The 113,754-nt window shown below is 73.6% G+C and carries 106 protein-coding genes and 2 tRNA genes (1 of these 108 only partly in view); 47 read left to right on the top strand and 61 right to left on the bottom strand.

What is annotated here, in order from left to right; translation table 11 throughout:
- From ABEA81_RS10625 to ABEA81_RS10645, 5 genes are all read right to left on the bottom strand, one after another.
- On the bottom strand, positions 1–604 hold a 604-nt coding region (locus ABEA81_RS10625; RefSeq protein ID WP_345604772.1), incomplete at its 3' end, for a 2-dehydropantoate 2-reductase N-terminal domain-containing protein.
- A 526-nt stretch (positions 605–1,130) separates the two neighbouring features.
- Positions 1,131–2,438 carry a right-handed parallel beta-helix repeat-containing protein gene (locus ABEA81_RS10630; protein WP_345604773.1) on the bottom strand — a complete coding sequence of 436 codons (1,308 nt, stop codon included), beginning with the start codon at positions 2,436–2,438 and terminating at the stop codon, positions 1,131–1,133.
- Positions 2,439–2,550: 112 nt separating this feature from the next.
- Positions 2,551–4,779: a right-handed parallel beta-helix repeat-containing protein gene (locus ABEA81_RS10635; protein WP_345604774.1), complete on the bottom strand. Its 2,229-nt coding sequence runs from the start codon at positions 4,777–4,779 to the stop codon at positions 2,551–2,553.
- On the bottom strand, positions 4,776–6,026 hold the full coding sequence (locus ABEA81_RS10640) for a glycosyltransferase (protein WP_345604775.1): 1,251 nt from the start codon (positions 6,024–6,026) through the stop codon (positions 4,776–4,778). Before ABEA81_RS10640 ends, ABEA81_RS10635 begins: the two co-directional genes overlap by 4 nt.
- Entirely contained in the window at positions 6,023–7,009 is a 987-nt protein-coding gene (locus ABEA81_RS10645) for a 2-dehydropantoate 2-reductase N-terminal domain-containing protein (RefSeq protein ID WP_345604776.1), read from the bottom strand. The genes ABEA81_RS10640 and ABEA81_RS10645 overlap by 4 nt, the downstream gene beginning before the upstream one ends.
- A gap of 696 nt (positions 7,010–7,705) precedes the next feature.
- On the opposite strand from ABEA81_RS10645, the gene ABEA81_RS10650 reads away from it, so the two are divergent.
- From ABEA81_RS10650 to ABEA81_RS10660, 3 genes are all read left to right on the top strand, one after another.
- The gene (locus ABEA81_RS10650; RefSeq protein ID WP_345605049.1) at positions 7,706–8,668 is read left to right on the top strand and encodes a patatin-like phospholipase family protein; all 963 of its coding nucleotides are present in this window, start codon (positions 7,706–7,708) and stop codon (positions 8,666–8,668) included.
- Complete coding sequence (locus ABEA81_RS10655; protein ID WP_345604777.1) at positions 8,668–9,951, top strand: competence/damage-inducible protein A; 1,284 nt, start codon at positions 8,668–8,670, stop codon at positions 9,949–9,951. The genes ABEA81_RS10650 and ABEA81_RS10655 overlap by 1 nt, the downstream gene beginning before the upstream one ends.
- Positions 9,952–10,031: 80 nt before the next feature.
- Complete coding sequence (locus tag ABEA81_RS10660; RefSeq protein ID WP_345604778.1) at positions 10,032–10,511, top strand: DUF3040 domain-containing protein; 480 nt, start codon at positions 10,032–10,034, stop codon at positions 10,509–10,511.
- Here the strand turns inward: ABEA81_RS10660 and ABEA81_RS10665 are convergent.
- From ABEA81_RS10665 to ABEA81_RS10685, 5 genes are all read right to left on the bottom strand, one after another.
- Complete coding sequence (locus ABEA81_RS10665; protein WP_345604779.1) at positions 10,508–11,809, bottom strand: hemolysin family protein; 1,302 nt, start codon at positions 11,807–11,809, stop codon at positions 10,508–10,510. The two genes, ABEA81_RS10660 and ABEA81_RS10665, sit on opposite strands and share 4 nt — an antisense overlap.
- Before the next feature lie 57 nt (positions 11,810–11,866).
- Positions 11,867–13,000 carry an epoxide hydrolase family protein gene (locus ABEA81_RS10670; protein WP_345604780.1) on the bottom strand — a complete coding sequence of 378 codons (1,134 nt, stop codon included), beginning with the start codon at positions 12,998–13,000 and terminating at the stop codon, positions 11,867–11,869.
- The gene (locus ABEA81_RS10675; RefSeq protein WP_345604781.1) at positions 13,000–13,761 is read right to left on the bottom strand and encodes an SDR family NAD(P)-dependent oxidoreductase; all 762 of its coding nucleotides are present in this window, start codon (positions 13,759–13,761) and stop codon (positions 13,000–13,002) included. Before ABEA81_RS10675 ends, ABEA81_RS10670 begins: the two co-directional genes overlap by 1 nt.
- Before the next feature lie 8 nt (positions 13,762–13,769).
- Positions 13,770–14,768, bottom strand: coding sequence for an acetamidase/formamidase family protein (locus tag ABEA81_RS10680; protein WP_345604782.1), 999 nt, complete (start codon positions 14,766–14,768; stop codon positions 13,770–13,772).
- Positions 14,769–14,872: 104 nt separating this feature from the next.
- Complete coding sequence (locus tag ABEA81_RS10685; protein WP_345604783.1) at positions 14,873–15,625, bottom strand: IclR family transcriptional regulator; 753 nt, start codon at positions 15,623–15,625, stop codon at positions 14,873–14,875.
- 78 nt (positions 15,626–15,703) lie between these two features.
- On the opposite strand from ABEA81_RS10685, the gene ABEA81_RS10690 reads away from it, so the two are divergent.
- The 3 genes from ABEA81_RS10690 to pcaG are packed head-to-tail and all read left to right on the top strand — an operon-like array spanning position 15,704 to position 18,142.
- Complete coding sequence (locus tag ABEA81_RS10690; protein WP_345604784.1) at positions 15,704–16,876, top strand: 4-hydroxybenzoate 3-monooxygenase; 1,173 nt, start codon at positions 15,704–15,706, stop codon at positions 16,874–16,876.
- Positions 16,873–17,601: a protocatechuate 3,4-dioxygenase subunit beta gene (pcaH, locus tag ABEA81_RS10695; RefSeq protein ID WP_345604785.1), complete on the top strand. Its 729-nt coding sequence runs from the start codon at positions 16,873–16,875 to the stop codon at positions 17,599–17,601. The genes ABEA81_RS10690 and pcaH overlap by 4 nt, the downstream gene beginning before the upstream one ends.
- Positions 17,594–18,142 (top strand): protocatechuate 3,4-dioxygenase subunit alpha, encoded by a 549-nt coding sequence (pcaG, locus tag ABEA81_RS10700; protein WP_345604786.1) that lies wholly within the window; start codon positions 17,594–17,596, stop codon positions 18,140–18,142. The genes pcaH and pcaG overlap by 8 nt, the downstream gene beginning before the upstream one ends.
- A 27-nt stretch (positions 18,143–18,169) precedes the next feature.
- Here the strand turns inward: pcaG and ABEA81_RS10705 are convergent, their stop codons facing one another.
- Genes ABEA81_RS10705 through ABEA81_RS10715 form a run of 3 tightly spaced genes read right to left on the bottom strand, consistent with a single transcriptional unit; the run spans position 18,170 to position 20,563 of the window.
- Positions 18,170–18,775 (bottom strand): response regulator transcription factor, encoded by a 606-nt coding sequence (locus tag ABEA81_RS10705; RefSeq protein ID WP_345604787.1) that lies wholly within the window; start codon positions 18,773–18,775, stop codon positions 18,170–18,172.
- Positions 18,775–19,905: a sensor histidine kinase gene (locus ABEA81_RS10710; protein WP_345604788.1), complete on the bottom strand. Its 1,131-nt coding sequence runs from the start codon at positions 19,903–19,905 to the stop codon at positions 18,775–18,777. The genes ABEA81_RS10705 and ABEA81_RS10710 overlap by 1 nt, the downstream gene beginning before the upstream one ends.
- Before the next feature lie 10 nt (positions 19,906–19,915).
- Positions 19,916–20,563: a VC0807 family protein gene (locus tag ABEA81_RS10715; RefSeq protein WP_345604790.1), complete on the bottom strand. Its 648-nt coding sequence runs from the start codon at positions 20,561–20,563 to the stop codon at positions 19,916–19,918.
- Positions 20,564–20,748: 185 nt separating this feature from the next.
- Here ABEA81_RS10715 and ABEA81_RS10720 point away from each other — a divergent pair, with 185 nt between their 5' ends.
- Positions 20,749–21,183: a GtrA family protein gene (locus ABEA81_RS10720; protein ID WP_345604791.1), complete on the top strand. Its 435-nt coding sequence runs from the start codon at positions 20,749–20,751 to the stop codon at positions 21,181–21,183.
- Positions 21,180–22,178, top strand: coding sequence for a glutathione S-transferase family protein (locus ABEA81_RS10725; RefSeq protein WP_345604792.1), 999 nt, complete (start codon positions 21,180–21,182; stop codon positions 22,176–22,178). The genes ABEA81_RS10720 and ABEA81_RS10725 overlap by 4 nt, the downstream gene beginning before the upstream one ends.
- A 7-nt stretch (positions 22,179–22,185) precedes the next feature.
- Here ABEA81_RS10725 and ABEA81_RS10730 read toward each other — a convergent pair whose 3' ends face one another.
- A complete protein-coding gene (locus ABEA81_RS10730) occupies positions 22,186–22,593 on the bottom strand; it encodes a PIN domain-containing protein (protein WP_345604793.1) in 408 nt (135 codons plus the stop codon).
- Positions 22,590–22,838: an AbrB/MazE/SpoVT family DNA-binding domain-containing protein gene (locus ABEA81_RS10735; RefSeq protein WP_345604794.1), complete on the bottom strand. Its 249-nt coding sequence runs from the start codon at positions 22,836–22,838 to the stop codon at positions 22,590–22,592. The genes ABEA81_RS10730 and ABEA81_RS10735 overlap by 4 nt, the downstream gene beginning before the upstream one ends.
- Positions 22,839–22,910: 72 nt before the next feature.
- Between ABEA81_RS10735 and ABEA81_RS10740 the strand changes: the two genes are divergently transcribed.
- Positions 22,911–24,041 carry a glycoside hydrolase family 3 N-terminal domain-containing protein gene (locus tag ABEA81_RS10740; RefSeq protein ID WP_345604795.1) on the top strand — a complete coding sequence of 377 codons (1,131 nt, stop codon included), beginning with the start codon at positions 22,911–22,913 and terminating at the stop codon, positions 24,039–24,041.
- Between the two features lie 91 nt (positions 24,042–24,132).
- Here ABEA81_RS10740 and ABEA81_RS10745 read toward each other — a convergent pair whose 3' ends face one another.
- Entirely contained in the window at positions 24,133–29,715 is a 5,583-nt protein-coding gene (locus ABEA81_RS10745) for an ATP-binding protein (RefSeq protein WP_425570519.1), read from the bottom strand.
- 163 nt (positions 29,716–29,878) lie between these two features.
- Between ABEA81_RS10745 and ABEA81_RS10750 the strand changes: the two genes are divergently transcribed.
- Together ABEA81_RS10750 and ABEA81_RS10755 are read left to right on the top strand one after the other, a co-directional pair.
- Positions 29,879–30,748: an alpha/beta fold hydrolase gene (locus tag ABEA81_RS10750; protein WP_345604797.1), complete on the top strand. Its 870-nt coding sequence runs from the start codon at positions 29,879–29,881 to the stop codon at positions 30,746–30,748.
- A 1-nt stretch (position 30,749) separates the two neighbouring features.
- A complete protein-coding gene (locus ABEA81_RS10755) occupies positions 30,750–31,115 on the top strand; it encodes a VOC family protein (protein WP_345604798.1) in 366 nt (121 codons plus the stop codon).
- 126 nt (positions 31,116–31,241) lie between these two features.
- On the opposite strand, the gene ABEA81_RS10760 is transcribed toward ABEA81_RS10755, so the two are convergent.
- Positions 31,242–32,669, bottom strand: a complete 1,428-nt coding sequence (locus ABEA81_RS10760) for an MFS transporter (protein ID WP_345604799.1) — start codon at positions 32,667–32,669, stop codon at positions 31,242–31,244.
- 231 nt (positions 32,670–32,900) lie between these two features.
- Between ABEA81_RS10760 and ABEA81_RS10765 the strand changes: the two genes are divergently transcribed.
- The 8 genes from ABEA81_RS10765 to ABEA81_RS10800 all read left to right on the top strand — a co-directional run bounded on the left by ABEA81_RS10765 (position 32,901) and on the right by ABEA81_RS10800 (position 41,798).
- Complete coding sequence (locus tag ABEA81_RS10765) at positions 32,901–34,235, top strand: ATP-dependent 6-phosphofructokinase (RefSeq protein WP_425570520.1); 1,335 nt, start codon at positions 32,901–32,903, stop codon at positions 34,233–34,235.
- Positions 34,236–34,307: 72 nt separating this feature from the next.
- On the top strand, positions 34,308–35,117 hold the full coding sequence (locus ABEA81_RS10770; RefSeq protein WP_345605051.1) for an MBL fold metallo-hydrolase: 810 nt from the start codon (positions 34,308–34,310) through the stop codon (positions 35,115–35,117).
- Entirely contained in the window at positions 35,114–35,725 is a 612-nt protein-coding gene (locus ABEA81_RS10775) for a DedA family protein (RefSeq protein ID WP_345604800.1), read from the top strand. Before ABEA81_RS10770 ends, ABEA81_RS10775 begins: the two co-directional genes overlap by 4 nt.
- Entirely contained in the window at positions 35,725–37,848 is a 2,124-nt protein-coding gene (locus tag ABEA81_RS10780; RefSeq protein WP_345604801.1) for a phage holin family protein, read from the top strand. Before ABEA81_RS10775 ends, ABEA81_RS10780 begins: the two co-directional genes overlap by 1 nt.
- Before the next feature lie 13 nt (positions 37,849–37,861).
- Positions 37,862–38,563, top strand: a complete 702-nt coding sequence (locus tag ABEA81_RS10785) for an alpha/beta fold hydrolase (RefSeq protein WP_345604802.1) — start codon at positions 37,862–37,864, stop codon at positions 38,561–38,563.
- Positions 38,564–38,612: 49 nt separating this feature from the next.
- On the top strand, positions 38,613–39,101 hold the full coding sequence (locus ABEA81_RS10790; protein ID WP_345604803.1) for a MarR family winged helix-turn-helix transcriptional regulator: 489 nt from the start codon (positions 38,613–38,615) through the stop codon (positions 39,099–39,101).
- Positions 39,102–39,152: 51 nt separating this feature from the next.
- The gene (locus ABEA81_RS10795) at positions 39,153–40,559 is read left to right on the top strand and encodes an MFS transporter (protein WP_345604804.1); all 1,407 of its coding nucleotides are present in this window, start codon (positions 39,153–39,155) and stop codon (positions 40,557–40,559) included.
- Between the two features lie 69 nt (positions 40,560–40,628).
- Positions 40,629–41,798 (top strand): CaiB/BaiF CoA transferase family protein, encoded by a 1,170-nt coding sequence (locus ABEA81_RS10800; RefSeq protein WP_345604806.1) that lies wholly within the window; start codon positions 40,629–40,631, stop codon positions 41,796–41,798.
- Between the two features lie 72 nt (positions 41,799–41,870).
- Here the strand turns inward: ABEA81_RS10800 and ABEA81_RS10805 are convergent, their stop codons facing one another.
- From ABEA81_RS10805 to ABEA81_RS10830, 6 genes are all read right to left on the bottom strand, one after another.
- A complete protein-coding gene (locus ABEA81_RS10805) occupies positions 41,871–43,283 on the bottom strand; it encodes a S1C family serine protease (RefSeq protein WP_345604807.1) in 1,413 nt (470 codons plus the stop codon).
- Positions 43,284–43,359: 76 nt separating this feature from the next.
- A complete protein-coding gene (locus ABEA81_RS10810; protein WP_345604808.1) occupies positions 43,360–44,748 on the bottom strand; it encodes a glycoside hydrolase family 3 N-terminal domain-containing protein in 1,389 nt (462 codons plus the stop codon).
- Positions 44,745–45,554: a carbohydrate ABC transporter permease gene (locus ABEA81_RS10815; RefSeq protein WP_345604809.1), complete on the bottom strand. Its 810-nt coding sequence runs from the start codon at positions 45,552–45,554 to the stop codon at positions 44,745–44,747. Before ABEA81_RS10815 ends, ABEA81_RS10810 begins: the two co-directional genes overlap by 4 nt.
- Entirely contained in the window at positions 45,551–46,510 is a 960-nt protein-coding gene (locus tag ABEA81_RS10820; RefSeq protein ID WP_345604810.1) for a carbohydrate ABC transporter permease, read from the bottom strand. Before ABEA81_RS10820 ends, ABEA81_RS10815 begins: the two co-directional genes overlap by 4 nt.
- Complete coding sequence (locus ABEA81_RS10825; RefSeq protein WP_345604811.1) at positions 46,507–47,751, bottom strand: sugar ABC transporter substrate-binding protein; 1,245 nt, start codon at positions 47,749–47,751, stop codon at positions 46,507–46,509. The genes ABEA81_RS10820 and ABEA81_RS10825 overlap by 4 nt, the downstream gene beginning before the upstream one ends.
- Before the next feature lie 156 nt (positions 47,752–47,907).
- On the bottom strand, positions 47,908–48,627 hold the full coding sequence (locus ABEA81_RS10830; RefSeq protein WP_345604812.1) for a GntR family transcriptional regulator: 720 nt from the start codon (positions 48,625–48,627) through the stop codon (positions 47,908–47,910).
- A 145-nt stretch (positions 48,628–48,772) separates the two neighbouring features.
- On the opposite strand from ABEA81_RS10830, the gene ABEA81_RS10835 reads away from it, so the two are divergent.
- Positions 48,773–49,996, top strand: coding sequence for a TMEM165/GDT1 family protein (locus tag ABEA81_RS10835; protein ID WP_345604813.1), 1,224 nt, complete (start codon positions 48,773–48,775; stop codon positions 49,994–49,996).
- A gap of 48 nt (positions 49,997–50,044) precedes the next feature.
- Here the strand turns inward: ABEA81_RS10835 and ABEA81_RS10840 are convergent, their stop codons facing one another.
- From ABEA81_RS10840 to ABEA81_RS10865, 6 genes are all read right to left on the bottom strand, one after another.
- Positions 50,045–50,506, bottom strand: a complete 462-nt coding sequence (locus ABEA81_RS10840; protein WP_345604814.1) for a hypothetical protein — start codon at positions 50,504–50,506, stop codon at positions 50,045–50,047.
- Positions 50,503–51,390, bottom strand: coding sequence for a ParA family protein (locus tag ABEA81_RS10845; protein WP_345604815.1), 888 nt, complete (start codon positions 51,388–51,390; stop codon positions 50,503–50,505). The genes ABEA81_RS10840 and ABEA81_RS10845 overlap by 4 nt, the downstream gene beginning before the upstream one ends.
- A 366-nt stretch (positions 51,391–51,756) precedes the next feature.
- The gene (locus ABEA81_RS10850) at positions 51,757–51,921 is read right to left on the bottom strand and encodes a hypothetical protein (RefSeq protein ID WP_345604816.1); all 165 of its coding nucleotides are present in this window, start codon (positions 51,919–51,921) and stop codon (positions 51,757–51,759) included.
- 174 nt (positions 51,922–52,095) lie between these two features.
- Positions 52,096–52,971, bottom strand: coding sequence for an alpha/beta fold hydrolase (locus tag ABEA81_RS10855; RefSeq protein ID WP_345604817.1), 876 nt, complete (start codon positions 52,969–52,971; stop codon positions 52,096–52,098).
- A 123-nt stretch (positions 52,972–53,094) separates the two neighbouring features.
- Positions 53,095–53,406 (bottom strand): integration host factor, actinobacterial type, encoded by a 312-nt coding sequence (gene mihF, locus ABEA81_RS10860; protein ID WP_345604818.1) that lies wholly within the window; start codon positions 53,404–53,406, stop codon positions 53,095–53,097.
- 142 nt (positions 53,407–53,548) lie between these two features.
- Complete coding sequence (locus ABEA81_RS10865; protein ID WP_345604819.1) at positions 53,549–54,424, bottom strand: SMP-30/gluconolactonase/LRE family protein; 876 nt, start codon at positions 54,422–54,424, stop codon at positions 53,549–53,551.
- 158 nt (positions 54,425–54,582) lie between these two features.
- On the opposite strand from ABEA81_RS10865, the gene ABEA81_RS10870 reads away from it, so the two are divergent.
- Positions 54,583–54,978, top strand: a complete 396-nt coding sequence (locus ABEA81_RS10870; RefSeq protein WP_345604820.1) for a VOC family protein — start codon at positions 54,583–54,585, stop codon at positions 54,976–54,978.
- 62 nt (positions 54,979–55,040) lie between these two features.
- Here ABEA81_RS10870 and ABEA81_RS10875 read toward each other — a convergent pair whose 3' ends face one another.
- Positions 55,041–56,381, bottom strand: coding sequence for a cation:dicarboxylate symporter family transporter (locus ABEA81_RS10875; protein WP_345604821.1), 1,341 nt, complete (start codon positions 56,379–56,381; stop codon positions 55,041–55,043).
- A gap of 135 nt (positions 56,382–56,516) precedes the next feature.
- Between ABEA81_RS10875 and ABEA81_RS10880 the strand changes: the two genes are divergently transcribed.
- Both ABEA81_RS10880 and ABEA81_RS10885 read left to right on the top strand, forming a co-directional pair.
- The gene (locus ABEA81_RS10880) at positions 56,517–58,091 is read left to right on the top strand and encodes a sensor histidine kinase (protein WP_345604822.1); all 1,575 of its coding nucleotides are present in this window, start codon (positions 56,517–56,519) and stop codon (positions 58,089–58,091) included.
- A complete protein-coding gene (locus tag ABEA81_RS10885) occupies positions 58,088–58,774 on the top strand; it encodes a response regulator (protein ID WP_345604824.1) in 687 nt (228 codons plus the stop codon). Before ABEA81_RS10880 ends, ABEA81_RS10885 begins: the two co-directional genes overlap by 4 nt.
- Before the next feature lie 16 nt (positions 58,775–58,790).
- Here ABEA81_RS10885 and ABEA81_RS10890 read toward each other — a convergent pair whose 3' ends face one another.
- Complete coding sequence (locus tag ABEA81_RS10890) at positions 58,791–60,821, bottom strand: LCP family protein (protein WP_345604826.1); 2,031 nt, start codon at positions 60,819–60,821, stop codon at positions 58,791–58,793.
- A 226-nt stretch (positions 60,822–61,047) separates the two neighbouring features.
- Between ABEA81_RS10890 and ABEA81_RS10895 the strand changes: the two genes are divergently transcribed.
- Both ABEA81_RS10895 and ABEA81_RS10900 read left to right on the top strand, forming a co-directional pair.
- Positions 61,048–61,770, top strand: coding sequence for an IspD/TarI family cytidylyltransferase (locus tag ABEA81_RS10895; protein WP_345604827.1), 723 nt, complete (start codon positions 61,048–61,050; stop codon positions 61,768–61,770).
- Positions 61,771–61,842: 72 nt separating this feature from the next.
- A complete protein-coding gene (locus ABEA81_RS10900) occupies positions 61,843–62,325 on the top strand; it encodes an STAS domain-containing protein (RefSeq protein WP_345604828.1) in 483 nt (160 codons plus the stop codon).
- Between the two features lie 106 nt (positions 62,326–62,431).
- On the opposite strand, the gene ABEA81_RS10905 is transcribed toward ABEA81_RS10900, so the two are convergent.
- Both ABEA81_RS10905 and ABEA81_RS10910 read right to left on the bottom strand, forming a co-directional pair.
- A complete protein-coding gene (locus tag ABEA81_RS10905) occupies positions 62,432–62,809 on the bottom strand; it encodes a hypothetical protein (protein ID WP_345604830.1) in 378 nt (125 codons plus the stop codon).
- A gap of 220 nt (positions 62,810–63,029) precedes the next feature.
- Positions 63,030–63,848: a PP2C family protein-serine/threonine phosphatase gene (locus ABEA81_RS10910; RefSeq protein WP_345604831.1), complete on the bottom strand. Its 819-nt coding sequence runs from the start codon at positions 63,846–63,848 to the stop codon at positions 63,030–63,032.
- 138 nt (positions 63,849–63,986) lie between these two features.
- On the opposite strand from ABEA81_RS10910, the gene ABEA81_RS10915 reads away from it, so the two are divergent.
- Complete coding sequence (locus tag ABEA81_RS10915; protein ID WP_345604832.1) at positions 63,987–65,582, top strand: non-homologous end-joining DNA ligase LigD; 1,596 nt, start codon at positions 63,987–63,989, stop codon at positions 65,580–65,582.
- A gap of 1 nt (position 65,583) precedes the next feature.
- Here the strand turns inward: ABEA81_RS10915 and ABEA81_RS10920 are convergent, their stop codons facing one another.
- Positions 65,584–66,840, bottom strand: coding sequence for a hypothetical protein (locus tag ABEA81_RS10920; protein ID WP_345604833.1), 1,257 nt, complete (start codon positions 66,838–66,840; stop codon positions 65,584–65,586).
- A gap of 30 nt (positions 66,841–66,870) precedes the next feature.
- Complete coding sequence (locus tag ABEA81_RS10925) at positions 66,871–71,058, bottom strand: serine protease (RefSeq protein ID WP_345604834.1); 4,188 nt, start codon at positions 71,056–71,058, stop codon at positions 66,871–66,873.
- Positions 71,059–71,162: 104 nt separating this feature from the next.
- Between ABEA81_RS10925 and ABEA81_RS10930 the strand changes: the two genes are divergently transcribed.
- Positions 71,163–71,342: a hypothetical protein gene (locus ABEA81_RS10930; RefSeq protein WP_345604835.1), complete on the top strand. Its 180-nt coding sequence runs from the start codon at positions 71,163–71,165 to the stop codon at positions 71,340–71,342.
- 6 nt (positions 71,343–71,348) lie between these two features.
- Here the strand turns inward: ABEA81_RS10930 and ABEA81_RS10935 are convergent, their stop codons facing one another.
- The gene (locus ABEA81_RS10935) at positions 71,349–72,338 is read right to left on the bottom strand and encodes an ABC transporter substrate-binding protein (protein WP_345604836.1); all 990 of its coding nucleotides are present in this window, start codon (positions 72,336–72,338) and stop codon (positions 71,349–71,351) included.
- A gap of 132 nt (positions 72,339–72,470) precedes the next feature.
- On the opposite strand from ABEA81_RS10935, the gene ABEA81_RS10940 reads away from it, so the two are divergent.
- The 3 genes from ABEA81_RS10940 to ABEA81_RS10950 all read left to right on the top strand — a co-directional run bounded on the left by ABEA81_RS10940 (position 72,471) and on the right by ABEA81_RS10950 (position 75,244).
- The gene (locus tag ABEA81_RS10940) at positions 72,471–72,701 is read left to right on the top strand and encodes a hypothetical protein (protein ID WP_345604837.1); all 231 of its coding nucleotides are present in this window, start codon (positions 72,471–72,473) and stop codon (positions 72,699–72,701) included.
- A 155-nt stretch (positions 72,702–72,856) separates the two neighbouring features.
- Positions 72,857–74,431, top strand: a complete 1,575-nt coding sequence (locus ABEA81_RS10945) for a PucR family transcriptional regulator (RefSeq protein ID WP_345604838.1) — start codon at positions 72,857–72,859, stop codon at positions 74,429–74,431.
- 279 nt (positions 74,432–74,710) lie between these two features.
- Entirely contained in the window at positions 74,711–75,244 is a 534-nt protein-coding gene (locus ABEA81_RS10950; protein WP_345604839.1) for a pyridoxamine 5'-phosphate oxidase family protein, read from the top strand.
- 8 nt (positions 75,245–75,252) lie between these two features.
- On the opposite strand, the gene ABEA81_RS10955 is transcribed toward ABEA81_RS10950, so the two are convergent.
- The 14 genes from ABEA81_RS10955 to ABEA81_RS11020 form a co-directional block, all read right to left on the bottom strand.
- Positions 75,253–76,380, bottom strand: a complete 1,128-nt coding sequence (locus ABEA81_RS10955; RefSeq protein ID WP_345604840.1) for an NADH:flavin oxidoreductase — start codon at positions 76,378–76,380, stop codon at positions 75,253–75,255.
- A 59-nt stretch (positions 76,381–76,439) separates the two neighbouring features.
- Positions 76,440–77,099: a SanA/YdcF family protein gene (locus ABEA81_RS10960; protein ID WP_345604841.1), complete on the bottom strand. Its 660-nt coding sequence runs from the start codon at positions 77,097–77,099 to the stop codon at positions 76,440–76,442.
- A complete protein-coding gene (locus ABEA81_RS10965; RefSeq protein ID WP_345604842.1) occupies positions 77,096–79,147 on the bottom strand; it encodes an NAD(+) synthase in 2,052 nt (683 codons plus the stop codon). The genes ABEA81_RS10960 and ABEA81_RS10965 overlap by 4 nt, the downstream gene beginning before the upstream one ends.
- Before the next feature lie 191 nt (positions 79,148–79,338).
- On the bottom strand, positions 79,339–81,228 hold the full coding sequence (locus ABEA81_RS10970) for an ABC transporter ATP-binding protein (RefSeq protein WP_425570522.1): 1,890 nt from the start codon (positions 81,226–81,228) through the stop codon (positions 79,339–79,341).
- A gap of 216 nt (positions 81,229–81,444) precedes the next feature.
- The gene (locus ABEA81_RS10975; RefSeq protein WP_345604843.1) at positions 81,445–82,431 is read right to left on the bottom strand and encodes a CopD family protein; all 987 of its coding nucleotides are present in this window, start codon (positions 82,429–82,431) and stop codon (positions 81,445–81,447) included.
- Positions 82,432–82,475: 44 nt separating this feature from the next.
- Positions 82,476–84,728, bottom strand: a complete 2,253-nt coding sequence (locus tag ABEA81_RS10980) for a DUF1996 domain-containing protein (RefSeq protein ID WP_345604844.1) — start codon at positions 84,726–84,728, stop codon at positions 82,476–82,478.
- 27 nt (positions 84,729–84,755) lie between these two features.
- Positions 84,756–86,099 carry a ferric reductase-like transmembrane domain-containing protein gene (locus ABEA81_RS10985; protein ID WP_345604845.1) on the bottom strand — a complete coding sequence of 448 codons (1,344 nt, stop codon included), beginning with the start codon at positions 86,097–86,099 and terminating at the stop codon, positions 84,756–84,758.
- A gap of 183 nt (positions 86,100–86,282) precedes the next feature.
- Positions 86,283–87,029: a cupredoxin domain-containing protein gene (locus tag ABEA81_RS10990; protein WP_345604846.1), complete on the bottom strand. Its 747-nt coding sequence runs from the start codon at positions 87,027–87,029 to the stop codon at positions 86,283–86,285.
- Positions 87,030–87,092: 63 nt separating this feature from the next.
- On the bottom strand, positions 87,093–88,304 hold the full coding sequence (locus tag ABEA81_RS10995) for a MinD/ParA family ATP-binding protein (RefSeq protein ID WP_345604847.1): 1,212 nt from the start codon (positions 88,302–88,304) through the stop codon (positions 87,093–87,095).
- Positions 88,301–88,984 carry a hypothetical protein gene (locus ABEA81_RS11000; RefSeq protein ID WP_345604848.1) on the bottom strand — a complete coding sequence of 228 codons (684 nt, stop codon included), beginning with the start codon at positions 88,982–88,984 and terminating at the stop codon, positions 88,301–88,303. Before ABEA81_RS11000 ends, ABEA81_RS10995 begins: the two co-directional genes overlap by 4 nt.
- Complete coding sequence (locus ABEA81_RS11005; RefSeq protein WP_345604849.1) at positions 88,981–89,685, bottom strand: hypothetical protein; 705 nt, start codon at positions 89,683–89,685, stop codon at positions 88,981–88,983. Before ABEA81_RS11005 ends, ABEA81_RS11000 begins: the two co-directional genes overlap by 4 nt.
- A gap of 116 nt (positions 89,686–89,801) precedes the next feature.
- Entirely contained in the window at positions 89,802–91,598 is a 1,797-nt protein-coding gene (locus ABEA81_RS11010; protein WP_345604850.1) for an aldehyde ferredoxin oxidoreductase family protein, read from the bottom strand.
- A 54-nt stretch (positions 91,599–91,652) separates the two neighbouring features.
- Positions 91,653–92,105: an endonuclease domain-containing protein gene (locus ABEA81_RS11015; RefSeq protein ID WP_345604851.1), complete on the bottom strand. Its 453-nt coding sequence runs from the start codon at positions 92,103–92,105 to the stop codon at positions 91,653–91,655.
- Positions 92,106–92,635: 530 nt separating this feature from the next.
- On the bottom strand, positions 92,636–93,478 hold the full coding sequence (locus tag ABEA81_RS11020; RefSeq protein ID WP_345604852.1) for an NTP transferase domain-containing protein: 843 nt from the start codon (positions 93,476–93,478) through the stop codon (positions 92,636–92,638).
- A 94-nt stretch (positions 93,479–93,572) separates the two neighbouring features.
- On the opposite strand from ABEA81_RS11020, the gene ABEA81_RS11025 reads away from it, so the two are divergent.
- From ABEA81_RS11025 to ABEA81_RS11035, 3 genes are read left to right on the top strand one after another with little or no spacing between them, the layout of a single operon-like run.
- A complete protein-coding gene (locus ABEA81_RS11025) occupies positions 93,573–94,850 on the top strand; it encodes an AI-2E family transporter (protein ID WP_345604854.1) in 1,278 nt (425 codons plus the stop codon).
- A gap of 23 nt (positions 94,851–94,873) precedes the next feature.
- Positions 94,874–95,374: a ribose-5-phosphate isomerase gene (locus ABEA81_RS11030; protein WP_345604855.1), complete on the top strand. Its 501-nt coding sequence runs from the start codon at positions 94,874–94,876 to the stop codon at positions 95,372–95,374.
- A gap of 8 nt (positions 95,375–95,382) precedes the next feature.
- Complete coding sequence (locus tag ABEA81_RS11035) at positions 95,383–96,246, top strand: Fpg/Nei family DNA glycosylase (RefSeq protein ID WP_345604856.1); 864 nt, start codon at positions 95,383–95,385, stop codon at positions 96,244–96,246.
- Here ABEA81_RS11035 and ABEA81_RS11040 read toward each other — a convergent pair.
- Both ABEA81_RS11040 and ABEA81_RS11045 read right to left on the bottom strand, forming a co-directional pair.
- On the bottom strand, positions 96,209–97,414 hold the full coding sequence (locus tag ABEA81_RS11040) for a cytochrome P450 family protein (protein ID WP_345604857.1): 1,206 nt from the start codon (positions 97,412–97,414) through the stop codon (positions 96,209–96,211). The two genes, ABEA81_RS11035 and ABEA81_RS11040, sit on opposite strands and share 38 nt — an antisense overlap.
- Before the next feature lie 71 nt (positions 97,415–97,485).
- Positions 97,486–98,376, bottom strand: a complete 891-nt coding sequence (locus ABEA81_RS11045; protein WP_345604858.1) for a sigma-70 family RNA polymerase sigma factor — start codon at positions 98,374–98,376, stop codon at positions 97,486–97,488.
- A 74-nt stretch (positions 98,377–98,450) separates the two neighbouring features.
- On the opposite strand from ABEA81_RS11045, the gene ABEA81_RS11050 reads away from it, so the two are divergent.
- On the top strand, positions 98,451–98,630 hold the full coding sequence (locus ABEA81_RS11050; RefSeq protein ID WP_345604859.1) for a carboxymuconolactone decarboxylase family protein: 180 nt from the start codon (positions 98,451–98,453) through the stop codon (positions 98,628–98,630).
- 53 nt (positions 98,631–98,683) lie between these two features.
- Here the strand turns inward: ABEA81_RS11050 and ABEA81_RS11055 are convergent, their stop codons facing one another.
- Positions 98,684–99,445: a hypothetical protein gene (locus tag ABEA81_RS11055; protein WP_345604860.1), complete on the bottom strand. Its 762-nt coding sequence runs from the start codon at positions 99,443–99,445 to the stop codon at positions 98,684–98,686.
- Positions 99,446–99,552: 107 nt separating this feature from the next.
- Between ABEA81_RS11055 and ABEA81_RS11060 the strand changes: the two genes are divergently transcribed.
- Together ABEA81_RS11060 and ABEA81_RS11065 are read left to right on the top strand one after the other, a co-directional pair.
- Positions 99,553–100,302: an HAD-IIA family hydrolase gene (locus ABEA81_RS11060; protein ID WP_345605053.1), complete on the top strand. Its 750-nt coding sequence runs from the start codon at positions 99,553–99,555 to the stop codon at positions 100,300–100,302.
- A gap of 243 nt (positions 100,303–100,545) precedes the next feature.
- The gene (locus ABEA81_RS11065) at positions 100,546–100,701 is read left to right on the top strand and encodes a hypothetical protein (RefSeq protein WP_345604861.1); all 156 of its coding nucleotides are present in this window, start codon (positions 100,546–100,548) and stop codon (positions 100,699–100,701) included.
- 1 nt (position 100,702) lies between these two features.
- Here the strand turns inward: ABEA81_RS11065 and ABEA81_RS11070 are convergent, their stop codons facing one another.
- Positions 100,703–101,191: a GNAT family N-acetyltransferase gene (locus ABEA81_RS11070; protein WP_345604862.1), complete on the bottom strand. Its 489-nt coding sequence runs from the start codon at positions 101,189–101,191 to the stop codon at positions 100,703–100,705.
- Positions 101,192–101,240: 49 nt separating this feature from the next.
- On the opposite strand from ABEA81_RS11070, the gene ABEA81_RS11075 reads away from it, so the two are divergent.
- From ABEA81_RS11075 to ABEA81_RS11085, 3 genes are all read left to right on the top strand, one after another.
- On the top strand, positions 101,241–101,807 hold the full coding sequence (locus ABEA81_RS11075) for a TetR/AcrR family transcriptional regulator (RefSeq protein WP_345604863.1): 567 nt from the start codon (positions 101,241–101,243) through the stop codon (positions 101,805–101,807).
- A gap of 67 nt (positions 101,808–101,874) precedes the next feature.
- Entirely contained in the window at positions 101,875–102,585 is a 711-nt protein-coding gene (locus ABEA81_RS11080; protein WP_345604864.1) for a Mut7-C RNAse domain-containing protein, read from the top strand.
- A 5-nt stretch (positions 102,586–102,590) separates the two neighbouring features.
- A complete protein-coding gene (locus ABEA81_RS11085) occupies positions 102,591–102,935 on the top strand; it encodes a VOC family protein (RefSeq protein ID WP_345604865.1) in 345 nt (114 codons plus the stop codon).
- Between the two features lie 118 nt (positions 102,936–103,053).
- Here ABEA81_RS11085 and ABEA81_RS11090 read toward each other — a convergent pair whose 3' ends face one another.
- Together ABEA81_RS11090 and ABEA81_RS11095 are read right to left on the bottom strand one after the other, a co-directional pair.
- The gene (locus tag ABEA81_RS11090) at positions 103,054–103,710 is read right to left on the bottom strand and encodes an RraA family protein (RefSeq protein ID WP_345604866.1); all 657 of its coding nucleotides are present in this window, start codon (positions 103,708–103,710) and stop codon (positions 103,054–103,056) included.
- Positions 103,707–104,585 carry an alpha/beta fold hydrolase gene (locus ABEA81_RS11095; RefSeq protein ID WP_345604868.1) on the bottom strand — a complete coding sequence of 293 codons (879 nt, stop codon included), beginning with the start codon at positions 104,583–104,585 and terminating at the stop codon, positions 103,707–103,709. The genes ABEA81_RS11090 and ABEA81_RS11095 overlap by 4 nt, the downstream gene beginning before the upstream one ends.
- 165 nt (positions 104,586–104,750) lie before the next feature.
- Here ABEA81_RS11095 and ABEA81_RS11100 point away from each other — a divergent pair, with 165 nt between their 5' ends.
- Positions 104,751–105,398, top strand: coding sequence for a class I SAM-dependent DNA methyltransferase (locus tag ABEA81_RS11100; RefSeq protein WP_345604869.1), 648 nt, complete (start codon positions 104,751–104,753; stop codon positions 105,396–105,398).
- A gap of 196 nt (positions 105,399–105,594) precedes the next feature.
- A complete protein-coding gene (locus tag ABEA81_RS11105; protein WP_345604870.1) occupies positions 105,595–105,735 on the top strand; it encodes a hypothetical protein in 141 nt (46 codons plus the stop codon).
- Between the two features lie 265 nt (positions 105,736–106,000).
- Here ABEA81_RS11105 and ABEA81_RS11110 read toward each other — a convergent pair whose 3' ends face one another.
- The gene (locus ABEA81_RS11110; protein WP_345604871.1) at positions 106,001–106,192 is read right to left on the bottom strand and encodes a helix-turn-helix domain-containing protein; all 192 of its coding nucleotides are present in this window, start codon (positions 106,190–106,192) and stop codon (positions 106,001–106,003) included.
- A 136-nt stretch (positions 106,193–106,328) separates the two neighbouring features.
- On the opposite strand from ABEA81_RS11110, the gene ABEA81_RS11115 reads away from it, so the two are divergent.
- On the top strand, positions 106,329–106,580 hold the full coding sequence (locus ABEA81_RS11115; RefSeq protein ID WP_345604872.1) for a hypothetical protein: 252 nt from the start codon (positions 106,329–106,331) through the stop codon (positions 106,578–106,580).
- 258 nt (positions 106,581–106,838) lie between these two features.
- Here ABEA81_RS11115 and ABEA81_RS11120 read toward each other — a convergent pair.
- Positions 106,839–106,915, bottom strand: a tRNA-Pro gene (locus ABEA81_RS11120).
- A 94-nt stretch (positions 106,916–107,009) separates the two neighbouring features.
- On the opposite strand from ABEA81_RS11120, the gene ABEA81_RS11125 reads away from it, so the two are divergent.
- A tRNA-Gly gene (locus ABEA81_RS11125) sits at positions 107,010–107,083 on the top strand.
- Positions 107,084–108,272: 1,189 nt separating this feature from the next.
- Entirely contained in the window at positions 108,273–109,601 is a 1,329-nt protein-coding gene (locus ABEA81_RS11130; protein ID WP_345604873.1) for an MFS transporter, read from the top strand.
- Between the two features lie 184 nt (positions 109,602–109,785).
- Here the strand turns inward: ABEA81_RS11130 and ABEA81_RS11135 are convergent, their stop codons facing one another.
- Positions 109,786–110,589, bottom strand: a complete 804-nt coding sequence (locus ABEA81_RS11135) for an SDR family NAD(P)-dependent oxidoreductase (RefSeq protein ID WP_345604875.1) — start codon at positions 110,587–110,589, stop codon at positions 109,786–109,788.
- Between the two features lie 86 nt (positions 110,590–110,675).
- Here ABEA81_RS11135 and ABEA81_RS11140 point away from each other — a divergent pair, with 86 nt between their 5' ends.
- Positions 110,676–111,527: a helix-turn-helix transcriptional regulator gene (locus ABEA81_RS11140; RefSeq protein ID WP_345604876.1), complete on the top strand. Its 852-nt coding sequence runs from the start codon at positions 110,676–110,678 to the stop codon at positions 111,525–111,527.
- A 147-nt stretch (positions 111,528–111,674) separates the two neighbouring features.
- Positions 111,675–112,868, top strand: a complete 1,194-nt coding sequence (locus ABEA81_RS11145) for a glycosyltransferase (protein ID WP_345604878.1) — start codon at positions 111,675–111,677, stop codon at positions 112,866–112,868.
- Positions 112,869–112,884: 16 nt separating this feature from the next.
- Here the strand turns inward: ABEA81_RS11145 and ABEA81_RS11150 are convergent, their stop codons facing one another.
- Positions 112,885–113,070, bottom strand: a complete 186-nt coding sequence (locus tag ABEA81_RS11150) for a hypothetical protein (RefSeq protein ID WP_425570504.1) — start codon at positions 113,068–113,070, stop codon at positions 112,885–112,887.
- Between the two features lie 86 nt (positions 113,071–113,156).
- Between ABEA81_RS11150 and ABEA81_RS11155 the strand changes: the two genes are divergently transcribed.
- Complete coding sequence (locus ABEA81_RS11155; RefSeq protein ID WP_345604879.1) at positions 113,157–113,468, top strand: hypothetical protein; 312 nt, start codon at positions 113,157–113,159, stop codon at positions 113,466–113,468.
- An 8-nt stretch (positions 113,469–113,476) separates the two neighbouring features.
- On the opposite strand, the gene ABEA81_RS11160 is transcribed toward ABEA81_RS11155, so the two are convergent.
- On the bottom strand, positions 113,477–113,754 hold the end of the coding sequence (locus ABEA81_RS11160; RefSeq protein WP_345604880.1) for a PEP/pyruvate-binding domain-containing protein. 2,209 nt of this gene lie beyond the right edge of the window; only the last 278 of its 2,487 coding nucleotides appear in the window; the start codon falls outside the window, past its right edge; its stop codon occupies positions 113,477–113,479.

Below are 113,754 nucleotides of genomic sequence, written 5' to 3' on the forward strand. Positions count from 1 at the left end.
TGGCGTTGAAGATGTTGTGCGCGCACTTGATGAACTCGGCCTCGGCCGGGTTGGTGAAGGTGCGCAGCTCGCCGCCGAAGGGGGAGAGCAGCTCGCGCAGCCGCTCCACGGTCTGGGGGTCGCGGCTCGCGATCACCGTCATCCACGGGTTGGCGAAGTCCTCGGTGGCCGACGCCGCCCGCAGGAACTCCGGGTTCGAGGCCAGCCCGAAGCCCTCGCCCGCGGTGCGACCGGACCGCTCCTCCAGCACCGTGCGGACCAGGCCCTCGGTGGTGCCGGGCGGCACCGTGGAACGCACGACCACGGTGTGGTGCGCGGGTGCCGTCGCCAGGGCCGTGCCCACCGAGGCGGTGCCTGCCGTGAACGCGGCCAGGTCGTAGCGGTGCCCGTCGTTGGGGGTCGGCAGGGTGAGGAAGATCAACGATTCCGGCTCGCCCGACAGGTCGATCTCGGTGCGCACGTCCAGGCCGCGCTCGCGCAGCTCGCGCACCCGGTCCGGGGCGATGTCGACGAACGTGACCTCGTGACCCGCCGCCAGGAAGCCCTCACCCGTCGCAGTTCCCACGACCCCCGAGCCCACGATGAAGATCCTCGACGACTGCATGGAATTGCACCTTCCCCTATTTCTGACCGGCCGAACCTGTCGCGTCAGGGAGATGGTTCCGCAATCGAGCGGCTCCACGATCGTGTAGCCAGCGATTACCGTGCGTATGCGCACACGGTGGGCTATTGGGGCGCCGATAGCCTGTCCGGGCAGCTCAGGGAGGCGTAATGGGCCCTATGAGGGCCCCGTGGGCGACGGCCTCGATCGTCGCCGTTCAACCACCAGTAACCAGGACTGTGACGTGGGTCACGAGCGAATACACCTGGTCCAGTGAATCCGGAGCAATTGTCCGGGCGCCCGTATCCATCCCGGAAACAGCCGTTCGGGTGGCCGTGGCCCACCGCCCGGCGCACGAGTGACCCTGCGTGCGACCGTTCGGCGCTCGGTCGCCCGGTCGGGCGCACCCGGACGGCGGGGACGGCGTTTGCCGCCCGGCCTCGCGGTGCGCACCCGCTCACGCGGAGTGTTCGACCCCGCCGAGGAGCAGCGGGCGGCGCAGTCCGCGGTGAGCCGCGGTGACGGCCGCTCAGTCGTTGAGGATCGCGGCCTGCTGGTTGTCGAAGATCTCGTTGTCGCCGTCGGGCACGGCGGCCGAGCCCTTCAGCATGATCCCCGAGCGGTTGGCGAAGATGACGTTGTCCGCGATGTCCACGTCGCCGTCGATGTCCACGTACACGCCGTAGCGGCCGTTCTCGCCGACGGTGTTGGCGCGGACCGTGTTCCGCGCGGACTCGCTCACGACGCGCACGCCGTCCTGCTTGTTGCCGCGAGCCTGGTTGTTCTCGAGGAGGTTGTTCTCGGAGGTCTGGGTGACCCCGATGCCGGACTCGTTGTTGTCGTAGACCCGGTTGCCACGGATGATGCTGTCGTTGGACTCGTTGATGTTGATGCCCTGGGCTGCGTTGGCGAACGAGTCGTTGCCTTCGATCGTGTTCCGGTCCGACCGCAGGTAGAGCACGATGCCGTGGTGGTTGTTGCGGTACACCGTGTTGTCGCGGATGACGCTGTCGGTGCAGTCCTCGGCGAGGATGATGCCGTGCTTGCCGTTGTCGTGCACGACGTTGCGCTCGATGGTCAGGTTGTGCGACCCCGTGTGCGGGTCGACGCCGTACAGCTTGTTGTCGTGGAACTCGTTGTCGGAGATGACGAGTCCGCCGACGTCGTAGCTGTAGAGGCCGAAGTAGTTGTTGGACACGACGCTGTTGGTGATCTTCCCGGTCGTGCCCTCGGTGCGCCATGACAGCCCGTAGGACTCGACGGTGCTGTTGCCGAGGAACCGGATCTCGGCGTGGTCGATGTTCATCTGCGCGCCGTCGCGGGCCAGGAGGTAGCCCCGGCCGTCGTCGAGGTTGGTGTCGGCCGCGTTGGCCCCCGGCTCCCACGACGTGATGCAGGTTCCGACGACCTCGAGGCCCCCACCGGAGGGCTTCAGCGACGCGAACTTGCCGTTCTCGCTGATCAGCTTGAGCCACTTCACCTCGGGCGCGGCGATCCGCAGCGAGGCCCCGTTCGTCACGGCGATGTCGGCGCGCAGCTCCCACACGCCGTCGCCCGCGTTCCGCAGGGCGTTGCCGCTCACCTTCTGGGCCAGCGACGCCAGGGTGACCCCGTCGCCGCCGGTGAGGTTGATCGTGTTCGACCCGGCGTCGAAGGCCGCCTTCGGCGCGCCGCCCGGCTGCCCGCCGCCGCTGTCCCCCGAGGCCTCCCGGGTGCACGGCTTCGCCGGGTCGACCTTCTCGTCGGGCGCGGCCTCCTTGCGCGTGAGCGGGTCCGGCGTCGGGTTCGCGCACGCGCCCGCCAGCAGTGCGGTGACGGCGAGGAGCACCCCGAGCACGATGGCTCGGCCACGGGAGCGGGCAGCGCGGGAGTCGGTCGGTCGAGACATCGTCTGGGTCATCCTCGGGTCTGCATCGACGTCGCCGCCGGTGGTCATGATGCGCGGGCGTTCAGCCGCCGACTCCCACCGGGACCGCCGGGGGCAGGCGCTTCTTGTTGCCACCCACCCGGCGCTGCCGGAAGGAGTGCACCTGCTCGAGCACGATGGCCAGCAGGATCAGCGGCACGCCCATGGCGGCCAGCAGGTTGAGCGGCGGCAGGCTGATGTTGTTCACACCCTCGGCGGCGAACACCCCGCGCACCGCCTCCAGCGCGTGCACGCTCGAGTTGGCCAGCACCATCTGGCTGCCGGGCGCGACGTTGAGCCCCAGGTCGGTGGCGTCGATCGCCACGTTCTCGGCGCGCACCGGCTCGGGGGAGCGCACCCGCAGGCCCTCGCCGGCGCCGTTGATCGCGGTCTCCGTGATGGTGGCGGACCCGGTGACGTCGATGCCCGTGGAACCGCCGTTGATCGTGCCGCCGCTGATGACGGCGGCCGGGGTGGCGGTGCGGATCGCGCCGTCCTCGACGTGGTTGGCCGTGAGGTCGGCGATCGTGACGTCCGTGGCACCGGCCGACGAGACGATCCCGTCGCGGCCGCCGTCGATCGTCAGGCCCGCGAGCTTGATGTGCCCCGCGCCGCGCTCGATGCGGACGCCCGCCTTCGCGTCCCCGACGTGCACGCCGTTGACCTGGATCTCCTTGCCGCCGATGTTGACGCCCGCGACGCGGGTGCCCTCGATCGTGGAGTTCCTCAGCTCCAGCTTGGAGGTGCTCTTCTCGACGACCACGCCGCGGCGCCCGCCGGTCGCGTGGACGTCGTCGAGCACGATCCCGGTGCTGCCGACGTGGGTGAAGATGCCGATGGGCTGGTCGGTGGCGGTGAAGTCCGTGACCGTGACGTCCGTGGCCTGGTTCAGCCGCAGGCCGCCCGCCTCGTCCGCCTCGGTGCTGATGCCGCTGACCTGCGTGCCCGTCTGCTGGGTGACGACCAGGCCGTAGAGCTTGTTGTTGAGTGTGGTGAGCCCGCTGATCGGCCGGTCGGAGTTCTCCCCGCCGACGAACATCCCGTTGCCGCCGTTCCTCTCGGCGCGGAGGTTGGCCATCCGGGTGCCCTGGTCACCGTTGAGGACGATGCCGTCGGACTCCGACTCGGTGACCGTGAGCCCGTCGAGCTGCACGCCCTGGGCCTTCGAGACCTCCACACCGATGTTGTTGCGCTGCAGCGTGGTGCGCACGAGCGAGCCGCTGCTGCCCGGGTTGAAGCCCACGGCGGGTTCCGCGGTGGCCTGGCCGTGCTCGGGCACGCCCATGTCCGTGATGGTGACGTCGGTGGCGTTGATCTCGCCGCCGCCGGAGGCCTCGAGGAAGGGCCTGCCGACCGAGTCGAACGGCAGCTGCTGCCCGTTGCGGTCGACCCCGTTCAGAGTGGTGTTCTTCAGCGTCAGCCGGCCGCTGCCGGTGTAGATCGGGCAGGCGTCCGCCACATCGGGGCCACCGGTCAGCTTGACGGTGGGGATGTCGGAGATCTCGAACGTGACGCCGGGCGTCAGGACGATGGCGGTGTTCACCGTGGCGGTGTCGCCGTCGATGGCGATCCAGTCGCCCGGGAGCATGCGGTCGAGGTCCTTGATGTCCAGCGCGCCGGGGCGCCGGGGCACGAGCGTGGTGAGCCGTCCGTTGTCGACGACCTCGACGCGGTCGGTGCGGATGGTGACCATCTGGCGGGGGCGACCGCGCTCGTCCCACGACGCGCGTGCCTTCGCCGCCTGCTCGGCCCGCTCGGCGGCCTCCCGCTGCTGCCGGAGGATCTCCTTCTGCCGCTTCTCCTCGGCCTTGCGAGCCGCTTCGGCAGCCTCCTTGGCGGCCTTCTCCTCCGCCTTGCGCTGCTCCTCGGCCTGGCGCTTCGCCTCGAGCTCCTGCGGGGACGGCCCGGTGGGCCTCGGCCTCGTGACGCCTCCACCGGGGGTGGGATCGGGGTCGGGGTTGCCGGTGTTGCCACCGTTGCTGCCGCCGCCGTTGCTCCCGCCGCCGTTGCTGCCGCCGTCGTCGCCGGGGTCGCTGCTGCCGCCGCTGTTGCTGCCGCCGCTGTTGCTCCCGCCGTCGTCGCCGCCGGGGTCGGTACTGCCGGCGGTGTCGCCGCCGGTGCTGCCACCGTCCGGCGGGGTGGCCTGGGCCGCCACCGCGTCGACGGCCGCCGCGGCGGAGCCCGCCGTGACGGGAAGGGTGAGCGCGCCGATGGCGAGGCTCGCCAGGACGATCCTGGCGAAGCCCCGCCTGCGGGTGCGGGAGCTGGTCATGCTGCCCTCCCAACCCCGACCGCACGCATCGGGATCGTCGCGTCGTCCTGGATGCCGCCGCCTGCGCCCGCGGTGCGGACGACCTGCCCGTTCTCCACGGCGACCTGGCGGGTGCCCCACTTCTGGTACCGGATGGTCATCAGGGCGCGGATCTTGATGAGCGCCATGAGCCACGAGACGACCACGTAGCCCAGCACGAAGAAGAAGCTCGACGGCCGGCGCACGATGTGGGGCAGGAACTTCGCCGCACGGCTGATCTGCCACCACGCCACGAGGATGAGCGCCACCATCCACTCCTGCGCGATCAACGCCGTGACGAGGAAGATCGGACCGAGCAGCACCGTGAACCCCGACACGGCCTTGTCGATCATCGTGTAGGCGAGGAACGGGTGCTTCCAGACCCACGGCTTCGACAGCGCGCGCATGTCCGAGCGCCAGGTGTTGCGCGCCCACCGCACGCGCTGCTTGAAGAAGATGCGCCACTTGTCGGGGAACGTCGACCACACCACCGCCGTGCGCTGCATGTAGGTGAGGTAGCCGTGCTCGAGCGTGAGCGTGGTGAGGCGCTTGTCGTCCCCCGACAGGCAGGGGATGCCCCAGAACTTCTCCTCCATGAACTCCGCCTCGATCTCCAGCAGCAGGCTGCGGCGGTAGATCGCGGTGCGGCCGGACAGGCATGCGACGGCCTGACCCAGCAGGGTCTGGCTGGCGTTCTCGTCGAAGTACCTGTTGTCCAGGAACATGTCGGTGATCCGCGCCAGGAACCCCTTGGTGCCGTAGACGCTCTGCCGGGTGCCGACCCCGCCGATGCGGGGGTCGGCGAACGGCTTGAACACCTCGGTGGCCACGTCGGGGGCCCAGATCGTGTCGGAGTCGACGAGCGCGACGAGCTCCGTGCGTGCGGCGCGCCATCCGCGGCGCAGCGCGTCGCGTTTGCCCGGGACGTCGGTGATCACGATCCGCACCGGGTAACGGCGAGCGATCTCCTGGCAGACCGTGTCCGAGGCGTCGATGACGAGGATGACCTCCTCGACGTCGTTGGCCAGCCAGGACTCGATCGCCATGGCGAAGATCTGCGGGTCCTCCTGGTAGGTGGGGACCACGATGCTCATCGGGAGCCGGTAGTTGTTGACCACCGGCTTGTACAGCACCGCGGGGATGCGGCGCACGAGCCACGTGGCCCACCGGATGAGGCCGAGGACCCCGAGCGGGGTGCCCAGCACGTAGTAGTACGCAGGTAGGTTCATGCCGGCTCGTGCTGCTGCTGCCCGCTCGTCGCGGCGACAGCAGCCGTCTCCTTTCCACTGGCCGCCTGGCGCAGCTGGGCGTGCGAAGCAGCGTGCGTGGCGGTGTCGACCTCTTCTGAAACGATCGCCGCGAGGCGGTCGTTCGTTTCAACCACGGCCGACAGCAGGGGCATGTCGACGTCCACCGTCTTGGCGAAGCCGAGGAAGCCGCAGGTGTCCTTGGGCAGGCAGACGCCGCCGTAGGGGGCGCCGCCGCGGATGCCGTACTCGGGGTTGATCGAGCCTTCGGCGGAGCGGGCGACGGTGGCGGCGATCGGGTCCAGGTCCAGGCCGAGCTTCTGGGCGACCAGCCACATCTCGTTCCAGAAGCTGATCTTGGTGGCGTTGTAGATGTTGTGCGCGCACTTGATGAACTCGGCCTCGGCCGGGTTGGTGAAGGTGCGCAGCTCGCCACCGAAGGGGGAGAGCAGCTCGCGCAGCCGCTCCACGTTCTGCGGGTCGCGGCTGGCGATGATGGTCATCCACGGGTTGGCGAAGTCCTCGGCCGCGGAGACCGCGCGCAGGAACTCCGGGTTCGACGCGAGCCCGAAGCCCTCGTTGGCGACCATGCCGGAGTTCTCCTCCAGGGTGGTCTTGACCAGGCCCTCGGTGGTGCCCGGGGGCACGGTCGAGCGCACCACGACGGTGTGCCGGGCGGCGGAGCCGGCCAGCGCCTTGCCCACCGAGGCGGTGCCCGCGCTGAACGCCGACAGGTCGTAGCGGTGACCCTCGTGCGGGGTCGGCAGCGTCAGGAAGATGATCGACTCGGGCTCGTCGGACAGGTCGATCTCGGTACGGACGTCCCAGCCGCGGTCGCGCAGCTCGCGCACCCGGGCCTCGTTGATGTCGATGAACGTCACGTCATGGCCGGCATCCCGGAAGCCGCCACCCGTGGCTGCTCCCACGACGCCCGATCCGACGATGAAGATCCTCGACGACTGCATGGAATGCCCCTCCAAATTCATGACGACCGTTCGGGTCGCCTCTCTGACGGACGATGGTTTCGCATTCGCCCGATCCCCGATCGCCCAGGTCCTTCGTCACGCACCGCAACCGCAACGCCGGGTGCGGCCACCCGAATGCCCGGGTTTCCCCAGGTCGCCCACAGGGTGCCTGCCGCCGACGTCATCCAGTGGTGTGAGCAACCTGAGAGGATCACAGCGCTTTGTAACCATTGCCTGTGACCTCCGTCACTTCCGGAATCACTCGCTCGGAGGAATTCGGCGGTGCTTCGCCGAATAACGGTAACGTTTCCCCCGGTACCGTTCGACGGTTCTCCATAACCGCTCGGCGCCACTGCTCGACAATGGGCGCGTGGTGGTCGCCGTTCGGCGCGCGCGGACATCCGGAGCGCAACCCCGACGCGGGCTGCTCGTTCGGCACGGACAGCGATGATCGCGGGCGGTCACTCACCGTGCTCCTCGCCGCTGCCCCACGCGGGCGAACCGCCACTCCTACGGGCCACTGGCGCGCCGACCTGCGGGATCGTCCGCTCGGGCGGGGAACCGGAGACGCTCGCCGACCGCCGCGGCGACCGTCAGCCTAGCCGCGGTGAACGCTGCCCGCCGTCATCGCCCGCGCACCCGGCGTGGCTTCCCGGTCGTCCGCCCGGCCCGGCCGGTTACCCTGCGCGGGTGTCGATGGAGTCTCCCGTCCCCTTCCTGCACGGTGACCGGGAGGTCATCGACGTCCTGCACGCGCGGAGGGCTGCGCGCACCACGCCCGGATCCCGCGACGACGAGCACCGGGTCGCCCTGGTCATCGGCGGCGGCGGGATGCGCGGCGCGTACGTGGCCGGGATGCTGCGCGCGCTCGACCGGGCCGGCCTCGTTCCCGCGTTCGACGAGGTGTACGGGGCGTCCTCGGGCGGCTTCAGCGGGGCGGCCTTCCTCACCGGCGACGCCGCCGCCTGCGCCGCGAGCTACCCCGAGGACCTCTGCACCGACGTCTTCATCAACATGCGAAGGCTCGGCAGCAGGCGGCCCGTCGTCGCCCTCGACCACCTCGTGCACGACGTGCTCGGCGATCGCAAGCCCCTCGCATGGCACGAACTGGGGCGCACCCCCGCGCCGCTGCGCGTGGTGGCCACCGACGCCGCGGACCTGACCGCCCACACCCTGGAGGGCATGCAGACGGTCTCCGACTGGCAGCAGGCGCTGCGCGCGAGCGCGGCGATCCCGCTGCTGGCCGGGCCGCCGATCCCGTGGGGCGGACGGCGATGGGTGGACGGCTCGGTGGCCGAACCGCTCGCCATGGCGCGGGCACTTCGCGGCGGTGCCACCCACGTGCTCGTGCTGCTGTGCCGGGGGAGCGAGGACCTGCACGGGGACCCCGATGCCGGGCTCTCGCTGTGGGCCCGCGCGCTCGACCGGCTCGTCCCCGGGCTCGGCTCGCTCGCCCAGGGCTCCCGCCGCTACGGCGCCGACCTGCGCCTGGTCACCGACGCGGCGCACCCCGACCGCGGGCCGGGCCACCTGGCCGCCATCGGACCCGCGCGCTCCGCGGGCATGGGCTCCCTGTGCGTCGACCCGCTGCGGGTGGGCGAGGCAGTGCAGATCGGCGACGAGTCGGCGGTGGCGGCGCTGGACGCGGTGGCCGCCTGATGAGCGCTGCTGCCAGGCCACGGGCAGCCGTCGTCGTCACCGGGAGCGAGCTGCTGACGGGCGCGATCTCCGACCGCAACGGCCCGTGGCTCTCCCGCGAGCTCACCGGGCTCGGCCTCGAGGTGGCGTACGTGCAGCTCGTCGGCGACCGGCCCGCCGACCTCGCCCGCGCACTCGACCTCGCCGCCGAGGAGGGCTGCGAGCTGGTCGTCACCAGCGGCGGGCTCGGCCCCACGGCCGACGATCTGACCGCCGAGGTCGTGGCCGCGTTCGCGGGGGCGCCGCTCGAGCTGGACGAGGCGATGTACGAGCGGATCGCGACGATACTGGCCGGGTTCGCCGCCCGCACCGGATTCGGCGGCCCCGCGCTGGACGAGGCGAACCGCAAGGAGGCGATGGTGCCGCGGGGCGCGACGGCGCTGGACCCGGTCGGGACGGCGCCCGGGCTCGTGGTGCCCCGGCCCGGCGGGCCGCTGGTCGTGGTGCTGCCCGGCCCGCCCCGCGAGCTGCAGGGCATGTGGCCGACCGCGCTGGTCACCGAGCCGGTGCGGGACCTGCTGGCCAGGGTGCCCGCGCTCGATGCCCGGTCCCTGCGCTTCTTCGGCCTGCCGGAGTCCGAGATCGCCGCGACCCTGCGCGAGATCGAAGCGGAGCGCGACCTGTCCGGCGTCGAGATCACCACCTGCCTGCGCCGCTCGGAGCTGGAGGTGGACCTGCGCCCCCGGCCCGGCGCGGACGACGTCGCCGCGGCGCTGCACGCCGAGCTGGCCCGCCGGCACGCCCGGCACCTGGTGAGCACCGACGGCACCAGCACCGACGAGCTGCTGGCCGGCGCCCTGCGCGAGCGCGGGTGGACGGTCGCCACCGGGGAGTCGTGCACCGGGGGCATGCTCGCCTCGCGGCTGGTGGACGTCGCGGGATCGTCCGACTACGTGGCCGGCGGGGTCGTCGCCTACTCGAACGCCGCCAAGACCGGCCTGCTCGGCGTGCCGGCCGACATGATCGCCACGCACGGCGCCGTGTCGCCGGAGGTGGCGCGGGCACTGGCCGACGGGGCCAGGGAGCGGTTCGGCGCCGACGTCGGCATCGGGATCACCGGCGTCGCCGGTCCCGGCGGCGGCACGGAGGCCAAGCCCGTCGGCTACGTCTGCTTCTGCGTGACCACGGCGGACGGCCAGGTGCTGGCCAGGGATCCCCGCCTCCCGGGTGGCCGCACCGACATCAGGGAACGCTCCACGGACGTGGGCATGCACCTGCTGCTGCGCGCCGCCCGCCGCTCCTGAACCCGGGTGTGTAACTCCCGAACGCCCGGGAGCGTTTATCCCGACGGGGGTCGCGCGCGCAGCGTGGCGGGGGGAAGCACATGGGGAGACGGTTCGGGTGGCCCGGTCGGGCGCGCTCCGACGAGGGTGGTCGCGCGCTCAGCCGCGACGAGCGACGCCGGTTCGACGAGATCGCTCGCCGGCTCGACCACGACGAGGCGGCGCCCGACCTGCAGGAGCCTCCGGTCCCACCGGCCACCGCGGTCGTCCCCGCGCGGCTGACCGCGCTCGGGTTGTCGGTGGTCGGGGCGACCGGCACGCTGACCGGCATCGCCAGGGGCGACGTCGTCGTACTGGCGGTGGTCGGCATCGCCCCGATCGCGGTGGCGCTGCTGCTGATGGCGATCGCGCGGGGCCGTCGCAGCGCCCGGCTGCCCTCGGACGACCCGCCGATCGCGCGGTTCTGGCTGTGGCTCACCACCTGCGCGGAGACCGGCTGCCGCAACCACCCCGTGCACCTGGGTTGGTGCAGCGAGCACGCCCCGGGCCACGACCAGGGACCCGACGAGTTCGGGGGTTAGCTCCCGTCCCGCTCGAGGCGCGCGGTCGCGACGCGACGGCCGTCCATCTCCGTCACGACCAGCGTCCCGTCGCCCAGTGGCACGCGGTCGCCGACCACCGGGATCCGGCCGAGGGCGTCCTGGACGTAGCCGCCGAGGGTGTCGAACTCCCCGTCCGGCAGCTCGACTCCGGTCCGGTCGCGCACCTCGTCCCGGTGGAGGAGCCCGTCGAGGAGCACCTCCTGGTCGGCACCCGCCGCCGTGGCCCGGTCCGGCGCCGCGCGCCGGGGCGCATCGAACTCGTCGTCGATGTCGCCGACGATCTCCTCGATGAGGTCCTCCAGCGTGACGATGCCGGCGGTGCCGCCGTACTCGTCGATGACGACGGCGAGGTGCACCCGGTTGGCCCGCATCTCCGACATCGCGACGAACATCGGTTTGTTCTCCGGCACGGCGTGGACCGGGCGCATGACGTCGGCGACGGTGCGCCCGTCGGGCCCCTCCAGCAGGGCGGTGGTGAGCAGGTCGCGCACGTGGACCACGCCGACGACGTCGTCGACGCCCTCCCCGACCACGGGGTAGCGGGAGTGCGGCTTGCCCACGATCGTGCGGGTCGCCGTCTCCAGGTCGGTGGTCGCCGGCAGGAAGTCGACCTCGGTTCGCGGCAGCATCACCTCCCGCAGGTGCCGGTCCGCGGCGTCGAACACATCCGCGAGCAGGCGGCGCTCCTCGCGGTCGAGCTGCTCGTGGCCGGCGACCATGTCGCGCAGCTCCTCCTCGGTGACCTGGTCGCCACCGGCGCGGGGGTCGAGCCCGAGCAGCCGGACGACGGCGTTGGTCGTCCGCGACAGGAGCCAGATGACCGGCCGCGCCAGCGTCGCGATGCGGTCGAGCACGGGCGCGACGAACAGCGACACCCCCTCGGCGCGCTGCAGGGCCAGCCGCTTGGGTACCAGCTCGCCGAGGACGAGGGAGACGAACGAGATCAGCGCCGTGACGACGATCAGCGCGAGCGTGCCCGCGAGGCCGGCCGGCAGGCCCCACGTGGTGAGCAGGACGCCGAGCGGTTCGGCGAGGGTGGACCCGCCGTAGGCGGCGGAGAAGAACCCGGCCAGCGTCACACCGATCTGCACCGCGGCGAGGAACCGGTTCGGGTCCTCCCGCAGCCGGGCCACGGTGACCCCGCGCCGGCTGCCCGTCGAGAGCCGGGAGACCTGGCCCGCCCGGAGCGACACCAGCGCCAGCTCCGAGGCGGAGAAGTAGCCGCCGATCAGGACGAACAGCAGTACCAGGCCGATGTTGAGGGCGATCCCGTCCACGCACGGGACAGTAGAGGCCGAGCTCCCCGCGGGCGCGTGACGCACCCGGGTGGATGATCAGCGCAGCTTGCGGAAGAAGGTGCGCAGCTCGTCCACCAGCACGTCCGGTTGCTCGAGTGCCGCGAAGTGGCCGCCCACGGCGGGCTCGTGCCAGTGCCGCAGGTCGGTGTAGCGACGCTCGAGCCAGTGACGGGGCAGGCGGATCAGCTCCTGCGGGAACAGCGTGACGCCCGTCGGCACCGGGACCTCGTCCGCGCGGCGGCGGTCGTAACTCTCCCAGTACAGCCGCGCCGACGACGCGCCGGTGCCGGGCAGCCAGTAGAACATCACGTTGTCCAGCAGCCGGTCGCGGGAGATGACGTTCTCCGGGTGGCCCGCGCAGTCGGTCCAGTCCCAGAACTTCTCGACGATCCACATGCACTGCCCGGACGGCGAGTCGGCGAGGCCGTACCCGAGCGTCTGCGGGCGCGTGGCCTGCTCGCGCGAGTACCCGGTGCCGACCTTCAGGAAGTTCTCCCGCGCCGTGAGCGCCTGCGCCTCCTCCGGGCTGAGCGGCTGCCGCTCGTCCTGGGGCGGCGGGGCCGCGATCGGCATGGTCAGGTGGATGCCGACGACGTTCTCGGGAGCTCCGGTGCCCAGCGCCGTCGAGATCATCGAACCCCAGTCGCCGCCGTGGGCCCCGTAGCGGTCGTAGCCGAGCCGGTCCATCAGCTGTGCCCACGCGGTGGCGATCCGCTCCACGCCCCATCCGGGGACCGTCGGTTTGCCGCTGAACCCGTAACCGGGGAGCGAGGGGATCACGAGGTGGAACGCGTCGGCCGGGTCCGGCGGGTCGGTGAGCGCCGGGATGATGCCGAGGAACTCGACGATCGAGCCCGGCCAGCCGTGGGTGAGCAGCAGCGGCAGCGCGCCCCGGTGCGGCGACCGCACGTGCAGCAGCTGCACCTCGACCGTGTCGTCGCCCCCGCCGTCCAGCCCGGTGCGGAACTGGGGGTAGGCGTTGATCTCGGCCTCGCAGCGGCGCCAGTCGTACCGGCGGGCCCAGTGGTCGCACAGCTCACGCGCGTAGTCCAGCGGCACGCCCTGCGTCCAGCCCGGCGCGGTGCCCGGGTCGGGCCAGCGGGTGCGCGCGAGCCGCTCGCGCAGGTCGTCCAGCTCCGGCTCGGGGATCTCGATGCGGAACTCCCGCACTACAACTGCACTCCTCTGGTCAGGGCGCCGTCCACGACGAGGTTGGTGCCGGTGATGCGGGACGCGCGCGGGCTGGCGAGCATGACCACCGCGTACGCCGTCTCCTCCGGCGTGCCCATCCGGCCGGTCGGGTTGAGCCCGAGCGCCAGGTCGTAGAGCTCGCGGTTGTTCTGCTCGATGTTCTGCCAGACGCCGCCGTCGAAGTAGACGTTGCCGGGCGAGACGGCGTTGGCCCGGATGCCCTTCGCGGCCAGGTCGTACGCCAGGCCGGACACGTAGTGCACGAGCGCGGCCTTCATCACACCGTACGACCCGGCCGCGAAGTCGATCTCCCGGCCGGACACGCTCGACACCGTGATGATCGACGGTGCGTCGCTGCGCTCGAGGTGGGGCAGCGCGGCCTCGACCATGTGGACGGTGTGCATGAGGTCGACCTCGAAGCTCGCCCGCCAGTTCGCCTCGCCCGGGCCGATCGCGAGCGCCGACACGTTGGCGACGACGATGTCGATGCCACCGAACCGCTCGGCCGACGCCTCGACCCACGCCCGGACCGCGGCCCCGTCGGCGACGTCGAGCGCGGTGCCGGCGACGTCGTGGCCCGCGGCGCGGAGCTCGTCCTCGGCCTTCGCGACGTCGACGCCGGTGCGGGCGCAGAAGGCGACCTTCGTGCCCTCCGCCGCGAGCCCGTCGACGATGGCGCGCCCGATCCCCCGCGAGCCGCCGGTGACGAGCGCCGTGCGGCCGGTGAGCTGCAGATCCACGGTGTCTCCTACCGGGTTGCGGCCTGCTCGCGCAGGTGACGGTGCATGCCGCCGAAGGCGTCGGCGGCAGGCAGGAAGGACTTCTCGATCTTGGTGACCGCGCTGTAGTTCGTGTCGCAGACGTTGGCGAGCGGCGAGCGGCTGACTTGGGTGAGCAACTGGTAGGCGTCGAGCCGGTCGAGCCCGTACAGCTCGCCGAGCCAGGCGATCATGGCGATCTGGCTGGCCCGCCACGCGTCCTCGAGGGGGCGCGCCGACCCCACCACGACGTAGTCGTCGTCGTGCTCGAGGCGCGGCCACGCGGGCGCCCCGCCCTTGACCAGCTCCACGATCAGCGTGACGTCCATCGCGCCTTCGACGGCGGTGCCACAGCTCTCGCCCTCGCCCTGGCGGTAATGCCCGTCGCCGACGGAGAACAGCGCGCCCTCGACGTTCACGCCGAGGAAGCAGGTGGTGCCCGCGCGCATCTCGGGGGTGTCCATGTTGCCGCCGAACGTGTCCGGCACGAGGCTCGAACGCACCTCACGGCCCGGTGGCGCCACGCCGACCGTGCCCAGCATCGGCGCGACCGGCAGCTCCAGGCTGAACGAGCTGCGCTGCGCCTCGAACCGCACGATGCCGCGGGCGCGGTCCAGCTCGTAGATCCACGTCTGTTCCGGCAGCGGATCGTTCAGCAGCGCGGTGCGATCGGTGCCGGTGAGCGCACCGAAGAACGGGATCGTGGTCGACGCGGCCCAGTCGCGGGCCGGGGTGAGGTCGACGATGTGCAGGGCGAGCGTGTCGCCCGGCTCCGCGCCCTCGACGAAGAACGGCCCCGTCTGCGGGTTCACCTCGGCCATGTTCAGCACCTGCGACGGCTTGTCGGTGGTGCGCTGCAGCCGCCCCGAGAAGGCGTCCTCGGTCCACAGCTTCAGCACGGTGCCGGGGGTGATCCGGTGCGTCGGCGCGACGCCCCCGAACGTCCACGCGTACTGGTCGGGCTCGGGCCGGAACTCCAGGACGTCCACGCGGCAGATCGTCGGGCTCGCAGGGCACATGCGCAAGGGCTGCCCTGGATTGCAGTAAAGCCACTTTCATGCCATCTGGTTGCGTGAAAGTGGCTTTCCTGCAATCAGCGGCGCCGGGGCTCGGGCGCGCCCAGCGTGCGCGAGATGCCGCGGGCCGCCGCCCGAACCACCGGGACGTACGCCCGCGCGTCGGACGTCTCCGCGGGCACCACCACCGAGAGCGCCGCCACCACCTCGCCGCGGGCGCCGTGGACGGGGGCGGCAACCGAGAGGGAGATCAGCTCGATCTGCCGGTCGCTCACGGCCACGCCCGTGCGCCGGACCTCGGCGAGCACGCGCCGCAGCTCGTCGGGGTCGCACATGGTCCGCTCCGTGTAGCGCCTGAGCGGGGAGGCGAGCACCTGTTCCTGCAGTTCCGGCTCGGCGTTGGCGAGCAGGACCAGCCCGACCCCGGTGGCGTGCAGCGGCAGCCGCCCGCCGACGCGGGTGATCACGTTGACGGCCCCGCGGCCGGAGATCCGCTCGACGAACACGACCTCGGTGCCGTCGAGCACCGCGAGCTGGACGTTCTGCCGGGTGACCTCGAAGAGGTCCTCGAGGAACGGCATGGCCGACTCGCGCAGTCCCAGCCCGCGCGGCGCCAGCGCACCGACCTCCCACAACCGCAGCCCGACGCGGTAGCGCCCGTCCGCGCCGCGTTCGAGTGCTCCCCATTCGGCGAGCTCGCCCACCAGCCGGTGGGCGGTGCTGAGCGGCAGTTTCGCCCGGCGGGAGAGCTCGGTGAGCCCGAGGTCGGGACGCTCGGCGGTGAACGCGGCGAGCACCCGCAGCACACGCCCGGTCACCGTCTCCGCCATCAGGTCAGTGTGCCCTGCATCTTCCGCTGACCGGAAGCGGAGTCGAGGGAGCGGCCGGCGTGCGTCACGCTTCCGGTCATGCGCACCCAGGTCGGCATCGTGGGAGCGGGACCCGCCGGTCTGCTGCTGTCCCACCTGCTCGCCCGTGCCGGCGTGGACTCCGTGGTGCTCGAAGCCCGCAGCCGGGAGTACGTGGAGCAGCGCGTGCGGGCGGGCGTGCTGGAGCACCCCACCGTGGAGCTGCTGCGCGAGGTCGGGCTCGCCGACCGGCTCGACCGCGAGGGCATGCCGCACGAGGGGGTCTCGCTGCGGTTCGAGGGGGTTGACCACCGCATCGACTTCACCGACCTCGTCGGCCGCGGGATCACCGTGTACGGGCAGCAGGAGGTCGTGAAGGACCTGATCGCCAGGCGCCTCGCCGACGGCGGTGACCTGCGCTTCGAGGTCTCCGACGTCACGCTCGACGGCCTCGCCGGGGCGCCGGTGATCCCCTTCACCGACCCCGATGGGCGGCGCCAGGAGCTGCACTGCGACGTCGTCGCGGGCTGCGACGGCTTCCACGGGATCAGCCGCGGCGCGTACGCACCCGAGGTGTTCGACCGCGAGTACCCGTACGCGTGGCTCGGGATCCTCGCCAAGGCCGCGCCCACCCAGCACGAGCTGGCGTACGCCAACCACGCGAACGGGTTCGCGCTGTACTCGATGCGCAGCCCCGAGATCACGCGGCTCTACCTGCAGGTGCCGCCGGACACCGACCTCGCCGACTGGCCGGACAACCGGATCTGGGACGAGCTGGGCACGCGCCTGGCCGCCGAGGGGTTCACCCTGAACGAGGGCCCGATCCTGGAGAAGGGCGTCACCGGCATGCGCAGCTTCGTGGCCGAGCCGATGCGGCACGGGCGGCTCTTCCTGGCAGGCGACGCGGCGCACATCGTGCCGCCCACCGGGGCCAAGGGCATGAACCTCGCCATCGCCGACGTCCGGGTGCTCGCCGAGGCCCTCACCGGCTTCTTCGCCCGCGGCGACGAATCCGGCCTCGACTCCTACTCCGACACGTGCCTGCGCCGCGTCTGGCGGGCGGAGCACTTCTCGTGGTGGATGACGTCGATGCTGCACAACGCGCCGGACGGGGACCCGTTCACCCGACGCCTCCAGCTCTCCCAGCTGCACTACACCGTGGCCTCGCGGGCCGCGGCCACCAGCCTCGCCGAGAACTACACCGGCCTACCTCACCGAGGAGGATCACTGTGACGCTCGCCCATCCCGCCGGGTACCGGCCGCCCCCGGAGGGCACGCACCCGCCGCTCGACTACCCCGGCTACAAGAGCACCGCCCTGCGGGCGCCCTCGCAGGCGCCGATCGTGCTGCCGAACCGGCTCACCGAGGTCACCGGCCCGCTGCTGACGGCAGGGCACAGCGACCTGATCGGCCCCAGCGACCACGACCTCACCACCCAGCACGCCGGCGAGCCGATCGGCCAGCGGATCATCGTGTTCGGCCGGGTGCTCGACAGCGACGGCCGCGCCGTGCCCGACACGCTCGTCGAGGTGTGGCAGGCCAACGCGTCCGGCCGCTACCCGCACAAGAACGACAACTGGGCGGGGGCGCTCGACCCGAACTTCACCGGTGGCGGGCGGGTGCTCACCAACTCCAAGGGCGAGTACTCGTTCACCACGATCAAGCCGGGCGCATACCCGTGGGGCAACCACCACAACGCGTGGCGCCCGGCGCACATCCACTTCTCGCTCTTCGGCCGCGCGTTCACGCAGCGGCTCGTCACGCAGATGTACTTCCCGGACGACCCGCTGTTCGGCCAGGACCCGATCTTCAACTCGGTTCCGGACCCGAAGGCCCGCCAGCGCATGATCTCGACGTTCGACCTCGAGGCCACCCGGCCGGACTGGGCGCTCGCCTACCGATGGGACATCGTGCTGCGCGGCCGCGAGCAGACCCCGTTCGAGGAGCCCCATGAGTGACCTGATCACCCCGTCGCAGACCGTCGGACCGTTCCTCTCCCTCGGGCTGACCTGGACCGACGGCCACCTCGTCGTCCCGGAGGGGAGCCCGGGAGCGATCAGGATCTCGGGCGTGCTGCTCGACGGCGCCGGTGCCCCCGTCCCCGACGGCGTGGTGGAGACCTGGCAGGCCGACGCCGACGGCCGCTTCGACCACCCCGACGACCCGCGGGGCGCCTCCGGATCCGGCTTCGGCGGCTTCGGCCGCTGCATGACCGACGACGAGGGCCGCTTCCGGATCGTCACCGTGAAGCCGGGTGCGCTCGGCGACGGCCAGGCGCCCCACATCGACGTCACGGTGCTCGCCCGCGGCCTGCTCCAGCACCTCACCACGCGCATCTACTTCCCGGACGAGGCCGAGGCGAACGCGGCCGACCCCCTGCTGTCCTCGCTGCCACCCGAGCGCGCGGTCACGCTGGTGGCCGAGCAGGCGGACGAGGGCGAGCTCCGCTTCGACATCCGGTTGCAGGGTGAGGGGGAGACGGTCTTCCTGCAGGTCTGACGGCGACGCCCCGCAGGACCGGCGAGGCTAGAGCCAGCCGTTCTCCTCCGCGATGCGGGCGGCTTCGGCGCGGTTGGCCGCCCCCGTCTTGCCGATCACCGCGGACAGGTGGTTGCGCACCGTGCCGCCCGACAGGTGCACGGCGCGGGCGATGTCGGCCACGCTCGCGCCGTCCTTCGCGGCGCGCAGCACGTCGCGTTCCCGCTCGGTGAACGGGCTGACGCCGCGGGCGAGCGACTCCGCGGCCAGGCCCGGGTCGACCACGCGGAGCCCGGCGTACACCTTGCGGATCGCCTCCACCAGCTGCTCCGGCGGGGAGTCCTTCACCACGAAGCCCGCTGCGCCCGCCGCCATCGCCCGGGCGAAGTAGCCGGGCCTGCCGAACGTCGTGCACATGAGGATGCGGCAGGCCGGCAGGGCGGCGTGCAGCTGCGCCGCCGCCGTCAGCCCGTCGGTGCCGGGCATCTGGACGTCCAGGAGCGCGACGTCGGGCGTGGTGCGGCGCGCCGCGTCCAGCACCTCGTCCCCGTCCCCGACCGCTGCCACCACCTCGACGTCCGGCTCGAGATCGAGCATCGCGGCCAGCGCGCCGCGGACGAGCGCCTGGTCGTCGGCGAGGAGCACCCTGATCATCACGCCTCCGCGTACACGCGGAAACCCTTGCCGGGCAACGGTTCCGCGGTCAGCCGGCCGCCCACCGCGGCCATCCGTTCGGCGAGCCCGGCCAGGCCGTTGCCGGCGGCGGGCTGCCCGGCGGCGGACCGCCCGTCGTCGCGGATCTCCACCCAGCGCTCGCCCAGCCGGACCTCGCAGCGGGTGGCCCCGCTGTGCCGGATCACGTTGGTGACACCCTCGCGCAGCACGTACGCGAACGGCTCCTGCAGCTCGTCCGCGACGTCGTCCACGGCCTGCGGGAACACCGAGTCGATGCCGGCTGCCCGCAGCGCCTCGTGCGCACCGGCGAGTTCGGCCGCCAGCGACGGCCGCCGGTACCCGGACACGGTGGCGCGGATCTCGGTGAGCGCCTGCCGGGACAGCCGCTCGGCGTCGTGCAGCTCGGCCAGCGCCCGGGCGGGCTCCGCCCCGCTCTCCAGGATCCGCCGGGCCAGCCCGGTCTTCACGGTGATCGTGGTGAGGCTGTGGCCGAGCACGTCGTGCAGGTCCCGCGCCACCCGGGCCCGCTCGTCGGCCACGGCGAGCGCCGCGATCCGGTCCTGGGCGGCCCGGAGCTGGTTGATCGTGCGGATCAGCTGGGTGAGCGTCACCATGCCGACGGTCAGCATGATCAGCGCCGAGGTGTCGCCCCAGTCGACCGCGCCGTGCAGCTCCCACGTGCCTGCCATCACCGCCACGGTCGTGAACAGGCCGATCAGCATTCCCCAGCGCAGCGGCAGCATCAGGATGGCGGCGGCGACCGCGTACGCCAGCATCGTCAGGTTGCCGGGGTCGCCGGTGACCAGCGCGAAGCCGGATCCGGCGAGGAAGAGCCACGCGATCGCGAGCACCCGCGGGAGCGGTCCGAACAGCTGGCCGAAGTAGAGCGTGAGCAGGTAGCTCACGAGGTAGACGCCACCGATCACGACGAGCGCGGCGTGGCTGCCCGCCGGCGCGCCGTTCCACTCCTCGGCGGCGGTGCGCACGAAGAAGACCAGGAACACCGACGCACCGACGACGGTGCGCCGGCGGACCCGGCGGGTGACCGCCGGGTCCTCGGGGCGTCGCACCGGCCATTCCCGGAGGTCGACGCCCTGCACGACACTCACGCCGGTGACCTTACGACCGCTTCGGGCGGTGGCGCTTCACGGTGGCGAGCGTCCAGAGGATCAGCAACCCCATGGCGGCGAAGCGCAGCAGCTGCGAGAGCCCGGCCGCGGTGTCCACGGGCAGGGTGTAGGCCACGACCACGCGGGCCACCGCCTCGACCAGCATACCGGCGCCCCAGCCGGCGGTCAGCATCCGGAACGTGCGCCGGAATCCCGGCGAGTGGCGCCACAGCCGGTCCAGCTCGCCGCGGTGGGCGGGCCGGAACCGCGCCGCGGCGTGCCAGATCATCGGCCGGCCGAACGCGCAGGTCCCGAGGAAGATCAGCCCCGCGACGGCGGTGCTGAACGACTCCTTCGCCACGAGGAAGCGGGCGTCTCCGGTCATCAGCGCGAAGCCGAGCCCCACCCCGAACTCGGCGAGCATGAAGGCGGCGAAGCCGTCGAAGCGGCGGGTGCGCAGCCACACGTACGCGATGCGCAGGCCCGCGGTCACCGTGCCGCCGAGCAGCGCCACGTACGGCGATGCGCCGAGGGCGCGCAGTCCGTAGTACGCCACCAGGCTCAGCCCGATGTCCCAGAAGAGTCCGAGGAACATCGACCACTGGGGCGTGGCCTTCTCCGAGCCGGGTGCGGGGGAGCGGTACGACGTGCGATCCATGCCCCGAAGACTGCAGGCCGCGAAGCCCTGGCGCCCACGACGGCGGTCACGACTCCGACGTGACATCCGTCAGGCCCGGAATGACGCTCCGTTCAGAGCGTTCCCACAGGTGAGCGACAGCGCGTCCCTCCCCCCGGATGAGATAAAAAGGATCAACGGGGGAAGCCGGGAAGGGTGTGGTGCGGATGGTGAGCCCGCTCGTCGTGGCGGCTCGATTCCGGCTGCGCCACCCGTTCTTCGTGCAGGTCGTCCGCTACATGATGGTGGGAGGCCTCGGCACCGCGGTCAGCGCCGCCGCGTTCCTGTCGCTGCGCACCGCCGGGCTGGAGGCGGTGCCGGCGAACCTCGTCGCGCTGCTCGTGAGCACGGCAGTGAGCACGGAGGCGAACCGCCGGTTCACGTTCGGTGGAACGGTCGTGCACCGCTGGCGCTCGCGCGTCCAGGTCGGCGGCACCGTCCTGTTCTACGCGTTCTACAGCTCGGCCGTCCTGTTGCTGCTCGGGCTGGTCGTCGACGCGCCGACGCCGGTGCAGGAGACCGTCGCGCTCGCCGCGGCGAGCGTTCTGGGCGGAGCCGGCCGATTCCTCGTGCTGCGTTACTGGGTATTCCTCCAGTCATGACCGCAACCCAGTCCAGCACCGAAGCCTTCCACCGCGAGCCCGTCGCGCTCACCGAACGGATCACCTCCGACGGGTCGTCGGCGTGGCCGGTCGAGCCGGGGCGGTACCGGCTGGTCGTCGCCAGGGCGTGCCCGTGGGCGAACCGCAGTGTGATCGTCCGGCGGCTGCTCGGGTTGGAACCGGTTCTGTCGATGGGCATCGCAGGCCCGCTGCACGACGAGCGGAGCTGGCGGTTCCACAACGACCCCGACAACCGCGACCCCGTGCTCGGCATCGAGTACCTGCGCGAGGCCTACGAGGCAGCCCAGCCCGGCTTCGACGCCGGGGTCACCGTCCCGACCGTCGTCGAGATCGCGAGCGGCAGGGCGGTGACCAACAACTTCCAGGCCCTCACGCTCGACCTGTCCACCCAGTGGCGTGCGTACCACCGCGAGGGTGCCCCCGACCTGTACCCCGAGGCGCACCGGGCCGAGATCGACGAGATCAACGACGCCGTCTACCACGACGTCAACAACGGCGTCTACAAGTGCGGGTTCGCCAAGGGGCAGGAGGCCTACGAGAAGGCCTACCGGGTGCTGTTCGAGCGGCTCGACGCGCTGTCCGAGCGCCTGACCGCCCGCCGCTACCTGGTCGGCGACACGATCACCGAGGCCGACATCCGGCTGTGGGTCACGCTCGTCCGGTTCGACGCCGTCTACCACGGCCACTTCAAGTGCAACCGGGAGAAGCTCGCCGAGATGCCGGTGCTGTGGGCCTATGCGCGGGACCTGTTCCAGACCCCCGGCTTCGGCGACACGATCGACTTCCAGCAGATCAAGCAGCACTACTACGGCGTGCACGCCGAGATCAACCCCACCGGGATCGTCCCGCTCGGCCCCGACCCCCGCGGCTGGCTCACCTCGCACGGGCGCGAGGAGCTGGGCGGGCGCCCGTTCGGCGACGGCACCCCGCCCGGTCCGCCGCCGGAGGGGGAGCGGGTGCCCCCGATCGCCTGAGCCGGCCTCAACCGCCGAGCAACTCGTACTCGACGCCCGCTGCCTCGTACGTCTTGGCCGCCCGCTGATCGAGGCTCAGTAGCACCGCGCCGCCGCGTTGCGCGGCGAGTGCGACGACGAGGTCGTAGATGGCCCCACCCGCGATCCCGCCTCGCACGGCGATGTCGAGGACGTCCGTCGACGGCGTACTCGCCAGTCGCGGCACCGAGCCGGGAAAGTGACCGTCGAGGAAGGCCGTGACGAGGTGCGCCGGCACCCGGCGGGGAGGCGGGAGCCGGGTGAGGACGGAGAAGGTCTCGACCGCCACATGATCGACGATCGCGCCCCCCCGGCGAACTGCCGCGGCCGCTGCGCCGTGGTCGGTGTGCCATCGCGCGAACGCGGCGATCAGCACCGATGTGTCACACGTGATCACCTGCGCGTGCGTTCCAGCAGGTCACGTACCTCGGACGCAGTCAGGGCCGGGGCGTCGCCGTCCGCGACCTCAGCGGCGAGGAACCCGTCGCGCTCGACGAGCTGAACGGGGTCGGAAACCGGCTCGATCTCGATCCGTCCGTCGTGTTCGGTGATCTCGAGTTCCTGCCCGGGCTCGAGCGACGCCGCCTGACGCAGCTGCTTCGGGATGACCACCCGGCCTGCCGCGTCGATGGTAGTTCGCATGGCAGAAATCTACCATTTTCTGGCGCAGGCCCGGATCCGGGCAGCCGGTCGATCGGAGGAAGATGGGCCGGGATGACGGTTCGCAAGTCGCTCGTCGTGCTGCTCGCGGCGCTGGCAGGGGTGGTCCTCGCGGCGGCCCCGGCGGCCGCGACCCCGGCTCCGCCGCCTCCACCGCCGCTCACGGGGGAACACCTGGGGCCCGACCGGCTCCCGCACTGCGCGGACGTCGTGCGGACGATGTCGCCGCGGGACAAGCTCGCCCAGCGGCTGATGGTCGGAGTCGAGGCCACCGATCCGCGCGCAGTCGCGGAGACCGTGCGCACCACGCAGGTGGGCGCGATCTTCGTCGGTGGCAACGCCACCGCGCTGCTCACCGACCAGGCGCTGCGCGGGGTGCAGGCCATGGCGCGGATCCCGCTCGCCGTGGCCGTCGACGACGAGGGCGGGCGCGTCCAGCGCATCGACACCCTCGACGGCGAGCTGCCCAGCGCCCGCGCCATGGCCCGGACCCGGACCCCGGACCAGGTGCGCGAGCTGGGTGAGCAGCGCGGGCGGGAGCAGCTCGCGCGGGGCATCACGATGAACCTCGCCCCGACCGTCGACGTGACCGGCCGATCCCCCGCCATCGGCGACCGCTCCTTCGGCGACGACCCGGAGACGGTCGCGAGCTACGCCGCCGCGTTCGCCGAGGGGCAGCGGGCTGCGGGCGTCTACACCGTGCTCAAGCACTTCCCCGGGCACGGGCGCGCGGACGGCGACTCGCACAAGGGGCGCGTCACCACCCCGGCGTTGGCCGACATGCGCGCCGACGACATGCGGCCCTATGCCGCCCTGCTCGGGCCCGGCCGCCCCCTCGCCGACGGCCGCACGGGCGTGCTCGTCGGGCACCTGGACGTGCCCGGTCTCACCAGCGACCTGCCCAGCTCGCTCACCCCCGAGGTGTACGCGCTCCTGCGCCAGGAGATCGGCTTCGACGGCCTCGTGCTCACCGACGACCTGGGCGCCATGGAGGCCGTCACCGACGAGTTCACCCTGCCCCAGGCCGTCGAGCGCGCCCTGGAGGCGGGGGCGGACATGGCGCTGTGGTCCAGCGGCGGCCGCGTCACCCCGGTGCTGGACCACCTGGAGCATGCCGGCCTCGACCCCGCCGCCACGGACACAGCCGTGACGAGGGTGCTGCGCGCCAAGCGGGTGTGCTCCTGACGAGCGGGCGGTCCCGGCGCCGGCGAGGATCCCGACGCCAGCATGGTGGCCATGCTGCCGTGTTACGCCAGCAAAGCCACCATGCTGGCATTCAGGGGCGCGTGGTGCCGGCCCGCTCCATCCCCCTGCGGACGGCATCCGCCAGGTAGGGGCGCAGGCCCTTCGCCGGCACGATCACGTCCACCGAGTCCACGCGCTGGGCGCGTTCCACGCTGTGGGCGGTGTCGAACTCGTCCGCCACCTGGCCCAGCACCTCCGCCCGCACGCCGGGGCGCAGGGTCGCGAGCTCGTTGGTGAGCCGGGCGGCCTCCTCCTCCGCGCCGTTCTGGCGGGCCTCGGCGATGCGGGCCTCCAGGTCGGCGACGCGCGGGTCGGCGGCCGTGCGCTTGTTGACCTCCCCGGCGAACACCACGGCCGCGGCGGGCGCGCCGCCGATGACCGAGGCGTACGAGCCCTCGACGGCGGCGACCTCCATGTTGTCGTTGAGGGTGCCGCTGAACACCACGTACGCGCCCCCGTGGTAGCGGGAGACCACGCAGAACACGATCGGGCCGTCGAAGTTCACGACGGCCCGGCCGATCTCCGCGCCGTACTCCAGCTGCAGCTGGCGCAGCGACTCCGGCGAGCCGTCGAAGCCCGACAGGTTCGCGAGGATCACGAGCGGGCGGTTGCCGCTCGCGGCGTTGATCCCGCGCGCCATCTTCTTCGACGACCTCGGGAACAGCGTGCCCGCCGTGAACGTGGTCGGCCCGTCCATCGGAAGCAGCCCGCGCCGGGGCAGGGGCCGGGACTCGACGCCGATCAGGGAGATCGGCTGGCCGCCGAGGTGCGCGTCGAGCACGACGACGCCGTCGGCGTCGATCATGTCGATCCAGCGTTCGAGCGTGGGGTGGTCGGCGTCGGCCACCGCGCGCAGCAGCGAGCGGATGTCGAACGGCTTCTTGCGCTCCGGGTTGGCGGAGAAGATCTCCCCGACCCGGGTGAAGTCGCATCCGGGGCCCGAGTGCGGCGAGTCGGAGATGTCGCGGTCCACCGGGTCGGTCGTCGGCGCCGGACGGGGGAAGCGCTCGCCGGGCGCGCGGTAGGTGTGCTCGTAGTGGGCGAGCAGCACGTCCACCGCCCCGGACAGGTCGGGCGCCCAGTACTGCGCCTGCCCGTTCGGGCCCATGATCCGGTCGTACCCGCCGATGCCGAAGTTGTCCTCGGCGGAGACGCCACCCGAGTAGTCGAGGGCCTGCTTGCCGGTGAGCACCATCGCGCTGTCCGGCGTCATCACGAGGATGCCCTTGGTGTGCATGAGCATCGTGGCCTCGGCGTTCCAGTACGGCTGGGCGCCGACGTTGATCCCGGTGACGACGATGTTGATCTCGCCGCCCTCCTGGGTGAACTCGACGATCCCGCGCAGGGCCCTGGCGATCCAGTCCATGTTCTCCACGCCGGAGTCCATGGCGATCTTCGCGCCGGCCGACACCGCGAACCACTCGATCGGCGCGTCGAGGCGGCGCGCGAGCTCGATCGCGGCGAGCACGCGGGCGCATTCCGGCTCGGCGAGCGCGCCGAGTGCCTTGGTGGGATCGCCGATGAGCACGACGCGCGTCATGCCCTCGGGGTAGCGCCGCGTCGGCGTCGTGACGGTGCCGAGCACGATGTTCGCCGTGTTCTGCCCCGGCGGCCGCTCCACGACGACGGGAGCGCCGTCCGGGCCGAGGTCGTACTCGGTGAAGGTGCCGTTCGGGCCGCCGCGGTCCGGGCTGCGCTGCAGCATCGGCACCAGCTCGTACGGGTAGACGGCGCCGCGCCTGCGGGCCCGGATCACCTTCTGCGCGTACGCGTCCAGCTCGCGCATCGGCTCCGTCGGCGGCTCGGTGACCTGCACGGTGAGCCCGGCACCCGGCGGGCGCGACATCCGCAGCAGGTACTCCTTCGGCTCGCCACCGCGCGGAGCGTCAGCGGAGCGCGCATCAGCACTGCCGTCCCCGACGTGCCGGAACTGGACGACGACCTGCTCGAGGCCGAGCCCTTCCGACCGGGGCGCCAGTACCCGGACCACGGAGTCGAGCTCCTCGAAGGGCACGTCGACGACGGGCCAGACGTAGAGCAGCACCCGGTTCCAGTCGAGGCGCGCGTCCTCGCGGTTGGCGGCGCGGGCCGAGCGGACGGCGTCGAGGCAGGAGTCGAGGACCTGCTCCAGCTGGGGCAGCGCGCGGATGCGGCCCTCCCCGTTCTCGCCGTTGCGCAGCACGGTCAGCTCACGGACGTCCGACAGCGCGATGAGGCGCTTGTCGGCGGGCACGTTGCGGCCGACCGCGCGGAACAGGTGCACGTCGATCGGCGACGGCAGCCGGGTGAGCTCGAAGTCGGCGAGTCGCCACAGCCCGAGCCGTTCGGCGACCATCGGGTGCAGGCCGCGCAGCGTGCGGTCCTCCACCGGTCGCCGGTCCGGTCCGGCGACGAAGGTGAACCACGCCGACCGCTCGTCCCCGCGCGGGCGGCGCACCGCCACCGCGACGCGGGCGAGCCGCTCCGGGAGCCGCCCGAGCATCGCGCGGATCTTCTCCGACGACCGCTCCGGGTCGGCGTCGGGCGCCTCGCCCGCGATGATGTAGAGGTCGAGCAGCACCGTACTGCCCTCGGGCAGTTGCGCGATGATCCGCCGCAGGTCGCCCTGCACGGTCATCGGCTCGCCCCACGCGGGCGCGTCCGGGGCGGTGTGCACGGTGGTGGCGAGCACCGTGAGCTCCCGCCCGCCGTGCTCGTGGTACGCCGTGAGCAGCGGGCGTCCGCCGCGGTCGGTCACCCGCAGGTCGCGCAGGGTGCGGATGCGGTAGTAGCGCCGCGTCATCACCTCGAGCATCGCCGCGTGGTGCCGCGCGCCGAACACCCCGAGGATGGGTTCCCCCGCGGACACGATGCGGTCCATCTGCCGCGCCCGCACCGCGGGGTCGTCCGACAGCCGGTCCAGCTCCGCCCGCACCTCCGCCTGGCCCTCGGCGCGCTCGGCAGCGATCAGCGGCGCGTCGAACAGGGTGTAGCGCACCCGCCGGGCGAGGCTGCCGACCACCGGGTGCCGCAGCTGGGTGGCGGTGACGAGCCGGTCGAGCATGCGCTGGTAGTCCGTGCGCGCGGTGGGCGGGAGCGAGTCGGGGTGGCTCAGGCGCCATTCGAGGAGCTCCAGCACCACCGGCACGTGCGCGGTGGCGCGGCGGTGGGCGAGGAACATCCGGTACAGCGCGCTGTGCAGCGCGGCGGCCGACACGGAGTCCGACGGCGTGAGGTCGGGTACGTCGTAGTGCCCCAGCGCCCGGCGCAACCGGTCGCGGAACGACTCCGGCAGGCCCTCGGCGTCGGCGTCGCGCGAGCGCAGGAACGCGTACAGGTACTCCTGCGGGTTGCGCGCCTCCTCGCCGGCCGGGTCGACCTGCTGGGTCTCGTCCTCGGGGCCGCGGCGGTTGCGCGAGAGCGCGCACAGGTCGGCGAAGATGCGCAGCACGGCGGTCTCGCCCGCGAGCACGCCGGGGTCGTCCGGCGGGAGGTCCGCGCGGGCGGCGGAGAGCGCGGCGAGGAGCGGCTGGGCGTCACGTTCGTCGATGTCGTAGCCCAGTACCAGGAAGCGCAGCGACCGCAGCGCGTCGGCGGCCCGCGCGGCCGCGTCGGAGCCGGTGACCGGGGGGCCTGCCAGCTGGCTGAAGTCGGCCCGCTCGCCGGTGGCCGTCCCGACCGCGTCGCCCTCCGGCTCGAGACGGACGATCTTGGTGCCGCCGTCGACCTGGGTGTTGGCGGCCACCAGCACCTCACGCACCCGACCCGACACCGGGGCGCGCAGGGCCGTCTCCAACTTCATGCTCTCCACGACGGCCACGACGTCGCCCGCCTCGACGGCGTCGCCCGGCGCCACCGGGATCGCGACGATCACCGCGGGCGCGGGGGCCCTGACGAGGCCGGCCTCGCCGCCGGAGATCCGGTGCACGGCGCCGTCGACCTCGACGAGGAAGTCGGGGCCCTGCGGCACCGAGAGCACCGAGTAGGACTCCTCCGCCACCGTGAGCTTGCGCTCGAACCGGCCGGTGCGCTCCGCGTCGACGTCGACGGCCTTGCCGTCGAGCTCCACGTGGTAGCGCGTGCCGCGCGACTGGGCCACCCGCAGCCGGTACGACTCGCCCGCCGCCCGCACGTCCACCTGGTACCAGGTCTCGTGGCCGACCTCGGGGCGCCCGCGTTCCGCGGAGGCGAACAGCCGCTCGCGCTGGCGCGCCACGTGCGCGTCCTGCGCTTCCACGGCCGTGGCGAGCAGCGCGACGTCCAGCCGCCGCGGCGGCTCGTAGCCGTCGGCCATCATCCGGTCGAGCCAGGTGGTCTCGAGGTCGCCGGAGCGGACCTCGGGGCGGTCGAGCAGGTCGAGCAGGAACGCCTTGTTGGTGGTGCCGCCGTCGATCACGGCAGCGGTCTGCTTGAGCGCCCGCGAGAGCCGGGCCCGCGCCTCGTCGCGGTCGCGGCCCCACGCGATCACCTTGGCGATCATGGAGTCGAACTGCGGCGGGATCACGTCCCCGGAGGCGACCCCGGTGTCGACGCGGACGCCGGGCCCGCTGGGCAGCGCGAGGTGCTCGATCCGGCCCGGCGCCGGGGCGAAGCCCTGCTCGGGGTCCTCGGCGGTGAGCCGCGCCTCGATCGCGTGCCCGCGGGCGGGCGGGGCCTCGGGTGCGATGTCGGCGAGCTTGCCGCCCATGGCCACGTGCAGCTGCAGCTTGACGATGTCGACGCCCGTGGTGGCCTCGGTGACCGGGTGCTCGACCTGCAGCCGCGTGTTGACCTCGAGGAACGACAATAGCCGCTCCCGCGGCTCGTACAGGAACTCGACGGTGCCCGCGTTGACGTAGCCCGCGGCCCGGGCCAGCTCCGCGGCCGACGTGCGCAGCAGCTGCTCCTGCTCGGCGTCGAGCGCGGTGGAGGCCGACTCCTCGATCACCTTCTGGTTGCGCCGCTGCACCGAGCAGTCGCGCACGCCGAGCGTCCAGACGTCGCCGGACGCATCGGCGACGACCTGCACCTCGACGTGGCGCCCACCGGGGATCGCCCGCTCCAGGAACACGGTGGCGTCGCCCGCGGTCTTCGACGCCTCCGAGGTCGCGCGCTCGAAGGCGTCGGCGAGCTGGTCGGGGGAGTCGACCCGGCGGATGCCGCGGCCCCCGCCGCCCGCGGTTGCCTTGATCATCAGTGGGAAGCCGATCCGCTCGGCGTGCTCCCGTGCCTCCTCGGCGTCGGCCACCGGGCCGCCGCTCCAGGCGGCCATGGGGACGCCGACCTCCTCGGCCAGCACCTTCGACGCGATCTTGTCGCCGAGCCGCTCCATCACCTCGGGCGACGGGCCGATGAAGACGATCCCGAGCTCGCGGCACAGCCGGGCGAACTCGGCCTTCTCCGACACGAAGCCCCACCCGGGCCACACCGCGTCGGCGCGGGCGGCGCGCAGTCCGCTCTCGAGCTCGGCGTAGTCGAGGTAGGGGCTCGTGGCGAACGCCTGCTCGGGGTCCTCGGGACCGATCAGCACCGCCTCGTCGGCCTCGCGGACGAACATGGCGTGCCGGTCGACGGCGGTGTAGACCGCGATCGTGCGCAGCGGCGCGGTGCCGTTCCCCTCGGCGTTCCACTCCCGCACCGCGTGGATGAGGCGCATCGCCGGCTCGCCGCGGTTGACGATGGCGACCCGTTGGAACTGCGTCACGATCTTCTTCACTCCCGTCGCTGGTGGCCGGATGCACCGTACGCCGCGCCCACCCAACTCGACGCCACCCGCGTCGCACAACCGACAGGCGGGGGACGCCGGGCAGAATGTGGTGGTGCTCAACGGCTCAGTGCGCACGGCGAAGCGAGGCGGCCTGATCTTCGACGTGCGCGAGCTGGGGCCACCGGACGGCGATCCGGTCCTGCTCCTGCACGGGTTCCCCCAGCGGGGCGACTCATGGCACGCCGTCGCCACCCGGCTCGCCGAACGCGGCTACCGCACGCTCGCTCCGGACCAGCGCGGCTACTCGCCGCGGGCGCGGCCGGCCGGGCGCGACGCCTACCGGCTCGGCGAGATGGTGGACGATGCGCTCGCGGTGGTGGACGGTCTGGTCGGCCGGGCCGCGCGCGTCCACATCGTCGGGCACGACTGGGGCGCCGCCGTCGCCTGGCGGCTCGCGGCGCGGCACGGGGAGCGGGTCCGCACGCTGACCGCCGTGTCGGTGCCACCGCCCGCGGCCTACCTGCGTTCGCTCGTCACCACGCGGCAGGGGCTCGCGTCCTGGTACGTCTACGCGTTCCAGCTGCCCTGGCTGCCGGAGCGGCTGCTCGCCGCCAACGGCGGCCCGTTCTCCCGGCGGCTCGTGGCGGCGCTGCGCCGCACCGGCCAGTCGAAGGACGCGGCGCAGCGCGACGCGGCCGGCCTCGCCGACCCGGCGGCGCTCAGGGCCGCGCTGAACTGGTACCGCGGGATGTTCTCCGGACCGCCCGGCGACCCCGACCCGCCGGTGGGGGTGCCCACCCTGTTCGTCTGGAGCGACGGCGACACCGCCCTCACCCGGCAGTCCACCGAGCTGGTGCGGGACCACGTCGCCGGGCCGTTCCGCTACGCCGAGCTGCGCGGCGTGAGCCACTGGATCCCCGACGAGGCCCCCGACCAGCTGGCGGACCTCGTCCTCGAGCACCTCGCCGAGCACCCCGCCTGATATGGAGATCCTCTCGGGACGGGTGTTGCTGCGGCCCGTCGACATGCAGCGCAGCCTCGCGTTCTACCGCGACGTGCTCGGGCTCGCGATCGCCCGCGAGTTCCCCGGCGGCACCGTGTTCTTCCTCGGCGGCGGCTACCTGGAGCTCTCCGGGAGCGCCGATGCCCCGGCCGGCCCGGCCGTGGCGCTGTGGCTGCAGGTCCGCGACCTCGCGGCGGCCCACCGCGAGCTCGCCGGCCACGTCGTGCGCGAACCGCGCCAGGAGCCGTGGGGCCTGCACGAGATGTGGGTCACCGACCCGGACGGCACGAGGATCGTCCTGGTGCAGGTGCCGGAGGACCACCCGATCCGCCGCGACCCCCGCTGAGTTCGCGGGCGGCGTCGGCAGGTCGGTCGCACACCAACTCAGGTGCTGGCACGCCAACTGCAGTTGGTGTGTGGGCGCCGAGGTTGGTGTGTGGCGCTCCGGCGGCAGCCGCGGAACCGGCGCGGCTCAGGCCGCTTGCGCGGTACTCGGCTCCGCGGCCACCCGGAGGGAGGCGGCCACGGCGGCGCGGGGGGTGAGTGCGGCGATGGTGGCGCCCAGCGCCGCGGCGGCCGCGGCGGCGAGGTAGATCACCGTGTACGCGCCCGCCGCGGGCAGCAACCGGCCGGCGACGGTCGTCGTCAGGCCGGTGGCGATCGCCGCGACGAACGAGCTGCACGAGGACGTGCCGAGCATCCGCATGAGCGTGTTGAGGCTGTTGGCGGCTGCGGTCTCGGCGCGCGGCACCGAGTCCATGATCAGCAGGGGGATCGCGGAGTAGGCCAGCGCCGCGCCGATCGCGGTGGTGGTGCACGCCGCCACGATCAGCGGGAGCGATCCCGGCAGCGTCGCCATCAGCACGTTGCCCAGCGCGAGGATCGTGGCGCCGAGCACGAGCGTCGTGCGCGCGCCGCGGCGCCGCGAGACCCGGGCCGACACCGGGGAGAAGATCGTCATCGCCCCGCCGATCGGGAGCAGCGCGACGCCCGCCGCCACCAGGGACATGCCGAAGCCGTACCCGGTGGCGCGCGGCGCCTGCAGGATCTGCGTCGTCACGAGGAAGCTCGCGAACATCCCGAAGCCGACCGCGATGGACGCGACGTTCGTCCAGAGCACGGACGGGCGGGCGGAGACCCGCAGGTCGACGAGCGGCCGCCGGAGCCGCAGCTCCCAGGCGACCCACAGCGCGAAGACGACGGCGGCCGTGCCGAGCAGGCCGAGCACGAGCGCGCTGCCCCAGCCCCACTCGTTGCCCTTCGAGATCGCGAGCAGCAGGCAGACGAGCGCGGCCGACAGGCCGAGCGCCCCCAGCAGGTCGAACCGGCCGCCGGAGCGCAGGGGCGACTCCCGCACGACGAGGAGCACGAGGACGAACTGCACGGCGCCGAGCACCGCCGCCCCGACGAAGAGCCACCGCCAGCTCGCCTGCTGCGCCACGATGCCGGTGAGCGGCAGCCCGACCGCCCCGCCGATCCCCAGCGACGAGCTCATCAGCGCGATCCCGCTGCCGACGCGTTCCGGCGGGAGCACGTCGCGCATCACGCTGATGCCGAGCGCGATCACGCCCATCGCGACGCCCTGCAGCGCCCGCGCGGCGATGAGCACCCCGACGTTGGGGGCGACCGCGCCGAGCACCGAGCCCGCCGTGACGATCCCGAGCCCGGCGAGCAGGATCCGGCGCTTGCCGTACATGTCGCCGAGCCGCCCCATGACCGGCGCGCAGACGGCCGCCGCCACCAGCGTGGCCGTGACCAGCCAGGCCACCGTGCCCGGCGAGGCCGACAGCAGCTGTGGGAACTGCGGGAGCAGCGGCACGACCAGGGTCTGCATCAGCGAGACGGCCAACCCGCAGGACGCGAGCACCGTGATCACGAGCGCCGGGCGGGGGGAGGTCACCACATCAGATGAGCACGGGATCGTTGGCATTCGCAAGCATGTGGAATGGGGAACACCTCGACGGCCGGGCTGGTCCGCGCCGGCACGAGCGGGCATCCTGTAACGGTCAAGTAGACCGTCGTCCCCAGTGCCGCGGCGTGGTCGGACCTTGCTGTCGACGCAGGGAGCGCCGTGAGCACCGCCTTCTCAGACGAGCACGACGGCCCGGGCCACGAGGGCACCGTCGTCGAGCTGCCCCGCCTCGAGCCACCCCCCGACCTCACGATCAACACGCTGGGAACGGCCCGCATCACGTCCCCGATGGCGCCGTTGCTGGACGCCACGCGGACCACGGAGCACTACATCAACGAGCACGACCGCGTGCTGCTCGACGACACCCTCACCGGGATCTCCTCCCGCGGTGTGGCGCCGGACCAGCTGCCCGGCATGGAGCCGTGCGGCCCGCGCCGGAAGATCTTCTTCGACCCGGCCAAGACGCGCGCCGCGATCGTCACGTGCGGCGGGCTGTGCCCCGGGCTCAACGACGTGATCGCCGGCCTCGTCCGCACGCTGACCTACCACTACCGCGTGCGGCGCGTGGTCGGCATCCGCAACGGCTACCAGGGGTTCGTGGCGCGGTACGGCCACGACGTCGTCGACCTCACCCCGGAGTCGGTGCGCGACATCGCGACCGACGGCGGCACCGTGCTCGGCACCTCTCGCGGACCACAGGACCCCGAGGAGATCGTCGACTGCCTGGAGCGGCTGCACGTCAACATCCTGTTCGTGGTGGGTGGCGACGGCTCGATGCGCGGGGCGATGCAGATCGCGCGCACGATCGCCGACCGCGGCCTGCTGATCGCGGTCGTCGGCATCCCGAAGACGATCGACAACGACATCCCCTACATCGACCAGAGCTTCGGCTTCCAGACCGCGTTCAGCCTGGCCAGCGACGCCATCCGCGCCGCGCAGGTGGAGGCCAAGTCCACGGCGGGCGGCGTCGGGCTCGTCAAGCTGATGGGGCGGCACTCCGGCTTCATCGCCTGTTACGCGGCGCTCGCCCGCAGCGGCGCCGACGCCGTGCTGATCCCCGAGGTCCCGTTCGCGCTGGACGGCGAGCACGGCCTGCTGGCCCACGTCCGGCGCCGGGTCTCCGAGCGCGGGCACGCGGTGGTGGTCGTCGCCGAGGGCGCCGGCCAGGAGCTGCTCGGCGGGATTGACGAGGACGCGCGGGACGCGTCCGGCAACGCCCGGCTGCACGACATCGGGCCCTGGCTGCGCCGCCGCATCGCGGACCACTTCTCCGACGCGGGCATCGAGACCTCGATCCGCTACATCGACCCGAGCTACGCGATCCGCAGCGTCCCGGCCAACCCGTACGACTCGGTGTACTGCGTGCGGCTGTCGCAGGCGGCGGTGCACGCGGCGATGTCCGGGCGCACCGAGATGGTGGTGGGCCGCTACCGGCGCCGGTTCGTCCACATCCCGATGCACGTGGCGGTGAGCCGCCGCAACCAGGTCGACCCGCACGGCGACCTGTGGATGGCGGTGCTGGAGTCCACCGGCCAGCCGGCCCGCTTCGCCTGATCCCGACCCGTGAGTGGAAACGAGGCCTGGAGCACTCGTATCCACTCACGGGTGGGCAGTGATACTGGGGGTGTGCACGGGCTCGCGATGCGCTTCCTCGGCCACTCCACCGTGCGGCTGGAGCTGGCCGGATCGGTCGTGCTCACCGACCCGCTGCTCACCGGCGGCGTCGGCCCGCTGCGCCGGGTGAACCCGCAGCCCGATCGCGCCCACTTCGCCGACACCGACCTGGTGCTGCTGTCCCACCTCCACGGCGACCACCTGCACCTGCCGTCGCTGGGCCTGCTCCCGCGCACGGCGCGCGTGGTGGTGCCCCGGGGCGCCGGGCGGTGGTTGCGCGGGCGCGGCATCCGCAACGTCGAGGAGCTCGCCCCCGGCGAGGAGCTCGAGCACGGCGGCCTGCGGGTACACGGGGTGCCCGCCGTCCACAGCGGGCACCGGTTCGGGCCGCGCTCCACGCGTGGGCCGCAGGCCGCGGCGATGGGGCACGTCATCGAGTCCGCGAGCCACCGGGTCTACGCGGCGGGCGACACGGACCTGTTCCCCGGCATGGCGACGTTCGGCCCCCTGCACGCCGCGTTGTTGCCGGTGTGGGGGTGGGGGCTCACGCTGGGGCCCGGCCACCTCGACCCGCAGCGCGCCGCCGAGGCCGTCGGGCTGTTGCGGCCGCGGGTGGCCGTGCCGGTCCACTGGGGCACGCTCGCCATGAGCGGCCTGCCGCGGCTCCCGGGGCGGGTCGGCGCGCGGATGCGCGAGCTGCTCGTCGAGCCGCCGCAGCGGTTCGCCGCGGCCGTGGCGGCGGCGGGGGAGCGCACGCGGGTGCTGGTGACGCAACCGGGCGCCGCGGTCGCTCCGGACGGGGCACAGCCGGTGGTGCGATGACCACCGCGCAGGCGGCGGGCTGGACGGACCCGTCCGCGCTCGGCTACTCCGCGCTCTTCGGCGGTGTGCTGATCGGCTCGATCATCCCGATCGTCCCCACCGGGGCCGTCGTGGGTGCCGCCGCGGCGGTCGCCGTGACCACCGGCGCCCTGTCGCTCCCCCTCGTGCTCCTGCTCTCGGTGCTCGGGGCGCTCCTCGGCGACTTCGTCACGTTCGCCTTCGCCCACGCGGGCAGCTCGGTCGCCCAGCGCTGGGTGACCGGGCGCCAGTCGCCGGAACGGCTGGCGGCGGTGCGGGCGCAGTTCGAGCGGCGGGGGGCCGTGATCGTCGTCATCGGACGGCTGATGCCGGCCGGCCGGATCCCGGTGCTGCTCGCGGCGGGTGCGCTCGAGTACCCGTGGCGGCGCCTCGTGCCCGCCGCGGTCCTCGGGTGCATCCTCTGGGCGGTTGCGTACGCGCTGCTGGGAGTGCTGTCCGGCGGGCTGTTCGACGACCCGGTGCTCGCCACCACGCTGGCGGCGCTGCTGGTGCTCGTGCTGGCCGGGATCGGCTCGCTGGTGTCCGCGTGGCTCCGGCGCAGGCGCGCCCGCGCGGGTGCGGTGCGGTGATGGCGCCGACGGGAGGCGGGCGGCTCGTTCGCGGTGGGCGCGTGGTCGCGCGCGTGCTGCTCGTGTGGCTGCTCGCGGTGGGCGCCCTGCGGCTGCTCGACGCCTGGCTCACCGGGTTCTCGATGCCCGAGTGGTGGCAGCCCACGGTCTGCGCGCTCCTGTTCGGCGTGCTGAGCGCGGTGGTGTGGCCGCTGGTGCTGCGCGTCGCGCTGCCGGTGGCCGTGTTCACGCTGGGGATCGGCTCGTTCCTGCTGCTCGGCGCCGGGGTGCTGGCGATCTCCTTCGCCGTGCCCGGCGTGGTGATCACCGACTTCGGCACCGCCGTGGTGGTGGCCGTCGCGGTGGCGGCGCTCGGGTCGGTCGTCAGCAGCGTGGTGGGGCTCGACGAGGACGAGCTGTTCTTCCGGCGCACCGCGCGCCGCGGTGCCCGCGGCGACACGTCCGGTGACGAGACGATGCCGCCCGGGATGCTGCTCCTGCAGGTCGACGGGCTCGGCATCGACACGCTGCGCCGCGCCGTCCGCGACGGGGACATGCCTGCGCTCGCCCGCCTGCTCGACGACGGCAGCCACCTGCTCGCCGGCTGGCACACCGACTGGAGCTCGCAGACCGGTGCGAGCGTCTGCGGGATCCTGCACGGCGACAACAGCGACATCCTCGGCTTCCGCTGGTACGAGAAGGACCGCGACCACGTGATGGCGTGCTCCAGCCCGGAGGACGCCGCGGAGATCGAGCGCAGGCACTCCGACGGGTGCGGGCTGCTCGCCGTGGACGGCGCCGCGCGGGCGAGCCTCTTCACCGGCGACGCCGCGCACACCAGCCTCACGATGAGCGCACTGCCGCTGATCAGCGGGGCGGGCCGGCGCGGGCGCGGCCGGGACGGCGTCGGGGCCGGCTACTACGGCTACTTCGCCAACCCCGCCAACGCGTTGCGCACGGTCGTCGGCGCAGTGGTCGACGTCGCGCGGGAGATCTCGGCAGCCGTCCGGCAGCGGCGGGCCGGGGTGCGGCCGCGGGTGAGCAGGGGAGGGTTCTACCCCCTCGCCAGGGCGGGCACCACGGTGATCGCCCGCGACGTCGTGGTCTCGGCGATCATCGAGGACATGATGGCCGGCCGGGCCGTGGTCTACGCCGACTTCATGGGCTACGACGAGGTGGGCCACCACTCCGGGGTGGAGCGCTTCGACTCCCTCGCCGTGCTGCGCGGCATCGACCGGCAGATCGGCAGGCTGCACCGCGCCACCCAGCTCGCGCCCCGGCGCTACCACATCGTCGCGCTCTCCGACCACGGCCAGACCCAGGGCTGGGCCTTCGCCGACCGCTTCGGCGAGTCGATCGAGGCGCTGGTCGGGCGGCTGTGCGGGGAGCCCCAGCCGGACCCGCGCCGCGGATCGCACACCGGGTCGGCCCGCACGGCCGAGGGCTGGCAGGTCGACGCCGTGCTCGCCGAGGCGTCGTCCGGCGGCGGGCCGATCGCGCGCAGGTTGCGCGCCCGGGTCGAGCGCGCGGGGGCCGCCGAGCGGCCGCGCACGCCCAGTGGGGCCCCGGGCGCGGTGGCGCGGGTCGCGGCGGGGGTCGTGGTCGTCGGGTCCGGCCACCTCGCGATGGTGTCGTTCACCGAGCACGAGGGCCGGGTGGAGCTGGAGACGATCGAGCGCGAGTACCCGGAGCTGCTGCCATCGCTCGTCGACCACCCCGGCGTGGGTTTCGTCCTGGTGCGCAGCGCCGAGTTCGGGCCGGTCGTGCTCGGCCGCGACGGGCTGCGCAGGCTCGCCACCGACGTCGTCATCGGGGACGACCCGCTCGTGCCCTACGGCCCGCACGCCGCCGACCTGGTGCGCCGCGTCGACACCTTCCCGCACTGCGGCGACGTGATGATCAACAGCCGGTACGACCCGGCGCGCGACGAGGCATCCCCGTTCGAGCCGCACGTGGGCTCGCACGGCGGGCTGGGCGGGGCGCAGACACGGGGCTTCCTCCTGCACCCGGCCGAGCTGCCGCCGCCCGGCGAGATCGTCGGGGCGGAGGCACTGCACCGCGTGCTGCGGGGCTGGCTGAGCCACCTCGGCCACCCGGAGCCCGCGAGTGCCGGGCAGAAGTCGGTGCCCGCCGCCGCCGAATGAGAGGATCGCCCGCATGAGTGATCCTTTCGTGCTCGTCCACGGCGCGTGGCACGGCGGGTGGTGCTGGCGGCGGGTGGCGCGGCTGCTGCGCGGTGCGGGGCACGAGGTGTTCACGCCGACGCTCACGGGTTTCGGCGAGCGCGCCCATCTGATCGGCGCGGACGTCGGCCCGGACACGCTCGTCCAGGACGTCGTCGGTGTGCTCGACAACGAGGAGCTGACCGGCGTCGTGCTCGTCGGGCACAGCTTCGGGGCGCTCGTCGCGCTGGCCGTCGCCGAGGAGGCCGCGGACCGGGTGCGCCGGGTCGTGCTGCTCGACGGCCTGGTGGTCGAGGCCGGGGCCCCCGGGTTCGACGGGCTGCCCCCGGAGTCGGCGGCCGCGCGCAAGGACGCGGCGCAGGCCTCCGGCGACATCGTCTTCCCGCCGCCCGGCGCGGCGGCGTTCGGCCTGACCGATCCCGAGGACATCGCCTGGGTCGACCGCAGGCTCACCCCGCACCCGCTGCGCACCTACGCCGAGCCGTTCCCGCTGCACGCTCCGCTCGGTGGCGGCCGGCCGGTCACGTACATCGCGTGCACCGCGCCCGCCTACCCGGCGATCCACTCCGCGCACGCGATCGTCCGGCGCGAGGGCTGGGAGTTCCGGGAGCTCGCTGCCGGGCACGACGCGATGGTCAGTGCGCCGGAGGCGACCGCCCAGGTGCTGATGGGCTGACCGTTCCGTACGGGATGGTTCCGTTCGGGATCGTCTGTACTCTGCCCGTATGGACACGCGCAGCGACGACGAGATCCGCGCCGACCTCTCCTACCTGTTCGACAAGGCGAGCCAGGCGCTCTCCGCGCGGATGGGCACCGTGCTCGGCGAGCTGGGCATGACCGTGCGCGACTACTGCGTGCTCTCCAAGGCCGGTGCGCACGAGCTGACGCAGGGCGAGCTCGCGGAGCTGGCGCTGCTGGACAAGACCACGATGGTCGTCACCTGCGACAACCTCGAGAAGGTCGGGCTGGCGCAGCGCACGCCGTCGCCCACGGACCGGCGCGCGCGGATCGTCCGCACCACCGAGGCGGGCGACGAGGCCGTCGCCAAGGCCCGCGCTGTGATCGACGACCTGTACGCCGAGGTGCTCGGCGTGCTGCCGGCCGCGCAGCGCGCCGCGCTCCTGGACGCCTTGATGACGCTGGTCACCCACGGCGGCCCGCTGTCGGCCGTCGAGCCCAGCCCGCACGCGCCGCGCCGGAAGCGGGGAGCGTGACCGTCCCGATCAGGATTGTCTGTTAAAAAACTATCTGCTACGGTCCATCTCATGACGAGGTCGACCGCTCCGACGGAGCGCTCCGCACCATCCCGCTGGCTCGCGCTCGCCGTGCTGTGCGGCGCGATGCTCATGATCATTCTCGACGGCACGATCACCAGCGTCGCGCTGCCGGTGCTGCAGGCCGAGCTGGGCTTCACGACCGCGGGGCTGGCCTGGACCGTCAACGCCTACCTCGTGCCGCTGGGTGGCCTGCTGCTGCTCGCCGGGCGGCTCGGCGACCTCTACGGCAGGCGGCGGATGCTGCTGGGCGGCCTCACGCTGTTCGTGCTGGCCTCGCTGCTGTGCGGGCTGGCGATCGACGCCGGAACGCTGATCGCGGCCCGGTTCGTGCAGGGTGTCGGGGCCGCGATGGCCTCGGCCGTGGTGCTCGGCATGGTCGTGGCGCTCTTCCCGGAGGCGGGGGAGCGGGCGCGGGCGATGGGCGTCTACGCGTTCGTCGGCGCGGCCGGGGCGTCCATCGGCACCCTGCTCGGCGGAGTGCTCACCGAGACCGTCGGGTGGCGGTGGATCTTCCTGGTCAACGTGCCGATCGGGGTGGCCGCGGTGCTGCTCGCGCTGCGCTACGTGGCCGCCGACCGCCCGGCCGATCGTTCGGCGCGCCCGGACGTCGTCGGCGGGCTGCTGGTCACGGGCGGACTCGTGCTCACGGTGTTCACGATCGTCGACACCTCGGCGCTCGCCGTGCGGCTCGGGTTGGGCACCGCCGCCGTGGCCCTGCTCGCCGGTTTCGTCGTGCGGCAGCGGCGGGCCGCGGAGCCCCTCGTCCGGCTGCGGATCTTCCGGTCGCGCGCGGTGTCCGGCGGCAACGCGGCGCAGCTGCTCATGGTGGCGGGCATGCTCGGCTTCCAGTTCGTGGCCGCGCTGTACCTGCAGCGCGCACTCGGGTACGCGCCTGCGCAGACCGGCTTCGCGCTGCTGCCGATCACGCTCACGATCGCGGCGGTGTCGCTCACCGCGTCGGGCCGGCTGATCGCGCGCTCCGGCGCCCGGGCGGTGCTGCTCGCCGGCGAGATCCTGCTCGTGGCCGGCCTGCTGCTGCTCACCCGCCCGCCGGTGGGCAGCTACGTGGTGGACGTGCTGCCGTCGATGCTCGTGCTCGGCATCGGGGCCGGCCTCGCCCTCCCCGCGGTCACCACGGTGATGATGTCCGACGCCACGCCCGAGGACGCCGGGCTCGCGTCCGGCCTGGCCAACACCAGCCAGCAGGTCGGTGGCGCGCTGGGCACGGCGGTGCTCGCCGCCCTCGCCGCGGCCCGCACCGACGCCGCGACGGCCGCGGGTGCCTCGCCGCTCGACGCGCTGACCACCGGCTACCAGCTGGCCTTCGGGGCGAGCGCGGTGGCCGTGGCGGCGGCCGGGGCGGTGACGCTGGCGGTGCTGCGCAGGGAGCGGTGAGCCCCGCCGAACGAACGGCACTCTCGTCCAGCTCCATCGGACGGGGGTGCCGTTCGTACGATGCCGAGCGTGAGCAATGCCAACGACCTCGTCGACGGGACCCCGGTCACCGGCCCCCTCGCGGGAGTGCTCGTCGCCGACTTCTCCCGCATCCTCGCCGGGCCCTACGCCACGATGCTGCTCGCCGACCTCGGCGCCACCGTGATCAAGGTCGAGGGCCCCGGCACCGGGGACGACACCCGCACCTGGGTGCCGCCCACCAGCGAGGACGGGACGGCCACCTACTACCTGTCCATCAACCGGAACAAGCGGTCGATCGTGCTCGACCTCGCCGACCCGGCCGACCTCGACGTCGCGCAGCGGCTCGCCGCCCGCGCCGACGTCATGATCGAGAACTTCAAGCCGGGTGGCCTCGCGCGGTTCGGGCTCGACCACGACACCGTCTCGGCGGCCAACCCGCGGGTCGTCTACTGCTCGATCAGCGGGTTCGGCACGGCGGGCGGGGCCTCGCTGCCCGGCTACGACCTGCTCGTGCAGGCGACGTCGGGGCTGATGAGCCTCACCGGCGACGCCGACGGCCCGCCCTACCGCGCGGGCGTCGCGGTCTTCGACGTGATCACCGGGCTGCACGCGGCGCTCGCGATCCTCGCCGCCCTGCACCACCGCGAGCGCACCGGCGCGGGGCAGAAGCTGGAGACGAACCTCCTGTCGGCGGCCCTGTCCGGCCTGGTCAACCAGACATCGGCGGTGCTCGCAGGCGGGGTGGTGCCCGGCAGGCTGGGCAACGCCCACCTCTCCCTGTTCCCGTACGAGCCGCTGCCCACCGGCGACGGCGAGCTGATCGTCATCGCCGGCAACGACGGTCAGTTCCGCAAGCTCGCCACCGCGATCGGCGCCCCCGAGCTGCTCGACGACCCGCGCTTCGCCTCGATGGGCTCGCGCAACGCCCACCGTGACGAGCTGCGGCCGCTGCTGCTGGCGCGGCTGGCCACGAAGACCGCGCAGGAGTGGTTCGACATCCTCGCGCCCGCGGGCGTGCCGTGCGGGCCGATCAACACGATCGACGAGGGCCTGGCGCTCGCCGACCGCCTCGGCCTGGAGCCGGTGGTCGAGCCGGGCGGCGTGCCCAGCGTCCGCAACCCGGTGACGTACTCCGTGACGCCCCCGTCCTACCGCAAGCCGCCCCCGGGGTTGGGGGCGGACGGCGACGAGATCCGGGCGTGGCTCCTGCGGGAATGACAGCAATGTCAGCAAAGCCACTTTCATGCCACGAGGTGACATGAAAGTGGCTTTGCTGACATCGGCGGGCTGTCAGTTGCCTCCGCCGAACGGGTTGCCGCCGCCTCCGAACGGGTTCTGGCCGCCGAACGGGCTGCTGCCGCTGCCGCCGCCCTCGCTCGGGCTCGTGGTCGCGGCCTTGTCGGGCTGGCTGCCCAGCGTGACGTTGACCGTGCGCTCGGCGCCGCCGTTGGTGACGGTCAGCGCGACCTGGTCGCCGGGGGAGTGCGCCCCGACCCGGGCCATGAGGTCGGCGAAGTCGGCCACCTGGTCGTCGCCGACCTTCGTGACGACGTCGCCCGCCTGCAGCCCGGCCGCCTCGGCGGGTGAGCCCGGCTGGACGGCCGCGATCTGAGCGCCCTCCGCGCTGTTGGCGGCGATGCTGCCCTGCACCCCGAGGACCGGCTTGGTGGGCGTGCCGGAGTTCATGATCTCCTCGGCGACGCGCCTGGCCTGGTCGATCGGGATCGCGAAGCCGAGCCCGATGCTGCCGGCGTTCTGGCCCGCGGTCTCGATGGCCGAGTTGATGCCGACGACCTGGCCGTCGAGGTTCACCAGCGGCCCACCGGAGTTGCCCTGGTTGATCGGGGCGTCGGTCTGCAGGCCGTTGTAGACGACGGCCTGGCCGTCCTCGCCCTGCACGGTGACGGTGCGGTCGAGCGCGCTCACGATGCCGGTGGTGACGGTGCCGGTGAGGCCGCGCGGCGACCCGATGGCCACGACCGGCTGGCCCACCTGCAGCGAGTTGCTGTCGCCGAGCGTCGACGGGGTGAGCCCGGAGGCGCCCTGCAGGCGGATCACGGCGATGTCGTAGCTCGGTGAGGTGCCGACGACGGTGGCCGGGTGCGCGCTGCCGTCGGAGAGGGTGACCGAGATGTCCCGGGCGCCCGCGACGACGTGGTTGTTGGTGAGGATGTCGCCGTTCGCGGTGAGGATGACACCGCTGCCCTCGGCCTCGCCCTGCGCCACCCTGGCGCGGATGTCGACGGTGCTGGGCAGCACCGTCTGGGCGGCCGCGGTGACGGACCCGGGTGCGGCGTTCACCGCGTTCGGGCCCTGCGGCGCCGACGAGAGCGTGGTGCCGCCGGGGCGGTCGCCGAGTAGCGCGTACGCGCCCCCGAACCCGGCACCACCGCCGACGAGGCCCGCGACCACCGCGGCGACCACGACGGTCGCCATGCCCCGCTGCTTGCGCGGCTGGGGCGGCAGCGTGGCCGTCGGAGGGCCCTGGAAGTGGTTCGGCGGGGGCGGGAAGAACCCGTCGGCAGGCGGCTGCGGCGGGCCGTACCCGGCAAAGCCCTGCTGACCGGCTTCGGCCTGGTCGGCACGTTGCGCGTGCGCCGGTCCCGGGGCGCCCGCGTACGACGGAACGGGGTACTGCTCGGTACGGGAGTCACCGGTCGAGGCGCTCGCGTCCCGGCCATGCTCCCTCTGCTCGTCGCTCATGGCATCGACGATGCGCCTGGATTCTGAGGCTGTCCTGAGGACCACCTGGGAATACCAGCCGAAACCCCTGATCGGGCTATTGGTGCAGAAGCTCCGCGGCAACGGCGGCGTGGGCGGGCCCGTCGCCCCACACCGTGACCGAGGGTGCCGGCGGGCGCCACCGCCCGGGGAGCCCGACGTGCACGGCCACCGCGTCCGGGCGAGCGGCCCGTACGTCGTCGAACGCGGTGGAGGGACCGTCCACCACCACCACGAGCGGCCTGCCGGCGGGCGCGGCAGGGCCCGCCGTCACCGCCGGGTCCCGCCGGCGCAGCGCCTCCGCGACGCGCGGCTCGCCGGCCCGGCCGTCGGCGATGTTCCGCCCGCCCCGCAGGTCCACGACGTGCGCGCCCGGCCCGACGCGCACGTCCCCGGCCACCTCCGCCACGCGGCGGACGACCTGGGTGCCGTCCACGTCGCCTCGTCCGGCCGGTGCCGCGCGTACCCCGTCGGCGAGCTGCGCGACCCGCCGCCCGGCCTCGGCGACCCGCTCGCGCGGCAGGGTGCCGTCGGCGAGCGCGGCGAGCAACGCGTCGCGGACCTCGCGGTAGCCGGTCTCGTCGTCGTAGCCGTTCTGCGGGTTGCCGATGCAGACCAGGTCGACCCCGGCGGCCACCGCCGCCACGGCGCCCGGGCCCATCCCGACCGTGGCGGCGATCGCGGCCATGTCGACGGCATCGCTGATCACGACGGCGTCGAAGCCCAGCTCGCGGCGCAGCAGCCGCAGGAGCGGCGGGCTCATCGTGGCCGGCCGGTCGTCGAGCGCGGGGAAGCGCACGTGCGCGGTGAGCACGCACCGGACCCCGGCCGCGACCGCGGCGGCGAAGGGCGGCAGGTCCCGGGCCCGCAGCGTGGCGGCGTCGGCACCGATCACCGGCAGGGCCAGGTGCGAGTCGACGGTGGTGCACCCGTGGCCCGGGAAGTGCTTGGCCGTGGCGGCGGTGCCCGCACCCTGCACCCCGCGGACGAACGCCACCGTGTGCCGCGCCACGAGTTCCGGGGTGGCGCCGAAGGACCGGACCCCGATCACCGGGTTGTCCGGCTCGGCGTTGACGTCCGCGACGGGCGCCAGCGCGAGGTCGATCCCGAGGCTCCGGCACCGCCCGCCGATTCCGGCCGCCACCGCCTCGGTGACGGCCACGTCGTCGAGCCGCCCGAGCGCCGCGGCGCTGGGCCATCCGGAGTTGGGCCACGGGCCGTCCAGCCGCGTCACCGAGCCGCCCTCCTCGTCGGACGCGACGAGGAAGCCCGCGCGGCGTCCGTGCAGGTCCGCGGTCAGCTCCCGCAGGCCGGGGCCGACGTTCCCGGCGAAGAGGCAGCCGCCCGCGAGCCCGGCGTCGGCGGCGCGGGCCAGCCAGCCGGGCACCGTCGTGCCGGTGAAGCCCGGCAGCAGCACCCCGTTGACCAGGGCCTCGTCGCGTGTCACCCCTTGACCGCACCCGCCACGAGCCCGTCGGTGAGCCGCTTCTGCGCGAGCACGAAGAACACCATCACGGGGATCGTGATCAGCGTCGACGCGGCCATCACCGCGCCCCAGTCGGTGGCGTGCTGGCCGAAGAAGCGGCGCAGCCCGACGGCCACCGTGTAGTTCTGGTCGTCGGACATGAACGTGAGCGCGAAGATGAACTCGTTCCAGGCCACGATGAACGAGAACACGCTCGTGGCCACCAGGCCCGGCGCCACCAGCGGCAGCAGCACCGACCGGAACATCCGGCCCCACGACGCGCCGTCGAGGTAGGCGGCCTCCTCGAGCTCGACGGGCACCGCGGCGACGAACCCGCGCAGCGTCCAGATCGCGAACGGCAGCGAGAACGCCAGGTAGACGACGGCGAGCCCGACGAGCGTGTCGAGCATCTGCAGGGTGCGAGCCTGGATGAACAGCGGGATGACCAGCGCCTCCACCGGCACCATCTGGATGATCAGCACCATGACCAGCACGGACGTCCTGAACCGGAAGCGGAACCGGGAGACGGCCACCGCGGCCAGCAGCGCGAGCAGGGCGCCTGCGAGCACGGTGCCGAGGGCGACGAGCAGCGAGTTGCTCAGGTACCGCCCGAACCCACCCTCGCCGACCACGTAGGCGAAGTTCTTCAGCGTCCAGTCGGCCGGCCACAGCGTGCGCGACCCGGCGTTCGCCTCGCCGTTCAACGCGGTGACGACCATGAGGTAGACCGGGAACAGCGTGAAGCCGAGCACGCCCGCGACGCCGAGCCCCTTGCCGGCCGCCCTCACAGCTCCTCCTCCCGGAACAGCAGCCGCAGGTAGGCCACCGTGACCACCAGCAGCAGCGCGGTGAGCAGCACCGCGATCGCGGCGCCGAGCCCGTACCGGTTCTGCGCGAACGACTCCACGTACGACCAGGTGCCGAGCGTGAGCACGCCCCGGTTGACGCCGTCGCCGCCGGGCATCAGGTAGATCTGGGTGAACACCTTGAAGTCCCAGATCGTCGACAGAACGGTGACCACCGCGAACACCGGCCGCAGCATCGGGAACGTCAACGACCGGAACCGGCGCCACGGGCCCGCCCCGTCCACGATCGACGCCTCCGTGAGCTCCCGCGGGATCGTCAGCAGGCCGGCGAGCACGGTGAGCGCGACGAACGGGAAGCCGTGGTGCACGACGTTGAGCGCGGCCACCGCGTAGAAGGAGAGCCGGCCGGCGAACGGGTCGGCGGTGGCGGCGTCGACGAGGCCGAGCGCATCGAGCGCCTGCACCGCGACGCCGTCACCCGGGGCGAACGCGAAGACCCACACGTACGTGCCCGTGACGGCCGGCATGGCCCACGCCACCATGATCGCGGTGGTGACCACGCCGCGGACGACGGGGGTGAGCCGGGCGAGCAGCAGCGCCACGATCGTGCCGAACACCACCGTGAGCGCCACCGCCACCACCGCGAAGACCACGGTGTTGGGCAGCACCGTGGTCCACAGGTCCGCGCTGCCGAGCAGTTCCGCGTAGTTGCCCAGGCCCACCCAGTGGGTGCGGCCGGACACGAGCTCGCGGAGCCCGAAGTCCTGCAGCGAGAGCACCAGCACCCGGAAGAGCGGGTAGAGCAGCAACCCGCCCATCACCAGCAGGGCGGGCGCCAGCAGCAGCCACGGCCGTGCCGTCCGCGACCCGCGGCGCCGCGCGGGGTGCGTGGACGGCGCCACGCCCGGCTCGACGTCGGTGCGCTCGGCGAGCGTCATGCGCCGCTGGCGAAGATCTCGTTCATCTCCGCCGCCGCGGTGGAGGTGGCCTGCTCCACGGTGGCCTCGCCGGTGAGGATGGAGTGCATCATCGCCGCGATCGTCTTCTTGCCCTGGATCTGGCCGAACGCCGGGGTGACCGGCACGCTGCGCCCGGAGTCGACCATCTGCCGGGCGAAGGGCGCCACCAGCGGGTCGGGGGACTGCGCGGCCTCGTTCAGCAGCGCGGTGGTGCCCGGGAAGTAGCTGGACTCCTGCGCCCACTTGGCGGCGAACTCGCCCGTGCCCATCATCTGGACGAGCTGCCAGGCGAGGTCCTGGTCCTCACTGGTGTTGAAGATCGACAGCAGCGACCCGCCGAGCACGGACGGGGCGAGCCCTCCGGTGGGGCCCGGGATCGGGCACGCGCCGATCTTGCCCTGCAGGTCCGGTGCCGCCTCGAGGATCGCCTTGGGGGTCCAGCTGCCGGCGAAGATCATCGCGGACTGGCCCTTGGTGAAGGAGTCGCGCACGTCGGTCTCGCGCCACGTGGCCGCCGCGGGCGTGGAGAACCCGTGCTCCAGCGCCAGGTCGGCGTAGAACCGGATGCCCGCGCGGGCCTGCGGGGAGTCGATGCCGCTGGTCCAGGTGTCGCCGTTCTGCGTGGCGAGCTGGCCGCCGGCGCCCCACACGAAGGGGTAGACGACGAACTCGTTGTCGCCCGCGATGGGCAGCGGCAGCAGGTCCGGCCGGGCCTCCTTGATGCGCTGCCCGACGGCCACGAGCTCGTCCCACGTGGTGGGCGGCTGCAGCCCCAGCTCGGTGAACACGTCGGTGCGGTAGACGATCGAGCGCACGCCTGCGTACCAGGGCATGCCGTAGAGGGAGCCGCCGAGCGTGCCCGCCTCCACCAGGCCGTCGACCAGGCCGTCGGACAGGCCCGCCTCCTGCACGCGCGGGGTGAGGTCGACCAGCGCGCCCGCGTCGCCGAACTCGCCGACCCACGTCGTGCCGATCTCCGCGACGTCCGGCGTGGTGCCGCCCGCGATCGCCGTGACGAACTTGTCGTGCGCGGAGGCCCACTGCACGAACTGCACGTCCAGCATGGCACCGGTGCGCTGCCGGAACGCGGTGGAGAGCTCCGAGAAGAACGGCTGGGCGTCCGGGTTGGTGCCCTCCATGATCCAGACCGTCAGCGTGCGGTCCGCGCCCGCGCCGGCGTCATCGCCCTGGCCGCAGCCGGCGAGGCCCAGTGCTGCCACTGCGGCGACGGCGACGGCGCTGCGCCGGACACCACCGCGTCGCGCTGTTCGGGATCCGGGCATCGACCACATGGGGTTCCCTTCGCGACGAGACCAGAGGTCTAGTTCCGGGAACTGTAGTGTCGGTCACCCCGGTGACGTCAAGCGACAACCCGGTTACGACGGGAAGATGTCGGCCATGATCCGGTAGCGGTCGCCCCGGTAGATCGACCGGACGAACTCGGCCACCCGTCCGCCGTCCACCCGGCAGGTGCGCTCGAAGCAGAACGCGGGCGCGCCCGGCTCGACCCCGAGCACCGCGGCGTCCTCGGCGCTGGTGAGCGCGGCCTCCGCGGTCTGGGTGCCCGACGCGATCCGGTGCCCGTAGCGCTCGGCGAGCAGCTCGTAGTAGGAGCGGTCCTCCAGCTCGGCGCCGGTGAGCCCGGGCACGAGGTCGGCCGGGACGTGCAGGTCCTCCACCGCCATCGGCTCGTCGTCGGCCAGCCGTAGGCGCCGCACGTGCAGGACGGGCGTGCCCGTCGGCACCTCGAGGAGCGCGGCCAGCATGACGCCGGCCGGGGCCCGCCCGGACCGCAGGGTGCGGCTGCCCGGCCGCAGCCCGCGGGAGCGCATGTCGGCGGAGAACGAGTTGGCGGCGAGCCGATGGGCCACCTTCGCAGGCGCCACGAAGGTGCCGGCGCCCTGCCTGCGCACGAGCACGGCCTCGGCGACGAGACCGTCGACGGCGCGGCGCAGCGTCATCCGGGCGACGCCGAGCTCGCGCGCCAGGTCGCGCTCGGCGGGGAGCGGCTCCCCGGGCGACATCGCGGCGATGAGCTCGGCGAGCCGTGCGCGCAGGCGCCGCTGCTTGTCGGTGTCCGTCGACGGCGCGCTCATAGCCCATTGGTACACCAGCGGTCCATCGGACGCGAACCTCGACCGGCGCCGACCGGTTAGCGCCCACGACCTCGGTCGTTAGCTCACCCTAACCGGATTTTGCAGTCCAGCCGCTGCGCCGGGGGCTCGTAGCGTCGGTCGCGACATGGACGGATTCCTGCTTGCCTTCGCCGTGAGCTTCGGCGTGGTGTTCGCCGCGGAGCTCGGCGACAAGTCCCAGCTGATGGCCCTCGCGTTCGCCACCCGCTACCGGGCGCTGCCGGTGCTCGTCGGCATCACCGTCGCCACCACCGCGGTGCACCTGCTCTCGGTGGCGGTCGGGCACAGCCTCGGCTCGGCGCTCCCCACCGGCTGGATCGCGCTCGTGGCCGCCGTCGCCTTCGTCGGGTTCGGCGCGTGGACCCTGCGCGGCGACCGGCTCACCCCGGCCGAGCGGGCCAAGGCCGAGCGGGCCACCGGCTCCGCCGTCCTGACCTCGGCGGTCGCGTTCTTCCTCGCCGAGCTCGGTGACAAGACGATGCTCGCCACGATCACCCTCGCCACCCAGTACGGCTGGTTCGGGGTGTGGCTCGGGTCCACGCTCGGGATGGTGGCCGCCGACGCGCTGGCGATCGTCGTCGGGCGGAGGCTGGGGCGGCTGCTGCCCGAGCGCGCCGTTCAGATCGGCGCCGCCGCGCTGTTCTTCCTGTTCGGCGGGTCGCTCGCGGTGGAGGCCGCGGGAGCGATCACCGGCCGCCCCGCGTGGGCGGTGCTCGCGGACGTGCTGGACCACCACGCCGCCGGCTGGCTCGCCCTCGCGATCGGCGTGCTCGTGGCGGTGCTGGGTGCCATCGGCGGGCGGCGCCTGCTGCACGCCTCGCCCGCCCGCCGGGAGATGGGACGTGCGGCCCGGGTGCCCGGCTCGCCCGCGTGGTGGGCGCGCCTCCTCCACGTCGTCGCCACCGGGCTCGGTCTCGTGGCGCCGCTGCTCGTCGCCGCCGACGTCATCGACCCGATCGCGGTGTTCGACGACCCCGGCGTGGTCGTGATCGGCGCCGGCCTCGCCCTGCTCGGGGTGGCTCTGGTGCTCGCCTCGCAGTTCGAGCTGCGGCGCGCGGGGCCAGCTGACCCGGTGCTCGCCAGCAGCGGACTCCGCTCACGGATGCGCAACCCGGGCCTCACCGGCATCGTGCTGGCCACCGCCGGCACGCTGGTGATGGTGCCGACGTTGGTCGGGGTGCTGGCGGCCGTGCTGCTGGTCGTCTCCGTGCGGATCCAGGTGCGTGCGGTGCGGGAACCGGTGCTGGCGCAGCTGCACGGCGAGGAGTACGTCGCCTACGCGGCGCGGACGGGCCGCTACCTACCCAGGCTGACGCTGACGCGGTCGTGAGTGGATACGAGTGCCCGAGCACTCGTATCCACTCACGCGGTGTTCAGCTCAGGGCCTGGACCAGGCACCCTCGGACATCGCTGCGGAGCGGACCCGGAAGCCCGCCGTGCCCTCCACGATGTCGCGGCGGAGCTGCGACTTCGTGCGGCCCGTGCTGTTCACCGTCGGGCCGAGGGCTCGGGCGATCTCCTTCAGCACCGGCACGGTGAACTCGACGCGGCTCTGCAGGTAGTCGGCCACCTCGCCGGGCTTGGTGAAGCGGTTGATGTCGGCCACCGCGGCGTCGATGTCGACGCCCGACGGCCGGGGTGCCACCTCGCGACGGCGCACCGAGCGCGCCTGCGACGCCTGGTAGACGAGCTTGCCTTCGCCGGAGGCGATGTCCTCGAGCTGCTCGCGGCTGAGGGACTCGAGCAGCGCGACGGCCTTCTGCAGCGCGATCGCGAGCGGCGGGGAGGGGAGCGGGGAGCTGGGGAGCGACTCGATGTCGATCCGCCCGGGTACGTTCACGCCGCGATCCTCTCCAGCCGGCCGGACAGCTCGGACACCATGTCGCGCAGCTCGCGGGTGGCTGCCCGCCCCGTCCCGCCGAGGATCACCGGGACGCCGTGCTCGGGTGCCGGGCCGTACACGGCCTTGCTGTCGCGGATCGTGGTGGCGAAGGTGGGCACCTCGCGGGCCTCGATCCGGCTGATCACGCTGCGCTGCGCCTCGATCGGGCTGCCGTTCTGGTTCTGGACCATCGTGAACACGACCGACGCCGCGGGCCGCTCGACAGGCGCGGAGGAGTGCTCGTTGTACTCCTCGACGAACGAGCGGATCTTCAGCCCGAGCGAGTCGATCCCGTTGGTGGACAGGTAGTCCGGCTTCGTCGGGATCAGGAGCAGGTCGCTGGCGGCGACGGCGTTCTTGGCGATGAGCCCGAAGTTCGGGGCGCAGTCGATGAGAACCGTGTCGTATTCGGCGAAATCCTCGTGGGCGAGCATCTCGCGCAGGCTCCCGTGCAGCTCGCCGAAGCGGCCCGGATGCGCGAGCAGGTCGGCGGCGAGGTTGGTCTCCACGTCCGTCAGGTCGCGGTGGGCCGCGATCAGGTCGAGCCGACCACTGCCGCGCGCCAGCTTGTCCTGGACGCGGGGCGGCGTCGAGACGAGCTTCGCCGGGCTCTCGGCGTTGTCGCTCCCGATCCGATCGAACCACTGCTTGATCGTTTTCTCCGGCAGCAGCTCGGCTGCCCACTCGCTCTGGGTGAAGAACGAGATCGTGAGACTGGCCTGCCCATCCAGGTCGATGAGCAGGACCTTCTGACCTCGGGCCGCGAACCCGGCGCCGAGGTTGGCCGTGAGGGTGGTCTTGCCCACCCCTCCCTTGTGGTTGATGACGGCGACGACCTTCACCCGTTCTCCTCCCGCAGCACGCCGCGCGAACGATGCCATACGCCCGGAGGAGGGCTGCATTTAGGCCAGTCGGCTATTGCCGACTGCTCCATGCGGCGGCATCGGCGCACCGGCCGAGGGGGCAGACTTTAGGGCCGAGCGCACGGCACCGGGAACCGGGGGGCCGTCACGAAGTGGATCACTCAGGTGCCCTACCTGCAGTGATTCGCGCGGGGGCCCGCGGAGCGTCGCTCCGGGCCGGATCGCCCCGAACGTGCCGCGGCAAGGATCACTCGATCGGGTGAGTCGGCGGGTGTGGAGCGGCGGATCGTCATCACGCAGCGTCGACATCATCCAGGTCGGCGTCACCCGATCGGCCGCAGACCGTCAGCGGTCGTAGCCGTCGTCGTCCGGGACCGCGGCCCGCTGCTCGGCGACGTCGGCCGGATCGGCCTCCGAGGGCACGTCCCCCCGGTCCTCCACCGGCTCGTCGCCGTCATCGGTGCTCTGCAGCTGCTCGACCACGTCGGCGTCCGGGTTCTCGATGCCCATGCTGTCCCTCCGTCGTCTGGATGTGCCCGCCGAGTGTGCCCCGGCCGGCGATCGTTCACACCACCCGAGCGACTGGGCTGCGGCGGCGCGAGCGGTCGTCGCACATGAACGTCGGCGCTCGCACACCAACTGCAGTTCGTGTGTGAGCGCCGAAGTTGGTGTGCGACCGCGTTGTCAGGCGGGTGCGGCAGCCGCCCGGGTGGTCTGCGTGAGGATCGCGGCGGCCAGCGGGGAGATCACGGTGCCGTTGATCGCGTGGCCCATGCCCGGGATCCGGACCATCCGGCCGTGCCCGAGCGAGCGCGCGAGGACGCCGGAGTTCGGCGGGGGGAAGGCGGGGTCCTCCGGCGCCTCGATCACGAGCGTCGGCACGCCGACGGTGGCCAGCTCGGCGCCGCGTTCCATGCCCGCGGTGTCCATCCGCGCGTGCGCCACCACCGGGTCGTGCTGGCCGGCGTGGGCGATCACCCGCTCCTCCAGCGCGCGGAACTCCGCGGGGTCGAACAGGGTGCCGGAGCCGTTGAGCATCCGCCAGTGCTCCAGCCGCCACGCGATCTCGCCCTCGGGGTCCCGCGGGTCGTCCATCTCCGCCCAGAGGCGCAGCAGGGCCTGGTCCGGGCCGGGCAGGGCCGGGGCGGGGGACGGCTCGGCGAACGGGAGCGGCCCCGTGCAGAAGAGGGTGGCGGTGTCGATGCGCTCGGGGTGGTCGAGCAGCATCAGCTGCACGAGGTACCCGCCCATGGACATCCCGACGACGTGGGCGCGCGGCACGTCGAAGGCGTCGAGCACCGCGATCGCGTCCTCGGCCAGGTCCGTGATGCCGTAGGGGTCGTCCTCGAAGGCCGCGGTGGAGCGCCCGGTGTCGCGGTGGTCGTAGCGGATGACGCGGTGGTGTTCGGCGAGCCGGGTGACGAGGACGTCGGGCCACACGAGGCCGGACGAGTTGGCGCCCATCACGAGCAGCAACGGCTCACCCGGGTGGGGCCCGGTGGGCCCGATGTCCTCGGCCCACAGGCGGATACCGGGCGCGGCGTCGACGAAGCGTTCCACGGCGTGCAGCCTGCCGGTCGCCGGTGCCCGTGTCGATCGTTGGGGGTGCCCGGGTGGCGGGCGCCACCCCGCCCGGGGCCCGGGCACCAGATCGTGTCTAGGCCGGGCGCCGGGCGGTGGGTGTCACTTGAGCGCGTCGATGAGCGCCTGGCGCTGGCGCTCGCCGAGCCCGGCGGCGCGGCGCGAGGCGTCGATCCCGGTCTGCTCCAGCAGCTGCGAGACCTTGGCGGGGCCGTAGCCGGGCAGGCTCTTGAGCAGGTCGGCGACCTTGGTCTTGCCGACCACCTGGTCGGTCTTGGCGCGGTCGAGGACCGCGGGGATCGTCTGCTCGCCGCGGGCGATCGCGTCGCGGAGCTCCTTGCGGGCGGTGCGGGCGGCCGCGGCCTGCTTCAGGGCCTCGGCGCGCTGCTCCGGAGTGAGCGTGGGCAGTGCCATGTCGACTTCTCTCCTCTCCGTGCGTCCACCCCGGATGGGATGTGCGCAGGTCATCTTGGCCGTCAAGGGTGACAGAACCCCGCAGCGCCACGCGCGCACCCCCCGGTCCGGCGCCGAACGGTCCCACCCGGTCGGGGGTGGTTCATCCCCCGTAGGTGAGCGGTTGGAGCCCGCGTACCCCGGGACGGCTGCGGTAGAACGCCCCGGCTCGGCCGTCGGACACGCCCGCGCCCTGCTCCGACGAGGTGATCCACAGCTCGTCCAGCGCCGGGCCGGCGAACGTGCAGGCCGTGGGGTGGGTCGTCGGCAGCCGGACGACGGTGTCGAGCACGCCGTCAGGGGTGTAGCGGTGCACGGCGGAACCGCCCCACAACGCCACCCAGACCCCGCCCTCGGCGTCGACGGTGAGGCCGTCGGGCGTGCCGCCCTCGACGTCGACGAACCGCTCCCGGGACGTCACCGCGGGCGCGGCGAGGTCGACGGTCAGCAGGTCGATGCGGCCGGTGTGCGAGTCGACGTAGTACGCGCGGGTGCCGTCGGGTGTCCAGCAGAGGCCGTTGGAGACGGTGACGCCGGCGAGCATCGTGGCGACCGAACCGTCCGGGGCCAGCCGGTACAGCGACCCCCGCCCCGGCGTCGAGTCGTAGGCCATCGAGCCGCACCAGAACGCGCCGGAGGGGTCGCAGCCGCCGTCGTTCATCCGGACGCCCTCGTCGGACCACAGCTCGCCGAGCGACCGCGGCCCGGCGGCCGATCCCGGCTCGTCGAGCAGCCCGAACCCGCGCTCGAGGGCCACCACCCAGCCGCCTCGGGCCCGCGGGCGCAGCGCGGCGAGCACGTCGCCCACGTGCCTGCGGCGCACCTCGGCGGTGCCCTCGTGCGGCAGCTCGATGGTGAGCAGGTCGCCCCGGAGCATGTCCACCGCCGCGAGCACCCCGAGGCTCGCGTTCCAGACGGGGCCCTCGCCGTGGTGGGCGACGGCGGGGGTGGCCTGCTCGGCGGCGATCTCTCGAGTCATGGGCCCAGTAGACCAATGCGGCGCGGCCCGCGCTCCCGCCGGTGTTCGGGTAGTGTCACCGGCGCACGTGGTGCTGCGTCGGAACGCCGCGTGTGCCACCGCGGTGGCCTCGATGGCGCGCTCAGGCTGTTCCCTGCCGAGGCGTCGAGGAGGACGTGGTGGACATCTGGTTCGAGGGTTCGAGCATCCCGGTCAGCGACCTCGATCGGTCGGTCCGGTTCTACCTGTCGCTGGGTTTCGAGACCGAGATCCGCACCGGTCGGTTCGCGCTGATGCGCCTCGGAACGGGCACCCTCGGGTTGCTCGATCTCGGGGAGGCGGTCGCCCGCGAGGCCACCGGGCACCCGAAGCTCCGGACGTTCGTCCAGGTCGAGCTCGGTACGGACGACCTCGACGGCCTCCACGCCGATCTCGTCGCGCGCGGCGTGCCGATCCACGCCGCGCCCCGCGACCGCGGGTTCGAGCGGCAGATGCAGTTGCGGGACCCGGACGGCTTCACCGTCGAGTTCGCCGAAGGGCGGCGCGGGCGCAACGGGACCCGCAGGCCCGGATAGGCGCCCGTCGCGCGCGAACGGGCGGCACCCCGCCGGTGGGCAGGGCGCCGCCCGTCGTGGGATCAGGCGCTGGTGGCGGCCTTCTCCTGCTCGGGCGCGGCCTGCTCGTCGTGCGCGTCGTCGAGCATCGTGGCCTCGTCGAAGGGGTCCTCGCCGCTCAGCACTCGGCCCGCCTTCTCGCGGTCGAACTCGCCCACCCAGTGGCCGATCAGCACGGTCGCGACGGCGTTGCCGGCGAAGTTGGTGAGGGCTCGGGCCTCGGACATGAACCGGTCGATGCCGACGACGATGCCGACGCCGTCGACGAGGTCGGGCCGGTGCGAGGCCAGACCGCCCGCCAGCGTGGCGAGCCCGGCGCCGGTGACGCCCGCGGCGCCCTTCGACGCGATGATCATGAACAGCAGCAGCCCGATCTGCTCGCTGATCGCCAGCGGCTTGCCCATCGCGTCCGCGATGAAGAGCGACGCCATCGTCAGGTAGATGGCGGTGCCGTCCAGGTTGAACGAGTAGCCGGTGGGGACCGTGATGCCGACGACCGGGCGCGAGATGCCGGCGTGCTCCATCTTGGCGATGAGGCGCGGCAGCGCCGACTCCGACGACGAGGTCGACACGATCAGCAGGAACTCACGGCCGAGGTAGCGCAGCAGCGAGTAGATGTTGATGCCGACGGTGAACCTCAGCAGCAGCCCGAGCACCACGAAGACGAAGAGCGCGCAGGTGACGTAGAAGCCGAGCATCACCTGGAACAGCGCCACGATCGCCGACCAGCCGGTCTCGCCGACCACGGCCGCCATGGCGCCGAACGCGCCGATCGGCGCCACCCACATGATCATCGCGAGCACCCGGAAGACGAGCCGCTCCACGTGCTTGATGCCGCGCAGGATCGGCTCGCCCGACCGGCCCAGCGCCTGCACCGCGAATCCGACGAGCAGGGCGACGAACAGGGTGGAGAGCACGCTGTCCCCGACGAGCGGGGAGAACAGCGTGGTCGGGATGATGCCCATCAGGAACGCGGAGGTCGACTCGCCCTCGGGGGCGTTGTACGCCTCGATGCCACCGAGGTTCATCCCGGTGCCCGGCTGCACGATGTTGCCCACGACCAGCCCGATGACCAGCGCGATCGTGGACATCACGAGGAAGTAGCCGATCGCGAGCCCGCCGACGCGGCCCACCTTCGCCGCCTGCCGGATCGACCCGATGCCGAGCACGATCGTGCAGAAGATGATCGGCGAGATCATCATCTTGATCAGGTTGACGAACGCGGTGCCCAGCGGCTTGAGCGCCTCCCCGACGGTGGGGGCGACGAGCCCGACCACGACCCCCAGGAGGACGGCGACGATCACCGCGGCGTACAGGTAGTGGGTGTGATCCCGCCTGCGTGGTGGTGCGCTGGTGGCTGTCACGGGTTCCTCCGGAGCCGACGACGGTGGTGGCGATTGCGCAGGTACCGGTAGACCGGCGACCATCGCGGCGAATCATCCGGCGGGACCTGGATATCGTCGCGCTTCTGTTCATTTCGAACGACGAGCGGAGCTGGGATGCGGCGCGCAGGCGGGTGGAGCCTCGCCCGGCAGCTGTTCGCGCTGCAGGCCGCGATCGCCGGCGTCGTGCTGGTCGCGCTGGCGACGGCCAGCTGGTTCCAGCTGCGGGAAGCCGGGCGCGAGGCCACCGCCGAGGAGATGCTCGGCATCGCCCACACCCTGGCCGCATCGCCCGAGGTGCTCGCCGCGCTCGACGACCCCGACCCCACCGCGGTGCTGCAGCCGCTCGCCGAGCGGGTGCGGCTGGACACCGCCACCGACTTCGTCGTCGTCATGACGCCGGACGGGATCCGCTACTCCCACCCCACGCCCAGCGAGATCGGCCGCAGGTTCATCGGGATGATCGAGCCCGCGGCCGCCGGGGAGAACGATTTCACCGAGACCTACACGGGCACGCTCGGCCCCTCGGTGCGCGCGGTCGTGCCGGTGTTCGACGGTGCTCGCGTCGTGGCCCTCGTCTCCGTCGGCCGGACGATCACGGCCGTGGCCCGGGACCTGCAGCGGCAGGTGCCGCTCGTGCTCGCCGCCGTCGCGGCGGCGCTGCTGCTGGCCGCCGCGGGCTCGTGGCTGGTGAGCCGGTGGCTGCGGCGCTCCACCCACGACCTCGGCCCGGCCGAGCTGGCCCGGATGTACGAGTACTACGACGCCGTGCTGCACGCCGTGCGGGAAGGGCTGCTGCTGCTCGACCGGGAGGGCCGGGTGCAGCTGGTGAACGACGAGGCGCGCAGGCTGCTGGCGCTCCCGGACGACGTGGGCGGTCGCCGGGTGGACGAGATCGGGCTGCCGGCGCCGCTGGGCGTGGCGCTCGCGGAGGGACGGGCGTTCGACGACGAGATCCACCTGACGTCGGACCGGATCGTGGTGGTGAGCCAGGGGGACGCCCGCTGGGCGGGGCGCCACCTCGGCACCGTCGTCACCCTGCGGGACCACACGGAGCTGCGGCAGCTGGTCAGCGAGCTGCAGACCGTGCGCGGGTTCGCCGACTCGCTGCACGCCCAGGCGCACGAGGCCGCGAACCAGCTGCACACCGTCGTCTCGCTGATCGAGCTCGGGCGCGCCGACGAGGCGCTCGAGTTCGCGACCGCCGAGCTCGAGACCGCCCAGCAGCTCACCGACGCCGTCGTCGCCGGGATCGCGGTGCCCGAGGTGGCCGCGCTCGTCGTCGGGAAGGCGGCCGCGGCGGGCGAGCGCGGCGTCGAGCTGCGCCTGGAGGACGGTGCCCGCATGCCGGCGGGGCTCGCCGATCCGCGGGACCTCGTCACCATCGTCGGCAACCTGCTCGACAACGCGATCGACGCCGCGCAGGAGGGTCCGGAGCCGCGGTGGGTGCGGTTCGGCGCAGGTGTCGACGACGACGCGGTCGAGCTGCGGGTCAGCGACAGCGGCCCCGGGATCGCGCCGGAGGACGCCGAGCGGGCCTTCGAGCGGGGTTACAGCACCAAGCCCGCCGACGGCATGGGGCGCGGGCTGGGGCTCGCCCTGGTGCGGCGCGCTGCCCAGCGCCACGGCGGTGCCGTGCGCCTCGCGGGGAAGGCGGAGTTCACGGTGCGGCTACCGCTGGTGCGGGCGTGATCCGCACGCTCGTCGTCGAGGACGACCCCGTGGCCGCCGCCGCCCACGCCGCCTACGTCGAGCGCGTGCGGGGCTTCACGGTCGCCGCGAGCGCCGCGTCCGGAGCCGAGGCGCTGCGCGCGCTGGCGACCACCGCCGTCGACCTCGTCCTGCTCGACGTCCACCTGCCCGACACCAACGGGCTCGAGGTGCTGCGCCGGATGCGGGCCGCGGGCCACACCACGGACGTGATCATGGTGACGCGGGCGCGGGACGTCGCGGTGGTGCAGGCCGCCGTCGCGTTCGGTGCCACCCAGTACCTGGTCAAGCCGTTCACGTTCAGCGCGGTGCGCCGCAAGCTGGAGGGCTACCTCGAGTACCGGGAGCGGCTCGGCGCGGGCCCCGTCGTGGCGCAGGACGACGTCGACGAGCTGTTCGGGCGGCTGCGCGCGCCCGCGGAGGCCGGTGGGCTCCCCAAGGGGGTGAGCCGGGAGTCGCTCGACGCCGTCCGGGCGGCGCTCGAGAGCACCGGTGGCGCCACCGCCGCCGAGGTGGCCACCGCGATCGGGGCCTCCCGGGTGACGGCCCGGCGCTACCTGGAGTACCTCGTGGAGACCGGCCTCGCCGAGCGGACCGCCCGCTACGGGCCCGCCGGCCGGCCGCAGGCGGAGTACCGGTGGCGGCCGCGCGGGGTCGGCGGCTGACGGGGGCGCACCGCCGTCAGCAGGAGTCCGCCAGTGACGTGGGGGCGACCGCGTCGTCCTCCTTCACCTTCTTGGTGGTGGCCTTCCCGGCGTCGTCGGCGCGGGTGGTGGGGGCGGCCGCGCTGGTGGGGGGAGCGGGCGGGGCCGGGGGACGGTTGATCGCGTCCTGCACCACCTGGCGCATGTAGGAGAAGTTCGGGTCGCCGGTGCTGAAGTGGCCGTCCCTCGTGGACGGGTCGGGGAGGCTCGGGTCGAACGACACGCTCTCCAGCGAGATCCCGTTGCCGGCGAGGGCCGCGAGTGCGGGCAGGACGGCCTGCGGGATGTTGGTGGACACGCTGTTGGTGGTGGCCGCGGCGACGCTCTGGAAGTTGGTGAGCATGTCGGTGGGGCTCTTCTGGCGGAGGATCGTCTGCAGCAGGCAGCGCTGGCGGCCCATGCGTTCGTAGTCGGACGAGTTCGTGCGCGACCGGGCGAACGCCAGCGCCTGCTCGCCGGACAGCTGCTGCACGCCCGGCTCGATGTAGCCGTCGGGGCGCACGTGGCGCCCGCTGGGCGTGATCCCCCCGATCGGGATGCGCTCGGGGCCGACGTCGACGGTGAGGCCGCCGAGCGCGTCGATGATCGACGCGAACCCGGCCATGTTGACCTCGACGTAGTAGTCGAGCTGCACGCCCAGCATGTAGGAGACGGTCTCGTGGAGCAGGTTCAGGCCCGGGTCCCGGGTCGGGCCCGCCGGGACGACGTTCGGGTGCGTGAGCCCCCACGCGTAGACGGCGTTGAGCAGGTAGTCGCCCGACAGCGGGTCGTCCGGGTTGTGGAAGCCGTCCGGGAAGTCCTCTCCCATCGGGGAGTCCGGCGGGAACTGGGCGCGCTGGATGTTGCGGGGGAGGGCGAACAGGACGGTGCGGCCGGACTTCGTGTCGATGTTGGCCACCATCATCGTGTCGGTCCGCGCGCCTTTGCGGTCCGGCCCGGCGTCGCTGCCGACGAGCAGGATGTTCAGCTTCGGCTTCGCGATCGCCTCGGCCGCCGAGGTGCCCCCACCGCCGGAGAAGAGGTCGTTCAGCAGCGACCGCTGCGAGTTGGCCAGGTTGGCGCCGAACCCGAGCGGCGCGGCCACCACGAGGCACAGTGCGACGACCGTGGCCACGCCGATGGTCTGCCGGGCGGCGCCGAGCCCCGGCGGCCGGGCGAGCAGGTAGGCCCGGACGATCACCGCCACCCAGGCGAGCGCCGCCGCGATGCAGCCGACGGTGGCCATGACGAGCACGTTCGACGACAGGGCCGTCTTGAGCAGCTGTGCGGTGTCCGACGTGAGCACCAGGATCACCAGCACGGCGATCACCAGGAGGAACGTGCCGAGGATCACGGCTCCGGTGCGGGTGCGGTGCAGCATCAGGTGGCCCGAGCCGGGGGCCACGGTGGACGCCGCGGCGGCGGCGAGCGCCTTGCCGAAGGAGCGCTGCGGCTGCGGCTCGCCCTCCGCGGCCTCGTCCGCCACCTCGGGGACCGGCGGGTCCGGGCGCCGGCGGCGGGCCGGGCGCGCGACGGAGGTGCGCGGAGGGGGGAGCGCCCCGTTGCGGACGGTGGGGGGCTCGGGGTCGTCGTGCAGGGGCGCCACCGGCGGGGCGGTGGGCAGCGCCGTGGTGACGGCGGCGCGGGCTGCTGCGGCGGATCTGCGGTGTGCCCCGCGCGGCGGCCCGCCCGGGGGCCCGTTGCCCGGCCCCGGGCGGGGAACCGGACTGGTGGGGGGCTCGGCTTCGCGCGGCCGCGGCGGGCGGTGCGTCGTCGGCATGGCGCGCGTGGCGTCGGATGGCGCCACGGGGCGGCGCGGGGGCTGCTGGTGGCGCGAGGGCGGCACGGCCCGGTTCCCGCGGTCGGACCTGCGGGCGGCGGGCGGCGGCTGGCGCGGGGGCTGCTGCCGGGGAGGCTGCTGGGGTTGCCGGGGCGGCTGCTGGCGGGGTGGTGGCTGCTGGCGGGGCGACTGCCGCGGCGGAGGCGTCGCCCGGGAGTTGCCGGGCACGCGCCGTCGGTCGTCCGTCATGCGCACCCCCTCCTGCGGTCGGTCATCCGGGACGGCGGGACGACGAGTCCGCCGGAGCCTACTGCGAGTGATCGCAGGCCCGGCGACGCACCTCGTCAGGTGGGGGATTCGAGCGTTTCTCCCCGTCCCTCGCCGGTGTCTGCAGTGGTCACGGACGTCGCTGTCACTCGTGAAGACGATACGGACCGCGCGGGCGGTGCGCCGCCGGTCCGGCAGACTGGGGTCCGTGGAACCGCCATCGCCGGGCCCGGCTGCGGCCGCCGTCGTGCTGGCGGGCGGCAGCGGCACGCGTCTCGGCGCCGAGCGGAACAAGGTGTACCTGCCCCTGCGCGGGCGGCCGGTGCTCGCCTGGTCGCTCGCGACGTTCACCGGCATGCCGGAGGTCGGCGCCGTCGTGCTGGTGGTGCGCGCGGCGGACCGGCCGCTCGCCGACCGGATACTGGCCGAGCACGCCCCGGGGGTCGAGGTCGTCGTCGGCGGGAGCACCCGGCAGGCGTCCGAGCTGGCCGGCCTGCGGCATCTCGCCGGGCGGATCGAGGGCGGTGCGATCGACGCGGTGCTCGTCCACGACGCCGCGCGCCCGCTCGCCGGCCGGGAGCTCGCGGCGGCGGTGCTGGCCGCTGCGCGGGCCACCGGCGGCGCGGTCCCGGGGCTGTGGCGCGACGACCTCGCGGCCGCCGGGCCCGACGGGTCGGGGCTCGCCGGGCCATCGCCCGAGGGGCTCGTCGCGGTGCAGACGCCGCAGGGCTTCCGGGCCGCGCCGTTGCTCGCGGCCTACGAGGAGGCGGCCCGGTGCGGCTTCGTGGGCACCGACACCGCCTCCTGCATGGAGCGCTTCGCGCCCGACGTGCCGATCGGCTGGGTGCCGGGGGACGAACGCAACATCAAGATCACCTATGCCCACGACCTGCTCGTCGCCGAACACGCCGCCCCCGATCGGGTGAGCTGAGCCACCGTGTGGCCACCCACCCCATGGGGTACCGCTGAGCCGAGCGGTCCGAGCGGGGCGGGAGGTGCGGTGGTGCGTTACGACGGGGCGCAGCTGTCCGTGGAGGTGTGCTCCCCCGGTCTGCGTGTCGTACGGGTGGCGGGGGTGCTCGACTGGATGACCGTCGGGCGGCTGGCGGGGCTGGTGGCCACGCAGGTCGCCCGGACCGGCAGCTCCGGGCACCTGGTCGTCGACCTCGGCGAGGTGAGCTTCTTCGCCACGGACGACTTCGGCGCACTGCGCCGGGCGCGGGACGGCGCGCGCGCCGCAGGGGTCCGGCTGCACCTGGCGGGCGCGAGCGCGCGGGAGCCGCTGTTGCCCGAGGCCATCACGGCCGCCCTCGCGGAGTTCTCGACGTTCCCGACGGTGGAGTGCGCGGAGCGCGAGCTGAGGGGGTGGCGGCCGGCCGGGACGGCGGTCGGCAGGCCACGCAGCAGCCACGGGTGGTCCTGCCCGCCGGCCCCGCCGGTCGACGGCGGGAACGAGGCCGTGCCGGGAACCGCGGTGACGGGCTGATCCGAACGGCGTTTCCCGGCGCCGGCCGTTCGCCGCACCCTTTCGACCGAACACGAAGAACGGCGCCGGGCAAGGCCCGGCGCCGTTCTTGCGAACTGCCCGCAGATCAGTCGTCGATCTCGGCCTTGTCGCCGGTCTTGGCGGCCGCGTTGCAGGAGTCGTCGAGGTTGGTGTCGCCGTCCGAGTCAGCGTCCGTGTCGCTGGACAGCAGGCCGAGCGCGCCGGTCACCCGGGCGACGACGTCGGTGCTGTTGAGCGGCACCTGGACGCCCAGGACGTTCACCGGCACCTGGTTGTCGCACACGTTCGCCGGAACGGAGAGGTTGTTGCCGGCGACGTTGATCAGGCCGTGGTTCGAGCCGTCGATGCTGTTGACGTCCTCGATGTTCTTCTTGCCGTGGTCGTCGCCGGCGAAGGCGAGCGGGCTGACCGCGAGCAGCCCGGCAGCGGCCGTGGCCACGACAATTCCAGCCTTCTTCAACACAGTTCATCTCCTGTTGAGTGTCCGGAGTCGACCGGAGCCAACCCATCCATGGTCAGCGTCATGACGGGGAGCCGCGCTGACTGCGAGAAAAGCTAGCGGGCCACGGTGGGGCGAAACAAATCTCCTACCACCATCGGGTGAGTCGAATACTGCGCGTTTGGTTACGCCCTCTTTCCGGTCACTGCGAATCGGCAGGAAACGCCGTCGACCCGCGTGTTCGTCACTTCTCGTGACCGCTGATCACCCGGATGGGCCGGTCGGATCCGACCGGGATCACGACCACGGTGATGTTGTCGCGACCGCCGGCGTCGAGCGCGAGCGTCGTCAACGCCTCGGCGGCCGCGATCGCGCCGCCGTCGGCCAGTTCCGGGAGCGCCACGGCGGCCAGGTCGGCGGCGCCGGGCAGGTAGTTCCACAGCCCGTCGGTGCACAGCAGCAGCGCGCCACGACCCGTCGGGCGCAGCGTCACGACCTCCGGCTCGGTCGTTCCGCCGGCACCCAGCCAGCGGGTGATCGCGTGGGCCCGCGGGTCGCGCATCGCGTCCGCTTCGCCGATCACGCCGGCGGCCACCATCTGGGCCGCCCACGAGTGGTCGGAGGTGACGGCGCGCGCGGGCTCGGCGGCGTCCGGCGGGGCGAGCCAGTACGCCCGGCTGTCCCCGACCCAGGCGACGGCGATCTCGTCGGGGCGCACCAGCGCGCAGACGAGGGTGCAGGACGGCGCGTGCGGGTCGCCGTCCCGGCCGAGCGAGGAGACCGCCGATGCCGCGGCGGTCGCGGCGGCCTCCACGCGCTCCTCCGCGGGAGCTCTGCTGGTCAGCAGGACGTCGAGCGCGGCGTCGGCCGCGGTCCGGGATGCCCGCTGGGGCGCGAGCGACGTGGACACCCCGTCGCAGACGACGGCCGCCACCGTCCCGTCCGGCCACCGCCCGAGCGACATCGCGTCCTCGTTGCGCTCATGGGTGTGGCCCCGGTCGGTGACGCCTGCGACGACCTCGAGGTCGGTCTCGATCCGGTCGGTGCCTTCCGGATCCGCCATCGTGCCCCCCGAGGACCGGCTCCAGTTCCGGCCGGAGCGGCCCGGCCGGAGCGCAGGGTAGCGTGCGCGTCGCTCCCCGTACGGATGTGTCCTGGGATCCGCGATCTGCCGGGCCGCGAACGGGGGTATCCCGGACGCATGACCGATCAGGCGGATCGACTCGCCAGGTACCGATCCATGCGGGACTTCGCCGTGACACCCGAGCCCGCGGGGGCGGGCGCCGCGCCGGGCACCGGCCGGTTCGTCGTGCAGCGGCACCGGGCCCGGCGGCTGCACTACGACGTGCGGCTCGAGATCGACGGCGTGCTGGTGAGCTGGGCGGTGCCGAAGGGCCCCTCGCTGAACCCGAAGGCACGCCAGCTGGCCGTCCACGTCGAGGACCACCCGATCGAGTACTTCGACTTCGAGGGGATCATCCCGCGTGGCGAGTACGGCGGCGGCGACGTCGTCGTCTGGGACTGGGGCACCTGGCAGCCGTCCGGCACCGACGACCCGGCGGCCGCCGTCGCCGACGGCGAGCTGCACTTCGACGTGCGGGGCGAGAAGCTCGCGGGGCGGTTCGTGCTGGTCCGCACCGGCAGGGACCGGTCGGGCAAGGAGCAGTGGCTGATGCTGCACAAGAACGACGAGCACGCCGTGCCCGGCTGGGACCCCGAGGAGCACCCGCGGTCGGTCAAGACCGGGCGCACCAACGACGAGGTGGCCGCCGAGCCGGAAGCGCTGTGGCGCGGTGACCTGCCCGCGGGCGAGGCCGCCGTGGCCCTCGGCCGCGCCGCACCGAGCTGGGATCCCCCGACGCCCGACGAGCTCGCCGCGCTCGAGGCGCTCGGGCGCAAGGGCCGGTGGACGGTCCAGGGCCTCGAGGTGGCGCTCACCAACCTGGACAAGGTGCTCTTCCCCGCGCGCGAGGGCGAGCCGCCGGTCACCAAGCGGGACTTCGTCCGCTACCACGCCCAGATCGCCCCGCGCATGCTCCCGTTCCTGCACGACCGCCCGGTGAACCTGCACCGCTATCCCGACGGCGCCGGCCGGCCCGGGTTCTGGCACAAGGAGGTGCCCGACTACGCCCCTGAATGGCTCACGCGGTGGCGCAACGAGGAGGCGGACCCCGGTGAGACGGTCTGCTACGCGGTGGTCGACAGCGTCGCGGCGCTGGTGTGGATGGCGAACTGGGGCGCCGTCGAGCTCAACCCGTGGACGTCCCACCTCCCCGACGTCCACGAGCCGACCTGGGCGCTGATCGACGTCGACCCGGGGGAGCGCACCTCGTTCGCGGAGGTGCTCGTGCTCGCCCGCCTCTACCGCACGGCCCTGCAGCACCTCGGCGTCGCCGCGGCACCGAAGGTCACCGGCAAGCGGGGCGTGCAGATCTGGGTACCGGTGGCCGCCGGCTACACGTTCGCCGACACCCGGGGGTGGGTGGAGAAGGTGTCGCGGGCGATCGGCCGCACCGTGCCGGACATGATCAGTTGGGAGTGGCAGAAGGACCGCCGCCGTGGCCTCGCCCGCCTCGACTACACCCAGAACGCGATCAACAAGACGCTGATCGCCCCGTACAGCGCGCGGCCCGCCCCCGGGGCCCCGGTCTCGGTCCCGATCACCTGGGACGAGCTCGACGACCCCGATCTGCGGCCCGACCGCTGGACGGTCCGCACCGTCCTCGACCGGGTGGAGGAGGCGGGTGACCCGCTCGCCGAGCTGATCGGCCGTCCGCAGCGGCTGCCGGAGCTGTGAGTCAGTCCTGCCAGTAGAAGAGCAGCTCGCGCACGGTCATCTCCTTGCGGTCGCCGAACCAGTAGACGTACAGCCCCTCCACGACCGTCTCGGCGAGCTCCCCCGCGATGGGCCGGAAGCCCGCGCCCGTCATCGCGGCGAGCACGTCCGGGTCGCCCCGGTCGGCGAAGAACGGCCCGAGGTCGCACACCGACACCACGCCCGGCCGGGTCGGGATCGAGTGGTAGGTCCCCACGCCCCCGCTCCCGCCGAGGTTCCCCGCGTGCTCGGGCGTCCCCGGAGCCAGCCCGGCCGTCGCGAGCGCATCGACGGCCCGGCCCAGCAGCTCGTGCTCGTCGGGCCCGCTGACCGGAGGCAGGCAGGCCGCCTCGAGCAGCCAGCGCGGGTCGGTCTGCCGCTCGCCGGGGGCGTAGCGGCGCACGATCGCCTGCCGTACGTCGGCGGGCACCCCGGGCAGCACGATCAGGGGCGGCCCGAGCGCCTCCCAGGTCTCCCGGATCGGGTGCCCGAGGGCGTCCAGCACGGCGAGGGCCCACAGGTGGCCCGGCCCACGCCGGTCCACCAGGTCGAGGAGCGGCCCGTCGTCGCTGACGAAGTCCTCGGCCCGCCGCTCGTAGGCCTCCCGGGCGACGATGACGGAGGGGTCGGCGAGCGCGGGCGTGACGTCACCGGCGTCGTCGTCCAGCAGCCGCACGCCGAGGAGGCGGTGCGCCTCGTCGGGTGCGGCGAACGCGAGCGCGTCCAGCGAGTCGGCGCCGAGGGCCGCCAGGAGCGCGGCCCGCCCGTGCGTGGCCTCGAGCGTCGCGATGGCCGCCATCCCGATCTCGCGCAGGTGCGTCCACGGGCTCGCCGCGAGCGCGACGAGCGGCTCGGCGGCGTCGAGGTCACCCAGCCGGGCCCGGGCGCGCAGGAGCCCCTCGGCCATCCCGTACGGCTGCTTGACGCCCTCCTGCGCGCGCAGCCACGCCAGCAGGCCGGCGCGGTGCGGACCAGGGGTGGTGGCCAGTGCGTCGAGGAGCGGTCTGCGGATCTCGCTGCCGACCTGCCCGTCCTCCGCGACCGCCAGCAGCTCCGCGGCGTGCTCCGCCGGGACGTGACCGTCGAGTGCCCGGGCGCACGCCGCCCGGTGCCACCACTGTTCCCGGTGGTCCAGCACGATGCCGGCGAGCACACCGGGCAGGGCCTCGGCGCGCAGCCGGTCCACCGGGCCCCGGGGACGGTCGATCAGCTCCCTGACGGCGGCGCGGTCGAGACCCACGGGCCGATCATCCCTGATCATCCCGCACCGTCAGCGGGGGCTCGCCCCTCCCGTGCAGGGGCGCTCGACGTCCACTCCCGCCGGCAGCAGGTTCCGCTCCTCGGCGGTGAAGGGGCGGTCGGTGAACCGGCACAGGTGCTGGACCCACTGCGCGGCCGTCAGCGGGAACGCGACCGGGAGCGCCCCGTCCTTCCCGTTGAGCCGGAGCCGGGTCCCGTCGCCGGTCAGCGGTTCGCTGCCCGGGTAGGCCGTCGAGATGCGCACGGAACCGCTCTGCCGGCCGGTCGACACGTCCCAGAACGTCAGCTGGTTGACGTCGGGCACCGCGGTCGGCTCCAGGAACACGAGGTAGCCGTCGGCATCGAGGCCCTGCGGGAGGCCGAGGCTCGTGACCGCGATCGGCCGGCTCACCGGCTCGCGGCGGTCGACGTCCCAGATCTGCACGGTCAGGTCCTGGCCGAGGACGATCATCCGCGTTCCGGTGCGGTCGTAGACCGCGTCGATCGGGATGCGAGCGGGCGGGATGGGCAGGGCGCCGTCCTGCGCGCCGGTCACCGGGTTCCACAGCTCGATCCCCCCGGACCCGGCGACGACCGCGACCTGCGGAACCGGCCCCGGCCGGGCGGCGATCACCGGGTTCTGGAGGAGCTGTTGCGTCCGCTGCACGGTCGTGGCGAGGAACATCGGATCTCCCAGGATGTTCCCGGTCCTGCGGTCCCAGGTGAAGACGAGCCCGTCGGCGAGCAGGACGACGCGTTCCGGAGTGGTCTTCACCACCGGCTCCGTCGGGATGGGCGGGTCGGGGAAGGGCCCGAGGTCGGTGCCGAGCGTCGGCGCGAGCGAGGGGAGCGCGTACTCCGCGTAGTCCCGCTTCCTCGGTGCGCGGGTGAGCACGCCGATGGCGTCGGACACCTGGATGAAGTTCGAGCCGTCCGGCAGCGCAGGAAGGGTGCCCCCCGCGAGTACGTCCTGTGTCGACGCGTCGAGCACCGTCAGCCGGTCGCCCGCCAGCGCCACCTCGTAGCGCCCGTCGGAGCTGAGGATCAGCGTCTCCGGCGGCGCGGGGAGCCGCGGCGCCGGTGCGGCGCGCAGGATGACGAGGGAGCGTGCCCTGGGCAGCAGGACCGTGCGCCCACCGTCCGCTCGGGGGACCACGGCCGTCAGCGTCATCGTGTTCAGCTCGGTGGCCGCCGCCCGGGTGTCCGGGGGTTCCGCGAGCTCGAACGCGGTCCCCTCGGCGAGGCTCGTGATGCGGAAGAGGTCGACGTCGCGCTCCCGGTCCGCGGTCCGGGGCTCGATGAGGTGCTGCCCGTCGGCGGAGAGGTGGTTGTGCAGGTAGTCGCGGGTGCACGGGGCCAGCAGGCCGATGCGCTGCCGGTCGGCGCCGGACTCCGCGGCCCGCACGAGCACGGCGCGCGGATCGTCGGGGGTGCACGTGAGCACGAACGGGCCGGCGATCATGCTGTGCTGCGGATGTTCGAAGCGGACCGTCCCGTCGCCCAGGGCGCGGGCGAGGATCCGGCCGTCCGGCTCCTGGATCGCCTCCAGCACGATGTCCGGATCGGAGGTCGGCACGATCTCGCCGAGCGTGGGATCCCGGATCGGGGTGATCCGGTTGGGCACGACCGCGCCGCGCGCTATGTCCCAGACGACGAGGTCGGACCGGCCGTCGTGCCACGGGGTCAACCCGGTGAGCAGGCGACCGTCCGGGGAGAGCCTCAGGGATCCGGCATCGAGCCCGACGACGGCCGGGTCGTCGATGCGCGTCGGACCGGTCCGGGCGACGAGGTCCCAGAGGGCGAACCCGCCCGCCGGGTCCGGGACGACCAGCAGGTGCCCGTCCGGGGTGAGTCGTGCGGTCGAGGATCCGGCCGGCACATCCGGTACGTCCCACCGGTCGACCGACCCCGCCGGTATCCCGTGGAACACGGTCATGCGGCGGTCGTCCTCGCGGATGACGACCGTCATGCCGTCGGTCGAGACCCCGAAGACGCCGAAGGACTGCTCGGCCAGGTCCGGGTACACGGCCTCGACCGACTGCGTCGCCATCGCCAGCCGGGCCAGGGCGGACCGCACGGTCGGGTTCGAAGCATCCGACTGCCACGCCGCGAGCGCCAGTGCGGCGGCGGTGGCGGGGTCGGCGCCGATCCGCGTGAGCACCGACTGGCCGAGGATCTCGGCGTTGGCGAGCCGCAGTTGGGCGCTCACCTCGTTGCGGCTCGACACCGCGACCGCGCCGAACCCCCCGGCGACCAGCACCAGCACGGCCAGCACCGCCGTGACGACGCGCCACCGCCGCACCTCGCGCCGCTGGCGGGCACGGCTGCGGTCGACGTACTCGCGGGCGGCGGGGGAGACGTCGCCGGTGCGCGCGGGCAGCCATTCCTGGGCCACGGCGAGCGCGCTCCCGCGCAGCAGGGCGCCGTCGTCCCGGCCCGCCGCCTCCCACCGGTCGCGCTGCTGTTCCAGCTGGTCGCGCCAGGACAGGAAGTCCCGGTCCTGGGTGAGCCATTCGCGCAGGCGCGGCCAGTGGGCGATGAGCGCCTGGTGGGCGAGCTGGATCCGGTCGCCCTCACCACCGGCCCGCTCGACGACCAGCAGCCGCCCGGCCACCAGCGGTGCGACGAGCGGGTGCAGATCGGCGGCGAGGTCGGCGAAGCGCTGCGGCCGGCGCGCGAACCGGCCGTCGCGGTCGGGCGCGGCGAGCGAGGTGAACAACCGGCGCAGTGGGCCGATCGCCGCGTCGCCGAGCCCGGCGACGACCTCCTCCGCATGCGTGGCGACCACCCCGGCCACGCCCCCGGAGCGCTCGTACGCCTCGACGGTGAGCATGCCGCCGGTCCGCCGTCCCCACAGCTCGGTGAGCAGCGACTCGACGAGCGGCAGCGCGCCGGGCTCGGCCGCGGCGTCGTCGAGGATGCGGTCGACGAGCCCGGGCTCGAAGGTCAGCCCGGGCGCCCGCTCGGCCGGTGCGAGGACGGCCTCCCGGAGCTGCCGGCGCTCCATCGGCGGCACCAGCACGGTGCCGGCGCCGAGGAGCGTGGCGAACCGGGGCACAACGACCTCGTCGATCGTGGCGGAGCGCAACGTGATCACAGCGCGCACCGGCCACCCGTCGTCGTCGCGGGGGAGGGCCGAGACCACCTCGCCCACGAGCGTGAGCAGCTCCCGCGCGCGGTCCGGCTCGGCCGCGGCGATCTCCTCGAACTGGTCGAGGAGGAGCACGGTGCGCTGCTGCGCCAGCGCCGTCGCGAGGTCCCGCACCGCGGCGGGCCGCTCGTCCGGGTCGGCCAGGCGCTCGGCGTGGCCCGTCCCGGTCTCGACGGCGGTGCCCAGCACGTCGGCCGCGGACGTGCCCGGCAGGCCGGCGAGCTCCGCGATCCGGGCGCCGCCGGTGCGCAGCCGGGGGAGCAGCCCGGCCCGCACCAACGACGACTTCCCGGCTCCCGACGGCCCGACGACGGCGACGAGCGGGTGCTGCGTCACCGCGGCGGTGAGCGTGTCGACCTCGCCCTCGCGGCCGAAGAAGAAGGCGGCGTGCTCCTCGGCGAAGGGCTCCAGGCCGCGGTACGGGCAGGGCAGGAGCTCGGGGTCCAGCCCCAGCACCTGGTCGATCGGCAGCAGGTAGGCGGTGGTGGTCCGGCCGCTGGCGTCGGCGGCCACGGTCATGCCGACCACCGCGCCGCTCTCGTCGTCCCAGACCGGAGAGCCGCTGAACCCCTCGACGACCGGCTCCTCGCCCGGCGCGGCCTGCAGCTGGAACCACCGGGTGCCCTGCTCCCCGCGGATGCGTCCGGTGGCCCACACGCCGTCGGCGAGGCCCTCGGGGAACCCGAGCACCCGGAACCCGTGACCCCACAGCCGGTCGACCCGCCGGACGGGCGGCATGCGGGCACCGGCCGGGAGCGGGCCACGCACGCGCAGGATGGCGATGTCGCCGGACCCGTCGTCCCGGATCGGCTGCCAGCGCAGCACATCGGCGTCGAGGGCGGGCGGCCGGTCGGCGTCGGAGGTGACGAAGAGCGGCAGGTCGAGGCGGACCGCTGTGGTCGGGGCAGGCCCGTACGGGTCGGTCCCGACGGCGTCGGCGACGACATGCGCGCACGTAGCGACGAGATCCGGTCCGGCGAGGAAACCGGCGCCGACCGGCTCTCCGCCGCGGCCCAGGACACGCACGACGACCCGCGCCGCCAAGGACTGGTCCCAACCCGCTGCCACGCCACCCCCCGGAGCCTTCGATCAAGTGTGGCCGGTGACGTCTACGGGCGGCGTGACGGGGTACAGCGTCGGGACCCCAGGATCGTCGAGCGTGAGGAGGCGCCGTGAGCGCACCGGATGCGCATCCCGAGCCCGGCCCGGCAGAGCCGGGCTTCGAGCACGACCCCGAGCGGGCCGAGGAGTACGCGGAGGCGGCCGGGACCGACCCGTCCCCGCAGGAGGTCGACACCTACCTGGAGCTCGCGGGCGACGAGCCGCTCGGCGACGGGTCGGGCGCGGACTAGGTTCCGTCAGCCCAGGAAGGCCTGCAGGTCGTCGAGCACGCGGGACGCGCCGATCGGGCCCAGGCCGAGGAACCAGACCTCGTCGTCCACCGGGCGCGCCGTGCCGCGTTGCACGGCGCCGAGGCGGCCCCACAGCTCCCCGCCGACCACCGAGCCCTCTGCGGTGCCCTCCTTCGGGCCGTAGCTCGAGTAGAAGATCCAGTCGCCGTCGGCCTCCGAGATCCGCTCCGGCGAGATCTCGGTGGCCAGCTCGTCGATGTCCTGGTTCGGCGGGCGCGGCAACCCGACGTCGCGCAGCACGACGCCGATCATCGAGAGGTTGCCGTACAGCCGGATGCGTTCGGGCATGAACCGCAGCAGCGAGATCGTCGGCGGCTGGGTGAACCGCGCGCGGATCGCGTCGGCGCGGCGCTGGTACTCGTTCAGCAGCTCCGTGGCCTTGGTCTCCTCACCGAGCGCCGCCCCGGCGAGCAGCAGGTTCTCCTTCCACGGGAACCCGGGCCGGATGCTCAGCACGGTCGGGGCGATCGCGGACAGCTCGTCGTACAGGTCGTCGACCCGCAGCTGGCTGCCGAGTATCAGGTCCGGCTTCAGCGCGGCGATCGCCTCGAGCCGCAGCCCGTCGAGCGAGCCGACGTTCGTGCTGCCCGAAAGCTGCGGCTGCAGGTACGACGGGATGGTGCCGTTCGGGGTGGCCGTCCCGATCGGGACGACGCCCAGCGCGAGCGCCTCGTCGATCTCCCCGGTGTCGAGCACGACGACCCGCTCGGGCTTGCGCTCCAGCCGGGTGGTGCCGCGGGCGTGCGTGACCGTGCGCGGGAAGACGCCCGGGGCGGCGTCGGCCCCGAGCTCGGCGGTGGCCTCGTCGGCCGTGGAGAAGAGCCGGCCGCCGGTGGCCACGTCCGTGTTGCCGGGGCCGGTCGAGCCCGCGTCGGTCGCGCCACCGCAGGCCGCCACCAGGGCGAGGACCAGCGCGCTGGCCGCCATCCACCTCATCGAGCTCTCCCTCTCCAGAATTGAGGAGAGGCTAACTTGCCTCCTACCGGGGGACGCTGTGTGTTCGGCGACAGCCCGTGGGTATGCCCTCGGAGGTCCGACAGTGGGCGAGGACGAGGAGGAACACACGCGATGTCCACGACCGAGACCGGCCAGGTCACCGGCACCAAGGACAAGGACTACAACATCATCTGGTTCACCGAGGCGTGCCTGAGCAACGCCCTGCGGCTCGAGCAGTACGCGCAGGACGCGGAGCGCGACGGCGACAACGAGCTCGCCGAGTTCTTCCGCCGCGCCCAGGGGGAGAGCCGCAAGGGGGCCGAGCAGGGCAAGCAGATGATGGCCCAGCGCATCGGCCGCTGAGCACATCACCACCCGGCCCGTCGACGCTGTCGCGTCGACGGGCCGAGGTCCGTCAGGCCGCCGGGCGCGACCGGCGGCCGGCAGCCAGTACACGAGACCGCGGCGGAGTGGAGGAACGTCTATCAGCTGGTCGCCGGGCTGTATAGATTTCCACCGTGCTCACGCTGCGCGCGCTGCTCGCCGACCCGGCGCTGGAGCTGCGCCTGCTCGTCCCGGGAACGGAGGGGGCGCTCGACGCCGAGGTCGTGTGGGTGCACAACACCGAGCTGGCCGACCCCTCCCGGTACGTGCGGGAGCGCGAGCTCGTGCTGACCAACGGCCTCTGGCTGGACGCTGCGGAGCCGGCGGGCTTCGTCGCCGGTGTCCGGAGGGCGGGCGCCGCCGGGATCGTCTTCGGGCTGCGGACCGAACGCGCGAGCACCCCGGAAGGGCTGGTCGAGGCCTGCCGGTCCGCGGGCCTTCCGCTGCTCGAGATCTCGGTCGAGGTGCCGTTCACGGCGATCACGCGGGCGGCCGCGGCGACCTATGCGGCCGAGCGCCAGGAAGCCCTCGTGGGACTCGTCCGGCGGGGCAACGCACTGGCCGCGGCGATCTCGCACGGGGCGGGCGCGTCCGGGGTGCTCGCGGTGCTGCGCCGCGACCACGACCTGCCGCTCGCCGTCGTCGACCGGATGGGGCGGGTGCTCGGCGCGGCCGGCGCGCAGCTGGACACCGAGCAGGCGGCCACGGCCGCGGGTGCGCTCGCCCGCCGTCCGCGGCCCCTCGAGGTGGACCTCGGCCCCGCGGGCCGGGCCACGATCTACCCGGTCGGCGCGGTCGGTGACGTCGACGCCGCACTGCTCTGCCTGCGCCCCGTCACGGCCCTCGACCGGGTCGAGCGCGACGCGCTGGAGCAGGCGGCGCGGTTCCTCTCGCTGGAGGTCGCGCGCCAGCAGACCGTGCAGGCGATCGAACAGCGGTTCGCCAGCGAGCTGCTGGACATGGTGCTCTCCGGTGCGCCCAGGGCCGCGGAGGTTCCGGGCAGGCTGCGGGCCTTCGGCGTCGACCCCGACGCGCCGCTCGCCGTGTGCGCCGTCGCCTTCCGGTCGGGCGATCCGACGCTGCCCGGTGTGGTCGAGGCGATCACGGACTTCTTCCTCGCCGAGAGCCTCCCCGCCCTCGTCGCGGGCGGGAGCCAGGACGTCGTGGCGGTGCTGCCGTGGCGCCGCCCGCAGGCCGACCTGTCGGCGCTCGCCCGCCGGCTCGTCGCCGCGCTGGCCGCGCGCTTCCCCACCCGCGAACCGGTGGCGGGGATCGGCGGCACCGCCCCCGACGCGGCGGAGCTGCGCAGGCCGCTGGCACAGGCCCGCGAGGCGGTGCGGGTGCTGCGCGCCCGGCGCGGCGGCCCGGACGTCACCACGTTCGCCGAGCTCGGCGGCTACCGGCTCCTGCTGGGGCTGCAGGAGCCCGGGCAGCTGCAGCGGTTCGCCGACACCGTGCTCGGCCCGTTGCGCGAGCACGACCGCCGCCGCGGCGGGGAGCTGGAGGCCACCCTGCGGGCCTTCCTCGACCACGACGGTCACTGGGGCGCCACCGCCGAGGCTCTCTACGTGCACGTCAACACGTTGCGCAACCGCCTGGCGCGCGTCGCGGAGCTCACGGGCCGCGACGTGAGCCGCACGGCTGACCGGGTGGACCTCTTCCTGGCCCTGGAGGCGGCTGGCGATCCGTCAAGGAAGGTCGGTGCGTAGATCGGCGGCCGGCGACGGGGATCCTGATCTCCAACAGCGACCATCTGCCCTTGGTCACCGCCGCTCGGGGCCGGTTTCGGAGGAACTGCCGCCCGGGGTCGATTCGGCCCCATTCGGAGCCGCGGGCCATCGGCAGCCGCGGTCGCCGGTCGGCCACCGGCACTAGGCACCCGGACGCGCACCGCCCGGCCGGTGCCGCCGGGCACATCGGTCCGCCTGCCGAGGAGATCCCATCGAACCTCCACAAGAACTGTCAGGTTTTGCCGTCACACTGGTCGGGTGTACGAGACCGAAACCGAACTCCAGGACCTGCAGACCCTTCTCGACGCCTCCCTCGGACGGTCCACCGCCCACCTGCGCTCGATCATCACCGGGGAGCGCAGCCTGACCGCGGCGCAGCTGGCGCGGGTGCTCACGGGCATGTGCGTCCTCGTGCTGTCCACGGTCACGGCCAAGGGCGAGCCCCGGGTCAGCGCCGTCGACGGCCACCTCCTGCACGGCCGCTGGGTGTTCGGCACGGCCCGCGGCGCGGCGAAGGCACGGCACCTGAGCGTGCGGCCCGCGGCGAGCGTCGCGCACCTGCGCGGGGAGGATCTCGGCGTGTTCGTCCACGGCGTCGCCGAGGAGCTCAACCCGGTCGACGGGCCGCCGGCCCCGGACTGGCCGGAGGTCCACCGGTATCTCCACGGGTTCTACGGGGACAACTCGTTCGACTGGTCCGACGTCGTCTTCTACCGCGTGAGGCCGTCGTGGATGGCGGTCTACGCCAGCCGGCCGGACCAGCTGCTCGGCGGCTCGGAGCGAGCGTCGTAGGCCGGTCCTCACCGGGCGGCTCGGGCCGACCGCCAGCGCCGGGCGTTGTCGAGGGTCACGCTCGGGGAGAGCATCGCGCGGTCGAACGGCTCGAGCGGTGCCCCAGCGGCCAGCCGGCGCGGCAGGTCGGGGTTCGCGAGTGCCCCCCGGGCCACGCTGAGCAGGTCGGCGTGGCCGTCGGCGAGCACCCGCTCGGCCTGCTGCGGGTCGTGCATGCCGCCGTTGGCGATCACCGGCAGCCCGGTCGTGCCGCGGGCCAGCGCGGTGGTCGTGCTCCCGCCGTCGAGCAGCGCGGCCTCCAGGAACGCCCGGCCCTCGCTCGCGATGTGCAGGTAGTCGGCCCGTGCGTCCGCGAGCGCCGCGTAGATGACCTCCGCCTCGCGCCGGCCGCCCGGCCAGCGGTACTCGAAGTCGTTGACCTTCGTCTGCGAGAGCCGGACGCCGACCAGGAACTCGGACCCGACCGCGGCACGGACGGCGCCCGTCACCTCGGCGGCGAGCCGCACCCGGTTGGCGGGGGAACCGCCGTAGGCGTCGGTGCGCAGGTTCGTGTACCCGGTGAGGAACTGGTCGAGCAGGTAGCCGTTCGCGGCGTGGATCTCGACGCCGTCGAACCCCGCCTCGCGGGCGCGCACCGCGGCGGAGGCGAAGCCCTCGACGATGCGTTCCAGGTCGCGGACGGTGAGCTCGGCCGGCACCGGCCACGGTCCGTTCCCGCCGTACTCCGGCATCATCTCCCCACGCGGCTGGACCGGGGACGGACCGACCGTGCCGGCGCGGTGCGGGTTGCCCTGCGACAGCGCGCCGGCGTGCATCAGCTGCGCGATCACCACCGCACCCGCGGCACGCGTCCGCCGGGTGATCGTCCGCCACCCTGCGACGTGCGCGTCGGTGACGAGGCCGGGCTGGTTCAGGTAGCCCTGGCTGTGCTCGGCGTCCGGGTGGACGCCCTCGGTGATGATCAGCCCGAACCCGCCGTCGGCGAACGCGCCGTAGTAGTCGGCCATGTCCGGGGTCGGGACGCCGTCCGGCGTCGCCGAGACCCGGGTCATCGGGGAGACCGCCAGCCGGTTGCGCAGGGCGTGGACGCCGAGCCGGGCCGGGGCGAGTGCGGGATGCGTGGTCGCGGTGGTCACGCGCTCCAGTCAAGCGGCGGCGCGGCCGGCCGACGACGGACGAACCTCCAGTGCCCCCGTCAGGTGGTGGAGGAACGTCCAGTTGCCCGGGGAACGCGCACGGCCTCGGCGAGCGTGCTCGTCGGCTCTCCCCCGTGCTGCGGCGGCCTGCGGAAGATCGTGTCGCCGAGCGCCTTGACCGCAGCCGGGATCTCCCGCAGCCACCCGTAGACCGTGGCGGTGCGCCGCGCGCCCAGGCTCGCATCGCCCACGCCGATGGCGTCGATGCCGGCGGCGGCGCAGAGGACCACCGCCCGCGGCAGGTGGAACTCCTGCGTGACGACGATCGCCGAGCGCACGCCGTACACCTCGCGCGCCCGCACGCACGAGTCCCAGGTGCGGACGCCCGCGTCGTCGCAGACGATCTTGGCGTCGGGCACGCCCGCGGCGAGCAGGTACGTGCGCATCGCCGCGGGCTCGTCGTCCGCGCCGCTCACCAGCACCGCGTCCACCGTGCCGCGGTGGTAGAGGTCGGCCGCGATGTCCAGCCGCCGGGCCAGCAGCAGGGTCGGCCGCCCGTCCGCGCGCAGGCCGGCGCCCAGCACGAGTGCGACGGGCCGTGCCTGCGCCCGTTCCACGGTGGTCCGCCTGCCGCCGGTGGACGCGGCGAACCACGCCAGCGGCGTGGCGACGAGCACCGGCGCCAGCAGCGCCGCGAGGCCCCAGCTCTTCCGGCTCACCCGTCCCACTCTGCCGGGACCTCCCGGTGGATCTCGTCGAGCCAGATGCGGGCCGACATGTCCGACGGCGCCCGCCAGTCGCCGCGCGGCGAGAGCGACCCGCCCGCCGACACCTTCGGGCCGTTCGGCAACGCGGACCGCTTGAACTGGCTGAAGCCGTAGAAGCGCTGCGCGAACACCTCCAGCCAGTGCTTGATCTCGGCCAGCGTGTACGCGGGTCGCTCGTCCTCGGGAAAGCCGGCCGGCCAGTCGCCGTGCCGCGAGTCGTGCCACGCGTGCCAGGCGAGGAAGGCGATCTTCGAGGGGCGGAAGCCGTAGCGCAGGACCTGGAACAGCGAGAAGTCCTGCAGGGAGTACGGCCCGACCTTCGCCTCGCTGCTCTGCACCTCCTCGTCCTCGCCGGTGGGCACCAGCTCGGGAGTGATCTCGGTGTCGAGGACGTCGGTGAGCACCGCGTTCACGTGTTCGTCGAACTGCTTCGACGAGACCACCCAGCGGATGAGGTGCTGGATCAGCGTCTTCGGCACCCCGCCGTTGACGTTGTAGTGCGACATCTGGTCGCCCACGCCGTAGGTCGACCAGCCCAGCGCCAGCTCGGAGAGGTCGCCCGTGCCCAGCACGATCCCGCCGCGCTGGTTGGCCGCCCGGAACAGGTAGTCGGTGCGCAGCCCGGCCTGGACGTTCTCGAACGTCACGTCGTACACCGGCTCGCCCTGCGAGAACGGGTGCTCCAGGTTCTTCAGCATCAGCCGAGCGGTCTCGGTGATGTCCAGCTCCTCGAACGTGATCCCGAGCGCCTCGGCGAGCCTGGTGGCGTTGCCCTTGGTGCGCGTGCCGGTGGCGAACCCGGGCAGCGTGAACCCGAGGATGTCGCTGCGCGGGCGGCCCTCCCGGTCCATCGCCTTCGCCGCGACGATCAGCGCGTGCGTGGAGTCCAGCCCGCCGGACACACCGATCACGACCTTCGGCCGCCCGATCGCCCGCATCCGCTGCTCCAGCCCGGAGACCTGGATGCTGTATGCCTCGTAGCAGTCCTGCTCGAGCCGGGACTCGTCGGACGGCACGAACGGGAACCGCTCGACCTCCCGGTGGAAGCCGATGTCGCCGCCGGGCGGCTCCAGCCGGAACTCGACCCGCCGGAAGGCGTCGACGCGGGCGGCGTGGTGGCGGCGGTTGTCGTCGAACGTGCCCATCCGCGCCCGCTCGGCCCGCAACAGGTCCAGGTCCACGTCGGCCACCGATCGCCGAGGCCCCTTCGGGAACCGCTCGGTGTCGGCGAGCAGCAGCCCGTTCTCCCAGATCATCGTCTGGCCGTCCCAGGACAGGTCCGTGGTGGACTCGCCCTCGCCCGCCGCCGCGTAGACGTATGCGGCCAGGCAGCGCGACGACGCCGACCGCGCGTACAGGCACCGGTCCTCGGCGCGGCCCACGGTGATCGGGCTGCCGGAGATGTTGGCGAGCACCGTCGCGCCGGCGAGCGCGGCCTCCGCGCTGGGTGGGATCGGGACCCACATGTCCTCGCACACCTCGACGTGCAGCACGAACCCCGGCACGTCCTCGGCCGCGAACAGCAGGTCCGGCCCGAACGGCACCTCCGCGTCGCCGATCCGCAGCGTGCCGCGCACGTCGTCGCCCGGCGCCATCTGCCGCCGCTCGTAGAACTCCCGGTACGTCGGCAGGTACGACTTCGGCGCCACCCCGAGCACCCGCCCGCGGTGGATGACGACCGCGGTGTTGTAGACCCGGTGCCGGTACCTGAGCGGTGCCCCGACGACGAGCACCGGGAGCAGGTCGGCCGAGCCCGCCACCACCTGCTGCACGGCCTCCTCGACGGCGTCGAGCAGGGTGTCCTGCATCAGGACGTCCTCGATCGAGTACCCGGAGAGGGCGAGCTCCGGGAAGACCGCGAGCCCGACCCCGTCGTCATGGCACTCCCGGGCCAGCTGCAGCACGGCGTCCGCGTTCGCTGCGGGTTGGGCGATCGAGGTGCTGATGGTGCAGGCGGAGACACGGAGGAACCCGTGCCGGTAGGGGGAGCGGAAGTCCACGCCTCGAGTCTGCCGGAGGCCGATCACCCGTGCAGCGTGCCGTTCGTCGCCACGCCGCGCACGCCGGGTGACTCCGGAAATGGTCCGGGAGCGACAGATCGAGCCTACTTCCGCCCCCACCACCACCGGCGACCATCGCGCGAACATTCCCGCCCGGCCGAGACCCCTCAGCTCGGCCGGGCGGCCTCCGGTCAGCTGCCGGCCAGCGCGACCGGGGTCGGGGTGGCGGGCTGGTCGAACTGCGTGTGGTGCAGCTCGGCGTAGCGGCCGCCGCGCGCGAGGAGTTCGGTGTGGGTGCCGCGTTCGACGATGCGGCCGGCCTCGAGGACCAGGATCTGGTCGGCGGCGCGGATGGTGGAGAGGCGGTGGGCGATCACGATCGCCGTGCGGCCCTCCAGCGCCTCGCCGAGCGCCTCCTGCACCGCGGCCTCGGATGTGGAGTCGAGGTGGGCGGTGGCCTCGTCGAGCACCACGACCCGCGGCTTGGCGAGCAGCAGGCGGGCGATCGTCAACCGCTGGCGCTCGCCGCCGGACAGGCGGTAGCCGCGCTCGCCCACGATCGTGTCGAGGCCGTCGGGGAGGGAGGCGACGAGCTCGCCCAGCCGGGCGCGCTCCAGCGCGTCCCAGATCTCCGCATCGCTCGCCCCCGGGGCGGCGAGCAGCAGGTTGGCGCGGATCGACTCGTGGAACAGGTGCCCGTCCTGCGTGACGAGCCCCAGCGCCCCGCGGATCGAGTCGAACGACAGGTCGCGCACGTCGACCCCGCCGAGCTCGATCGAGCCCGAGTCGACGTCGTAGAGCCGGGGGAGCAGCTGCGCGATCGTGGACTTGCCCGCGCCCGACGACCCGACCAGCGCGATCATCTGGCCCGGCTCGGCCCGGAACGAGACGTCGTGCAGCACCTGCTCGCCGCCGCGCGTGTCGAGGCGGGCGACCTCCTCCAGCGACGCGAGCGACACCTTGTCGGCGGACGGGTAGGCGAAGCGGACCGCGCCGAACTCGACCGCCAGCGGGCCGTCGGGGAGCGGCACCGGGTGCTCCGGCTCGGCGACCAGCGGCGGCAGGTCGAGCACCTCGAACACGCGCTCGAAGCTCACCAGCGCGCTCATCACCTCGACCCGGGCGCTGGCGAGGGCCGTGAGCGGCGCGTACAGCCGGGTGAGCAGCAGCGCGAGCGCCACGACGTCGCCCGAGGTGACGCCGCCGGACAGCGCCATCCAGCCGCCCACGCCGTAGACGAGCGCGAGCGCCAGCGCGGACACGAGTGTGAGCGCCGAGACGAACACCCACTGCACCATGGCGGTGCGCACGCCGATGTCGCGGACACGCGCAGCGCGGGTGACGAACTCGCGCGTCTCCTCTGCGGGGCGGCCGAACAGCTTGATGAGCGTGGCGCCCGGCGCCGAGAAGCGCTCGGTCATCTGCGTGCCCATCGCGGCGTTGTGGTCGGCCGCCTCCCGCTCGAGCGAGGCGAGCCTGCGGCCCATCCGCCGCGCCGGCAGCACGAACAGCGGCAGCAGGACGAGCGCGAGCACCGTGACCTGCCACGACAGGCTGAGCATCACGCCGAGCGTGAGCGCGAGCTGGACCAGGTTGCCGACCACCCCGGACAGCGTGTCGCTGAAGGCCCGCTGCGCCCCGATGACGTCGTTGTTGAGGCGGCTCACCAGCGCACCGGTGCGGGTGCGGGTGAAGAACGCGACGGGCTGGCGCTGGACGTGGTCGAACACGGCGGCCCGCAGGTCGAGGATGAGCCCCTCACCGAGCGACGCGGACAGCCAGCGCTGGAGGATGCCACCGCCCGCCTCGGCGACGGCGATCACGGCGATCAGGACGGCGAGCCACACGACCACACCGAGCGGACCCCCGGCGTTGATCGTGTCGAACACCCGCCCCGCGAGGACGGGAGTGGCCACCGCGAGCGCCGCACCGATGACGCTGACCAGCACGAACGCCGTGATGCGCCGGCGGTGGGGCCGGGCGAAGGCCGCGATCCGGCGGAGCGTGGCCATCGAGAACGGCCGTCTCTCCTCCTGGGCGTGGGCGGCCTGGTACATCGACTGCCACGCCACCATCTCCATGCTCACGTGCTGCTCCTGTCCGTCGCCGTCCGGCCCGCCGCCAGTACGACCGCTCCGGCCGGTGGAACTCATCGGTCGGGCGCGGTCAGTGTGGCGAAGGGGTCCGACAGTTCTCGTCGGATCTCGCCACGGGGCGGTCGCGAGCGACGGTAGGAGTTGAAGTCAGGTACAGGTCAAGGGCGCTGGTCCACCGGGACGGTCCGCGCGCGGGAGGGGTCAGTGGGCGCTGCCCGTCTGCGTCAGGGCGGCGGCCAGGCCGACGGCCACGGCCATGAGCGTGACCTCGTGCCCGGCCCAGAGCAGCAGCGGCATCCGGCTCGCGGCCAGCCGGCGGCGGGTGAGCCAGCCGAGCCACCCGATCACGCCCAGCGCCGCGGTCTTCGCCACCAGCAGCTGGCCGGTGCCGGTGGCGAGGTAGAGCTGTACGGCGGCCTCCCACCGGACGTGCGCCAGCGCGGGCGGCAGCCGCACGGCGGCGGTGAGCACGCCCGTGGTCGCCACGGCGGCGATGCACACCGCGGCGAGCCGGGAGAAGCGGGGCAACACGGCGACGAGCAGGCCGCGCCGGGGCGCGACCAGCACGAGGATCGTGCCCAGACCCCCGACCCACGCGGCCGCGGCCGCCACGTGGATCCCGACGCCGACGACGGCGACCAGCTGGTAGGTGTGCGCCGCGCCCGCGTGGCCCGTGACGGCCGGCGTGATCACCGCGAAGAGGGCGGCGGCGAGCACCACCCGCGCCGGCACGAGCGCGGGCCTGCGCACGCGGACGACGGCGCAGCCGACGACGACCGTGGTGGCGCACGCGACGAGCAGCATGCCCTGGCCCGCGCCGAGCCGGGTGGCCCATGTGGCCAGCTCGTCCGGTGCGACCGCGGTGACCGGGCGGGCGAACGCGGCGGCGGCGCCGAAGACGATCGCGAACAGGACGGCCACCAGCCACGCGCCCGCGGCGGCGAGCGCGGCCCGCCCCGTCCGGGCGAGCACCGGCGCCGCCCTGCGGTCCCCGGGCGGGAGGAGGACCTCGAGCAGCGCGAGGCCGACGACCGCCACGCCCGCCACGTCCATCGCCGTGCGGCTCACCGTGACGCCGATCGCCGTGGCGCCGGGCAGCAGGCCGTCGGCGGCCGCGGCCAGCAGCACACCTGCGGCGGTGGCGCCCGCCGCGGCCCCGGCCCACCCGCCGACCGGCCCGACGGGCACCCACGGGCGGGTGGGCGCGGCGGTGTCGCGGGTTGGGACACGGCCTAGCACTGCAGCCCCTCGTTCAGGCACTCGACGACCGCGTCCATCAGCTCGTCGGGCATGCCGTTGACGAAGTCGCCGTGGTCGGTGGCCGGGTGGTGCTGCTGGTCGGGGAAGCTGTCGAGCGCGAAGTTGCGGCCCCCCGGCTGGTCGTAGGCGAGGATCATCCGCAGCTGCGGCACCGCGACCGAGTCCCGCGGGCACGCGCCCGTGTCCTCGTCGGCGAACGCGATGTGCGAGCGGTGGTCCTCCGAGTCCAGGTTCTCGCCGTCCCAGCAGGACGGGAAGTCGAGCACCCGCAGCAACCGGCTGCCCTGCGGGCACAGCGGGTACTGGGTGGTGGCCCGGTCCTCGAAGCCCCGGCACGTCCACTGGGCGTGGACGTTGTCCGCCCCGTTGGTGACGGCCTTGGCGTCCCCGGTGATCACGCGCAGCAGCTGGGGCATGGGCGAGACGGGCCCGGTCGGGTTGCCGAGGAACTGCATGACGACCTGTGCGGGTTCGATGATCTCCCCGACGTTGCCGTCCAGGCCGCCGCCGTCGTCGTTGTCGTCCGCACCGACCTTCGACGTGTCCCGCAGCACGGGCCAGAAGAACGTGGAGCGGTTGTCCAGCTCGCACGTCGTCTCCGACGCCAGCAGGTCGCCGGCGTCCGTGGACGCGTCCGTCGCGACGCTGCCGAGGTAGTCGTGCATGTGCTGGGCGCCGTTGACGGCACCGGGGTTGGCGATCCAGTTGTCGGAGTTGCGCAGCGCCGGGTCCGGCTCGCCGCACTCGGACACGAAGCTGCCGGTGGAGGCGTTGGCGTCCGGGGTGGGGTCGGCGACGACCGCGCTGACCTCACCGATGTCGGCGAAGTCGGCGAGTGCGGGCGGGGCGGCGTTCTCGCGGCCGGGGAAGGCGTCCGCGTCGGCGTTCTCGTCCTCGTTCTGGTCCTGGTTCTTGTTCTTGTTCTGGTCCTGGTCCTCGTCGGCCTGGCGGGCGGCGAGCGCCTGGCTGAGCGCCTCCCGGGCGTCGCCGCCGTCCTCGCCCCCCGCGCCGCCACCGGCCTCGGCGCGGTCGTCGTCCCGGTCCTTCCCCTCGTCCCGCTTCCCCCCGTCGTCATCGTCGGACGGGTCGTCCTCGGTGGCGGCGACCAGGGCGAGGACGTGGTCGGGAACGGGGTCGAGGGCCGCGAAGCCCGCGGCGACGGCCGTGGACGTCGAGGACCGGGACGGCGTCGACACGGCGCCCTCCAGCACCGGGGGCAGCGCCAGCACGCCGATCACGAGCAGGCCGAACACGGCGGGCCCGCCCGGCCTGCGCCTGCCATCCGGCCGCCGCCGTGGCGGTTGCGGGCGTGGCGGCGCAGGCGGCCGTGGCGGCGCGGGGAACGGGCGCGCCGGAGGATAGGCGGGTGTGGTGCTGGCGCCGGCGGGGCGGGTGCGGGAGCGGTCACGCAACACCATGTCGAGCAGAGCCCCGCCGCCGAGCACGGCGACGAACGCGAGCCCGGCGGCGAGCCACGAGGACAGCGAGGCGTCGCGCACCGAGGTGAGCACGCCGTCGAACGTCCCGCCCGCCTGGTTCGCGACCGGCGTGGGCACCGGTGCCGCACCGCCGGCCCCGGCCGCGAGGGGCGCAGCCGGAGCCGGCACCGCCGCGGGAGCGGGCGGCTGGGGAAGCGCCTCGAAGTCGACCAGGCCGGTGCTCTCGAGGTACTCGTGGTGGCGGGTGACGAACTGGGCGGACGTGGTGGCGAACTGGCGGACCAGCTCGTTCCGGGTACCCGAGCGCACCTGGGCGATGATCGGGAGCACCGTGCCGTGCGCCTGGCGCAGCAGGTTGACCGCGGTGCGGTCGTAGTCGGCGCCGGTCTGCGCTGAGATCTGCTCCATCCACCCCTGCTGCTGCGCCGACGGCTGGCTGGGCAGGGTGACCCCGAGCTGGTCGGCGGTCTGGCGGACGATCGCGTCGAGCTCGGCGTGCTCGGTGGAGATACGCCTTCCCACGTCCCGCACCACCTCGTTGGTGGCCCGCTGCTCCATCTGCTGGCCGGTCGGGCCCTCCCACAGCCCGGCCTGGCGCACCTTCACCACCAGGTCGACGTCGGACGCGGAGAGCGGGCCGAACGCGGTACGGGTGGCGGTGCCCGGCTGCTGGGTGGCCGCGGCACCACCGCCGCTGCTCCCCGAGCTGAACACCGCGATCGTCACGATGACGCCCAGTACGACCGCGCCGCCCCAGCGCGCGGCCCTCGAGACAGGTGATCGCACAACCGGTGTCCTTCGCGTCGAGAACCGTTAGAACTGCTCTGAGTGGATGCGGTGCTCCGGAACGCCGAGCTCCAGCAGGCTGTGGGTCACGGTGGTGACGAAGCCGGGTGAACCGCAGACGAAGTAGTCGAGGGCCGAGCGCTCGCCGGGGTGGGGCAGCACCGCGCGCAGCAGCGGGGTGCCGACGTCGCCCGCGGCGCCCGTCCAGCCCGGCGGGGGCCTGCGCAGGACCTCGACGACCGTGAGGTCGAGCCGCCGCGCCAGCTGCCCGAGCTCGTGCCGGAACAGCAGCTCGTGCGCTTCCCCCGCGGCCTGCACCATGAGCAGCGGGCGCGGGTCGTGGCGGTCGGCGAGCGTGCGCACCATGGAGAGCATCGGCGTGATGCCCAGGCCCGCCGCGATCATGGCGACGCCCGAGGCGGGCTGGGGGATCAGGTCGAGGCTGCACGACCCGTACGGCCCGTCGACCCACACCGGTGTGCCGGGCGGCAGGTTCCGCAGCACGGTGCCGAAGTCGCCGGTGGAGCGCACCGTGAACGCGCACCCGCCGCCCGCCGCCGACGAGGCGATCGTGAAGGGGTGTTCCTCTCCGCCGCTGCGGCCCAGGCGCAGCCAGGCGAACTGGCCCGGGGCGAACCGCAGCGGTGTGCCGCGCGGGTGCAGCACCAGCGTGCAGACGCTGTCGGAGTCGTGGCGGACCTCCCGCACGACGTGCTCGCTGGAGCGCCGCGCCGCGAGCGCGCGGTGGACCGTGCCCGCGACGAGCGCCGCGGCCAGCGCCACCAGCACCCACCGCATCACGGGGTCAGCCAGCAGCTGCCCGACGAGCTGGACGTGCAACGCCGACAGCGCGACCGCGGCCACGCTCAGCACCAGGTGCGCCCAGCGCCAGAGCTCGTACTCCTGGCGCACCCGCCGCCGCAGCACGCCGAGGGCGATCACGGCCGCGAGCGCGACGGTGGCCGCGGTGGCGGCCCTGGCCCGCGGCGGGGCGTGGACCCAGGTGAGCAGGCCGAGGTTGCCGGGGTCGGCCGCGATCACGACGGCGATGTGCAGCACCACGCTCCCCGCGGCCAGCACGCCCATGCTCCGGTGGGCCGACAGCAGCGCCGTGATCCCGGCCGCCCGCGACAGCGTGCGCAGCCGGCAGACGAGCACGAACGTGCAGACGAACGCCGAGAGCGCGAAGAGGCCGGTGAGGTCGGTGAGCACCGCCCACAGCGGTGCCGCGCCGCCCGCGCCGACGCGGACGGCGAGCGGTGCCAGCATCACGACGGCGAGACCGACGAACCACCGCCGCACCAGCCGCGCGGAGCCCCGCGCAGCCGCGACCGAGCCGGGCCCGGCCTGCACCTCGAGCGAGCTGGTCACCGCGCCTCACCCCGGTGGCGGCTGTGGCTCCGGCGGAGCGAACGGCACTGCGGCGCGCTGGGAGGGTCCTGAACGACTCCGGCGGTAGCGAGCGCCTGGGCGTCGCGCAGTGGGCCCGAGTTGTCCAGGGCGCTCCTGGGTGCGAGCGAGCGTGCCGCTCGCCCGCCCCGGCCCGGCGTTGCGTCAGTAGCCATTGGAGGAGCCGCCCATGCCGTCGCGGCCCGGCGCCATGGTCGCGTGCTGCCGGGAGCTGTCGTTGCCGCCGGACGACCGCGACCGGCCCTGCTCGCCGCCGCCGCCCTCGACGATCAGCGTGCCGGTCATCTCGGGGTGCAGGGTGCAGCTGAACTCGTAGCGCCCCGGCGTGGTCGGCGCGGTGATGGTGGCCGTGTCGCCCTGCTTCAGGTCGGGTGTCTCGAAGCTCCCGTCGGCGGCCGTGACGTTGTGCGTGGCCGCGTCGGTGTTCACGACCTCGACCTTCGTCCCCGGCGCGACGGTCAGCGGCTGCCCGAACGCGAAGCTCGCGATCGTGATCTTGGCGTCGCCGGACCGCCCGTCGGATGCCGGTTCGGACTGCGTGCAGTCGTTCGCCCCCCCGTTACCGCTGTTCCGGCCGGAGTCGGACTTCTCCTGCCCGCCGGCGCAGTCGGACTTGTCGGCCCCGTCGGCGAGCTCGTCGGCGGAGACGCCGAGTGCGTCGAGCAGGCCCTGCAGGGCGCCGATGACCTCGTCGCGATCGGCCTCCATCGCCCCGGCACCGCCGTTCGCGTCCTCGGGAGGGCCGCCGTCGGAGGCCAGCACCGCCTCGGACGACGCGACCGGCGCGGGCGCGGCGTCCGGTGCCGCCGGGCCGTGCTCGCCGGTGACCATGACGAGGAACACCACGGCGGCGGCGAGCGCGGCCGCAGCGATCCACCTCCGGCTCTTCATCGGATCCATCGGTATCGCCGTCCTCGTACGTCGGTTCGTTGCTGCTGGGTCGTCGGGGTGGGGTCAGCCGGAGTCGGGCACCGGCATCGCGAACGGGGGCGCCGGTGCCGTCGCGGCCGGGGCACCGAACCCGTCCGCGACGTGCGCGGCGAGGAGGTACCAGGCGTCGCGCGTCGGGCCCCGCCAGAGAGTGGGGTCTATGCGGCCGCCCGTGGCCAGGTGCGGGTCGGGTGGGATGTCGACCACCGCGCGGCAGCGGGTGGCGAAGTGGGACCGGATGAGGGCGCGGTCCACGTCCGGGCTGTGCCGGTCGCCGCAGAGCACGACGACCGACTGCTCGGCGGCCACCCGGTAGCCCTCGTCCGTCAGGAAGGACAGGGTGCGGCTGGCCCGGTTGGCGCCGTCGACGGTGGGCGAGCCGACGACCACGAGGCTGTCGGCGGTGGCGAGCGTGGCCTCCATCGCCGAGTGCACCATGCCGGTGCCCGAGTCGGTGATGATCACGTTGTAGAAGCGTTCGAGCAGCGAGGTGACGTCCAGGTACTCCTCCGCGCTGAAGGCCTCGCCCATCGCGGGCTCCTGCTCGCTGCCCAGCACGTGCAACCGGCCCGCGCTGCGCGTGTACCGCGTGAGCTCGGCGACCGACGTCAGGTTGGGCATGTCCTCGTAGAGGTCGCGCACGGTGGGCCCGCCGGGACCGGTGAGGCGTTCGGACAGCGTGCCGGCGTCGGGGTTGGCGTCGAGCGCCACGACGCGGTCGCCGCGCAGCTCGGCCAGCACCAGCCCCAGGCACGCGGCCACGGTGGTCTTCCCGACCCCGCCCTTGACGGAGACGACGGCGACCCGGTGCGGCGCGGGCAGGGGGCGCCGGATGCGGTGGACCAGCTCCACCCGCGCGGCCTCGTGCGGGCTCTGCCCCGGGTTGATGCGGCCGCCGGAGGCCGCGTACAGGGCGAGGCGCCACCCCTCGGTCGGGGTGGCCCGCTGGTGCCGGACCAGCGACTCGTCGGTGAGCACCGCGGCGCTGGCGACGTCGATGTCGGTGGTGGGGAGGAACTCCGTCGACGGCTGGTACGGCTGGGCGGGGGCGAGCCGGCTCCAGTCGGGGACGACGGGACCCGGGGGGATCACCGGGATCTCCTCGGTGGGCGGGTCGTCGCCGTCGTGGTAGGGCCGGTCGTACGCGGGTGGCCGCCACCATCCCCGGCCGCCCGCCTCGCCGAACGGCGGGTCGGCGGGGAAGCCGGGGTGGTACCCGTGGGATTGCACGCTCACGGCGGCACCACCCCGCCCTGTGGATCGGGCAGCGGCGGCACCACGATGACCGCGCCGATGTCGACCCGCCACTGACCGGTGAGCTCCCGCACCGGGACGAGCAGCTCGTACCAGTAGGAGTCGAGACCCACCCATCCCGGGTCCGTCGGCGCGGGCGCGGCGGCCGGGTACGGGAGCACGTCGGTGCTCTGCCGCACGCAGACCGGCTCCCGGGTGAGCCTGCGGAACGGTGTGACCCGGACCCGGACGTGGACCAGCAGGCGGTCCTCCGCCAGCGCGATGACCGCGCCCGGCAGGGCCAGTTCGCCCCGCTGGCGGCCGCTGCCCGGCCATCCGGCGGCCGCGAGCCGCTCCTCCCGCACCGGTGGGACGACGTACGGCGCGAGCGCGCGGCCCCGCCGCTCGGGGTCGCTCTCGTCCCAGGACAGGAAGTCGACGCCGAACGCCGCGGCCAGCGCTCCCGCGTCGGCGCGCCGGGCCGGGAGGGCCGCGGGCGGCGGGGCGGTGGCGTGCGGGTGGCCGACGGAGGCGAGGTCGGTGCGGGGCCGGTCGGTGGCCCCGCCCGGCGGGGGCGCCGGACGCAGGTGCGGCGGGGCAGGCGGCTCCGCGATCCGGGGGCGGGCCCGCCGGGCCACCGGAGGGCGGCGCCACGCCCGGGGCGCTCCGCTCTCGCCACTCATCCGGCCGTCCGCTCGCCACGCTCGAGCGCCGCGGCGATGCCGGAGCCGCCGCGCTCCACGGGGGCGCTCGGCCGGCCGGAGCGCGCCGAGCCGCTGGAGGAGAGGACGTCGTCGAGGTCGCTCGAGCGGTTCGCGCCGCTCGCTGCGCCCCTGCCGTCCTCGAGGCTGCCGTCCTCGAGCCCGTCGTCCTCGATCCCGGCGTCCTGCTGCCGCCCGCGGTCGGCGCAGTCCGGCACGTCCTCGGCGCGGCTGCGGTCGAGCCGGTCGTCGGTGCCCATCCGGTTCCGGTCGAGCGCGTCGGCGCGCATCCGGTCGTCGCGCATCCGGTCGTCGGTGCGCGCCGCCGCGGCCTGCTGGCCCGACCCGGCCGTGACGCTCGCCTCGAAGCCGGCGGCGGCGAGCGCGGCGGCGAGGCGGCGGGACGTGGGGTCGTCGCTCTCGGCCACCACGTCGGCGAGCTCCTGGGCCAGTTCCTCGGCGAGCGCCGACGAGGCCGCGGCCCCGTCCTGCCCCCGGTCGAGGCCGGCGTCGGAGCCGGCCCGCAGCCGGGCCGGCGCCTGGGCGCCGGACCGGTCCTCGCCGGGAGCGGCGATGCAGCGGGCGGCGGACGCCGTGACGTCCGGGAGCGCGCCGAGGGGAGCCGGGCCGGCGGCGGTTCCTGCCGCCGTCAGCAGTGCGATGACGAAGCTGCCTGCATCCATTCCGCTGGCCTCACAACTGGGGAGTGACTTCTCTTGTCCGGTGCGGAACCGTGGCAGCCCGGGAAGTCACCCGTGGGCGAACGCGGAAAAACGTGTGCAGGTGTGAACGGTGGCCGTCAGAGCAGCAGGTCGGCGAGGTCCGCCGGGGCCGGCCGGCCATCGGCGTCCAGGCCACGGCCCGCGTAGTAGCCGCTGACCATCGTGCGGAGCCGCTCCGCGGTGAGCGTGGCCGTGCGACCGGACCCCAGCTGCAGCGGGGTGTCGAGCATCCGGCGGGGCAGCACGTCGTCGTCGGTGGTGGCGCCTTCGCGGGCGTTGAACTCGCGTTTGGCCAGCACGATCCGCCGGGCCGTCGCGCGCAGCTCGTCGGCCGTGACCTCCCAGCCGGTGACGGGCCGCAGGAGAGCCGCCCACTCGTCGAACGGCTCGGTGAACACCCCGCGCAAGAACTTGCAGAGGATCATCGAGTCCATGACGGCGGCGCGGTCCTCGGTGCCGATCGCGGCGGCGACGTGGGCCGGCCCGCCGGAGAGGCGGTCGAGGTCGCCGGAGAGGTCGGCCTCGTAGGCGCCGGAGCGGTTGTGGTCGGCGCCGCGGGCGTTGACGGCGAGGCCGAGCGCCATCGACTGCAGCGAGCGCGGCTCGTAACCGGGCAGCTCCAGGCCCTTGACCTGCGGCGCGAAGTCGATCGAGCCGTGCCCGACCAGCTCGGCCGCCGCCCGGGAGCCGAGCGCGAGCAGCTCGCCGATGCCGGGCTCGCGGGCCCCTATCAGGTCCAGGGCGCGCAGCAGCGCGGCACCGTCGCCGAACGTCAGCCACGGGGCGTCGATCAGCCCGCGCTCGACGCACTCCATCGCCCACGCGATGGTGCCCCCCGCCGAGATCGTGTCGATGCCCAGCTCGTCGCAGCGGGCGCTGGCGGCGAACACGTCGTCCGGGTCGGACACCCCGCAGAGCGGCCCGAGCGCGAACACGTTCTCGTACTCCATGCGCTGGGACCCGCCGCCCTTGCGCGAGTAGATGTGCTCGCAGCCGATCGAGCAGGACGCGCAGCTGTTGCGGGCGACGCCGCGCAGCTCGTGCAGCTCCTCGGCGGCGAGCCTGGGGGCGTCGGCGAAGGTGGCCGCGGTGAAGTTGCGCGTCGGGAGCGTGGAGACGGCGTTGAACGCGAGCAGGTTGGCGAGGGTGCCGAGCTCGCGGTACTTCGCCGTGGCGGGGCCGAAGCTGCGCTGCCGCAGGTCCTTGGCCGCCGCGAGCACGGCGGCCGGGTCGGCCACCTCGACCTTCGTGCCCGCCCGCACGAGCACGGCCTTGAGGTTCTTCGCCCCGAGCACGGCCCCGAGCCCGCCGCGACCGGCGTGCCGGCCGTCGTGGCTGATGGTGGCGTAGCGGACACCCCGCTCGCCCGCGGAGCCGATCGCCGCCGTGCGCCAGCCGCGGCCGAACCGCTCCTTCACCGCCGACTCCGCCGCGGCCGCGGACGTCCCGGCCAGCTCGGGTGCCGGTTCGAGCCGGACGCCGTCCGCGTCGACCAGCAGGACCGACAGCTCCGCTGCCCGCCCGCGGACGACGATCGCGTCGTGGCCGGTGAGCTTGCCCGCGATCGCGAACTGGGACGACGCCAGCGCGTCGGTGAGCAGCCCGGTGAGGGGCGACTTCGCCAGCACCGCGAACTTCGCGCTCGTCGTCAGCGGGGTACCGACGAGCGGGGAGAAGACGAACGCCAGCGGCGCCTCGGCGGCCAGCGGGTCGACCCGGGCGGGTGCGAGGCGGTGCAGCAGCCACGTGCCGAGCCCGACCCCGCCTAGGTAGGCGCGCAGCACGCGGTCGGGCAGCTCGAGCACCCCGCCGGTGGCCGACGTGCCGGAGACGTCGACGACCAGCGCGCGCCCGGAGTAGCCGCCTGCCGTCATGGTGCCGACTGTATGCGCATCCGCGCGACGATGCTGTGATCAGCGGATTGTCGATCATGCGGCCATGGCGAGGGTCTCCCGGATCTCGGCGACCGCGTGATCGGGCTGCGCGTTCAGCCCGTGCCAGGTGAAGCGCAGCAGGTCCCAGCCGCAGCGGGCCAGGTAGTTGCCCTTGCGGCGGTCGTTGCGGAACCTGTCGGGGTCGACGTGGTAGGCCCAGCCGTCGACCTCGATCGCCAGCCGGTGCGCCGGGAAGGCCAGATCGATCGCGTATGGGCCGAGTCGATGGCCGAGTACCCAGCCGTCGATGCCGGCGTCGCGGAGCAGCCGGACGAGCAGGCGTTCCGCGGCGGAGTCGGCGCGGTCGGCGGCGGCCACGAGGAGCCGGCCGGCCGCGGAGGCGCCGGTGCGGCCCATGTTGCGGCAGAAGCTGCGGTACAGGGCGGGGAAGCAGATGTGTCGGTGCAGGGCGCGGTCGAGGAAGGTGGAGCCGTCCGGCAGGGCCACGGCGGTCTCGAGGGCGGCGAACGGCGGTGCGGCCAGGCGGATGCCGTCGAGCTCCTGGACGTCGGAGTCGTACAGGTCGCGGCGGCGTAGCCGGATGCCGGGCCGGGGCCGTGGGCTGGTGTGGACGGACGGAGAGCTCGACGATCGCGGGTGCGTGCTCGAGCATGTGGTGCCGGTGTGCGGCGGCCGGCCCGGTGATCACGCCGAACGGGCCTCCCCACAGCCATGCGGCGCGGATTCGGGCCTCCGGCGTGAGGTGGTGGCCGCCGAGCAGGTAGATGCCGGGGTGCAGCCGGGACCAGCGTCCCTGCTGGGCGCGGCGTTGCACGGTGTCCGGGGACATCCCGGCGGCGACGGCCTGGGCGAGGGAGACCACGCCGGCCTGGCGGGCCACCAGCCGGTCGAAGGACACGCCGGGCATCTGGGCCGTTCCCGGGCCCGGCCGTGGCGGTTCGCGGAACTCGGCGGCCGTGATCGACACTTCCGTGACATGGACCGCGGGCCTGCGGCTCATGTCACGAACGTGCCGATCAACCCCCCGCGTCCGCCGACAGGAAGGCGACCGAGTCGCCCGCGACCAGCGGGGTCTCGGGATCGCGGGTGATCTGGTCGCCGTTCAGCGCGGCGACGACGTGCCGGTCGAGCTCCAGCCCGACCCCGGCGGCCGCGGCCGCGAGCGTGGCGGCGCGCACCGAGCCGGGGACCGCGCCGCCGCGGCGGGCCAGCGCCCCGAACCGCTGGACCGTGACCTCGGGGGCGGGCCGCTCCCGTGCCGCGCGGTAGTCGGCGGGCTCGTTCACGTTCACGACCGAGTCCAGGTCCGGGTCGAGGCCGCGCAGCAGCGGGTCGGCGAGGAGCTCGGCGTCGTCGGTGTGGTGGGTGCGGCAGCGCTCGAACAGCTGCCCGAGCTTGAGCTGCCGGTCCTCGGCCATCCGCGCGAGCACGGGCGCGAGCGTCGTGCGGTAGGCGGCGGCGAGCGGCTGGCGGTGGCCGCGGGCGTGCGGGAGGACGGCGTCCCCGTCGAGCAGCCCGAGCACCCGCCGGATGTAGGCGGGGTGCAGGAAGGGCAGGTCGGTCGAGCAGACGAACGCCGCGTCGGCCCGGTCGGCGACCGCCGCGAGCCCGACGGCGATCCCCTGCACCGGGCCCAGCCCCTCGACCGGGTCGGCCACGAGCTCGACGGCGTCCGGGAGCGGCGGCAGCGGCTGCGCGGGCGCGCGGACCACGACGACCGGCCCGTCCACGGCGCGGGCGAGCACCCCGGTGGCCCGGCGCAGCAGGGTGGAGCCGTGCCACTCCAGCGCGGCCTTGGGCGCGCCCATCCGGGACGAGCGTCCCCCGGCGAGCACGATGCCGGCTGTTCGGGGCGTCATCACCCGGGCGATCGTAGACACGGCCGACGAGGGGCGTCGGTGTCTGGGAGCCTAGGGCCGGGAACCCGGTCGGCGGGGAACGGAGGAGAGGGCCGTGACGAGGAGCGACGCCCCGGAGCGGGGCCGCGGCACCGCCATCGGCGAGGGCATCACGTGGACCGCCCGGTGGAGCCTGCGGCTGATCCTCGTCGCGGGCGGCGTCGTGCTGGCCTGGCTGCTGATCGGGGCGCTCTGGTCGATCGTGATGCCGACGGTGCTGGCGGTGATCGTCGCCACCGTCCTCTGGCCGCCCACCGCGTGGTTGCGCCGCCGCGGCTTCCCGCCCGCGCTCGCGGCGGCCACCGTGCTGCTCGCCGGCATGGTGGTGCTCGCCGGGCTGGTCACGCTCATCACGACCTCCGTGGTCGGCAGCGTCCCCGAGATCGGCACGAACGCCACCCGCGGCATCCAGGCCATCCAGCAGTGGCTGTCCGGGCCTCCCCTCAACCTCGCGCAGAGCCAGCTGGACGCGGCCCTGCAGACGGCCACCGGGCAGCTGCAGCAGAGCGTCTCCACGATCACCGGCAGCGTGCTCACCGGCGTCGGCAGCGTCGCGTCCGGTGTGGTCACCGCACTGCTGACGCTCGTGCTCACCTTCCTCTTCGTGAAGGACGGGCCGCGGTTCCTTCCGTGGCTGCTGGCGTTCGCGGGCGACGGGGCCGGTGGGCACCTGGTCGAGGTGCTGCGCCGCATCTGGACCACGCTGGGCGACTTCATCCGCGTGCAGGCCTTCGTGGCGTTCATCGACGGCGTGCTCATCGGGGCGGGGCTGGTCGTGCTCGGCGTGCCGCTCGCGATCCCGCTCGCGGTGCTCACGTTCCTCGGCGGGTTCATCCCGATCGTCGGCGCGCTGGTCGCCGGGGCGCTGTCGGTGCTCGTGGCGCTGGTCAGCAACGGGTTCACCACCGCGCTGATCGTGCTGGCGATCATCGTGCTCGTCCAGCAGCTCGAGGGCAACGTGTTGCAGCCCTACCTGCAGGGCCGCAGCCTGCGGTTGCACGCCGCCGTGGTGCTGCTCGCCGTCACCGCGGGCAGCACGCTCTACGGCATCGCGGGCGCGTTCCTGTCGGTGCCGGTGGTGGCCGCGGCGTCCGTCGTCGTGCGCTACCTGGGGGAGCGGGTCGACGCCCGCGCGAGCGGTGGCCCGTCGCCGCAGGTGGACCCCCCGCTGGAGACCGTGCAGGTGGTCGCCGGGCTCCCCGGCGCACCCACCCCGGACCCGACCGTGCCCGATCCCGACGTGCCCGACCCCGGCCCGGGCCCCGACGTTCCCGACGCCGACGTCCCCGAGATGCGCGACCGGGAGGCGCGTCCCGGCCGGGGCGGGAGCTGAGGCATGGGGGAGGATGACGCACCGTGCGCGTGTACCTCGGTTCCGACCACGCCGGTTTCGAGCTGAAGACCCACCTGGTCGCACACCTGACCGGGCTGGGCCACGAGGCGATCGACGTCGGTCCCGCCGCGTACGACGCGGCGGACGACTACCCGCCGTTCTGCGTGGAGGCGGCCCGCCGCACCCTCGCCGACCCCGGCAGCCTCGGGGTGGTCCTGGGCGGCTCCGGCAACGGTGAGCAGATGGCGGCCAACAAGGTGCCCGGCATCCGGTGCGCGCTCGCGTGGAGCGTCGAGACCGCGAAGCTGGGCCGCCTGCACAACGACGCCCAGGTCGTCGCCGTCGGGGCCCGCATGCACTCGCTCGACGAGGCCGCGGAGATCGTCGCGACCTTCCTCGACACCCCGTTCTCGGGCGAGCCGCGCCACCAGCGGCGGATCGACCTGCTCACCGAGTACGAGCGCACCGGCGTGCCGCCCGCGCTCCCGCCCGAGCAGATCCCCGCGCCCACCACCACGACCTAGCGTCCCCAATGCCCGAAGGCCACACCCTCCACCGGCTCGCCGACCTGCACTCCCGCCGCTACGCCGGGCGCCCGGTGGCCGTCTCCAGCCCGCAGGGGCGGTTCGCGGCGAGCGCGGCGCTCGTCGACGGCCGGGTGCTGGAGCGCACCGAGGCGCACGGCAAGCACCTGTTCCACCACTACGGTCCGGACCTCGTGGTGCACGTCCACCTCGGGCTCTACGGCACGTTCGGTGAGGCGCCACTACCGACCGCGGAGCCCGTGGGACAGGTTCGGATGAGGATGGTGGGGGCCACCCATTACACCGACCTGCGCGGCGCCACGGCCTGCGAGCTCGTCACCGATGCCGAGGCCGCCGCCGTGCGCGCCCGCCTCGGTGCGGACCCGCTGCGTGCCGACGCCGACCCCGAGCGCGCGTGGGCCCGGATCTCGCGCTCGCGCGCTCCGCTCGCGACGCTGCTCATGGACCAGTCGGTGATCGCGGGCGTGGGCAACGTCTACCGGGCCGAGCTGCTGTTCCGACACCGGATCGACCCCCAGCTGCCGGGCCGGTCACTCAGCCGGGCGCACTGGGATGCGATGTGGGACGACCTCGTCGCCCTGATGCGCGAGGGTGTGCGGACCGGCCGGATCGACACCGTGGCCCCCGAACACGACCCGGAGCGCACGGGCCGGGCACCGCGTCAGGACCGGCATGGCGGCGAGGTCTACGCGTACCGCCGTGCCGGGCTGCCGTGCCTCGTCTGCGGCACCCCCATCGCGCACGCCGCGCACGCCGCCCGCAACCTGTTCTGGTGCCCGACGTGCCAGTCGGGGCGGCGCAGGCGCGCGGGCACTAGCCGAGCACGACCGGCAGCGCGACCAGCCCGTTGATGAGCAGTCCCGGGTTGCGGGTCGGTTCGGCGGCCGGGTCGGCGAGCCGGAGCCCGGGGAAGCGCGCGAGCAGCGCGCCGAGCGCGATGCACCCCTCCAGGCGGGCGAGTGGCGCTCCGAGGCAGTGGTGCAGCCCGTGGCCGAACGCCATGTGCGGGTTGGAGGGCCGCGTGACGTCGAGGCGGTCCGGTTCGGGGAAGCGCGCCGGGTCGCGGTTGGCGGCGAGCAGGGCCGGCAGCACGACGTCGCCCGCGGGGATCGTCACCCCGCCCACCTCGATGGGCGCGGCCGCGACGGCCGGGAACGCCACCTGCACCGGACCGTCGTAGCGCAGCAGCTCCTCGACGGCGGCCGGCAGCCGTTCGGGTTCGGCCCGCAGCAGTGCGAGCTGGTCGGGGTTGCTGAGCAGGGCGTACGTGCCCGAGACGATGAGGTTGACGGTGGTCTCGTGCCCGGCCACGAGCAGCAGGAGCACCATCGACGTGAGCTCGTCCTGAGAGAGCCGGTCGCCGCCCTCGTGCACCGCGATGAGCGCCGACAGCAGGTCGTCGGCGGGGTCGGCGCGCTTCGCGGCGATCAGCTCGCGCACGTAGCCGACCATGTTCCGGGCCGCGTCGACGTACACCTCGGCCGGGTGCACGTTGCCGTTGACGACGATCAACGACCAGCGCCGGAAGTCGGCGCGGTCGCCGGGCGGGATGCCGAGCAGCTCGGTGATGACGGTGATCGGCAGGGGGAACCCGAAGCCGTCCACGAGGTCGACCGGGCGTCCGTCGGCGCCTGCCGCGGCAATGTCGTCGAGCAGGGCGTCGGCGATCTCCTGGACGCGCGGCGCCAGCGCCTCGACGCGGCGAACGGTGAACGCGGCGGTCACCAGCCTGCGCAGCCGCGTGTGGTCGGGCGGATTCATGCTGAGCAGGTGCGTGTTCATCGCGGCGTTGAGCTCCGGCGGCATCGCGTCCATGTGCGGGCGGCCGCCGGCCTTGACCAGCGCCGGGTGCGCGAGCAGCTCGCGGGCCTCGGCGTACCCGGTGACCACCCACGCCGGGACGCCGGTGAACAGCACGACCTTCTGCACCGGACCGGTGGCGGCGAGCTCGGCGAAGGCGGCGTGCCGGGCCGTTCCGGTGGTCTCGGTGAACGGCGACGGCGTGGTCGATGTGGTCACCGTCACAACGTTAGCGGGCCCCGGAGGCCGGCCGTGCGGTCCTGGCCGGCACTCCGCTGAGAGCCAGCGCACTAGCCGTCGAGCACGGCGGGGTCGATCCGGGCGATCCGCTCCGGGTCGCTGACGATGTCGAGCGCGGTGATCTGCCCGCCGGCGACGGTGAACGCCGCCACCGAGACGAGCCGGCCGTCCCTGAACGCCGCGGCCCCCGGCGCGCCGTTGACCAGCGCGGGGCGGGTGAGTTCGGCGACCCGCGCGAACGTCATCGCGCCCTGGGCGACCGCCTCCCGGCCCTGGAGCACGGTGCGCGGGCGCAGCTTCCCGGCGTCGGCGCGCACCACCACGTCCGGCGCGAGGAGGGAGACGAGCGTCTCGAGGTCGCCGCCGCGGGCCGCGGCGAGGAACGCGTCCACCACGGCGCGCTGGGCGCCCGGGTCGGGGTCGGGTTCCGGGTGGGCGCCGCGCACCCGGCGGCGGGCTCGGCTGGCCAGCTGCCGGGTGGCGGCCTCGGAGCGGTCGAGGACGGGGGCGATCTCGTCGAACGGCATCGAGAACATGTCGTGCAGTACGAACGCGAGGCGCTCGGCGGGGCTCAGCGTCTCCAGGACGACGAGCAGCGCGAGGCCGACCGAGTCCGCGAGCACCGCCTCCTTCTCCGGATCGGGCGTGATGGCGTGCTCAGCGGGCGCGAGGACCAGGTCGGGTACGTGCGCGTCCAGCGACTCCTCGCGGCGCTGGTTGCGGGACCGCAGGACGTTGAGGCAGATGCGCGCGACGACGGTGGTGAGCCACCCGCCGAGGTTGTCCACCCCTGCCGTGTCCGCGCGGGTGGTGCGCAGCCACGCCTCCTGCACGGCGTCGTCGGCCTCGGCGTGGGATCCGAGCATCCGGTAGGCCACCGCCTTGAGATGGCCGCGGTGTTCCTCGAACCGCTCGACCAGGAAGTCCTCGTGCCCGTCCACCTGTCACATCCTTCCGTCTCCGCGTGTCGGTGCTCTGACCCACCGAGGGACACCGATGTGACAGGAGGCGTCCCATGCGCATGACGAACCCGGCCTTCGTGCCGCCGGACGCGATGAAGGGCATCGAGCAGCTGCTCAGGGCGACGACGCAGGGCGGGGTGCCGCAGCGCACGCTCGAGCTGGTGGGACTGCGGGTCAGCCGGATCAACGGCTGCGCCGCGTGCATCCAGGGTCACGTGCCCGAGGCCGCCTGACGAGGGGTCGTGAGTGGATACGAGTGCCCGGGCACTCGTATCCACTCACGAGATCAGAAGTCGCCGAACCCGCCGTCGAAGCCGCCGCCGTCGAACCCGCCGGGGTCGCCCATGTCGGCGCCGACGTCGCCCTGCGCGTCGTCGGCGCCGGCACCGTCGAAGCCACCGTCGGCCGCGGCCCCGTCGGCGAACCCGTCGGCGTAGGCCACGCCGGACATGCCGGAGAACATCGCGCTGAACAGCAGGGCCGACCCGACCCCCCACGCGCCCGCGACGAGGGCGGGCCTCCACCACGGCTCCGAGTACCAGCCCTGGGGAACGGGCCTGCCGGCCACGGTGCCGCCGGGGTAGTAGTGCTGGTTGCGGGCCGACGGCACCGGCGACGCGCCGTACGAGTGGCCCTCCACCTCGACCTCGCGCTCCTCGGTGACGGCGCCCGCGCGCTGCTGGCCGGGGAGCGGGGGAAGCTCGGGGCCCGGGTCGATGCCCATCGCGGTGCGGGCCGCGCGGACGTAGTAGAGGCCCTCGCGGGCGGTCTCGGTGACCTGGCGTGCCTGGGCGACGCTGCGCGCCTGCTCCATCTGGGAGCCTGCGGCGTTGTAGCGCTCCGCGGCGTCGGCGATGGCCTGCTTGGACGCGTCGTCAGTGCCGACGAGGTTGAGCACCTGGCCGCCCAGCCGCTCCACCCAGCGCCGGGCCTCGGACCTGGCGTCCTCCAGCTCGCGGGCCTGGGCGGCGTTGCGCTGGCGGATGAGCCATGCGACGCCCACCACGACCAGGGCGATGACGACGATGGTCAGGATCGTGCCCGTCACTCGAACCACTCCTCACCGGTGCCGGTCATCCGGTCAACGCAGGTGGGCCCCGCCGCGTTCCAATAGGCTGCCCAGCCGTGGCCGATGCCAAGCCGATCGAGTGCTGGATGACCGACATGGACGGTGTCCTCGTGCACGAGGGCCGCCTGATCCCCGGTGCCGACGAGTTCATCATCCGCCTGCGCGACACGGGCAGGCCGTTCCTCGTGCTCACCAACAACTCGATCTACACGCCGCGAGACCTGCAGTTCCGCCTGCGCAACAGCGGGATCGACCTGCCGGTGGAGTCGATCTGGACCTCGGCGCTCGCCACCGCGAGCTTCCTGGACGACCAGCGGCCGCAGGGCAGCGCCTACGTCGTGGGCGAGGCCGGGCTCACCACGGCCCTGCACGAGATCGGCTACGTGCTGACCGACAACGCGCCCGACTACGTCGTGCTGGGGGAGACGCGCACCTACAGCTTCGAGGCGGTGACCACCGCGATCCGGCTGATCAAGCGCGGTGCGCGGTGGGTGGCCACGAACCCGGACCCGACCGGGCCGTCGGTGGACGGGATCCTGCCGGCCACCGGTGCCGTGGCCGCGCTGATCAGCAGGGCCACCGGGGTCGAGCCCTACTTCATCGGCAAGCCCAACTCGCTCATGATGCGGGCGGCGCTGAACCGGCTGGAGGCGCACTCGGAGACGACGGTGATGATCGGCGACCGGATGGACACCGACATCATCGCCGGGCTCGAGGCGGGGATGCGCACGGTGCTGGTGCTCACCGGGATCACCCAGGCCGACGAGGTCGAGCGCTTCCCGTACCGCCCCAACCGCGTGGTGGCCTCGATCGCGGACCTCGTGGACGAGGTCTGAACGGTTTCCTGGCCGGACCCGCGCCACGCGGGCACGTCGGCGCGGGTCCGGGGCCGTCGAGGAGGGGAATCTCCGGCCGGGCGTGGCGCCGGGGACGCGCGCGGGCCCAGCGCGCCCGCGCGGGTCCCGTGGTCAACCCCACCCCCGCGCATCCACTCGTGGCACGCCGAGCGGGTGTTACTCCCAGTGTGCGGGTCGGCGCGCATCGCTCGGAATGACAGTGGTGTGATTTAGCATCGTGCCATGGACACGACGATCACGACCGGATGGTGGGGTTGCACCGGCTGCGGCGTCGAGGCCGAGCTGCCCGTCACGGCGACAGCCGGCTGCGAGGTGCCCTGCCCGGACTGCGGGGAGCCGATGACCGAGAAGTGGCGGTGGGACGCCATGGCCGCATAGCTCACAGCTCCAGCTGGTAGTCCTGCCCCACGAGGTCGGCGCCGAAGCTGTGGTGCGGCTCCTCGGCCACGAGCCGGAAGCCTGCGGCGAGGTAGATCCGCCGGGCGGCGGCCAGCACGTCGTTCGTCCACAGCCGCACGCGCCGGTAGCCCGCGTCGCGGGCGAAGGCCACGCAGGTGTCCACGAGCCGGGTGCCGACCCCATGGCCGCGGGCGTCCGGGTGCACGAGCAGGATCCGCAGCTTCGCGGTGCCCGGCTCGTCGCCTGCCACGCAGAAGATGCAGCCCACGCGCCTGCCGTCGAGCTCGGCGATCCAGGCGCGCTCGCGCGCCGCGTCGTGGTTCTCGCCGAAGTCGGCCACGATCCTGGCCACGAGCGCCTCGAACGAGCCGTCCCAGCCGAACTCCGCCGCGTACTGCTCGCCGTGGGCGAGCACCACCCATCCCAGGTCACCCGGCTGCCCGAGCTCGCGGATCCGCACCTCACCCATCGCTTGCCCTCCGTGGACTGAAACAACTGTTTCAGTGCAGACTGGCGTCATGAGCGCCGATCCGCAAGTCCCCTCACCCCGCCGGGAGGAGTTGCTGGAGCTGGCGTACGCCTACGTCCTCCGCAACGGCATGGCGGCGATGTCGCTGCGCCCGCTCGCCGAGGCCGTGGGGTCGAGCCCGCGCGTGCTGCTGTACCTGTTCGGCTCCAAGGACGGCCTCGTCCAGGCCCTCCTCGCCCGGTCGCGCACCGAGGAGCTCGCGCTGCTCGCCGACGTGCGGGCGGCAGGCGGCGGGCCTGCGGACGTCCTCGATCGGCTCTGGGAGTGGCTCGCCGCGCCACACCGGCGCGACCTGTTGCGCCTCTGGGCGGAGGGCTACGCCCGGTCGGTCGTGGAGCCGGACGGGCCGTGGGCCGGCTTCGCCGCGCAGAGCGTCCACGACTGGATCGACGTCCTCGCCGAGGTGCTCGGCCCAGCGGGCGACCCGACAGCGGTGCTCGCGACGCTGCGCGGCGCCCTGCTGGACCTACTGGCGACCGGTGACGAGGAGCGGACGAGGGCGGGGGTGCGCGCCGGACTGCAGCAAGGTGGCCTTACTCCGGTTCAACCGGAGTAAGGCCACCTTGCTGCGGGCTCGTGGTCGGCGTCGACCACCACCTCGGCCGGGTGTTCACTCGACCGTGATGCACGTGGTGGTCCGGCCCGCCCAGCAGCTGTGGCTGTTCCTCCCGCCGCGTCGCCGGCGGGAGGAGATCGTGGTGCCCTACGACGGCAGCGCGTCGCTCGGGCACGTCGTCCAGTCCCTCGGCGTCCCGCTGACCGAGGTGGCGCCGCCCGCGGTCGACGGGGCCCCCTCCGAGGTGACGCGCCGGCCGCACGAGGCCGCCGTGATCGAGCTCGAGCCGCCGCCCCGCCCCCAGCCGCTGCCCGACGGAGCCCGGTTCCTGCTCGACGTCCACCTCGGGTCGCTCGCCAGGCGGCTGCGGCTGCTGGGCGTCGACACCGCCTACGACAACCCGGCCGACGACGACGAGCTCGTCGAGCGGGCCGGCCGGGAGCGCCGGGTCCTGCTCACCCAGGACCGCGGGCTGCTGATGCGGCGCACGTTGCGGGCGGGCGCGTACGTGCGAGGCCACGGGGCGGACGCGCAGCTCGCCGACGTGCTGGACCGGTTCGCGCCCCCGCTCGCGCCGTGGACGCGCTGCTCCGCCTGCAACGGCGAGCTCGCCCGCGTGCCGAAGGACGAGGTCGTCGACCTCCTCGAACCCGGCACCCGGCGGTGCTACGAGCGGTTCTCCCGATGCCGGACCTGCGGCCGCGTGTACTGGCGCGGCGCGCACGGGAGGCGGCTCGACGCCGTCGTCGCGGACGCCCTCCGAACGCGTCCATCATGACCGCCATGACGTCCTTCGTGTTCAACGTGACCTTCGACTGCGCCGACCCGCGCCGCGTCGCCGCGTTCTGGGCCGGGGTCACCGGGTACGAGACGGCCGAGGAGCGGCCGGACTTCGTACGGCTGCGCGCGACCGACCCCCGCGGCGTCCGCCACCTGCTCTTCTTCCAGGTGCCCGAACCCAAGGCGGGCAAGAACCGGGTGCACGTCGACCTCGCCACCCGCGACCCGGACGCCGAGATCGCCCGCCTCGTCGCCCTCGGCGCCACCCGTGGCGAGCACCGCTCCGGCAACGGGGCAAGCTGGACGGTCATGCGCGACCCCGAGGGCAACGAGTTCTGCATCGGGTAGCGGGCCCGGCACGTCGGTCACGTCGGGGACGGGGTGCCCGCCTGCCCGTTGCCCGCGCCACCCGTGTCGGCTCGCGCTACCGGTCGACAGGGCGCGCCAGCAGCGGTGCGCCGGCGCGTCAGGGCTGGAAGCGGAACGTGCTCGGCTCGCCCGCGGCGACCGCGCGCAGGTGCTCAGGGGCGTTCGTGAGCTCGTGCAGGCTGCGACCGCCGCGCATCCCGGCGGCCACCTCCGCCTCGACGCGCTCGATCTCCTCCGCCCGGTCCACGGCGGCGGCGATGCGCTCGGGCGGGGCGATGAGCACGCCGTCGTCGTCCCCGACGACGATGTCGCCGGGTCGCACCCGGACCCCGCCCACGGTCACCGGCTCCTGGACGACCGCGGGCCCGAGCGCGGGGCCCGCGGCGGGCGTCGTGCCACGAGCGAACACCGGCAGGCCGACCCGGCGCATCCCGCGCAGGTCTCGGCAGTACCCGTCGACGACGATCCCGGCGAGCCCGCGCCGGCGCCCCTCGGTGGCGAACAGCTCGCCGGAGGCGGCGAGCGGGCGGCCGTCCGTGGCCACCACGAGCACGCTGCCCGGTTCCGCGCGCCCGATCGCCTCGATCATGCCGAGCAGGTCGCCGTCGGCGCGGACCGTGAACGCGGTGCCCACCAGCGTGACGTCCGCCAGCAGCGCGTGGATCGCCGGGTCGCACACCGGCAACGTCTTGTCCGCGTCGGAGAGCGACGAGACCTGCACCCGCCCGAGCCGCGCGATCAGCTCACCCATCATCCGTCCTCCAGAAACCGTTCGAGCGCGGCCAGCGACTCCTCCGGCCGCTCCTCCACCAGGAAGTGCCCGGCGTCCAGCGCCACCCCGCGGACGTCGGCGGCGTGCTCGCGCCACACCGCCACCGGGTTGTCCGGGCCGGTCCCGACGACGCCGCGCGTGCCCCACATCGCGAGCAGCGGCGCCTGCACCCGGCGGCCGACGTCGGCGCGGTCGTGCTCCAGGTCCACCGAGGCGCCGGCCCGGTAGTCCTCCATCATGGCGTGCCGGGCGTCCGGGTCGGCGAAGACGCGCTCGTACTCGGCGACCGCCCCCGGGGCGAACGTGTCGAGCACGCCGCCCCACGTGCCGAGCAGGCGGTGCAGGTAGCCGACCGGGTCACCGGCGATGAGCCGCTCCGGCAGGTCGTAGGGCTGGATGAAGAGGAACCAGTGGTAGTAGGCCGTGGCCAGCCTGCGGTCGACGTGGGTGTAGACGTGCAGCGTCGGGAGGATGTCGAGCACCGCGAGCCGCGTGACGGCGTCCGGCGCGTCGAGCGCCATCCGGTGCGTCACGCGAGCGCCCCGGTCGTGCCCGACCACCGCGAACCGCTCGTGCCCGAGCGAGCGCATCACCGCCACCTGGTCGGCAGCCATCGCGCGGAACGAGTATCCGGCGTGGTCGTCGCCGGCGGGCGGGCGGCTGGAGTCGCCGTAACCGCGCAGGTCCGCGGCCACCACCGTGTGCCGCTGCGCCAGCGCGGGCGCCACGCGGTGCCACATCGCCGACGTCTGCGGGAACCCGTGCAGCAGCAGCACCGGTGGACCGGTGCCGCCGTGCACGGCGTTGATCGTCGCCCCGCCGGTGTCGATCCGCACGCGCTCGAACCCGTCGAACATGCCCGGGAACGTACCGGCACGGGTATGTCCCCGGTTCGTGCGAACGTCGCCGGGTGTGCCGGCGGCGAAGATCGGGCACAGAGGTGTCAGCCCGGCCGACGGATCGAACCCCCTCGCGGTCCGTCGGCCGGGCGCTGTCGTGGCCGACCCCTACCGTCTCGGAACGTGGACCCGGACGGCGGGCTGATCGACACCCGAACCTCGTACGACACGGTCGCGGCCAACTATGCAGACCTGCTCCGCGACGCACTGGCCGGATACCCGCACCTGTGCGCGGCGCTCGCGTTGTTCGCCGACACGGTTCGCGGACGTGGCCCCGTCGCGGACGTGGGTTGCGGGCCGGGCCATGTCACCGCCCACCTGCACGAGCTGGGTGTCGACGCCTTCGGAATCGACCTGTCTCCCGCGATGATCGAGGTGGCCCGCCGGGAGCACCCTGGCCTGCGGTTCGAGGTGGGCTCGATGACGCACCTCGATCTCCCCGACGCCTCGGTCGCCGGCCTGCTCGGCTGGTGGTCGCTGGTCCACGTCCCCGACGACGCGATCCGCACGGTTCTCGACCACTTCCACCGCGTGCTGCGCCCCGGCGCGCCGCTGCTGCTCGGCTTCCACGCGGGCGACGGATCGCGGCTCAAGACGGAGGGCTACGGCGGCCTCCCCACGAAGGTGCACGTCCACCGCCGCCCGCCCGGCCGGGTGCGCGCCTGGCTGCGCGACACCGGTTTCGCCGTCGAGGCCGAGACACTGCTCGATCCCGACGAGGGTTCTCCCGGGGCGATCGTCTTCGCGCGTCGCGCAGTAGGCCCGAGTTGATCAGGGCGCTCCTAGGGTACCGGGGATGGAGTCGATCCGGGTCCCGGCCGATCCGGCCGCTCCCACGGCCATCCGCGTGGCCGCGACGCGCGGCCTGGTGGAGCCGGCGGCTACGTGCGGCGCAGGAGTTCGAGGTGGGGGTTCGAGCACACGCCGTCCCAGCGTCGACTCGCCCCAGGTTGGTGACCAAGGGCAGATGCTGCTCGCGGAGATCGACTGGCGACCATCCCCCTTGATCGACGACAGCCGGGCCCCGGAGATGTTGCGCTCCGACCGGCTCACCCCGGCCGAGCTGGCCGACGAGGTGCTGGCCATGGTCGCGGTGCCCCACGGGTAGCACGGCGAGCGGAAGCCGGTCGGCCGCACGTCACGGTGGCCGGCACAGCCCGGAGATCACCCGGGCCGACCCTGACCTGGTCGGGTGGCGGGATTCGAGCCGACGGCCCCTTGCTCCCGAAGCCTCGACTGAGGTCTGCGGCCAGCGGGGATGATCGCTACCCGACGTCGCCAGCTCCCCGTTGCCGGTGCATGACCGGCGGCCCATAGGCGCGCGGTTGACCGTGAGGGGAGCGGCCTCCTGCGGATGGTGTGTCCGCCGACGCCTACTCGGGCCGAGTCCGGAGCCGTAGAAGTTGCTCGCGGAGTTCCTCGACGTCCCATAGGTACCGACCACCTGGACTCACCATGGTCGGCTTGACGAGGCCGTCTTTGGCCCACCTGGACAGCGACCGTGGCGCGACCCGCAAGGCGCGCGCCGCCTCGCCGGTTGTCACCAGCCGATCCTCGTCCGCCATGCCCCGACGCTACGTCGCACACACGGCCTGAGCAGCTCAGACGGCCTGTCATGCCCCTGTGACATGAGTGGCCTGAATGGCCTATCTTGGGCTTGTGGCGTTCTGGTGGACAGAGACCCCTGGAGGCGGTTGCGCTATGGGCGAGGCGGCAGACGAGGCAGACGCGCGGCTAGCGATCGCCCGGGCGCAGGGGCGGGTGTCGGTGAACTTCAGTGAGCGGAGCGGCCGCTACCGCTGGACCGTCGTCCTCGACGGCGGCAAGTCGTCGCACGGGTGGGCCGAGACGGAGGCGGACGCGTGGTGGTTCGTGAAGGAAGTGGTGAACCGCCCGTTCCGCGGGACGCACCACCGGAAGCCCCGCGGCCTTTTCGGCTTGCCGCCCGCGTAGCTGACCCCGGACGGACCTCTTCGCTCGGCTCGTGCCGGAGTTGGGCTGTGGGGGCGTCGTCGTGTCCAGGATCACGCTCGACCGGCTGTGGCGCAGGTCGGTCGAGCACAGGTGAGCCACTGCCCGGACCGCGAGGGAGGACAGCGCGGAGCCGGACAGCGCTGACGGGAAGCGAGGGGACATCAGAGCCGTGTGGCGGCCCCGCGCCGTGCTACTGTCCGTGCAGAGAAGGCGCTGACCAGGGCAAACGCCCTGACCTGGTCGGGGTGGCGGGATTTGAACCCACGGCCCCTCGCTCCCAAAGCGAGTGCGCTACCAAGCTGCGCCACACCCCGTTGGAGGGGAGTCTAAGCGGCGCCCTGCGCGCCGGGACACCGGATACCGGGTGGCTCCGAGGGCAGCCGCGTGGTCCGGTAGCCTCGGGGGCATGCGGGCGTAGCTCAATGGTAGAGCCCCAGTCTTCCAAACTGGCTACGCGGGTTCGATTCCCGTCGCCCGCTCCAACCCGCTGACCAGCACGAACGGCGCCCGCCTCCGATCATGGAAGCGGGCGTCGATCCGTCTCGTGCGATCGGTGTGCGATTAGCCGGCGTCAGTGGGCCACATGCTCGTTTGGGGAGGAGCACCCCGACCCCCGCCTCGCGACCGGCTCATGATCATCGGAGGTGGTGCCAGGACGCCGGCGCCGGACCCGGCACGCCGGATCCGGCGCCCCGATACCACTCCGGGTGATCATCGACCGGATCGGACACCGGCACGCAGCGTCCGCTCGGTCGGCTCCGCCCAGTTCGGAGCCCCTCCTGGGGGTGCGCGGTCAGGATGAGCGCGACGGTTTCGAGGGATGGGTCATAGCGATGTCGCTGCACGGGACGGGGCATCGGGCCCAGCGGGAGGACATCCGGCAGGTGCGTCCTGGCTGAAGGACGACGCGTTCCTCGCCGGCCGAACCCGCCGGGGCAGCACCGCACTCGCGGCCGCGATCGCGGGTGGGGCGGCTCTCGGTGCAGGTACGGCGCAGGTGGCCCTCAAGGTGACCGAGATGGTCGGCCCGAAGTGCCGGCACGATGCCGTTGTCGTCGCGCGCCCGGACAGCGTGCTCCGCTGGGCCGAGATGACCGACGGGGAGACCGTCGAGCTACCCGAAGGCGCGATCGAGACGTTCGGATTGCAGCCCGCTCCTGGCACGAACGTGCAGCTCGTGATCTCGGACCTGACCGGCACGCTCACCGGCGACGCGTCGCACGGGCAGCGTCGGCATCGCGCTCTCGCAAGCGGCGTTCACGCTCCTGATGACCCTCGCCATCGTGGGCGTCGCCCCGCGTTGGCCGGGTCGACCCGGCGGCTGTGGGGCGGCCTCGCCGCCATCGCCGCGTTGGCCGCCCAGGCCTTGGCCTCCTCGTGCTCTGACGGGCCGAGCCGCGTGCGTTCCGGGCGGCCCCGGCGCAGCCTTTCGGGGTATCGGCTGCAACCGCCGCGTCAGCGTGCACGGCGCCCACGGCGGGGTGCGGATGGGGGCAGCGGCGACGCGTCGGGCCGAGCCGTGCGATCGGGGGTGCGATCAGCCTCGGTACGGCACGGTCACTCGGGGCTTCTGCGCGTCGGTCCGTGCTGCGTGGCCACGCCTCGAAGCGGCGCAGCCGCTGGGCCAAACCACTTGAGGCGTCCTGCCTGCGCTGACAAGGTCGGCCCCTTGTGTCTGCAGCAGATGCGCCAGGGAGTCGAGATCGTGGACGGTCAGAAGGGGACGAGGCACGGGTAGCCAGTACCGGCCTCGCAACTGAGCGGCCGCTCCGCTCCGTTGCGTTCCGCTGGTTCCTGGGCGGGCAGTCGATCTCGATGGCTGGCAGCGCCATGTCCCCGGTGGCCTTGGCCTTCGGCGTGCTGGAGGCCACCGACAGTGCGGCCTGGCTGGCCGCAGTCACCACTGCAGCCCTGGTCCCGATGGTTGCGTCGCTACTGCTCGGCGGGGGTGTCGCGGATCGGCACCGGCGCGACACCGTCCTCTGCCTCACCAGCCTGGGTGCTGGTCTCACCCAGGCCGGCGTCGCCTTCGTCCTCCTGACCCACCAGCATCCGGCGTTGCTGCTGCCGCTGTCCGCCCTCAACGGCGTCTTCCAGGGGCTGACCAAGCCCGCACTACGCGGCATCGTCGCGAATCTCGCGGCAGGACGCGGCATCCAGCGGGCCAGCTCCCTGCTGGCGTCCGTCGGGAACACCACGAAGATCCTCGGCCCGACGGCGGCCGGTCTGTTGACCGCTTCGGTGGGCGGCGGCTGGGCGGTCGCTGCGGACGCCGTGTCCTTCCTCGTGGCGGCCGCGTGCTTCGCCCGAATGTCCCTGCCGACGCTGCGGTCACGCACCGCGGACGACCCGACGATGCTCGGGGCGCTGCGGGAGGGCTGGGGCTACTTCAGCTCCCAGCCCTGGATCTGGGCGGTGACGGCGGCCTTCGCCGTCAACAACGCCCTCAACATGGGGGTCTGGCAGATCCTCGGCCCGGTGATCGCCAACGACACGGTCGGCGCCGAGGCCTGGGGCGTGGTGCTGAGCGCGCGCGGTGTCGGGGCGCTGCTGGCCGGCGTGGTCATGGTGAAGCTGACCGTGCGACGGCCGATGGGGCCGGCGCTGGCCGCGATGTCGCTGGCCGCCGTGCCGCTGATCCTGCTCGGCGCAGGCGTGAACACCTTCTGGTTGGCGGCGGCGTCGTTCGTGGCGGGAGTGGTTGCCGAGTTCTTCACCGTCGTGTGGGCGACCGTCACCAACACCCACATCCCGGAACGGCTGCTGTCCCGGGTTGGTGCCCAAGACGAGTTCTGGTCTTTTGTGCCCATCCCCATCGGCCAGCTGTCCGCACCCTTCCTCGCCGTGGCTTTCGGAACCGCGACGGTCGCGGTTGCCGGCGGCGCGGTAGCCGCGGTGGCGATGTTCGCGCCGCTACTCGTGCCCTCGCTACGGCGGATCGAGATCAACCGAAGCGGCGATCGACCCCCCGCGAATGCCGCGCCCCGGGAAGCGACGTAAGCGCGCGGTGACAGTCGCTCCGCGTCGTGGCGGAGTTTCCTGCCCAGCCGGTCCGCTCCGCGGGTTCGCTTCCCGTCGCCCGCTCCACCCCGCTGGCCAGGGCAGACGCCGCCCGGTCGTCGCCCAGATCGGGCCGGGCGTGTGAGGCCCCGTCGGTGACCCCACCGTCCGGTACGCGGCCGGTTCATGCTCGTGCGCCGCCGTCGACGGGCAGGACGGCGCCGGTGACGAAGGACGCGCGGTCGCTGAGCAGCCATGCGGCGGCCTGAGCGATCTCGTCGGGGGCGGCACCGCGGCGCAGGGGTGTTGCGGCGGCGAGCCGTTCCTGCAGGTTGGGCGAATGCTGTTCCCAGGTGCGGATCATCTCGGTGAGCGTGTTCCCGGGCGCGACGGCGTTGACGCGGATGCCCTCGGGCCCGAAGGTGACGGCGGCCGACTCGGTGAGGCTGTTGACCGCTCGTTTCATGGCGCCGTAGGCGGGCAGCGCGGGGTTGCCGCGGAGGCTGCCGACGCTGGAGTTGTTGACGATGGCTCCGGCACCGGCGGTGGCGCGGATGGCGTGGACCTCGGCCGTCATCGCCAACCAGGTGCCGCGCAGGTTCACCTCGTAGAGGTGGTCGAAGTCGGCCAGCGGGACCTGGTCGACCGGGAGGGGCGGGGTGATCGTCGCTGCGTTGTTGAAGGCGACGTCGAGCCGGCCGAACAGGTCGACGGTGCGCTCGACGGCGGCCCGGACGTCGGCCGGGTCGGCCAGGTCGCACACGACGTGGTCCGCGGTGCCTCCCTCCGACCGGATCTGCTCGGTGACGGTCTCGAGTTCGGACTCGGTGCGGGCGGCGAGCAGGACGGTGGCGCCCTCGCGCGCGAACAGACGTGCCGCGGCGGCGCCGATGCCGCGGCCGGCACCGCTGACCAAGGCGACCTTTCCGGCCAGCAGGCCCGCCGTCGCATCGCGGGAAGGTGGGTGGGGGTTCGGCGTCGTGGTCATGTCGTCGAGCATGCGGCGCGGGCCCGGGGCTCATCCATGCACTGGCTGTACCTGGCAGGGCCGTGCAGCTTGCGGATACTGGGGTCGTGACCGGATCGGGGTTGGCCGAGTTCCTGCGCAGCAGGCGGGCGCGCATCACCCCGTCCGACGTGGGCCTGCCCGCCGGGCGCCGTCGGCGGACGCCCGGCCTGCGCCGTGAGGAGGTGGCGCAGCTCGCGTTCATCTCCACCGAGTACTACACCCGCCTGGAGCAGGCGCGCGGTCCGAACCCGTCGCGTGAGGTGCTGGCCGGTCTGGCACGGGCATTGCGGTTGTCGGACGCCGAACGCGATCACCTGCACCACCTGGCGGGCGTGCTACCGGCTCGGCCGCCGGGCCCGCCGCGTGACGTACGGCCGAGCCTGCTGGACCTGGTGCGGCGGCTGCCGTTGGCTGCCGCCACCGTCAATTCGGCGATCTACGAGGTGCTCGCCTGGAACGACCTGGCGGCCGCCCTGATGGAGGACTTCTCGGCCGCGTCGCGCCGGGACCGGAACCTCGCGCGCCGAGCATTCCTCGGGCCGTGGCCCGACGGGCGCCGGCTGTACGGGGTGTCGGACGTCGAGGAGTTCGCGAGCTCGGTGGCCGTCGGCCTGCGCGGCGCGATGGCCAGGTACCCCGACTCGCCGGAGGTGGCCGGGCTGGTGGACGAGCTGCTCGGCGGGAGTGACGAGTTCGTCAGGCTGTGGGAGGCGGGGGCTGTCGACGCCCCGAGGACCCTGTGCAAGACCTTCCGGCATCCGCTGGTCGGTCCGGTCACGGTCAACTGCGACGTGCTCGATGTGGCCGACCGCGATCAGCACGTCGTCATCTACACCGCCGATCCCGGTTCGCCGTCCGAGGAGGCGTTGCGCCTGCTGTCGGTCGTCGGCACCCAACGCATGGACGTCAGCAGCTGACTTCGCCGGCGGGAAGACGGAAAATGGAAGGAGATCGACCCCTTCCATTTTCAACGTATAACACGCCCCCGGCCTTGCGGCAAGACCCCATTCATGGCGCACAATTCCCGGCCGGACGCGGGAACTGGGGAAACGGGGAGTGGCGTAGTGCGAGTTCTGTTGTCGACGTGGGGGTCCCGAGGGGACGTCGAGCCGCTGCTGGGGCTGGGGCTCGAGCTGCGGGCACGGGGCGTCGACGTCCGGATGTGCGCGCCGCCGGACTTCGCGGAACGGGTGGCCGGCGTCGGCGTGCCGTTCGTGCCGATGGGCTTCGCGGTGCGCGAGCTGGTGGCCTCGAAGCCGGCACCGGCGGAGGTGGCCGCCGCGTTGGTCGCCGAGCACTTCGACGTGATCGGGAAGGCGGCCGAGGACTGCGACGCGGTGGTGGCGACCGGCCTGATGCCGGCGGGCGTCCGGTCGGTGGCCGAGCACCTCGGCATCCACTACGTGCTCGCCGGCTTCCACCCGGTCGGGATCCCGTCACTGCACCGCAGGCCGGGGCCGCGGCCGGGGAAGCCGTTCCCACCGGGCGAGACCGACCGCCGGGTCCTGTGGAAGATCGATGCCGAGCGGGTGAACGCGCTGTACCGCGAGCCGCTCAACACGCACCGGGCCGCGCTCGGCCTGCCGCCGGTGGACGACGTCCGCGACCACGTCTTCACCGCGCGGCCCTGGCTCGCGGTGGACCCGGTGCTCTGGCCGCTCCAGGACACGCTGGGGTTCGACCCCCTGCAGACCGGGGCGTGGATCATGCCGGACGACCGGCCGCTGCCCGCGGACCTCGTGACCTTCCTGGAGGCGGGCGACCCCCCGGTGTACGTGGGGTTCGGCAGCATGCAGATGGCCGGCGCGCCCGACGCGGCCGCGGTGGCCGTCGAGGCGATCCGAGCGCAGGGCCGCCGCGCGCTGGTCTCCCGGGGCTGGGCGGACCTGGGGTTGGTCGACGAGGAGGACGACTGCTTCGCCGTCGGCGAGGCGAACCACCGCGAGCTGTTCCGGCGGGTGGCGGCGGTCGTGCACCACGGCGGCGCCGGCACGACGACGACGGCGGCGCTGGCGGGCGCACCGCAGGTGATCGTGCCGCAGATCGTGGATCAGCCGTACTGGGCCGAGCGTGTGGCCGAACTGGGCATCGGCGCCGGGCACGACGGTCCGGCGCCGACCGTTGCCTCCCTGTCCACCGCACTCGGATCCGCTCTCCGCGAGGACACGAACGAGCGGGCGAGAGAGGTGAGCGCCACCATCCGCAGCGACGGTGCGTCGGTGGCGGCGCGGACGCTCATCGACCTGATGTCGGCGTGAACGCCGAGGGGGCCGGCTACGCCGCGGGCAGCAACTGGTCGAGGCCCTCCAGGCACTCCTTCGCGATCTCGGCGGAGCGCGGCAGCATCACGCGTTCGTAGGCGTGCACCGCGTCGTCCACGGTGGGCTCGGCGGCGATGGCGGTGGCGAGTTCGGCGCCGTCGAGCATCGCGAGGTTCGCGCCCACGCCCAGCGGTGGCATCAGGTGGGCGGCGCGGCGCCGGTCTTCGACGAGGACCAGGACGTCGAGGCCGGGCTGGTCGCCGCCGTGCGCGAGCGCGCACCGGCGTGTCGATCCCGCAGGCGTTGCGTGCCCACCTCGCGCGGTCGAGGCGGGACGTGGAGGAGCTCGCGCAGTTCCTGCGCCTGGTCGAGGACACGCTGGCGCTGCGCGCCTACTCCCACCGCATGTGGCTGCGGCACGAGACGGCGCTCGGGCGGGCGATCGCGGAGGAGGCCGGGGCGCCCGAGGACGACGTCAGGTGCGCGGCACTGGCCCGGTTCGCGCTCGAGGCGCGCGACCTGGCCGCCCCCGCTGCCGACCCGGAGCGCGCGATCGCCGAGATCTTCGCGATGTTCGAGAACGGCTGGGCCACGTAGCTCCTGCGTCAACGATCCGGTCGGCTACCCGGGGATGTCGCCCCGTCCTCCTGGTCCACTGTCACGGTCCCCGCCGCGCCGTCGACGGTGATCACCTGGCCGGTCGTGATCAGCTGCGTGGCGTCCCGGACGCAGATGACGGCCGGGATGCCGTACTCGCGGGCCACGGTGGGGCCGTGCGCCATCGCCGCTCCGGTCTCGGTGACCAGGCCGCCCGCCGTCATGAACAGCGGCGTCCAGCCTGGATCCGTGGTCGGCGCCACGAGGATCTCGCCGGGCTCGACGT

It is taken from the genome of Pseudonocardia adelaidensis, assembly GCF_039543345.1.
Lineage (GTDB): Bacteria > Actinomycetota > Actinomycetes > Mycobacteriales > Pseudonocardiaceae > Pseudonocardia > Pseudonocardia adelaidensis.

Coding starts and splice junctions, on each gene's coding strand:
- ABEA81_RS10635 (WP_345604774.1), bottom strand. CDS start 4,779: ATGACCAGCTCCCGCACCCGCAGGCGGGGCTTCGCCAGGATCGTCCTG.
- ABEA81_RS10640 (WP_345604775.1), bottom strand. CDS start 6,026: ATGAACCTACCTGCGTACTACTACGTGCTGGGCACCCCGCTCGGGGTC.
- ABEA81_RS10645 (WP_345604776.1), bottom strand. CDS start 7,009: ATGCAGTCGTCGAGGATCTTCATCGTCGGATCGGGCGTCGTGGGAGCA.
- ABEA81_RS10650 (WP_345605049.1), top strand. CDS start 7,706: ATGGAGTCTCCCGTCCCCTTCCTGCACGGTGACCGGGAGGTCATCGAC.
- ABEA81_RS10655 (WP_345604777.1), top strand. CDS start 8,668: ATGAGCGCTGCTGCCAGGCCACGGGCAGCCGTCGTCGTCACCGGGAGC.
- ABEA81_RS10660 (WP_345604778.1), top strand. CDS start 10,032: ATGGGGAGACGGTTCGGGTGGCCCGGTCGGGCGCGCTCCGACGAGGGT.
- ABEA81_RS10685 (WP_345604783.1), bottom strand. CDS start 15,625: ATGGCGGAGACGGTGACCGGGCGTGTGCTGCGGGTGCTCGCCGCGTTC.
- ABEA81_RS10690 (WP_345604784.1), top strand. CDS start 15,704: ATGCGCACCCAGGTCGGCATCGTGGGAGCGGGACCCGCCGGTCTGCTG.
- pcaG (WP_345604786.1), top strand. CDS start 17,594: ATGAGTGACCTGATCACCCCGTCGCAGACCGTCGGACCGTTCCTCTCC.
- ABEA81_RS10705 (WP_345604787.1), bottom strand. CDS start 18,775: ATGATCAGGGTGCTCCTCGCCGACGACCAGGCGCTCGTCCGCGGCGCG.
- ABEA81_RS10715 (WP_345604790.1), bottom strand. CDS start 20,563: ATGGATCGCACGTCGTACCGCTCCCCCGCACCCGGCTCGGAGAAGGCC.
- ABEA81_RS10720 (WP_345604791.1), top strand. CDS start 20,749: ATGGTGAGCCCGCTCGTCGTGGCGGCTCGATTCCGGCTGCGCCACCCG.
- ABEA81_RS10725 (WP_345604792.1), top strand. CDS start 21,180: ATGACCGCAACCCAGTCCAGCACCGAAGCCTTCCACCGCGAGCCCGTC.
- ABEA81_RS10735 (WP_345604794.1), bottom strand. CDS start 22,838: ATGCGAACTACCATCGACGCGGCAGGCCGGGTGGTCATCCCGAAGCAG.
- ABEA81_RS10740 (WP_345604795.1), top strand. CDS start 22,911: ATGACGGTTCGCAAGTCGCTCGTCGTGCTGCTCGCGGCGCTGGCAGGG.
- ABEA81_RS10745 (WP_425570519.1), bottom strand. CDS start 29,715: ATGCGCCTCATCCACGCGGTGCGGGAGTGGAACGCCGAGGGGAACGGC.
- ABEA81_RS10755 (WP_345604798.1), top strand. CDS start 30,750: ATGGAGATCCTCTCGGGACGGGTGTTGCTGCGGCCCGTCGACATGCAG.
- ABEA81_RS10775 (WP_345604800.1), top strand. CDS start 35,114: ATGACCACCGCGCAGGCGGCGGGCTGGACGGACCCGTCCGCGCTCGGC.
- ABEA81_RS10780 (WP_345604801.1), top strand. CDS start 35,725: ATGGCGCCGACGGGAGGCGGGCGGCTCGTTCGCGGTGGGCGCGTGGTC.
- ABEA81_RS10785 (WP_345604802.1), top strand. CDS start 37,862: ATGAGTGATCCTTTCGTGCTCGTCCACGGCGCGTGGCACGGCGGGTGG.
- ABEA81_RS10790 (WP_345604803.1), top strand. CDS start 38,613: ATGGACACGCGCAGCGACGACGAGATCCGCGCCGACCTCTCCTACCTG.
- ABEA81_RS10795 (WP_345604804.1), top strand. CDS start 39,153: ATGACGAGGTCGACCGCTCCGACGGAGCGCTCCGCACCATCCCGCTGG.
- ABEA81_RS10805 (WP_345604807.1), bottom strand. CDS start 43,283: ATGAGCGACGAGCAGAGGGAGCATGGCCGGGACGCGAGCGCCTCGACC.
- ABEA81_RS10820 (WP_345604810.1), bottom strand. CDS start 46,510: ATGACGCTCGCCGAGCGCACCGACGTCGAGCCGGGCGTGGCGCCGTCC.
- ABEA81_RS10830 (WP_345604812.1), bottom strand. CDS start 48,627: ATGAGCGCGCCGTCGACGGACACCGACAAGCAGCGGCGCCTGCGCGCA.
- ABEA81_RS10835 (WP_345604813.1), top strand. CDS start 48,773: ATGGACGGATTCCTGCTTGCCTTCGCCGTGAGCTTCGGCGTGGTGTTC.
- ABEA81_RS10850 (WP_345604816.1), bottom strand. CDS start 51,921: ATGGGCATCGAGAACCCGGACGCCGACGTGGTCGAGCAGCTGCAGAGC.
- mihF (WP_345604818.1), bottom strand. CDS start 53,406: ATGGCACTGCCCACGCTCACTCCGGAGCAGCGCGCCGAGGCCCTGAAG.
- ABEA81_RS10865 (WP_345604819.1), bottom strand. CDS start 54,424: ATGACTCGAGAGATCGCCGCCGAGCAGGCCACCCCCGCCGTCGCCCAC.
- ABEA81_RS10880 (WP_345604822.1), top strand. CDS start 56,517: ATGCGGCGCGCAGGCGGGTGGAGCCTCGCCCGGCAGCTGTTCGCGCTG.
- ABEA81_RS10890 (WP_345604826.1), bottom strand. CDS start 60,821: ATGACGGACGACCGACGGCGCGTGCCCGGCAACTCCCGGGCGACGCCT.
- ABEA81_RS10910 (WP_345604831.1), bottom strand. CDS start 63,848: ATGGCGGATCCGGAAGGCACCGACCGGATCGAGACCGACCTCGAGGTC.
- ABEA81_RS10915 (WP_345604832.1), top strand. CDS start 63,987: ATGACCGATCAGGCGGATCGACTCGCCAGGTACCGATCCATGCGGGAC.
- ABEA81_RS10935 (WP_345604836.1), bottom strand. CDS start 72,338: ATGAGGTGGATGGCGGCCAGCGCGCTGGTCCTCGCCCTGGTGGCGGCC.
- ABEA81_RS10940 (WP_345604837.1), top strand. CDS start 72,471: ATGTCCACGACCGAGACCGGCCAGGTCACCGGCACCAAGGACAAGGAC.
- ABEA81_RS10970 (WP_425570522.1), bottom strand. CDS start 81,228: ATGGAGATGGTGGCGTGGCAGTCGATGTACCAGGCCGCCCACGCCCAG.
- ABEA81_RS10990 (WP_345604846.1), bottom strand. CDS start 87,029: ATGAAGAGCCGGAGGTGGATCGCTGCGGCCGCGCTCGCCGCCGCCGTG.
- ABEA81_RS11000 (WP_345604848.1), bottom strand. CDS start 88,984: ATGAGTGGCGAGAGCGGAGCGCCCCGGGCGTGGCGCCGCCCTCCGGTG.
- ABEA81_RS11005 (WP_345604849.1), bottom strand. CDS start 89,685: ATGGATGCAGGCAGCTTCGTCATCGCACTGCTGACGGCGGCAGGAACC.
- ABEA81_RS11010 (WP_345604850.1), bottom strand. CDS start 91,598: ATGACGGCAGGCGGCTACTCCGGGCGCGCGCTGGTCGTCGACGTCTCC.
- ABEA81_RS11020 (WP_345604852.1), bottom strand. CDS start 93,478: ATGACGCCCCGAACAGCCGGCATCGTGCTCGCCGGGGGACGCTCGTCC.
- ABEA81_RS11035 (WP_345604856.1), top strand. CDS start 95,383: ATGCCCGAAGGCCACACCCTCCACCGGCTCGCCGACCTGCACTCCCGC.
- ABEA81_RS11050 (WP_345604859.1), top strand. CDS start 98,451: ATGCGCATGACGAACCCGGCCTTCGTGCCGCCGGACGCGATGAAGGGC.
- ABEA81_RS11060 (WP_345605053.1), top strand. CDS start 99,553: ATGACCGACATGGACGGTGTCCTCGTGCACGAGGGCCGCCTGATCCCC.
- ABEA81_RS11065 (WP_345604861.1), top strand. CDS start 100,546: ATGGACACGACGATCACGACCGGATGGTGGGGTTGCACCGGCTGCGGC.
- ABEA81_RS11070 (WP_345604862.1), bottom strand. CDS start 101,191: ATGGGTGAGGTGCGGATCCGCGAGCTCGGGCAGCCGGGTGACCTGGGA.
- ABEA81_RS11075 (WP_345604863.1), top strand. CDS start 101,241: ATGAGCGCCGATCCGCAAGTCCCCTCACCCCGCCGGGAGGAGTTGCTG.
- ABEA81_RS11080 (WP_345604864.1), top strand. CDS start 101,875: ATGCACGTGGTGGTCCGGCCCGCCCAGCAGCTGTGGCTGTTCCTCCCG.
- ABEA81_RS11085 (WP_345604865.1), top strand. CDS start 102,591: ATGACGTCCTTCGTGTTCAACGTGACCTTCGACTGCGCCGACCCGCGC.
- ABEA81_RS11090 (WP_345604866.1), bottom strand. CDS start 103,710: ATGATGGGTGAGCTGATCGCGCGGCTCGGGCGGGTGCAGGTCTCGTCG.
- ABEA81_RS11095 (WP_345604868.1), bottom strand. CDS start 104,585: ATGTTCGACGGGTTCGAGCGCGTGCGGATCGACACCGGCGGGGCGACG.
- ABEA81_RS11105 (WP_345604870.1), top strand. CDS start 105,595: ATGCTGCTCGCGGAGATCGACTGGCGACCATCCCCCTTGATCGACGAC.
- ABEA81_RS11110 (WP_345604871.1), bottom strand. CDS start 106,192: ATGGCGGACGAGGATCGGCTGGTGACAACCGGCGAGGCGGCGCGCGCC.
- ABEA81_RS11115 (WP_345604872.1), top strand. CDS start 106,329: ATGGGCGAGGCGGCAGACGAGGCAGACGCGCGGCTAGCGATCGCCCGG.
- ABEA81_RS11135 (WP_345604875.1), bottom strand. CDS start 110,589: ATGACCACGACGCCGAACCCCCACCCACCTTCCCGCGATGCGACGGCG.
- ABEA81_RS11150 (WP_425570504.1), bottom strand. CDS start 113,070: ATGCCACCGCTGGGCGTGGGCGCGAACCTCGCGATGCTCGACGGCGCC.